Source organism: Rhodoglobus sp., from assembly GCF_053580035.1.
Genome location: NZ_JBMDVL010000002.1, coordinates 173,015 through 284,929, shown reverse-complemented (window position 1 = coordinate 284,929; position 111,915 = coordinate 173,015). Strand labels below are relative to the sequence as shown.

Genomic DNA, 111,915 nt, shown 5'->3' with positions numbered 1-111,915 from the left:
GTACGAGTGTTGCCGCGAGCTCTTTCTTGTTGTTTGGGCGAACTTCGCTAAGGCGACCGGGAATCAGCTTGTCGGTTAGCGCGTTGAGTGCGGCAGATTTTTCGTCTCCGTCGAGCACCTGAAAGGATCCGAACAGCACGGCGCTGCTATAGATCAGCGATGACTCAAATGCCGATCGGGCTACAACGATCCCGCCGAGCGAGGTGACGGACACTGCCGCTGGGGATCCGGCGACGAGGCGCATCCACCGCGAGCCGGTCGATCCGTGCACGATGAGCGAATCACCAAGCCGAGCAACCGCAGTCGGTATGACCCCTGGCGTGCCATCGTCATTTACGTAGGCGACATTCCCGACAATCTCCGAATCGAGCAGCGCGTTCAACGCTTCGCGATCCTGTGACATCAGTTCGGGCATCCGAGTGGCATTCGTTCTGCTCATTCGGTCAGTGTGGCACGGGGCCGCGCTGAACCTCCACAGCGAACCGGAGTGGTCCAGTGTGTGCCGTTAGTGGCTAGCGGTGCGCCCTAGATAAAGTCGGGGCTGGGCGTCGAGGCGAAGCGCACCGAGACATCCGGATGACGGTCGTAGCGGTACCCGATGCCACGAACCGTACGAACAACATCTTCGTACGCACCGAGCTTGGAGCGCAGGCGACGGATGTGCACGTCGATCGTGCGCTCGTTTGGCGCTTCGTCGTCTTCGGCAGACCAGAGAGTCGAGATCAGCTGAGCGCGAGCGATGGTCTGTGATTCGCGCAGAATCAGGAACTGCAGGAGTTCGAATTCTTTGTACGTGAGCGCTGCTGGTTCGTCGTCGATGAGCACGCGCTTGCGTGAAAGATCAACGATGACGCCGCTGGCTTCTTTTTCCTCTGGCTCTTCCACCTGGCGGTGCTTAGCGAGAGCTGAGGGGTCCTGAAGGGCGAGGCGCACTACATCAACGTCGCGTCCGCCAGCACCCACCGGGGCGAGAGCAACAGCGGCGTGAGTTTCAGAGCCGGGTACGAGTTGCTGCGTGAGGAGCTTGAGCTGCTCAACAATTGCGCTGAGATCGGTGCCTGCGGCGGCGGCTTTCAGCTCGTCGATTCCGACGTAGAGCACGAAGCCGCGAGCTTCGGTGCCCTGAGGAACAGCGCGAAGGCGAGGTGCCTCCGTTGCGGGAGCAGCAGGCGCCGGGGCTACCGCCGTGCGAGGGTTGCGGGCTGGTTGCACGGCAAGCGACAGTTCGCGAGCCGCCGTGTGAGTTGGCGCAGGGGCGGGGGCCGCCGGAGCGAAAGAGGTGCGAGGGGTACGTTCGATGGTTGCGAGAGACATGGGTCCAGAAATCCTTGGATAAGGGGTGAAGGGCCTCTGATGATGAGGGTGTGATCCTTCGGAAAAAAATAGTGTGTCGAGCTAGATAGTCGCCGTTATGAGGACGAAAATCTGGGGGCATCCCATCTGGTGAGAATGTCCGGCGCAGGTTGGCCGACTAGGCACACATTCGACAACACGAAGCCGCACTTACAGGCGCAGTGCCCGCCACCGCAGTGCTCTTCAGCATCGCGCTAGCGGTCCTGGAAGCCACGAGGGCGGTCAGGTCGCGAGTTTGTACAGTCATGGTTGCAATGATGTTTCATGCAGCGCGCCTCTGTCAAGTTGCGCGCGGAAAATTTGGGGCTAGACGAGACCGTAGAGTCGGTCGCCAGCGTCGCCGAGTCCTGGCACGATGTAGCCGTTCTCGTTGAGGCGTTCGTCAAGGGCACCGAGGACGATCGTGACATCGCGGCCCTCCATCGCTTTTTCGACGGCGGCGAGACCTTCGGGCGCTCCGAGGATGCAGACGGCCGTGACATCCGTTGCCCCACGGTCGAGCAGGTACTGGATGGCAGCGATGAGCGAACCTCCGGTGGCCAGCATGGGGTCGAGTACGAAGCACTGGCGGTTCGACAGGTCGTCGGGCAGGCGCTCGGCGTAGGTGTCTGGTTGCAGGGTCTCTTCGTTGCGCACCATGCCTAAGAAGCCGACTTCGGCGGTGGGAACGAGTTTCACCATGCCCTCAAGCATTCCGAGTCCGGCGCGCAAGATGGGCACAACGAGTGGCTTGGGCGAGCTGATTGCGACTCCCGTGGTCTTCGTGACCGGGGTCTCAATGTCGACCGGTTCAACGCGCACGGAACGAGTGGCCTCATAGGCCAGCAGGGTCACCAGTTCTTCCGTCAGCGCCCGAAAAGTGGGGGCCGCGGTGTTCTTGTCGCGCAGCACGGTGAGCTTGTGCGTGATGAGCGGGTGGTCGGCAACGTGAACTCGCATAGGCTAAATCTACTTGAGGTGCAGACCAGTTGGAGAACCGATCGTGACAAAGTTCGATCAATGGATGACGCGGGCCATCGCTGAGGCGAAGCTCACGGCCGATTCTGCCGACGTTCCTGTCGCCGCTCTCGTCTTCGATGAGCACGACAATCTCGTCTCCATTGGGCGCAATGAGCGGGAGCTCACGGGCGATCCAACGGCGCACGCCGAGGTTGTGGCAATCCGGGCTGCTGCCGCGGCCACCGGTTCGTGGCGGCTCGACTCGATGACTCTCGTGGTCACGCTTGAGCCGTGCACGATGTGTGCTGGCGCGATTCTGCAGGCCCGCATCCCGCGCGTGGTGTTTGGGGCGTGGGACGAAAAAGCCGGCGCAGCAGGCAGCGTTAATGATCTGCTGCGTGACCGTCGGCTTCCGCACAAGGTTGAGGTTGTTGCTGGCATCCGCGCGGCAGCGTGTGCTGCCCTGCTCACGGACTTTTTTGAGGCCCGCCGCTAGTCAACCGGCCCCAACGTTAGGGCTCTAGTGCCAGAGCACCGCAACGAAAACGTTGATGAGAGCGCCTAGTCCGGCGATGTGCATGAACGGGATGACGGCCTTCTTTTCGGCGGTTCCGGCGGAAAGGGCTTTCGCCTGGCGTGTCTGCGCGATGATGACGGCCACCAGCACGACGACGGCGAAGACGGTCTTCACGGCGATTTTGGTGTAGCTGAGGTCGCCATCGCCGCTTGCTTCGGCGAGGCCAACCATTGCAAGTCCAGTGACGAGCTGCGTGATGGCACCGATGAGCATGGTTCCGAACTGGAACCCTTGCTTGCGGCCTAGCTGAATAAAGAAGGCGCCGATAATCAGCGAGAGTCCGAGGAAGTGAAGGACGAGAATTATGGCGAAAAGAGACATGGTTTCCGATACTTTCTTTAGTCGTTGCCCTTGATGACGATCGCATCAGTGGGTGGTGCAAATTCGGTGGGGCGACGGTAGACGTCTGGCTCGATGTAGATCACGCGCGCCATGGGTTCTGCTGCACGGATTTCTCGTTCGACGCTGTCGATGCTTGCTGCGACATCCGAGACTCGGGAGAGTGCTCCGAAGTCGATCTTGGCGGCGACCAATAGTTCTTCTGGGCCCAGGTAGAGCGTCTTCATGTGGATGAGCGAGCGAACATCGGGGTGCGCGTTGATGGTGTCGCGAATGAGGTTGCGTTGCGCGACCGTTGCGCCTTCTCCCACGAGAAGGCTCTTGGTTTCGATGCCGAGAATGATCGCGACGATGATCAAGAGGATTCCGATGGCGATCGTGCCGACGGCATCCCACAGCGAGTCGTCGGTGATGATCGTGAGTCCAACACCGAAGAGTGCAAAGGTGAGTCCGAGAAGGGCTGCAACGTCTTCGAGAAGTACAACGGGCAACTCTGGCGCCTTAGCGTGACGCACGAATGCGATCCAACTCTGCTTGCCGCGCACCAGATTTGATTCCCGTACGGCGGTGCGCAGCGAGAACGACTCAAGAACGATGGCGATCAGGAGCACGGTGATCGGCAGCCACGCCTGCTCAAGCGGATGCGGATTCTGCAGCTTACTGACGCCCTCGTACAGCGAGAACACGCCACCGACCGAGAACAGGATGATCGACACCACAAAGGCGTAGACGTAGCGCTCGCGGCCATAGCCGAATGGATGCTCGGCATCCGCGTGCTTCTTTGCCTGCTTGCCGCCCAACAGCAGTAGCCCCTGATTGCCGGAGTCTGCGAGGGAGTGCACGCTCTCGGCAAGCATCGAGCTTGAACCCGAAACGAGGAATGCAACGAATTTTGTTACCGCAATTCCGGCATTTGCCAACAGTGCCGCGATGATTGCCTTGTTTCCGCCTGACGCGCTCATGTGATCAATCCTAGGATGTTCAAGTGACTACTTCTCTTCCTAGCATTGCAATTGTCGGCGCCGGATCAATGGGGGGTGCCATCCTGCAGGGTCTTATTGACCCTTCGGTGACCGTAACCGGGGGCATCCGCGTCACTAATCGCAGTGAAGCGAAGGCCGCTGCGGTGCGCTCTGCGGGTGTTGAATCATTCGCTTTGGAAAACACGCCTGACGGCAATGCTCAGGCGGTGAAGGGCGCGAAGGTCGTCATGCTCGGCGTTAAGCCACACATGATTCCCGACACGTTGACGGATCTTGCTCCGTTCTTGGAACCAGACGCGATTGTTGTCAGCGTTGCTGCCGGTGTGACAACGGCTCGGATGGAAGCCATCGTCGACAACGTTGTGTTGCGTGCCATGCCCAACACTCCCGCCATCGTCGGCAAAGCGGTTACAGGCCTCAGTGCCGGATCACGGGCAACCGAAGACGATCTCGCTATTGCGCGTGCCGTCTTCGAGACGGTTGGTGCTGTTGTCGAAACCCCCGAATCGCAGATTGATGCGCTCAGCACGGTATCGGGATCGGGCCCGGCCTACGTTTTCTTGATTCTTGAAGAGTTCACGCGCACCGCCATCGATCTCGGGTTCACCCCGGAGCAGGCGTTGACGTTGGTTGCGGGAACGTTTGAGGGTTCGTTGGCGCTGCTTGCGGCATCCGACAGCTCTCCCGAACAGCTGCGCAAGCAAGTGACAAGCCCCAAGGGGACCACTGAGCGTGCAGTTGAGCAGTTGCAGGCCGCAGACCTCAAGTCAATCTTTGACCGCGCCACAGCCGCAGCACTGGCTCGGGCGAAGGAACTCGCTGCCGGCTAACCAGCAGCCCGCTTGCCAGTGTTCGGGAAACCCAGTGTTCGGGAAACCCAGTGTTCGGGAAACCCAGTGTTCTGGCAACCGAACGTTCTGTAGCATGACGCCGCTTTCGCGACTCTGCGGCCGCTTCTAGAAGCGGCCGTGGAGTGCGCGTGATCGACGAGACATCGAGTCGATAATCACGGCGAGCAGCAGCACAGCTCCCGTGACCATGTAGCGCACTGATGAGTCGAGGCTCAACAGGGTGAGGCCGCTGGAGATCGACTGAATCACGACGATTCCGAGCAGAGCAGACCACGCGCTGCCGCGACCGCCGAACAGGCTAGCTCCGCCGATGACGGCTGCAGCTATTGCGGTGAGGTTGGTGTCGCCGCCTCCGCTGCTCTGATTCGCGGCGGCCAAGCGTGATGCGGCGAGAACTCCGCCGAGGGTGGCAAGCGTTGCGCTAACCATGAACACCGAAATGTAGACCCGATCAACCCGGATTCCGGCACGTCTAGCTGCTTCAACGTTACCGCCGACCGCATAAATTGAGCGACCCCAGCGCGTGCGCTTGAGCGCAAAGTCGACGGCAATGACGAGCACGATGAACAGCAGGAACATGAGCCCGATGCCGCGGTCAAGGTTGAGGTACCAGGCTCCAAACAGGAGCGCGACGATCATGAGGCCACCCCGCAGCAGGATGGTGGTGCGTGGCTCTGGCAGCAGTCCGGCTCGTTGGCGTCGGTTGGCGAGCGAGAGATGCGAGCCAACGTAAACGATGGTTGCGAGCGCGGCGAGCAGGTACGAGAGCCACGCGGGGAGAAACATCAGTTGGGCGAATTGCACGATCCAGGAGTCGAAGGGAATGTTGATCGATCCGAGGCGGCCGAGCACCCACAGTTGTAGCCCGAGTACTCCGAGCAGGCCCGCCAGAGTGATGACAAAGCTTGGCACGCCGAATCGGGTCAGCAGGAAGCCGTAGAACCAGCCAAACAGTGCGCCAGCGGCGAGAGCGCCGAGGATAGCGAGGGGCAGGGGCCAGCTCATTTGGGTGAAAGTCACTGCCAGTATCGCGGCCGCAAGTCCGGAGAGGGAGCCGACGGAGAGGTCTATCTGGGCGAGAAGCAGCACGAGCACGACGCCAAGAGCGATGGTGCCGAGCGCGGCAGACTGCATTGCGAGGTTGACGAGGTTGGCGCTCGACAAGAATGTCGGATTCAGAATCTGAAAGACAGTCCAAATGATGGCAAGCCCGACGACCACCGGAATCGCTCCAAGGTCGCCCCCGCTGACGCGGGAACGGAACGCCGCCCACGTCTCGGCAATGCCAACAGCGGGCGCGAGTTCGACCGCTGGAGTGCTGTTGCTTGGTGGCGGGGGCTTGGTGTCGCTCACGAGCTGAGTCCTTCCTTGGCGCGAGTAAAGATCGCGCCTTGCAGGCCTGCGCGTCGTGTCACCGCGTTGTCGGTTGCGCCGGTGATCGCGGCAATGATGTCTTCGTAGGTCACGTCGGCGACAGGAAAATCACCGTTGTTTCGACCAAGCCGCAACACGACCACGCGGTCGGCGACGGCTTGCACATCGGCCATGTTGTGGCTGACGAGCACGATGCCGTGCCCGCGCTCCCGCAAATGTTCGATGAGGTTCAATACTTCGGCCGTCTGGGCAACACCAAGTGCCGCTGTCGGCTCGTCGAGCACAACGATGGACGGATTGCCGATCAGTGATCGCGCAATTGCGACCGTCTGGCGTTGACCGCCCGAGAGCCCGGCGACGGGGGTTCGCACCGACGGAATCTTCGCCGAAAGCTGCCGCAGCAACTCCCACGTGCGCTGTTCCATCTCGACCTCATCGAGGGCGCGCGTTCCCAGCTCACGCCCCAGGAAGAGGTTCGCAACGACATCGAGATTGTCACACAGTGCCAGATCTTGAAACACCGTAGCGATGCCAAGGTCACGGGAATCCGTGGGGTTGGCAAGGGAAACCTCATCACCGTAATGCGTGATGGTGCCCGAATTCGCCGGGTGCACGCCAGCCAGAATTTTCACCAGAGTCGACTTGCCCGCGCCATTGTCACCAACAATGGCGACAACTTCGCCGGGATAGATATCGAGAGAGACATCGGTCAACGCTCTAATCGCGCCAAACGACTTGTTGATGCCGCGCAGCGAAAGGATGGGCTCGTCGTCAGAACTAGTCGGTGTGACTGTGGTCATGAAGTGCTCTCTTCCGTGCTCAAATCTTTCGTCCTCGTAGCAGCGCCGCTCAGTTCAGCTCTGATGTCGTGTGCCATTACTGAATCCCCGCTGCCGCACACGCCTGGGCGTACTCGGGAGTGCAAATCTGCTCAACCGTGTAAAAACCATCAGCAACGACGGTCTCCATGATGTTGTCGATCGTGACGATGACGGGCGTTAACAGGGTCGTGGGAATTCCGTTGGTTTCTTCACTCAGCCCCACAAGGGTCTTGCCATTGAGTAAGGCAACCGCGTGAGTAGCGGCGATCTCCGCTTCACGCTTGAGATCTTTGTACACCGTCATGTACTGGTCGCCGCTCACTATCCGCTGGATCGCAGTCAGCTCAGCATCCTGCCCGGTGACAGGCGGCAGCGGGCTGACCCCGCCAGCCTTGAGCGCAGCAATGGCACCACCAGCGGTCGCGTCATTTGCGGCGTAGACGCCAACGAGGCTGTCACCGAACTGCGTGACCTGGCTCGACATCCACTCTTGAGCCTTGTCTGGGCTCCAATCGGGAGTGTCGAATTCGGCGATGACGGTGAACGCACTCCCGCCGATCACGCTGTGCGCGCCCTTTTTGAAGAGCCTCGAATTGTTGTCCGTTGGCGACCCGTTGATCATCACGATGTTGCCAGAGGAGAGCCCCTGATCAGCGAGCTTCTCGACGAGAGCTTTTCCCTGAAGCGAACCGACTTTCTCGTTGTCGAATGACACCCAAAACGCGAGTTCTGGACTGCCGATCAAGCGGTCATAGGAAATCACCGGAACCTTGCGGGATTGCGCTGAAGCGACAATCGTCACGGCCGCAGATGAATCAACGGGGTCGAGCACGAGAACGCTGATTCCTTGGGCGAACGCAGATTCGGCCTGCTGTTGCTGTTTCGCGGGATCTTGATCGGCGTTGGCATAAACCACTTCACACTTCGGGCACAGTTCAGCGATCTTCGCCTCAAAGAATGGTCGGTCGTAGGCTTCGTAGCGAGCCGTCTTTGACTCCGGAAGCAACAACGCGATGCGGTACTCAGCACCAGCGCCATTCAGGTCAACTAGCGTGCATCCGCTCAGCAACACGGCGACAAACATCAGCGAGGCGATGGCTTTGGCCAACCTCGGAAACCGCGCGGCCGTCATGGTGCAGCAGCCGGTACTGGCGGAACAGCCGAAGAGGTCACCGAATCTGCCCCGATGGTGAGCTGATCAATGGCGAAGGCGATCGAGCCAAGAAGCTCGGTTCGCGCCCCAAGCTGACTTTGCACGAGGTCGGCGGCCCGCTCTGGGCCAACGATGACAGCTCGTTCCATTGCGTGCCGCATCGGACCGAGCAAGAGCTCTCCCGCCTGCGAGAGCTCCCCGCCAACGGCGATACGATCCGGATCAAAAACATTGCAAATGTTTGCCGCGGCGACACCCAAGTGACGTCCGGCATCAGCAATGGCACGGATGCACTCAGCATCTCCGCCAATCGCTTTCACGACAACATCATGCAGCTTGAGCCCGCGACGCCCGGACCGCACCAACTCGATGATGGCTTGACCGCCAACCAGCGTTTCGAGGCAGCCACGGTTGCCGCACCGACACAGGGCTCCATTTTCGTTGAGCACCATGTGCCCAAATTCGCCAGCGGTGCCATTGTGGCCGCGGAATACGGCGCCGTTAAGAATGAGTCCAGCGCCAATTCCCTCATCGACACTGACGTACAAAGAATTGGGTTTGCCGCGCAACGCACCAGAACGGTACTCCGCTAGCGCACCCAAATTGGCGTTGTTATCGACATAAACGGGGCTATTGAGACGGATGCCCAACGACTCAGCGACCGGAACACCATCCCACCCGCGCATGATGCCTGTTCTCGTGATGATGCCGCTCGAGCTGTCCATGGGCGCTGGCATCGCCAGCCCAACAGCCAGAATCTCATCGTGAGTGGCGTCAACCGACTCAAGCATGTCGGTAATCAATTGGGCTGCACGATTGAGTTCATTGTCAGCGCGGTGGTCTTTAGCCAAGGGCATGTGCTGCTCGGCAACGACGGTGTGAGCCACATCAGACAGCGCAACCCGCATGTGCCGTTCAGAGAAGTGCACGCCAGCAACGAGGCCAAGGGCGCGAGCGAGGGTGACCTGATGGGCGCGCCGACCGCTGCGTGTGCTCGGGTTCGTCGCCACAACCCCGGCAGCCGCAAGCTCCTTGACGATATTGGAGACTGTTGCGGGAGAAAGACCGGTGACGCCGGCAAGTTCGATCTGGGTGAGCCCACCGTGATGCTTCACCGCGTCGACTATGCGAGCGCGGTTAGCTTCGCGGAGCGAAGATTGCGACCCCGGGGTCGCCCGTATTTTGCTCACTGAATCAAGATACAGGTAGGCGGGGCAAGAGAATCAGTCCACGAACGGGGCTAACTCGCCAGCGTCGCAAACTTTTCGATGTTCTCTGAGTTGCCACTGACGATCACAAGATCGTGATTCGAGATCACCGTATCTGGTGTTGCGTACGTGAATTCCTTGCCTGGCGACTTCACGCCGACGACCGTGATTCCGTACTTGCGGCGCACTTGAGACTCGCTGAGAGGCACACCGCGGATGGGCTTCGGCGGATACATTTTCACGATCGCGAAGTCATCATCGAATTCAATGAAGTCGAGCATCCGCCCCGAAACCAAGTGAGCAACGCGCTCGCCGGCTTCAGCCTCCGGATAGATCACGTGGTTTGCCCCAATGCGATTGAGAATCTTGCCGTGGGAGCGACTGATGGCCTTCGCCCAGATCTGCGGAATCTTGAGGTCGACCAGGTTCGCGGTGATCAACACGCTCGCCTCGATCGATGAACCGACAGCAACCACAGCGATCGAAAAGTCTTCTGCGCCAATCTGACGAAGCGCATCAATGCTGCGGGCATCCGTCTGCACAGCATGGGTCACTCGTTCTGACCACTTTTGCACGAGGCCGAGATCTTCGTCGATCGCGAGAACTTCGCGGTCGAGGCGCTGCAACTGACCGGCGGTAGCGGCACCGAACCGACCGAGACCGATCACTAGCACCGGCGCGTTGTGCGGAATCTTGTCAACCAACGATGGGCCTCTCTTCTGCTCTCGTGAACAATTGACGGCGCTGACTGGCCGCAAGGGCTGCCGCCAGAGTAACCGTTCCCACTCGTCCTGCCCACATTGTGGCCGCGAGAATGTACTTTCCAGAATCCGGCAGAGTCTCGGTGAGCCCTGTCGATAACCCACAGGTAGCAAACGCGGAGATCACATCAAAGAGCACCCGATCGAGTGGCTCTTTCGTTATCTGCAAGATTGCAATGGTGGAGATCGCGACGATAGTTGCGCCCCACAGGGTCACGCTGACGGCCAAGCGCAACACGTCAGTCGGGATGCGGCGTTCAAACGCGTGCATGTCGTTGTCACCGCGTGCTTCAGCGAGAGCGGCCAAGAACAGCACGGCAAGAGTGGTGACTTTGATGCCTCCAGCGGTGGATGCCGACCCGCCACCGACAAACATGAGCATGTCAAAGACGAGTAGCGACGAGCCATTGAGCTCATTGATATCAATCGTGGAGAAGCCACCCGAGCGGGTCATCGTTGACAGGAACGTTGCCGTCAGCGGCCTCGACATGATGCTTTGGCCACCGAGGGTGTTCGTGTTATTCCACTCGAGCACGATCACCGCTATTGCCCCGACAATGATGAGCAAGATCGTGGTGGTGATGGTGAGGCGGGCGTGAACCGAGAGACGTGCACCGGCTTTGATCTTGCGCACCACGGCGAAGATGACAGGAAAACCGAGGCTGCCCAGGAACACGCCGGTGCCAATAGCGCCGAGCATCCACGGGTCTTGAGCAAAAGCTTCCATGCCGCTGACGGCGGGCACAAAGCCTGTGTTCGTGAAAGCGGATGCCGCAAAATAGAAACCCTGCCAAATGGCGGGCCACACATCGAGGCCCTCAACCAGCAACCGCGGAATGATCACGAGCGCGAGTACAAACTCGATGGCGAGGGCGCTGATGGCGACGGTCGCGAGAAGGCCGCCAATTTCGCCTAAACGAATTGCTTGCGACTCCGAAACGGGGCCAACGTGAATTCGCGAGGGATTCGAGTCACTGGCAGCGATGAGACGTTGACGCAAACCAAGGCGACGAGACACGACGAGACCAAGCATGCTGGCGAGGGTGAGCACACCGATTCCGCCGACCTGCAATCCAATCAGGATGGCGGTGTTTCCGAATGCTGACCAATGCGTGGCCATATCGAGCGTCGTCAGGCCGGTTACGCAGATCGCCGAAACGGCGGTAAACAGGGCATCAACAAGCGGAGTGGCTTGGCCATCGCGTGCCGAAATCGGCAAGACGAGCAGGGTTGTCAGAACGACAACGAGCGCAGAAAAGATAGCGATCGCGAATCGGGCCGGCGTAGCGGCGGCGAAACGATCAATCAGGTCACGTACTCGACCGGCAATGCTGCGATCACGAGTATGTGCACGCATGGGTGCCCGCGGACTCATAAGTTTTCTCTCCCCACGCACAGGAGGCCATGGTACTCCCCAGCAAGCCCGACTACCCTTATGCAATGGCCGACATCTTTGACGTAGTAGCCGATTCAACTCGGCGTAGCCTTTTGACGGTACTGCTTGAGCAGTACATCGCTTCTGATTCTCCCAGTGGCGAGCTCAGCGTTAGCGAGATTGTTGAGAAGCTCAATCTGAGCCAACCGACGGTCTCCAAGCACCTTAAGGTGCTGCGCGATCACGGATTGGTGTCGGTGCGTGAAGATGGCCAACACCGCTATTACCGCCTTGACTCAACTCCCCTCGAGGAGGTCGAAGATTGGTTGATCCCGTTCTTGAGCGCTGACTTCCACGACGACTTTGACGATCTTGACGCTGAAGCGTTGGCGTCGGCCGGGGCATTCGCTGCCTGGTCGGGGGTGGACGTTGGAGACAACCTTGGTCGACAGGTTGCCGAACGCACGCATCGCGCTCGTTCAGCGCTGCACGATGTCTCTGAAGCGGCGAAGCACCTCCCGCAGACGGTGCGTACTCGCATATTTGGCAAAGATTAGATCGCAGGCGCGCCGCCGTTAGCGAATTTAGGGCTGGACACCGAGTCACACCAGCCCCTATTGTTACCGATTAGCACTTCAGTAACATTCCGAGTGCAATGGCGGTCGTTCACACTGGCGCTGCTGGGAAAACTAGAGGGGCTGGTCCGATGACACAGGATCTTTCTGACATGCGCTTTCTCACTGTCGCCGAAGTGGCAGACATGATGCGAGTGTCAAATATGACTGTGTATCGCATGGTTCACTCTGGCGAGCTGCCTGCAGTTCGATTCGGACGCTCATTTCGCATCCCCGAATCGGCCGTCGCGACCGCAGTATCACCCTCAATTTCCGAGGTCGGCTAACAGCTAGCATTCAGGCTTGGTTCATTCCTCGGCCATCGAAACTTCATAACCCGCCCGGTGCGGTAAACTCTTCCGGTATGTCTTTCCGCGGTTCTGAATCGGACCGGGTCGGTTCGTTCAGAAATCAGTGAGGTCCCTATGGGTTCAGTCATCAAAAAGCGTCGCAAGCGTATGGCCAAGAAGAAGCACCGCAAGCTGCTTCGTAAGACGCGCCACCAGCGCCGCAACAAGAAGTAGATCGTTAACGACCGCGCTTACGCACGGTTCAGTGTTGTTATAACTGACCGCGCTTACGCACGGTTTTGGCCTGCCGCTTGACCCGTCTTCTCGCCTCTTTGAGGCCGGCGCGGTTGAGCGGCAGAATCTGCCAACCCATTTTTTGCGCATGACGCGTTAGCTTTGCATCCGCATTCACGGCAACTCGGTTCCCCACCGCACTCAGTAGGGGGATGTCGTTGCTGGAGTCGGAGTATGCCCAGCATTCCGCGAGATCGGCTCCGTGCCGCTCGGCAAGTTCTGTGGCGACGGTAGCCTTCTCGGCACCGTGAAGCACATGACCGTCGAGTTCTCCCGTGAGAACGCCATCTTTGGCGTGCACGCGTGTTCCGAGCGCTCCGGTGAGCCCCAACCGTTTGGCGATCACGTCGGCAACGAACTGCGGGGTCGCCGTGATGAGCCAAACTTCGTGCCCCTTCGCCAGATGCTCCTTCGTGAGGTCGACCGTCTCCGGCCACAGATTGGGCAGAATGTCGCGCTCATAAATGTGCTCGGCGAGCGTGAAAAGCGTGTGCTCGGAATGCCCACCAACAATTGCTAGGGCACGCTCTCGGGCCGTCGCCATGTGCTTGTGATTCTCGCCGACAGCGACAAAGCGGAACTGTTGCCACGCAAACAGGGCGATATCTCGCCAACCAACTATTCCCTGACGCCACGCTTCTTTCGCAAGGTAGTACACGCTCGCGCCGCGCATCAGGGTGTTGTCCACGTCAAAGAACGCCAGAACTGCGTTCTGGTCGGGCTGGGGCGACGTTACCTCGGGCATCCGCATTATTCTAGGGTCGTGCCAATGAAACATCTCGTATTGATCGGCAAACCCGGTTGTCATTTATGTGACGATGCAAGGGATGTGATCACCAGCGTCATCGCAGAACTGCGACCCGGAGTCTCAGTCGAGCTCACAGAGAAATCGATTCTGGATGACGAAGAGCTACACACGAAATACCGGGACGAGATTCCTGTTGTATTGATCGACGACCGCGTACACACCATTTGGCGTGTCGAGCCCGCGCGGTTAACCGCTGCACTCCAGGAGGAATCAGAATGATCCGTCACGTTGTCATGTGGAAACTCATCGCCGAAGATGCCGCTGGGCAGAAAGCTGCAGTGGATGCCATGGCCGCAGCCCTCGAGCCCCTCGTCGGCCAAATCGAAGGTCTTGAGAGCCTGACGGTGCGCCAGAATGCGGCCAACGCTGAAGCGAATTGGGATGTCATCCTCGTGTCAGAGCACCCATCGGTCGAAGCCCTTGCCGTCTACGCAACGCACCCTTTGCACGTGACTGCCGGCGCTGTGGTCAAGGCAAACACTCGCGAACGGGCATCCGTCGACTTCGAGGCGTAATTCTCCAGCGGCTGCCCGCCCCTAAACGGCGCGCACTACGCGGTGGCCCTCACCGCGGTGAGATCACACAAGCTACCGTTTGACGGGGATTGGGCCCGTCAAGTGGTTCTTGATCGAGTCGCGCTCCGCAGCCAATGACGCGAGCGTTCCGCTATCGAGGCCCGGCTGCAGCATGTCGTCGAATGGGTTGCCCATTCCCGTCTTGGCGTGCACAATCTCGGCATAGTTTGTTGCCGCTGCGGCAACCTTCGCGGTCGCTCGCTGCGCCTTCTTGAGGGAGACCGGCTTGCGGCCAACCACTTCGGCATGCTTGTTGAGCGCCTTCTTCAGATCCTTGAGCGCGGCATCAATTTTCTTTGACATGTCGTCATCCTGCCTTAACGGGTTGCGTGCTGGCTATGGGGAGGTGTGTCGGATTGCGCCGGCAGCAGAGGCTATGGGGTCAGACGCGTCGGACCGCGGAAGAGATACGTTGCTTCGCGCAGGTTCGGAAGGCCAAGCATGAGCATCAGCACGCGTCCAAGGCCCATGCCGAATCCACCGTGCGACGGAACGCCGTAACGGAAGAAATCGAGGTAGAAGTCGAGCTCAGCGGGGTCGAGCCCCTTGTCGCGAATCTGCGCCTCCAACACGTCAACACGGTGCTCGCGCTGGGCGCCAGTAGAAATCTCGACGCCGTTATAGACGAGGTCGTAGCTGTTCGTGAGGCCAGCATCATCCGCATGACGCATGTGATAAAACGGGCGGATGCTTGCTGCGTAATCGGTCAAGAAAACGAAGTCGTGACCGAAAGTTTCTTTCACGTAGGCGGCGATCTGGCGCTCGCCCTCCGGGTCCATGTCGGCGTCGGCACGAGGAACCGTGTAGCCGCGGTCGCTCACAATCTGCTTGGCCTCAGCGAGCGGGATGCGGGGGAACGGAGTGGACGGAACCGTCAGTTCACTGCCGAACAGCTTCTCGATCTCGTCGCCGTGCTTGTCTTTGACAGCTTGGAAGCCAACAACCATGAGCTCTTCGTGCAACTTCATGACATCTTCGTGGCTGTCGATCCAGCTGATCTCGTTGTCGACCATCGTGAACTCGGTGGCGTGGCGTGACGTGAAGCTGGGGTCTGCACGGAAGCTGGGTGCGATCTCGAAGATCTTGCCGAAACCGGCAGCCTGAGCCATCTGCTTGAAGAACTGGGGGCTCTGCGCCAAGTACGCCTTGGTGTCGAAGTATTCGACCTCAAAGAGCTCGGCATTTGATTCGCTCGCGCTAGCCATGAGCTTGGGGGTGTGAACTTCGATGAAGTCGTTCTCAACCCAGTAGGTGCGCCAGGCGTGCTCGAGGGTGGTCTGGATGCGGAAAATCAGGCTGTTACGCGGAACTCGCAGGTCGAGGAAGCGCCAATCCATGCGCTTGTCGACGCTGGAGTCTTCAGCAATAGGCGTCTCGGCGATTGCCTCGCCGGCAAGCTCAATGCCATCGAGCTTGATCTCGACTCCGCCAAGCTTCACGCGCTCATCGTGCTTCAGCTCACCGGTCGCAGTGAGGAAGGTGCCCTGAGCGAGCCCAGAGATGGTGTCGGCGAGAGCATCCTCAGCAGGCGTGCCGTCTTCGTTGAATGAGCGGGGGTGAACAAGCTGCACCGCACCAGACTCGTCGCGCAGCACAACAAACTGCACCTTCTTTTGATCTCGAACGGTGTCGACCCAACCCGAAACGGAGGTTGCTCCATCGCTTGCTGCGGCCAAGTTCTTAATAAGGGTGCGTGTAGTCACAGCGCTGAGTTTACCGGGGATAGCGCGAGGGAAAGTGCGAACAGCAGCAGACGTAGACTGAATGACGTGCCAGCTGACCTCATCCATCTCGTCCGCCATGGTGAAGTGCACAATCCTGACCACATTCTCTATGGCCGCCTCCCCGGGTATCACCTCAGTGAACTCGGACACACAATGGCGGATGTCGCCGCCGCTAGTCTGGCCGACCGGCCGCTCACGGCGCTCTACGCGAGCCCCCTGCAGCGCGCCCAAGAATCAGCGCAGCCGTGGTCCCAGCGCTACAACCTTCCGATTGTCACCGAAGAGCGCATCGTGGAGCCATACAACTGGTTCGAGGGCAGCCAGTTCCGTTTTCCTCACGTTCTCGGCAATCCGCGGGCGTGGCCACAATTGATCAACCCCCTGAAGCCCAGTTGGGGCGAAGCCTTTCTCAGCGTTGAAGCACGGATGCTCGAAGCCGTTGACGCCGCCTGGTCTGCCGCGGATGGCGGCGAGATCGTCATGGTTAGCCACCAAATGCCGATCGTGATGGTTGCCCGCTCGGTGAAGAAGATGCGACTAGCGCACGACCCGCGCCGCCGTCGCTGCACGCTGTCGAGCATCACAACCCTTGCCCGCGAGGGTGACGAGTTCGTCGAGGTTGACTATCAGGAACCTGCGGGAGAATTGCTCGCAGCATCCACCGATCTAGGAGCAGTGTGAACCGCCGTCTCATCGCCGCAGTTGTGGCGGCCCTCGCCCTTGTCACGGTGTCGTGCTCGACCCCCAACGAATCGCTCGCGGACCAATATCAGAACGGTTCAGAAGAGGGCTACATTTCTGGCGACGGTTCGACGGTCGAGATTCCGGCAAGCGACCGCGATGAACCCATCACCTATCAGGCAACGCTAGACAATGGCGAAATGGTGTCAAGTGATGACTTCGCTGGTTCTGTTTATGTCGTCAATTTTTGGTACGCCGGATGCCCGCCGTGCCGACTCGAAGCGCCTGACCTTGCGGCGCTGAGTGTCGAATATCCTGACGTGCCTTTCCTCGGCGTGAATGTCTCGGATACCGCGGAAAACTCTCGGACTTTTGCCACAGAATTCGGCATTCCTTACCCTTCAGTTCTCGACGCGAAGACCGCGGGCGTGCAATTGGCGTTCGCTGGCTCGGTGCCCCCTAACGCAGTGCCGACCACGCTCGTGGTCGATCGCGATGGGCGAGTTGCTGCACGCATTAGCGGACTTGTCCGTGACCCGAGCATCCTTGCGGCGATGATGGACTCCGTCATCGCCGAGGACCAGTAGTGTCGAGCCCGATCGGGGAGCTCGTTCTCGGCGGCAACCTCCTTGTCGTGATTCCGATCGCATTGCTCGCTGGCTTGGTGTCGTTTGCGTCGCCATGCGTTTTGCCTCTTGTGCCGGGATATCTCGGCTATATCGGAGGCTTCACGAGCGCAGAAGAGAAGGGCAGCACGAAGCGACTTGTTCTCGGAGTCGGACTCTTCATCCTCGGTTTCACTGTCGTGTTCGTCGCCTTTACGGTTCTGTTTGGCACGGCGGGGCTGCTGTTGCGACCCTGGCTCGATCTCATTACCCGCATCGCCGGGGCACTCGTCATTGTGATGGGGCTTGTGTTCATTGGGCAGGTCACTTTTGCCCAACGAACGATTCGCCCGCAACTGAAGGTCGCTACTGGCCTAGCGGGTGCGCCATTGCTCGGTATCGTCTTCGCTCTCGGCTGGACGCCCTGTGTTGGCCCGACCTTGATCGCCGTCGGCAGCATGGTTCTCGATGGGGGAGACCCGGGCCGCGCGGCGATTGTTGGTGTCGCCTACAGTCTCGGGCTCGGCATCCCGTTCCTGCTTGTCGCCCTCGGTTTGAATTGGGCAACGAGTTCGGTGACCTGGATGCGCCGCCACATCCGCATAATTAACTTGGTCGGCGGAGGATTGCTCGTGCTGATCGGAATACTCATGGTCACCGGTGTGTGGCGCGCAATCGTGACAAGTTTGGGGGCGGTGATCGGTGGCTTCGACACACTCCTCTGATTCTGTGACCGGTGGTGACGCAACGCGTCCCAGTGACCACATGGATGCGCCAGATCCGCAGCAGAGCAAAATTCAGCAGCCCCGGCTGGGGCCCAGCGGCTATGCGCGCTTCTTTTGGCGACAGCTCACGAGCATGCGCACCGCACTGTTCTTGCTCTTGCTACTTGCGGTTGCGGCGATACCGGGTTCGCTCGTGCCTCAGGTTAGCTCTGACCCAAACGGAGTTATTGCCTATCGCCGTAACTACCCAGACACCGCGGCGATTCTCGATTTCTTTCAGGTCTTCACCACCTACACCTCGGTGTGGTTCTCGGCGATCTACCTACTGCTGTTCATCTCGCTTATCGGCTGTGTGCTGCCGCGAACGAAGCACCACTTCGATGCGCTTCGTGCACGACCGCCCAAGACACCGGCGCGCCTTTCACGCCTTGAGGGCTTTACGACGCGCACGACTGATGCGGATGCGGCTACCGTCGTCGAGTCCGCTCGGCGCCTCTTGCGCTCGCAGCGCTACCGCACAGAACTCTATGGCGATTCGGTCAGTGCCGAACGGGGTTACCTGCGTGAGACCGGCAACCTTGTCTTCCATTCCGCTCTCGTCGGAGTGCTTCTTGCGGTTGGACTCGGTGGCGGCTTCGGTTACACGGGTCAGCGCGTCGTTGTTGAGGGCTATGCGTTCAGCAATTCGCTCGCGAGCTACGACTCGTTCAACCCCGGTCGCTTCTTCACGGATGAAGCACTCGAGCCTTTCAGCGTGGCACTGGACTCCTTCGAGCCTGTCTACGAGCAGACGAATCGTGACGCGCTCGGGCAGGCAATCGACTTCACAGCGAATGTGACAACCACGATGCGCGGGCAAAGCTCCGAAACGGCACGGATCAAAGTCAATGAGCCATTGAACGTTGGCGGAACAAACATCTATCTTCTCGGCAACGGCTATGCGCCAGTGCTCACCGTGCGAGATGCCGACGACGTAGTGGTCTGGTCTCAGCCCACTGCGTGCCTTCCCTTTGACGCCAACCTGGGCAGCACGTGCGTGATCAAGATTCCGGATGGCCTCGATCAGCAGATCGGAATGCTCGGCTTCCTTTACCCAACGACCGGCACGCTCAGCTCGGGCGCTCTTGTCTCGGTGTATCCCGACCTCGTTGCCCCCACGCTCACCCTCGAGGTGTACCAGGGCGATCTGGGGCTCGACAACGGGCAGGGAACCAACGCTTACGCGCTCAATACTGACTCTCTTGATCAGATTGCTGGACGAACCTCAGACGCAGAAACCCTTCGCCTGACTCCGGGAGATCGGGCAGAGCTGCCCAACGGGCTTGGCAGCGTAGAACTCGCGAGCATCCCCCGCTTTGCGTCCCTCGACGTGCACCACGATCCTTCGCAATTGCCGGTGCTGATCTTTGCCATTCTGGTAATCGCTGGCCTCGTAACAAGCCTGTTTATTCCGCGTCGCCGCATGTGGGTTTCCGCCACAACCGACGCCTCCGGCACGACAACAATTGAATATGCGGCTCTGGCGCGGGGAGACGATCCCAACCTTGAGTCGTCGGTGACAGAATTTGCGGAGAAACATTCTCAGCAACTGACGGTTAGGGTGGATTCGTGACTGAGACCTTCGTGTCGTATTCGTTGATTGCGGTTTATTCAGCGATGGCGATCTATACCCTCGCGTTCGTAATGTTCGCTGTCGATTTGGCACGCCGCTCGGCAGAGTCGAGCGATGCTTCTGCAGCGGCGGCGACCGGGCTGACTTCAACCTCCGCCAGCCGTGTTGGCGTCATGGCAGCGTCGAAAGCTTTCGCAACTGGTGGCGGCACAGCGACGCTGACCCGCGACGATGCCCCACGATCAGGCAGTGAAGCTGCCCGACCCGCATCGCCCAAGTATCTGCGCCTCGCCATGGCACTCACCGTTATTGCGTGGGTGCTGCACGTTGGTGCTGTGGTGTTCCGTGGCGTTGCCGCCAACCGGGTGCCGTGGGCCAACATGTTTGAGTTCACCCTCACCGCTACTGCCCTCATCGTCGGCGTTTTCCTGTTGGTGCAGTTCTGGCAAGACCTCCGCTTCTTGGGCTCATTCATCACCGGCTTCTCGCTGATTGCACTCGGCGTGGGAACCTCAAGCTTCTATGTGGATGTCGTGCCACTGCCGCCAGCATTGCAATCGGCCTGGTTGGTCATCCACGTCTTCGTTGCCAGCTTGAGCACCGGCGTCTTTGCGCTCGCTGCTGGTCTCTCGATCGTTCAGCTCATGCAGGCTCGTCGTGAGGCGGGCAAGGCGCTCAAGTTGCGGTTCCTCGACACTCTTCCAGCGGCAGATCGTCTCGAAACGTTGGCGTACCGGCTCACTGTTGTCGGCTTCGTCATGTGGACGTTTACTCTCATTGCCGGCGCTGTGTGGGCCGAGCGTGCATGGGGTCGTTACTGGGGCTGGGACACCAAAGAGGTCTGGACCTTCATCATCTGGACCATCTATGCGGGTTACATTCACGCGAGAGCGACTCGAGGATGGCGTGGCTCACGTTCAGCCTGGCTCGCCATTGTTGGCTTCACTGCGATCGTCTTCAACTTCACGATCGTCAACCTGTTCTTCAAAGGCCTGCACGCCTACTCAGGTCTGTAGGCGCACCGCCTCGCTCGATGGAGCGAAGTAATAACGCTGGGGCCGCACCGAGCAGCACCCCAGCGTTAGCTAGTGTGAGAGCCCTGTGGCTCTGGTGACCCCGAGCTAGCTGGCCGGGGTGAGCGTGATCGGCACGCGCGGATTTCCGTCGCCCGTATCGAATTGGATGATCGGCCCATCGTCAGCGCACTCGTACGGTGCAGAATTGATGGGCGCGCTCGAAAGGAACTCGCCGAACAAATCGGTTCCGTCCATCGTGATCCCCGAGACTGTCACCGACACCGCGACGGCGCTGACGTCATGCGACGTGCTGATTTCCGTTTCCGTAGCCGTGTAGTCACCGGTCACGTTTCCGGTAATGCTGCCAGTGCCATCAGCCCCCGCAACCTGCACGAGGATGGCGAACTCTGGGGTGTAGACATAGCCAGTGTCAGAAAAGGAGAGCCCCGTGCCGCCCTCAACAGAAATGTCGACATTGTCGTTCGATTCGCTCACAGCCGAATAAAACGCCTGCATCTGGTCCTGTTCGATGTACCAGTCACCGATTAGACACGCTGGAGCACTCGCTGACTCCTCTTCGACAGGCGCAGCGACGCTGGCTTCCTCTTCAGCCTCGGTGTCCGTCGTGGCTGCTTCTGGCGCTGTGCACGCACTCACCGCGCCGATACTCATCAGGCTCAGGGCGACAATCGCGAGCATCCGACGCGACTCTGTACTCATTTTTGCTCCTCGGCGGTGGGCTGACCGTGCCAAGCATAGTGAGCACTCCGATCGCTACTGTGAGTAGTTTTTACCTAGTGCGTAGCAGCGCTCGAGCCGCGACATCCACCACTGAGTACGCTCGGGGTTGGCAGCCCAGCGGGTAAGGAGTGCCTCCTCGGCATCCACGCGTCGCACTTCAATGCGACCGGCCCGGGCACGCAATGGTGACGACGTGACATCTGCCGCCAACAGGGATGCCGTAGCGAGACCGCAGTCGTATTCAAGGGTGTCAAGCGCGGCTGCCAGATGGGCTCCCATCGCGAGCCCCACTGACGTTTCGAGGGCGCTAGAAACCACAATGGGGAGTCCGGCTTCTGAAGCGACGCTGAGTGCGCGAGAAATGCCTCCAGAAGGCTGCGCCTTGACGACAAGCAAGTCGGCGGCACCGGCACGAGCCACCGCAAGTGGATCTTCAGCTTTGCGCACACTCTCATCCGCAGCCACCGGGATTCCCATGTAGGCGATGCGGCCGCGCAACTCGCCGAGCTCCTCAACAGACGCGCAGGGCTGTTCCACATACTCAAGGTCGAACTTTGCGAGTGCATGAACAGCACGCTCAGCCTCATCGACCGTCCACGCCCCATTCGCGTCGATGCGAATGCGACCTTCTGGTCCCATCACGCGACGCACTTCGGCTACGCGTGCCACATCATCCGCGAGCGTGTGCCCCGGTTCGGCGACCTTCACCTTGGCAGTTCGGCAGCCGTCGAAGCGCTCGAGAACCGCTTCGACCAGTTCCGCGTCAACCGCGGGAACCGTCGCATTGACAAAAATATGGTCGCGGAGCAGCGGCGGAGTCTCATTCCACGCGTAATCAATCGCGGCCAAGAGCCACGTGCTCGCCTCCGCGTCGTCGTACTCCACGAACGGGGAGAACTCGGCCCAACCCTGGGGCCCGCGAAAGAGCAGCGCTTCACGCTGATCGATACCGCGAAAACGCGAAGTCATCGGAAGGGACACCACACGTGCGGTGTCGAGAATTTCGTTCACTGTGGGGAACATGTCTCTAGTCTGACAAGTTCTCGCGTCGGTTAGGGTAATTGCGTGACTAATCCGGGAGATATCGAGCGCATCGCGACCAAAGTTGTGCCGTATTACGTCGTGGGCGTTGTTGAAGAAGAACCCGAAATTTCGAGCGAACCTCCCGAGCCAGACAACGTTGACGACAGCTATCTGGTGCGGCCCAAACGCCCAACCTGGCTTGGTTTCGTCGCCGCCGCATTAGGGCTTGCCACTCTCGTACTCCTCATCGTCGCAATGGTCATGAGCATCCAAGGCAGCCTTGTCGCCGGAACCTGGCTCAGCTACAGCACGATCATCGTGTCGATCTTTGGCATCATTACCGCGGTTATCAGCCTCATTCTTGGTTACCAGCGTCGTTGGGCAGCCTTTGGGCTCGCCATGGCCATCCTCGCCAATCCGCTCGCACTTCTCACGGTATTTCGCTTCTTCGGTAGCTAGGGTGGAGCCATGGCGCTGGTTTCAGAAATTTTTGACGAAAAGTTGTGGCGATCAGTCGCTGGATTCGATGACCTTACGGATATCACCTATCACCACGATGTGACGGGAACGATCGCGCGTATCGCCTTCGATCGCCCAGAGGTGCGCAACGCATTCCGCCCGCACACCGTCGATGAGCTCTACCAAACGCTCGATGACGTGCGTCAGAATCCGCGCATCGGCGTCGTGCTGCTCACCGGCAATGGACCAAGCGAAAAAGATGGCGGCTGGGCGTTCTGTTCCGGCGGCGACCAGCGCATTCGTGGTCGCGCGGGCTATGAGTACGAGGGTCAAGAGGGGGCAACGAACCCCGCCGCCGCTGGAGAGGTTTCTGAGGAGGATGCTGCTGCCGCGGCAGGAAAGCGCCGAGCCGCCGCAGGCCGCCTCCACATTCTCGAAGTGCAGCGCCTCATCCGCTTCATGCCGAAGGTGGTTATCGCCGTTGTTCCCGGCTGGGCTGCCGGAGGAGGCCACTCACTTCACGTCGTCTGCGACCTCACCATTGCCAGCGCCGAACATGCCCGCTTCAAGCAGACGGATGTCGACGTCGGCTCGTTCGACGCCGGCTACGGCAGTGCATACTTCGCCCGCCAGGTCGGCCAAAAGTTTGCCAGAGAAGTCTTCTTCTTGGCCCGCGAGTACGACGCTCAACGTGCCCTCGATGCGGGAGCGATCAACGCCGCAGTGCCGCACGCCGAGCTTGAAGCGACCGCCTACGAATGGGCACAAACGATCATGACCAAGTCGCCCACCGCCATCAGAATGGTGAAATTCGCCCTCAACGCTGTTGACGACGGACTCGTCGGCCAACAAGTTTTTGCGGGAGAAGCCACCCGATTGGCCTACGGAACGGATGAAGCCGTCGAAGGCCGTGACTCGTTCTTGGAAAAGCGAGCCCCCGACTGGTCGCCATTCCCCTGGCAGTACTAACGACGCACAACAGCCGAGTCAACGCCGACTCTGCGACCCGACGCACTCGAGCGAAGACGCACGGGAGCACAGCAACGACACCCTGGAGACAACACCGTGACACGAGAACTCTGGTCAATTGATGCGCGCGACCCCCGCAAAGTGTGGGCTGCCCTAGTGCCAGCACTCGAAGGAACGGGGGCTGCGATTCTGCCGCACCCTGCCTCCCCCTCTGGACTGCCAGAGACAGTCCCCGAGAACGTTGCGGTCGTCGTAGAGACAAGCGGATCGACCGGCCGACCCAAGCGCGTGATGCTCAGTGCTGCCGCGCTGAGGGCGAGTGCTGAGGCATCCGATGGCCTACTTGGCGGCCCTAGACAGTGGTTGCTTGCCGTGCCAGCTCACTACATCGCAGGAATCAATGTTCTTGCGCGTTCGCACTTTGCGGGAACCGTGCCGGTGATGATGAAGCCAACAGGATTCTCTGCCGAAGCTTTTGTGGCTGCCGCCGCTGAACTCACCGCCGAGCGCCGATTCACCTCCCTCGTTCCCGTGCAGTTGGCGCGACTGCTCGAGTCAGAAGAAGCCATTGCGGCCCTCGCGAGCTTCCAGCGGATTTTGGTTGGTGGCCAGTCAACTCCGATCTCGTTGCTCACCGCAGCCCGTGCTCACGGTCTCGCAGTGACAACAACCTACGGCTCAAGCGAAACCAGCGGTGGTTGTGTGTGGGACGGCGTTCCGTTGCCCACCGCACAAATGAGGCTGGTGGATGATCGCATTGAACTTGCTGGCCCCATGCTTGCCGATGGCTATCTTGACGATCCTCGCCGCAGCGCATTCTCGTTCCGGGTGCACGACGGCATCCGCTGGTATCGCACCGATGATGTCGGCGAAATTATCAACGGAGTACTGCGAGTTCGTGGCCGCGCTGACGACATGATCATTTCCGGGGGAGTGAAAGTATCGCTCACCGAGGTCGAGACTGCCGTTCGCGCGTTGCCGGGTCAGAGTGCAGCCGTTGTGGTTGCCGCACCGCATCCGGAATGGGGCGAATCGCCAGTGGTCGTGACGACGACAGCAATTGATCTGGATGCCCTGCGACAGTCAGTTGCCGCGCAACTTTCGGCGGCAGCGGCGCCAGCCCGGGTGATGCTTATCGATGAGATTCCGATGCTCGCAACGGGAAAACCCGACCGGCTGGCCTTAGCGTCAGTCGTGCTTAAGTAGAATCCCACCGTGGCCTCTCCTAAACAGCAACGCATCGACCCGAAGACCGTCGCGCCGAAATCGAGCTCCAAATCGGCGAAAAACACGAGCGGTCGCCCCGGCGGTCGCCCGCCAAAAGCGCCCAAAATTGCCAAGGCAACCGCACGCGACTGGATTGGCGGCGCACGACTGCAAACGTTGCCGCTCGCGTTCGCACCCGTAGCGCTCGGAACAGCAGCCGCCTACGTTTTGCCCCACGAAGAGGATGGTGCCGGCTGGCACTGGCTGCGGGCACTGCTGTGCCTGATCGTTGCCGTTTCGCTCCAGATTGGCGTGAACTTCGCCAACGATTACTCCGACGGTGTTCGCGGAACCGACAAGAACCGCGTAGGGCCTCGACGCCTCACCGGCTCCGGCGCTGCACGCCCCCGTGCCGTCATCACGGTCGCGTTCGTCTGGTTCGGTATTGCTGCAATCGCCGGACTCATCATCGTGATTCGCAGCGAACACTGGTGGCTTCTCGCTGTCGGAGCCCTCGCGATTCTCGCCGCCTACTTCTACACCGGCGGAAAACGACCCTACGGCTACCTCGGTCTCGGTGAAGTATTCGTCTTCATCTTCTTCGGGCTTGTTGCCACGGCAGGAACCACCTACGTGCTCGCAGACACTGTGACACTTGAGTCGTGGTTGGCGGCCGTCGCCGTCGGTCTGTTCGCCGTTGCCACTCTGATGGTCAACAACATCCGAGACATTGACCAAGACAAAATCGCGGGCAAGCGCACCCTCGCCGTGCTCATCGGCAACATGCCATCGCGCATCTTCTACGTTGTGGCGATGCTCGTGCCGTTCGGCATCCTGGGCATCTACACGCTGCTCTACGTCAACGCCTATCTGGTGTACTTCGTGCTGCTCGTCGCGCTGCCAGCCTGCGTCATCGTGCTGACAGCAAAGACGGCATCCGAATTGATACTGGCACTGCGCCTCACCGGGCTCACCGCGTTGCTGTTCGGGTTGGGACTAGCCTCAGCGATCGCTTTCTAGGCCGCTGCTCTCGGCACCGAGGTCTGCTGCGGCATCTTCAGCATCACGGTCGGGGTCGTGGCTTGGGCCAGCGCGTCGCGCCACAATATCGAGGGCAACGGCATCGCGAAGCTTGCCAAAGAAGATATACGAGATCGTGAATCCGAGGATCGCGGCGATGAGGGCCGAGAGCCACCAATCGACGCTCGCGACCATCAGCAGCGCAAAGACTGCCGCGAAGATTCCGAGCCGCAAGAGTGAGTAGATGATCCAAGGTTTCACGCCAACAGTCTAGGCTCGCATCCCGCACGCAGCCTGCGAGCGTAGAATGGGCATATGCCTCGTCTACTGGTAGTTCTTGCTTTCGCGCTCGTCGCGGTGGACGTGTTCGCAATTGTCGATGTAATCCTTACCGATCGCAGTCGCGTTCGCGCAATGCCCAAGGTGTTGTGGATTCTCGTGATCGTACTTCTTCCCGTTATCGGAGTCGTGTTGTGGTTCATGCTCGGCAAGGCACGTAGTGCAACCGCTGGCCGCACCCGCACGCTAGCGCCAGACGACGATCCCGATTTCTTGCGCAACATGCGCCTCAAAGAAGAACAAGATGAACGCATCCGCCGCCTTGAACAGGAACTAGCAGATCTCGACGATGACGATAAGACCAACTAACTCTCCGGCCACTAATTTCTCGGTAGCCCTTCTCGAAGAGTTCGTTCGTCTCGGCGTTCGAGACATCGTACTGAGCCCTGGTTCGCGCTCGCAGGCGATTGCGCTTGCTGCCGCCGAATTCGAGAAACAGGGACTACTGCGCTTACGCGTGCGCATTGATGAACGTGTCGGTGCTTTTCTTGCACTGGGGCTTGCTGTCGAAACTGGTGCCCCCGTGCTCGTGGTAACGACGTCAGGCACGGCGGTCGCCAACCTGCACCCCGCCGTTCTTGAGGCGCACCACTCTGCGGTCCCGCTCATCATTATTAGTGCTGACCGCCCCGATTCTCTGCGGGGCATTGGCTCCAACCAGACGACGCAACAACCGGGTATTTTCGGTAGCGCCGTGCACCACACGTGGGATGTCGAAGCACCGACCGGTGCCGCAGGCGAGATGGATGCTGCGACACAACTCGCGCGCGATGCTGTCGCCGCCGTTAATGGCCCCGTGCATCTCAACCTCTCCTTCGATGAACCGCTCTCTGCACCCTTCACCTGGTATCCCAGTGATGATGCCGTAGCGCCAGAGCCTGCCAGCACCCGCGAACCTGTTTTTCCTGACCTCTTCAGCGACCTCGATCCCGTCGTGGAAACGACTACGCAGCGATCACCCGGCGCCCCAACGACAGCAGCACTCAGCCCGGCCCCAGCGACTGTCGTGATCGCCGGAACCGGTGCTGGCCCACGAGCTGAGCAGGTTGCCCGCGAACTAGGCGCGCCCCTCATCGCTGAAGTTTCCAGTGGAGCGCACTTCGGCCCCAACCTTGTTGTCGCCTACCGCGAGCTACTCAACACCGCCAACTTCGGTGACCGAGTGGCGCGCGTTATCGTCTTTGGGCACCCGACGTTGAGTCGCGAGATTCCGGCGCTGATTCAGCGTGCCGGAGTTCAGACCATTGTGGTGCGGCATCCGTCTGCCGATGACTACAATCCCGGTCGTTGTGTTCGACTCTTCGTCGACGAGGTCTCTGTCTCTGGCGAAGCTACCGACAGGGCTTGGCTCGGCCGTTGGGTCACCTCGAGCCGTCAGCTTCTCGAGACCGAAAGCATCGCTCCCGATATTGATGCGGATGCTCGAACCCATGCCAAGTCAGAGCTTGCGATCGTGCGCACGCCCGTCGACCGGCGGATGCTCGCCGACGCCGTCTGGCGGGCAACTTGGCCTCACGACCGACTTGTTCTTGGGGCGTCGCGGCTGATCCGCGAGGTGGACCGCGTGGTTCCTGGCAAGAAGATCTCTGTGCACGCGAATCGTGGGCTTGCCGGAATTGATGGAACGATTTCTACGGCTCTCGGCATTGCACTGGCTAGTCAGGCCGAACCCGGGAACGAGGGAGTTACGCGTGTTCTTCTCGGAGATCTCGCAATCTTCCATGATGTCGGTGCTCTCATGTTTGGCATGGGGGAGCCACGGCCACGCATCCAGGTCATCGTTGGCAACGACGACGGTGGCACGATCTTCGATGTGCTCGAAGTCGCGAGCCAGGCAGGCGACAGCTTCGACCGGGTGTTGTTGACACAACAGAATGCTTCGATCGAAGCCCTTGCTGTGGCGTACGGCTGGCGCTACGTGTCGGCGACCACACGCGGCGAACTTGATCAGGCTCTCTCCGCGCATCCCGAACCCACCATCATCGAGGTTCCTCTTAGCCGCTAGCGGTGTGCCGGGTAATCTTGGGCGTATGAGCACACTCACGCCTGTTTCCCCCGTTTTTGAGCTAGCGAGCATCGACCCATCTTCGACTCCCGGGTTCGACGGCGACAAGAAGGATGCAGAAAAGAAGCTCGAAAAGAATGCCGAGCACCTCGCTGAGTTGCAAGAGCGCCTCTTCGCCGAGAGCAAGTTCGGTGGTCAACGGCGAGTGCTTCTGGTGCTTCAGGCGATGGATACGGCGGGCAAGGGCGGAATCCTGCGTCACGTCATTGGCGGGGTTGACCCGCAGGGCGTGCAGATTCACGCGTTCAAAGCTCCCACTGACGAGGAGAAGTCTCACGACTTTCTGTGGCGCATCCGAAATGAATTGCCCAGTGCGGGCAACATCGGTGTTTTTGATCGCTCGCACTATGAGGACGTACTGATTCACCGAGTGCGCGGATTCTCCACCCCGGAGGTCGTAGAAGAGCGTTACGGGATCATCGAAGAGTTTGAAAACGAACTTGTTGCCAACGGCACGACACTCATCAAAGTCATGTTGCACATCAGTGCCGACGAGCAGAAAGAGCGCCTGCAAGAGCGACTCGATCGGCCGGAGAAGCATTGGAAGTACAACCCTGGTGATGTGGATGAGCGACTGCTGTGGTCGGAGTATCAGGAGGCGTACGAGATTGCGATCCGGCGCACGACGACGGAAAGCGCACCGTGGTACGTCGTGCCGGCAAATCACAAATGGTTTGCACGTTTGGCTGTCCAACAGCTGTTGCTTGACGCCCTAGAGCGGCTCGATCCGCAATGGCCAAGCGCTGACTACGACGTTGAGGCCGAGAAGGATCGCTTGGCGGCAAGCTAGGAGCTCTCGTGCAAGCTGCGGTCGTCGACGTGGTTTAGCCGAATGCCTCAACGATGGGACGGAATTTGAGTTCCGTCTCGGCGAACTCCTTCTTCGCATCGGAGCCGGCAACAATGCCTGCTCCGGCATATGCGGTGATGCGGGTGCCGTCGACTTGCGCACAGCGCAATGCGACCGCCCATTCCCCGTTGCCGTGGGAATCGACCCAGCCGACCGGGCCGGCATAACGACCGCGATCAAAGCTCTCGAGTTCGCCGATGATCCGGATCGCGTCTGGCGTAGGGGTGCCAGCCACTGCGGCTGTCGGGTGCAGAATCTCGATCAGGTCGAGTGCACTCGATTGCTCAGTTAGCTGCCCCTCGATGTCGGTCGCGAGATGCCACAGGTTGGGAAGTTGCAGCGCGAAAGGGGTGGATGCCGCAAATAGTTCGCTGCTCAACGGCTGTAGGGCATCCATGACGCTGGCAAGCGCGAGCGCATGTTCTTTCTGATCTTTGGGTGATCCCGAGAGGGTCGCGGCGGCTCGCCCATCGGAGATTCGGTCGTCGCCGCGCGCTGCGCTGCCCGCGAGGACGCGGGCGCTGACCGTGCCGTTGTGCACGCGAACGAGTGTTTCTGGGCTGGAGCCGATGAGTCCGTCGACGGCGAAGGTGAAGGTGTCTGGATAGCGCTTGGCGAGGGCTTCGAGGGGAACTCGTAGATCTGTTGCGGCGGGAAGGGTTGCGATCTGGTCGCGGGCGATCACGATCTTGGCTGCGTGACCTTGGGAGATTTCGCGCAGGGCTGCTCTGACGGTGCTGATGAAGCTCTTGGCGCTCGTCTCGCCCGGGGTGAACGAGATGCGTACTGGTTCTCCGTGAGGCGTACTGGGAATCGTGGCAAGAACATCGGTGCTGCTGGGAAGCCCTCCGCCTTCTCCAACGGTGATCGAGGTGACCCATTCGATGCCGCCTCGGCTTCCGATGATGATCCGCGGAATGATGAGAACGCTTGTGGCCGTCGATGAATCGGCGAAGGCGAAGCTTCCAAGCGCGACGAGGCCAGTGCCTGCCCGTTTGACGCTGTCATGAACAATCGCGGTGCGAGATAACTCAGCCCAGGTTTCTGCGGCTTGGGTGAATCGGTCTTTGCCACGGAATTCGAGACGTAGGAGTTCGCCGACGCCCACGATTCCTTCACCGTCACGAACGAAGGCGAGGGGAAAGTCGGGAGCTACCCAATCGAGGATGTCGCCGATCGCCGCACTGGGGCGCGTAACAACTGTCAGTGGTTCGCGCGGGTTAGTCATCGTCTGCGTCTCGCTGGGTGCCGGGAACGGGCTGCCCTGGAGCCCAATAGTGCCTCACAAGTATCAGAGTACCTGTCAGTTGAGGCGCAGGAAGTGAGCATCCGCTCTGAGCGCCCTAGACTAAAGGGGTGGGTAAGGCTGACATGAATAAGCGACCGGACGACGTGGCCGGCATGTTCGATGGTGTCGCAAAACATTACGACCGCACAAACACTGTTTTGTCGGCCGGAAACGCAGTACTTTGGCGGGCTGCCACAGTGCGAGCAGTTGCGCCAGAGCCGGGTGAACGCATTCTCGACATTGCTTCAGGCACCGGCACTAGCTCGGCGGCGCTGCATCGCAATGGCGCCAGAGTTGTCGGACTCGACTTTTCCACAGGCATGGTCGAACAGGCGCGCAAGCGTCACAAGAAGATCGAGTTCATTCAGGGCGACGCTGAAAAGGTACCGTTCGGCGATAACGAATTCGATGCTGTGACGATCAGTTTTGGCCTGCGTAACGTGAATGATCCCCGCATTGCGCTCTCGGAGATGTTCCGCGTGCTTAAGCCGGGTGGGCGTCTCGTCATCACCGAATTCTCTAAGCCACCCGTTGCCATCATCCGTGCCGGGTACTTCACGTACTTGAACCGAGTGATGCCGATCATTGCCGATCGCTCGAGTTCCAACCCTGAGGCGTACACCTACCTCGCGGAGTCGATTCGCGAATGGCCAGATCAGGGAGAACTGAGCCAGTGGATTCGGGCTGCGGGATTCACTAGGGTTGCCTACCGCAACCTCACCGCGGGCATCGTTGCGATGCACCGCGGCCACAAACCTGTTGATGAAACGGTTCTCGCGTCGGTTGCCAAGCGCAAAGACCTTGCCACCCGGCCCATCAAGACCATCAAAAACGCCAAACCGAAGCCGTAGCGCTTCGCCAAAGAAATCGGTTGATAGTGAACCCGAGCGTTCCGTCTGCTCGCCGCAGCAATACTCTTAGTTCCTCATTGGGGCTGGGAGAGAAGCTCTTCGCCTCGAGCGATGAGCGTCGGTTTGCTGCCGCCATCGAAGAGGGGCTTGAGCAGGTCGAAGCTGGCTTGCTCTCCCACATGAAATTCGCTGATGAGATTGCGGATGCCACGAGCCGCTACCTGCTCGAAGCTGGCGGCAAACGCGTGCGTCCCGTGCTCACTCTGCTCACAGCCCAATTGGGCACTGGCAACAATCCCGATGTTGTTACGGCGGCTCAGGCAGTAGAGATTACTCACTTGGCCTCGCTCTATCACGACGATGTGATGGATGAAGCGCAATTGCGCCGCGGAGTGCCGAGCGCCCAAAGCGTGTGGGGCAACTCGGTTGCTATTCTCACCGGTGATCTCCTGTTTGCGCGGGCGAGCAAGCTTGTGGCCGGAATGGGCGAGCAAGCGCTCCTGCTGCAGGCGAATACTTTTGAGCGACTTTGCCTGGGGCAGTTGCATGAGACGCTTGGCCCGAAGCCGGGAGAGAACGCTGTCGATCATTACCTTCAGGTTCTGGCTGACAAGACGGGTTCGCTCATTGCTACCGCTGCCGAAGTTGGTGTGATGTTCTCGAATGCTCCTGAGGAGTACACGGCTCCTGTGCGTAACTTTGGCGAAAAGATTGGTGTCGCTTTTCAGCTCATCGACGACGTCATCGATCTTTCTGCTGAGACGGGTAAGACCGGCAAGAAGGCGGGAACTGACCTGCGCAGTGGAGTTGCAACGCTCCCGCTGTTGTACCTTCGTGAGCTCGCCATAACCAATAGAGAAGCCGCTGACTTGCTCACTCGAATCGAACGTGACGTCAACGCAAACTTCTATGGCGAGGGTGACGATGCTGCACTCGATTCCGCGGTGACCGAACTGCGAGAGCACTCGGTGACGAAGAAGACTCTGGATGAAGCTCGTCGGTGGGGCCGCGAAGCAGTAGAAGCACTCGCACCTTTGCCTGACGGTCCTGTAAAGAAGGCCCTGACGCGCTTTGCCGACAGCGTCGTCGAACGCTCAAACTAGAACGCCACACTCGCCCGCGCCCGGGCGCACCGAGATGAACGGAAACTACAGCACATGAGCAAGCTCAGACTCGCCATTGTTGGTGCAGGCCCCGCTGGAATTTATGCGGCAGACATCCTGCTGAAGGCTGAACGCCAATTTGAGGTCTCCATCGACCTGTTCGAGCAGCTTCCGGCGCCGTATGGACTTGTGCGCTACGGTGTTGCCCCCGATCATCCGCGCATCAAGGGCATCGTCAATGCGCTGCGCGACGTGCTCGACACTGGCAACATTCGCCTCTTCGGCAACGTCACTTATGGCCGCGACATCACACTTGACGACCTCAAGAAGCACTACAACGCTGTCATCTTCTCTACGGGTGCTGTTCGGGATGCCCCACTTCCGATTCCCGGAATCGATCTGCCGGGCAGCCACGGCGCCGCCGACTTCGTCAGCTGGTACGACGGTCACCCCGATGTTTCTCGAGAGTGGACCCTCGATGCGAAAGAGACCGCGGTCATCGGCAACGGAAACGTCGCCCTCGACGTCGCCAGAATACTCGCTAAGCACGCGGATGACTTACTGCCGACCGAGATCCCCGCCAACGTGTATGACGGCCTCAAATCGAGTCCAGTGACCGACGTGCACGTCTTTGGGCGTCGCGGCCCGATGCAAGTAAAGTTCACCCCGCTTGAGCTCCGCGAACTCGGAGAACTCGACGACGTTGACCTGATTGTTTACGAAGAAGACTTCGACTATGACGAAGCATCGAAAGCGGCCATCGAGTCAAACAAACAAATCATGGTACTCGACCGCATTTTCACGAAGTGGCGCAGTGAAGAAAAAGGCAACGCCTCACGTCGTCTGCACTTGCACTTCTACGCCGGGCCCGTTGAAGTGCTTGGCACCGACCGTGTTGAGGGTTTCCGTTACGAGCGCACCACGCCAGACGGGCAGGGCGGCGTTGTCGGCACCGGCGAGTTCCGTGAGGTCGCGGTGCAAAGCCTCTACCGCGCTGTTGGCTACTTCGGGTCGGCACTCGACGGCATCCCATTCGATGACCACCGCGGAGTCATCCCCAACCGCGAAGGTCAAGTCATCGACGACAACGACGAGCCAGTTCACGGCGTCTATGCGACTGGCTGGATCAAGCGCGGCCCCGTCGGACTCATCGGCCACACCAAGTCAGACGCGATGGAAACCATCAAGCACGTCATGAACGACCAAGCCAACTGGTGGAGCCCCGAGCAACCAGACGAGCAGGCGGTCGTCGAACTCCTGAAGAGCCGTGACGTCGACTACACCAACCTGCAGGGCTGGCAGCTGCTGGATGCTCGCGAAATCGCTCTGGGAGAGCCCGAGGGTCGGGCGCGCATCAAGCTCGTTGACCGCGACGACATGATCGCCGCGTCGAAAGCCACCGACGCGAACTAGTTCGACCTGTTTCCGCTCGTGGTGCTCCTGCTTGGCAGTGCCGCTGCTTGGCGGTGCCGCGGTGTTACTGAACGGCGGCGGTAAGGCGCGCGATGTTGTCGAGTACCTTCGACCGCCGTGGGCGCTTCATCCACTCGTCGAGGGTAAGTTCTCGGCTGACGCTTCGATACTGGGCTTCAAGTTCGCGCATGTCTTCGATGAACTCTGCTCCGCGCACCATGACCGAAATTTCGAGGTTGAGGCTAAACGAGCGCATGTCCATGTTGCTTGATCCGATCACTGCGACCTGATCGTCAATCGTGAAGTGCTTGGCGTGCAGCACGGTCGGGGTGGGGAACAGCCAAATCCTTACACCCGCGCGAAGCAACGTCTCGTAGTAGCTGCGTTGCGCGTGATAAACGAGCGCCTGATCTCCAACTTCTGAAACGAAGAGCTGCACATCGAGCCCGCTCTGCGCCGCCGTCGTAATGGCATAGAGCATCGAGTCATCTGGCACGAAATAGGGGCTCGTGATGATGACACGTTCTTGAGCTGCGTAGAGCAACGAATTGAAGAGGCGCAGATTGTTTTCACCCTCAAACCCTGGCCCGCTCGGCACGACTTGCGCGTCGAGGTCTGCGTTGGTGGCGATCGACGGGGTTTGAGCACTCTCTCGAACGAGGAGCTCATCAGTTTCGCTGTACCAATCGGTAATGAAGAGTGAGTGGATGCCGGCAACGATGGGTCCCTCAAAGCGCACCATGAGGTCTTTCCAGGTGAGGCCACGCTTCTTATTGACGCGCTTGTTGTAAGTGGCATCCACCATGTTCTGTGAACCGGTGAAAGCCAGCTTGCCATCGACGATGAGGATCTTGCGGTGATTGCGCAGGTCGGGGCGCTGAAACTTCCACTTGAGCGGTTGAACTGGCAGCATCACGTGCCATTGCACGCCCATTTTTTTGAGACGGCGGATGGTAGTGAAATAGCCGGGGGCGCGAAGCGAAGCGATGTGATCGAGCAGAACCCGAACCCGCACGCCGCGCATATGGGCCGCTTCAAGCGCATCAAAGAATGGCGCCGTCGTGGAGTCGAGGCTGAGAATGTAGAACTCAACGTGCACATAATTGGTGGCGTCGTTGACTGCCGCGGTCATGGCATCCAGCGACTCTTGGTATTCGGAGTAGAGCTTTGCCGAATTGCCACCAACAAGGGGCATTGCGCCAAGGGTGCGGTTGAGTTCGACGACAGGCTCAAGCCAGGGCGGCCACGGCTGATCGCGCCGCACCTGATCCATGCCCTCAGTGGTCTCGATGATGAACTTGTTGATCTCAATCTGCTTGTCGCGGCGCCCCTTGGGCAACTTGCGACTGCCCAACATGAGGAAGAGCAGGATACCGACGTAGGGGATGAAGAAGATTGCCAGCAACCAGGCCATCGCCGTTTGCGGTCGCCGATTGCGGGGCACGTAGATCAGCGAGAGCACGCGAACGGTGAAGTCGATCAAGATGAGAACACCAGCAATTACTGCAGTGAAATTGATGGTTATTCCGCCGACGTCCATGGCTCGAAGTCTAGCGATTTACGGAGACGGTTATCCGCTCGCGCTGCCAGCACCGGTGCCGGTGTCAACACCGTTGCCATTGCTGAGCGGCGGCCCCTGCCAGGCCGGAGTTTCGTCTGCCCGGGTGAAGGATCGGGCGACTACAACGTCCGTGGAGGAATGGGCAATGATCGACAGCGCAATGGTGAGCGCGACGAGATGGAAAATGAGGTCGCCCTCGGGAATGCCAGCGGTAACAACTACGAGAACGTAGACCACTGACGCGAAGCCCTTGGGGCCGAACCACATGGCCGCCAGTTGTTCCCGCATCGAGAGCCCGGAGCCGAGGAACGAAATGTAGAGCGCTGCGGGTCGAGCGGCGATGAGCGCGAGGATCGCAAACACCCAACCAGTCCACTCGATCTCGCCAAGAAACTTGAACGACAGCAGGGCGCCGAAAATCATGAGGGCAAGCAACTTGAGAAGTTCAGAGATGATCTCTCCGAATTCTTCGAAAGCTTCACGCTCCTTCTGACCGACCGTTGCGACAGTAACCCCAGCAGCAAAGGCTGCCAAGAAGAGGTTGGCGTGCAGCGTGGTTGAGAGCGCGAAGACGAGTAGGCCGATCGCGATGGGTACGAGAGGTTCGAAGACTCCAGCGGTCGCGAAGAGGCGGGTGTGGAGCGCTTTGATGACGAGCCACGGTATGGCGATTCCGATGAGCGTGCCGATAACCAGTTCGATACCGAGTTCACCAAGGTGCAGCTCTTCCGATCCGGAACTGACTGCGAGAAAGACGATAACGAATGGCAGAGCGAGACCATCATTCACCCCCGATTCCACATTGAGCAGTTGTCGTAGGCGTTGCGGAACCCGCTTATCGCCGACAAGAGCTGCCGCGAAGACGGGGTCGGTCGGGGCAAGAATCGCACCAATCAGCAGCGCGGCAGGCCAGTCGAGCCCAACGAGATAGTGCGCAAGCACCGCGGTGATGCCGAGGGTCAGGGGCAGTCCCCAACCGAGAGCGCGACCGGGAAGCCGCCAGGCCTTACGCAGGTCGGCCCACCCCATTTTCATGCCATCCGTGAAGAGCACCACAAAGAGGGCAATCTCGGCGATTGTCGAAACTTCTTCTGAACCCGAATCGAAACTCAGGATGCCCGTCGTCTCAGAGCCGATCACAAAGCCGACAATCAGGAACAAGACAGCCGCAGAAAGGATGGTTCGGCCAGCGAGGGCCGAAAAGAGCACAGCAACGAGCAGAGTTGCCGCAAAAATCAGCAGGAAGAGGTCCACGCTGCTGGGGGAGGAGCTAGCGGAAGTTCACGAACTGGAGGGCAACTTCGAGGTCTTTGCCTTTCAGCAGCGCCATTGTCGCCTGAAGGTCATCGCGGCTCTTGGACTGCACCCGCAGTTCGTCGCCCTGAATTTGAGACTTCACCGTCTTGGGCGCCTCGTCGCGGATAACCTTCGCGATCTTCTTGGCGTCCTCAGAGGAGATTCCGTTCTTCAAACTGATTTCGATGCGGTACTCCTTGCCGCTGGCGAAGGGTTCACCCGCATCTAGACTGCGCAGCGAAATGCCGCGCTTGATGAACTTGGCCTCGAGCACTTCGAGAACCGCCTTCACGCGCTCTTCGGAGCTTGCCTTCAACAGGAGGCTCTCGCCGGTCCAGTCAACCGAAGCGCCAACGCCCTTGAAGTCATACCGCTGAGCAAGCTCCTTTTGTGCCTGGTTGACGGCGTTTTCCGCCTCCATTTGGTCAACTTTGCTCACAATGTCAAACGAAGAATCAGCCATACACCCATGCTACCCGCGCAGCGCGCAGAACTCCCATCGCTAGTTTTTGGCGATGTGGTCACGCGGCGCTCGGATTCCTTGTATTCTGGTTCAGCGCGTTCGGTCAGATGAATACATGTGGCCGGAGGCGTCTCGGCGAGTTACCCAAGTGGCCAAAGGGATCTGACTGTAAATCAGACTGCATCGCATTCGGGGGTTCGAATCCCTCACTCGCCACCACTTACTGCATCACCTGCGGGTTACCCCACCGCGGCGGCGCTGCGTTGTGCTTTCGCGATGGTGAGCTGAGGCATCCGCTGTCCTCTCACCGACGGTCGCGCATGCTGGCGCGCCCTAGGCTTAATGCATGTCCAACACTGAACTTCTAGACCTTGCCACTCGCATCGCAACACAGGCCGCTGATCTTGTCGCCCAGCGTCGCCGCGAGGGTGTTGCTGTTGCCGACCGCAAGTCGTCGTCAGTGGATGTCGTAACTCACGCAGATCGCGAGAGTGAGCAACTCATTCGCAGCCTGATTGCTGAAGCACGACCCGACGACAGTTTCTTTGGTGAAGAAAGCGAAGCATCCACCGGCACGAGTGGGCTGACGTGGGTTGTCGACCCCATTGATGGAACGGTGAACTACCTATACGGGGTTCCGCACTACGCCGTGAGCATTGCCGTGGTCGAGGGCGAAGCAAACCCTGCAACCTGGCGTGCGCTCGCTGGTGCCGTAGTGAATCCTGGTGCTCGCGAAACGTACACCGCTAGCGTCGGAGGAGGCGCGTTTCTGAATGGTGAGCGACTGCAGGTTGCCGAGCCAGTAGACCTCTCTCAAGCGCTTGTGGCCACAGGATTTTCGTATCTTGAGAAGACCCGCGTCGAGCAGGGCCGGGTCATTGCCCAACTGATTCCCCGGGTGCGAGACATTCGCCGAATGGGCACCGCGTCACTAGACCTCTGCATGGTCGCATCGGGGCGCGTGAACGCCTACTTCGAGAGAAGCCTGCGCCCGTGGGACCACGCGGCAGGAGCGCTCATCGCTCACGAGGCCGGAGCGACAGTGAAAGGTTGGGGAAAAAACGCCGGTGGCGAGGACTTTATCTTGGCGGCACACCCCGATGTTGCGGCGCTTCTGGAAGCAGAACTAGCGCAATTGGACGACTAGGTAGACCACTTGAAAAGGGGGTGGCGAGTAGACCACTTGCACGCTAGCCTTTACGAATCTGTTGCCTGCGTACAACCCGTACGTGCGTAGGCGAATACCCGAATTATGCATTCACACCTAGCAAGTGAATCGCGTGGAGGAGAAGAATGTCACTGACGAGCATCCGTGCCGCAGTGACATTCTCCTCACGTGAAATGGAGCTCAGCAAGTGAGCTTCGACACTTCGTTCCCACAGCAACCGGGAACAGGGGACAGCATCCCCCTCACTCGCAGAGAAATGCGTGAGCGCGAACGCGCAGCGCAAACCCGTCCGTCGAAGCACAGCACGCAGCAGCCGGTGGAGGCGCCGGCAGCGGCGCCGGCAGCACCCGTGACTGCGACAGCGCCTCGGGTACGAAAAGCACGTCCGTCGAAGGTCAAGTCGAAGCGAATTCGGGTTTCTCCGGCAACTTTCTCCGCCAGCGGACCCCCGCAGCGCCGAGGTAAGGCGCTCGCATCTAGGGCGCTCTCGTCAGTTGCGATGTTGTTCGCTGGTGCGCTCCTGGTTGGGGTGTCGGTGCCGTCGAATGCCTTTGTCAGCTCAGGCGATAGTGCGATTGCGTCAGTCGCGCCCGCCGATGTTTCGGATATCGCTGCCGGAGCTCCAACACCGCAGTCGTTGGCCGTTTCGGATCAGGTCGTCAACGATCTTGCTCAACACGATGACTTGAAGGTCATCTCCTATGCCGAAGTTCTTGCCATTCAGTACGCAGGGGTCAGCTACGAATACCGCGCAACTGCCGGGGCTATTCGTTGGCCGTTCCCCTATGAGGTTCCCATCACAGACGGATTTGGTTACCGTTCCAGCGGATTCCACAAGGGCACCGACTTCGCTGCAGCCTACGGAACCCCGATCTATGCCATTGCTGATGGTGTGGTCAGCTATATCCAGGCCGACTATTCCGGCTACGGCTATCACGCCATCATCAGTCACATCGTGAACGGCCAACAGGTCGATACCCTCTACGCCCACATGGTGACCGATTCGAGCCCATTGGTCGTCGGCGATCCCGTAAACGTCGGCGATTTCGTCGGCCTTGTTGGTGCTACCGGGATTTCGTACGGAGCCCACTTGCACCTTGAGATTCACCTCGACAAGGTTCCGGTCGACCCGTATGCGTGGCTCTCCACAAATGCCGTCAACTAATCTTCTGTAGCGACCAAATTTCGGCCAAAACCGTACTTTAAGGCCTTAAACGGGTGCTAGTCTCTTACGGTGCCAATCGCGCGATATGCGCTTTTGTGTGCCCCCTTAGCTCATTGGTAGAGCACTTCCTTGGTAAGGAAGAGGTAATGGGTCCGATTCCCATAGGGGGCTCGCTCATCCAATAATTGGATGATGCGGCTGAGTAGCTCAGTTGGTGAGAGCGCACGACTCATAATCGTGAGGTCGCGGGTTCGAATCCCGCCTCAGCTACAACAAAGAACGAGGCGCAACAGCCTGCACGTTCAGGGCTTCGATACGGCGTTTTACGCAGTGCCATCGAAATTGGTGCTGTTAGGTTTAGCGACAATGCGAAATACATTGGGCCACGTGGTCTCGCGGCCGCTCAACAACAACCGGGGTCGATAACCATGTTCGGCATCACACGCCCACGACTGCTACGAGGGCCCTCGCTTCCCGTTCCCGTTGAAGCCCCCACCATCCACACCGAACGACTGACGTTGCGCCCATTTTCTCTGGCCGACAGCGAGCGCTGGTTTGAGATCCAATCCGACCCCCAAGTGCGCGCATTCACGTCCTGGCCTGAGCGCACTCGCGAAGAGTCCCGACGCCACCTCAAAAACCGCACCCACCATGTGTTGCTGAAGCAAGCCGACGATTTCTTGGCGCTCGCGATCGAACACGACGGCATCCTCATTGGTGACGTTTCTTTGCACCTCAGGTCTGTCGAAACAGTCACCCGATCTGCCGAAATTAGTTGGATTCTGCATCAAGACTCCCAAGGCCACGGCTTCGCGTTCGAGGCCGCCCAGGCGATGCTCGAGCTGGCCTTTACCCGCCTCGAAGCGCGCGTAATATATGCACTCGTTCACCCCACCAATACGGCATCGATGGCGCTCGCCACGAAGCTGGGCTTCACTCCCTTTGATGGTCGTGACGGCGAAATAATTTTCGTCTCAACAGGGCTTGCCTCGAAGTAGCAGCGACAGCCCTTGTCACCGTATGCGGCCTGATCGCCTACTCTGAAGGTAATGGACCACACTCTGCTCAAACAGTTCGTTGCCGCAGGGCACCTACTGCATTTCGCGCACGCCGCACGCTCACTTGGTGTGCCGCGCTCAAGCCTGATCACCGCCATCAGGTCGCTTGAGGCGCAATTGGGCTACCCCCTGTTCGATTCTTCCGCCAGCACAACCCAACTCACCCCCGAAGGGGAAGCGTTTCTGGTGGATGCGGAACGCCAACTCGACAAGTCAGCGAAGTCGGCTGCGGCGTCGGCCGCAAAACCGGGCGGCAAAGCCAAAGCATCAAAGGGTAAAGGTCGCGCGCCAGCCGTTAAGGGGCAGTCAAAGCCCGGTAAGAGACGCCAATCGCGCTAGTGAACCAGATAGTGGGGCGCACTGTGTCAGAATTCATTCAGCACCGCGTTTTTCCTCTCTAGTTCATTGCGCTCCCCATTGATCCGGTAGGTTCATGCCCGAAAGTGATGCTCGGTTTCGACTCCTGCGGGGGCCCTCCATCGGTGTGGCTGTTGACGCGCCCGTAATGCACACCCCGCGGCTACTACTCCGCCCCCACCGCCTGGCGGATGCCGAGAGCTGGTACGAGATGCACTCGGCACCCGGAGTGAGCAAATACACGGCGTGGCCCCAACGCACTCGTCGTGCATCGCTGCGCCACCTCAAGCGCCGAACGCGCAATACGCGACTCCGAAACATTGACGACTATCTTGCGATCGCTATCGAACACAACGGCGAACTGATCGGAGATGTCGGAATGCAGCTGCGGTCAGTCTCAGCAGCCGCACGCTGCCTCGAAATTAGTTGGATCATTCATCCCGAACATCAAGGCAAAGGGTTCGCCTACGAAGCGCTGCGTTCAGTGCTCGACTATGTGAGTGCCAACATTGAGGCGCTCCTGCTCGTAGCGGTCGTGCATCCGTCGAACGCTGCGTCAATTGCGCTCGCGCACAAGCTGGACCTGCATCCGCTGCCTGGAGCCGCAGACCGTACCATTTTCGTCGGCACGAATGGGCCGCGAACTGCAGCCCTGTAGGCCGCCGCTGGCTGTCTGCGGAATCGGTCTGGCCCAAGGTCACACGCCGACCGGGCGTTAATTGTGCCGTATGAATCTGGACCGCCATGCATAATGGTGACTGCGCTCAGTGGTTGAGCGCGGATGGCGGTCATGGAATCACTCAGCGGGATGAAGTCGGAAAAGCTTCGCGCTCCGAACATCCGTGATGTCGCTCGCCTGGCCGGCGTTTCGTACCAGACCGTCTCGCGAGTGCTGAACGACAGCCCGAGCATCCGCGATTCAACACGGCAGCGTGTGCAAGAAGCCATCGACGAGTTGGGTTATCGACCGAACCAGGCCGCCCGAACCTTGGTCACGAGTCGCACCCGCACCATTGGGGTTTTGGCACAGCAGTCGCACCACTTTGGGCCAGCGACGACAATTCAAGCGATCGAAGTTGCAGCCCGTGAGGCCGGTTATCGGCTGAGCATCACAAACATTACGTCTAACGATCGCCACGCAATCAAGGCAGGGCTCGACTATCTGATGAGTCAGTCAGTGGAAGCGATCGTCTTCGTCACGCCACAGTCGCGAGCACTCGATGCCGTGCGAGAGCTGTCGCTGACGGTGCCCTTCGTTGCGCTGCATGCCAACCAGGTTGACGAGCACCGGCACAGCATGTCCGTCGACCAGCAAGCCGGCGCACGCCTCGCAACGCGACACCTGATCGACCTTGGGCACACCGAAATCATGCACCTCTCTGGCCCCCAAGACTGGCTCGAAGCCGAAGCGCGCATGCAGGGTTTCTTGGATGAAATCAATGCAGCAGGACTCCGAACCCGGGCGCCGATCCTGGGCGACTGGAGCGCACACTTTGGATACTATGCAGGTCTTGAGCTGCTGCGATCCCGCGATTTCACCGCGGTCTTTGCAAGCAACGACCAGATGGCGCTGGGATTCATGCACGCGTGTCGAGATGCGGGGCTGAGTATTCCCCATGACATTAGCGTTGTCGGTTTCGATGACATTCCCGAAGCTGCCCACTTCTTTCCGCCGCTCACGACCGTGCGGCAGAATTTTCCCGAGATTGGCCGTCGAGCGATTTCTTTGCTTTTGGCGGGATTGCGAGGCGAGACCGCGGTCGATGATGGCATCGTGCTGCCAGAACTGATCGTGCGAGAGTCCACCGCGCGGGTCTAGTTATCAGATGGTGACATTCGTTACTTGACAAATGTGACCGTTTCACATGTAGCATGGCGATCACAATGTGAACGGTCACATTAAGCAGTGCCATCTAGACAACGGAGTCCGAAGTGAGTATTTCCCTCAGCGACCGCTATGTGGTCGGAGTCGACTTCGGAACGCTGTCAGGCCGTGCCGTAGTTGTGAGGGTCTCCGATGGAGCCGAACTGGGCACCGGAGTTCACGCCTACTCGCACTCAGTCATGGATTCCACCCTCGCCAGTTCTGGCGCGGTTCTCCCACCAGAGTGGGCGCTTCAGGTTCCCTCCGATTATGTCGATGTGCTCAAGAACGCGATTCCCGCAGCGATTGCGGCATCCGGCATCGATTCCGCGCAGGTGATCGGAATCGCCACCGACTTCACCGCCTGCACCATGATTCCCACGCTGGCCGACGGAACTCCGCTCAATGAGGTTGCCCAATTTGCCGACCGCCCCCACGCCTACGTGAAGCTGTGGAAGCATCACGCAGCTCAACCCCACGCCGACCGCATCAATGAGTTGGCCGCTGAGCGGGGCGAGACATGGCTTCCTCGCTATGGCGGTCTGATTTCAAGCGAGTGGGAATTTGCCAAGGGCCTCCAACTGCTCGAAGACGATCCCGAACTCTACGAGCTCATGGACCACTGGGTCGAAGCCGCCGACTGGATCGTCTGGCAGCTCTCTGGTCGCTACGTTCGCAACACCTGCACTGCGGGTTACAAAGGCATTCTGCAGGACGGCGAATACCCGAGTCGCGAGTTCCTCGCCGCGCTCAACCCTGCGTTCGAAAGCTTTGCGGATGACAAAGTCCGTCACGAGCTTGGCCAGCTTGGCGAGGCGGCAGGCACCCTCACGGCAGAAGCTGCTGCGTGGACAGGATTGCCAGCGGGCATCGCCGTCGCCGTCGGCAACGTCGACGCTCATGTCACGGCCCCAGCAGCGGGTGCAACCCGCCCCGGCCAGATGGTCGCCATCATGGGCACCTCAACCTGTCATGTCATGAACTCTGACGTGCTTACTGAGGTTCCCGGAATGTGTGGAGTCGTCGATGGCGGAATCGTCTCCGGACTCTACGGCTACGAAGCCGGCCAGTCCGGTGTCGGCGATATTTTCGCCTGGTACGTCGACAATCAGGTGCCGGCGCGCTACTTCGACGACGCGAAGAGCGCAGGCGTGAGCATCCACGAACATCTCACCAACCTGATCGCCGACCAACCCGTCGGAGGGCATGGCCTCGTTGCCCTCGACTGGCACGGTGGCAACCGCTCAGTGCTCGTTGACACCGAACTCAGCGGCGTCGTCTTCGGCGCCACCCTCGCGACCCAAGCCGAAGAGATCTACCGCGCACTATTCGAAGCAACCGCGTTCGGCACCCGAACAATCGTCGAAACGTTCAACGCCCACGGCGTTCCCGTAACCGAGTTCATCGTGGCCGGCGGACTACTGCGCAACCCGGTGCTCATGCAGATCTACAGTGACGTGCTGCGGATGCCCATCTCCACGATCGCGAGCGAACAAGGCCCGGCACTCGGCTCCGCGATTCACGCGGCCGTAGCTGCCGGAGCCTACGAGAACGTCGTAGTCGCGGGCGAAGCCATGGGCAAAGTGGAGACAGCGAAGTACACACCGAATGCGGTATCCGCTGATGCTTACGACGCTCTCTATGCCGAATACCGCACGCTGCACGACTACTTCGGGCGCGGAGGCAACGATGTGATGCGGCGCCTCAAAAGCATCCGTCGGGAGGCACTCGCATGATCACCTTTAGCCCAGAAGTTCAGGTCGCGATCGCGCGTATTCGCGATGAAGTGGCGGCCTTGCACTCCGAGCTCACGCGCTACGGTCTCGTCGTCTGGACGGGCGGCAACGTTTCGGCACGAGTGCCTGGCGCCGACCTGCTGGTCATTAAGCCGAGCGGTGTCTCCTATGACGAACTCTCGCCAGAGAACATGATCCTGTGCGACCTCGATGGCAACATCATCCCTGACACTCCCGGTTCGGATCGTGCAGCGTCGAGCGACACTGCCGCGCACGCCTACATCTACCGCGAAATGCCCGAGGTCGGGGGAGTCGTGCACACTCACTCCACCTACGCGACAGCCTGGGCGGCGCGAGGCGAAGCGATCCCCTGCGTGATCACCGCAATGGCGGATGAGTTTGGTGGCGAAATTCCGATCGGCCCCTTCGCGGTGATCGGTGACGATTCCATCGGCCGCGGCGTTGTGGAAACCCTCACCGGACATCGCTCACGTGCCGTGCTCATGCAGAACCATGGACCATTCACGATTGGCTTGAGCGCCCGCGACGCTGTCAAAGCAGCCGTGATGGTTGAGGATGTCGCCCGCACCGTGCACATCGCACGCCAAGGTGGCGAGCTTGTTTCGATCGCCCCGAACGCGATCGACTCGCTCTTCGACCGCTACCAAAACGTTTACGGACAGGCCCCGCAGGGCGCCCTCGCCGCTACCCCCACCGACGGAAAGGCCGCCTCACTGTGAGCAACCGCAGCATTATCCCCAACCTCGCCAGCTATGAAGTGTGGTTTCTCACCGGAAGCCAAGAGCTGTACGGCGAAGAGACTCTGGCGCAGGTCGCCGAGCAGAGTCGTGCTGTCGCTGACGCGCTGAGTGCCGCCGCGAATGTACCCGTCACGATTGTGTGGAAGCCGGTATTGAAGGGCTCGGACGCCATCCGCCGCACCGCTCTTGAGGTCAATGCTGCCGACAATGTCATCGGTGTAATCGCGTGGATGCACACTTTCAGCCCGGCCAAGATGTGGATCGCGGGCCTCGATGCCTTGCGTAAGCCCCTCTTGCACCTGCACACCCAGGCGAACGTTGAACTGCCGTGGGCCGACATCGATTTCGACTTCATGAACCTCAACCAGGCGGCCCACGGCGATCGTGAGTTTGGCTACATTCAGTCGCGACTTGGCGTTGCTCGCAAGACCGTTGTTGGTCACGTCTCCAACCCTGTGGTGTTGTCGAGCATCGCAACCTGGGCGCGCGCCGCTGCCGGATGGGCTGCGAGTCGTTCCCTCAAGCTCGCGCGCTTCGGCGACAACATGCGCTACGTCGCTGTTACCGAAGGCGATAAAACAGAGGCCGAGCTGCGGTTCGGTGTTCAAGTGAATACGTGGGGTGTAAACGAGTTGGCCGATGTGGTCGCCGCTGTTTCTGACACAGACGTCGACGACCTCGTTGCCGAGTACTACACCAGCTATAACGTGGCGCCAGAGTTGCGTGTTTCAGGAGACCGCCATCAGTCACTGCGCGACGGTGCTGCAATCGAGCTCGGGTTGCGCTCATTCCTTGAGGAAGGCGGATTCTCGGCGTTCACGACAAGCTTCGAAGACTTAGGCCAACTCAAGCAATTGCCCGGTCTCGCAGTGCAGCGTCTCATGGCCGATGGCTATGGGTTCGGTGCCGAGGGTGACTGGAAGACCGCCATTCTGGTGCGCGTCGCCAACGTCATGGGCGCTGGGCTTCCCGGCGGTGCAAGTCTCATGGAGGACTACACCTACCACCTCACTCCCGGCGAAGAGAAAATCCTTGGCGCTCACATGCTTGAGGTGAGCCCGAGCCTCACGAGCTCAAAGCCCAGCCTCGAGATCCACCCCTTGGGTATCGGTGGCAAGGATGACCCCGTTCGTTTAGTCTTCACTGCCGACAGCGGCCCCGCCGTGGTTGTCGCTCTCAGTGACATGCGTGACCGCTTCCGCCTCGTAGCCAATGTCGTCGAAAACGTACCGCTGGATGCCCCCATGCCCAACCTGCCCGTCGGTCGCGCCGTCTGGAAGCCGGCCCCCGACTTCGCAACATCGGCAGCCGCGTGGCTCATCGCCGGCGCAGCCCACCACACAGTGATGTCGACCGCCGTTGACATCGAGGTCTTTCGAGACTGGGCCGAAATGGCCGGAACTGAACTTCTCGTCATTGACGAGAGCACAACCCTCCGCGAGTTCCAGAAAGAGGTCCGCTGGAATGCGGCCTACTACCGGCTGGCCCAGGGAATGTAACTCAACTTGCCGAGACCCGTCTCGGAAAGGGTCTGCGCTTCGTCGCTGAAGCCGGATCGCGCGCAATAGAACAGACAACGGTGTCCCATTGAAAGGAAACACAGTGAAGAAGAGAAAAATCGGTACGCTGCTTGCCGCAGCGACTGTGCTTGTGCTTGGACTCTCAGCGTGCTCGGCGGCAGGCGACGGATCGACGGGCGGCGGTGACGCCGGACTAATCGGTGTCGCAATGCCAACCAAGTCATCCGAACGCTGGATCGCAGACGGCAACGCACTCAAGGAGACCCTCGAGGCTGAGGGCTTCACCGTCGACCTGCAGTACGCAGAAGACGACATCCCCACTCAGGTTTCACAGGTCGAGAACATGATCACCAAGGGCGCAACAGCTCTGATCATTGCTGCGATCGACGGCACCACGTTGACGAACGTTCTTCAGCAGGCCGCGGATGGTGACATCCCGGTTATCGCTTATGACCGTTTGATTCGTGATTCTGAAAATGTGAACTACTACGCCACGTTTGACAACTTCCTTGTTGGGCAGCAGCAGGCAAACACCCTGCTCAATGGTCTCGGCCTTGCTGAACTCGATGGAACGCCCATCGATGGTGCACCGACCGGACCGTTCAACATCGAACTGTTCGCTGGTTCGCCTGATGACAACAACGCAACCTTCTTCTTCAACGGTGCAATGGATGTTCTCCAGCCGCTGATCGACGATGGAACCCTCGTTGTCAAGAGTGGCCAGGTTGACTTCAACTCCGTCGCAACACTGCGCTGGGATGGCGAAGTCGCTCAGAGCCGTTTGGAAGACATCCTGACGGCAAACTACTCCGATGGCAGCAAGGTTAACGCCCTGCTTTCACCGTATGACGGACTCTCACGCGGAATGATCTCTGCACTCACCGACGCTGGCTACACGGTCGGCGACGAATGGCCCATCATTTCGGGTCAGGATGCTGAAGTTGACTCCGTCAAGGCCATCCTCTCGGGCGAGCAGTACTCGACCATCTTCAAGGACACCCGCGAACTCGCGAAGGTTGCCGCCAAGATGGCGATCGCTGTTCTTGGTGGAGATGAGCCAGAGATCAACGACACCACCACGTACGACAACGGCAAGAAGGTTGTTCCGTCGTACCTCCTCCAGCCTCTCGAGGTTGTCAAGGAGAACGTTGAATCCACGCTCGTTGACTCGGGCTACTGGACCGCAGAGGAGCTCGGCCTCTAACGAGAGCCGAATTCCACAGTGATTCTGCTGGTGGCGAGGGTCGTGTCCTTCGCCACCAGCATCACTCGTACAACGCTCAATCAGAACCCTCGACAAGGAAGCCGAAGCCAGTGAGCACCAACATCTTGGAAATGCGTTCCATTACGAAGTCCTTTCCCGGCGTCAAAGCGCTGCAAGACGTCACCCTCGAAGTGGCGCGCGGCGAAGTGCACGCGATCTGCGGTGAGAATGGCGCAGGCAAGTCCACTCTGATGAAGGTTCTCTCCGGCGTGTATGGGCACGGCACCTATACCGGCGACATCGCTTTCGAGGATGAGGTTGTCGAGTTCAGAGACATCCGTGACTCCGAAGCCAAAGGCATCGTCATCATCCACCAGGAGTTGGCGCTGAGTCCGTATCTCTCGATAGCCGAAAACATCTTCCTCAACAATGAAGTTCGTGGTTTTGGTGGTCTCATCGACTGGAACAAGACCAACAGCGAAGCCGCAAAACTGCTCGCGCGGGTCGGACTCAGTGAGAGCCCCACTACCCGCGTGCTCGACATTGGTGTTGGTAAACAGCAACTCGTCGAGATCGCGAAAGCACTCTCCAAACGGGTAAAGCTCCTCATTCTCGACGAGCCAACCGCAGCACTCAACGACGAAGACTCCGCCCACTTGCTCGATCTAATCGTGCACCTCAAAGGCCAAGGCATTACGTCGATCATCATCAGCCACAAGCTCAACGAGATTAAGCAGATCGCCGACACCGTCACGATCATCCGCGATGGCAAAGCGATCGAGACCATCCCCAAACAGGATGTCAGCGAAGAACGCATCATCAAAGACATGGTGGGGCGTGACCTCGAGCACCGTTACCCCGATCACACTCCGCACATTGGAGAAGAAGTGTTGCGGGTCGAAAACTGGACGGCTCATCATCCGCAAGATTCGACTCGCGTCATCGTTGACAACATCAACCTGAACGTCAAGAAAGGCGAAATTGTTGGTATCGCCGGACTCATGGGCGCGGGGCGTACCGAGTTCGCGATGAGCCTCTTCGGGCGAACCTACGGGTCGCGCATCACGGGCAAAGTATTCAAATATGGCAAAGAGATTCAGACCCGCACTGTCGCCGAGGCAATTGAGAACGGCATTGCTTACGCCACTGAAGATCGCAAAACGTACGGCCTCAATCTCATCGAGGACATTAAGCGCAACATCTCGATGGCCTCGCTAGGCAAGCTTTCCCGCTTCGGACTCGTCGATGACAACGAAGAGTTCAAGATCGCCAATGAGTACAGAACGTCCATGAACATCAAGTCGCCGACAGTGCTGGCGCTCGCGGGAAAACTCTCCGGCGGTAACCAACAAAAAGTTGTGCTGTCGAAGTGGATTCAGGCCGACCCCGACGTTCTGATTCTGGATGAACCAACTCGAGGTATTGACGTCGGCGCAAAGTACGAGATCTACACGATTATCAACAAGCTCGCAGCGCAGGGCAAAGGCATCATCGTGATCTCGTCGGAGCTGCCCGAGTTGCTCGGCATCTGCGACCGCATCTACGCGATTTCCGAGGGGCGCATCACGGGCGAAGTGCCCATCGCCGAAGCGACCCCCGAGTCGGTTCTCAAGCTCATGACCATGGAGGCGCCCCACTAAGGGCGCCCGGCATCCACTCTTCCTTCACACTCACAAGGAGCACAGCGAAATGACTAACAACGACACTCACGCGGTGACGAAGCAAGGGACGCTGACGTCTCGGGCGGCCACTGCCTTCAGCCACGTGCTGGCCGACCTCGGCAAAAACGGTATCTTCATCGCGCTTGTTGCGGTGATTGTCCTCTTCGCCTTCCTCACGGATGGGATTTTGCTGCGACCGCAAAACATCTCCAACCTGATCGTGCAGAACGGTTACATTCTCATTCTCGCGATCGGTATGGTCATGGTCATCGTCGCCGGCCACATCGACCTCTCCGTCGGATCGGTAGCAGCCTTCGTCGGAGCGATCTCCGGTGTCTTCGCCGTCAATATGGCGCTGCCCTGGTACATCGCGATCTTCCTCTCGCTGCTCGTGGGTGCACTCGTTGGTGCCTGGCAGGGATTCTGGATTGCGTATGTCGGCATCCCGGCGTTCATCGTGACACTCGCGGGAATGCTGATCTTCCGCGGACTGGCGCTCGTGGTGCTCGGCAACGCCAACATTGGCTCATTCCCGGAGGAATATCGTGCACTCGGAAACGGGTTCCTCACCGATGTCTTTGGTGAGTTCCCCGTTGACCCACTCACTATGGGACTCGCCTTTATCGCCGTTGTCGCGTTTATCGTGCAGCAGTTTCGTACCCGCCACGGCCGCCAAAGCTACGGTCAAGAAGTTGAACCGCTCGTCTGGTTCATCGGCAAGATGGTGCTTGTCGCGGTTGGTGTTGGCTTCTTCGCTTACGCGCTAGCCACCTTCAAGGGTGTGCCAATCACGCTCATCGTGCTCGCCGTACTCGTCATGTTCTACGGCATCCTGACCAACCGCAGTGTCTTCGGTCGCCACATTTATGCAATCGGTGGCAACCGTCACGCCGCAGAACTCAGCGGGGTCAAGACCCGCAAGGTCGACTTCTACATCTTCGTTCACATGGGAGTTCTTGCGGCGCTCGCCGGACTCGTCTTCACCGCCCGCCTCAATCTCGCCGGGCCGAAAGCCGGTGACGGCTTTGAGCTCGAAGCGATCTCGGCGGCCTTCATCGGTGGAGCCGCGGTGCGTGGTGGAGTCGGAACCATTGGTGGCGCGATCATCGGAGGACTGATCATCGGTGTCCTCAACAACGGAATGTCGATCCTCGGGATCGGCATCGAATGGCAGCAAGCCGTCAAGGGATTCGTGCTCTTGCTCGCCGTCGCCTTCGACGTCTTCAACAAGCGTCGCGCCAGCGGTCGCTCGGACTAGTAGGCGAGGATGCGCACAATTACGCTGTGAGGGGAGGGGGTCGGCCGCGCTGGTCGGCCCCTTCTCTGTGATGGTCGGTGCTAACGTGGCAGCCACCGTCGAAGGGAATTTCCCGTGTCAAAGAAGACCTATTCTCCGGAGCAACAAGTCGACCGACTGCGCGTCTATAACGTTGTGGCGGGCAGCCTGCACCTGTTGCAGGCGATCGGCTTCGCGATCGTTCTCACGATGCTCGGCAGTCAAGTTCTGTTCGCCGTCACGGCCGACTACTTAGCAGGCCCTCCCGGAGTGCCAATTCCTCCTGAGCGAGTGACCGTCTTCGAGGTAAATATCGGAATCGGCGTCGTGGTGTTCCTCGCATTGAGCGCGTTCTTCCACTTTCTGATTTCGAGTCCCTGGTTCTTCGCCCGTTACAAGAACGGGCTTTTGGAAAGCCGAAACTATTTCCGCTGGACGGAGTACTCGCTCAGCTCCTCAATCATGATCTGGCTGATCCTTGCGATCAACGGGGTAACCGACATCGCGGCACTATTCGCGGTCTTCGCCGTCAACGCCGCAATGATTCTCTTTGGAGCGCTTCAAGAGAAGTACGAGAAGCCTGGATCGGGTGGAATGCTGCCCTTTATCTTTGGCTCGATGGTTGGCATTGTGCCGTGGATTCTCATCCTCATCTACTTCCTGCGGCCGGGTAGCGCGAGCGAAGTGGCGGCCCCCAGCTTTGTCGTCGGCATCGTGATCTCCCTCTTCGTGTTCTTCAATACCTTTGCGATAAACCAGTGGCTGCAATACAAGCAAGTCGGTAAGTGGAAGAGCTATTTGCAGGGCGAGCGAACCTACATCACTCTCAGCTTGGTCGCGAAGACAGCGCTGGCGTGGCAGGTCTTCTCTGGCGCCATCATTCCCGCGCTGACGGATTGATGAGCTGATCCTGATCAAAAGGAAGGCCCCGCAGCTAATGCTGCGGGGCCTTCCTATTTCACGCTGGTGGGCGTGGTGTGCCGTTCGGGTCGGCAGTCGCGAAACGGTTAGAGGCGAACGATCGCCTTGCCGGTGTTTGCGCCATTCATCATGCCGTTGAAAGCGTCGAGCGCGTTGTCGATGCCATCGGTGATGGTCTCGTCGTAGGCGATCTTGCCTTCGGAGAGCCATCCCTGCATTGCCGCACCGAACTCGGGCGCGAGGTGGAAGTAGCTGCCCATGGTGAAGCCCTTGATGGTCAAACCACGGGTCACGATGTTTGCACTGTTCTTGATGCCCTCATCCTTGCCGTTGATCAAGGACATGACACCGCAGACCGCCACGCGGCCGCCGTCCTTGAACGCACCAAGTGCTGCCGAGAGGTGCTCGCCACCCACGTTGTCGAAGTAGACATCGATGCCGTCTGGTGCTGCAGCATCCAGCTGGCCAGCAACGTCGCCATTCTTGTAGTTGAAAGCGGCGTCGTAGCCGTACTTGCTCGTGAGGAGGGCAACCTTCTCGTCGGTGCCAGCTGAGCCGACAACGCGTGCTGCGCCGAGGAGGCGGGCGATCTGGCCAACCATGGTGCCGACTCCACCCGCTGCGCCAGAAACGAAGACGGTGTCGCCTTCCTTGATGTGCGCGATCTGGGTAAGGCCGGTCCAGGCGGTGATTCCCGTGATGCCGAGAACGCTGAGGAACAGCGAGGGCGAGATGCCGGGAACGTCGGGGAGCGCCGTGAACTGGCCAGCAGGGGCCTGCGCGATGTCGCGCCAGCCGAGCTGGTGCTGAACAAGAGTGCCAACAGGCAGCGATGCGTCGTTCGATTCGATGACTTCACCAACGGCTGCGCCGCCCATGGTCTCGCCGAGGTTGAAGGGAGCAACGTACGAGCGGCCCTCGTTCATGCGACCACGCATGTAGGGGTCGACGGAGAGGAAGGTGTTGCGTACGCGAACGTCGCCGTCAGCGAGCCCGGGAAGCTCAATCTCAACCTTGACGACGTTCTCGGTGGTGGGCTTACCGGTGGGGCGAGAGGCGAGCTGCCATTGGATGCTGGTGGTCATGTGATGCTCCTTGAGTTTGTAAGAGTGGTGAAAGTAGCGAGACTTGGGGGTCGTTACGACTTGTCGGCGACGATGCGCTCGGCAACAGCGACGGATGATGCCGGGTTCTGGCCGGTGTAAAGCTCTCCGTCGACAACAACATAGGAAGCGAAAGGCTCTGGAGCCTTCGAGTAATCAGCGCCAAGCTCAACGAGACGAGTTTCGACGAGCCACTTAGCCTTATCGGCGAGGCCACCGATCTCTTCTTCAGTGTTGGCGAAGCCGGTCATCTTGCGCCCCTTGAGAACCCAGTCACCGGTCTTCTTGTCGGTGGCGGCGAGCAGAGCGGCGGGGGCGTGGCAGAGCACACCGAGAGTGGTGTTGGACTTCACTGCCTCCACGATGAGCTGACCGGAGTTGTCGTCGACGGCGAGGTCTTCCATGGGGCCGTGGCCACCTGGATAGAAGATGACGTCGTAGTCACCGGCATTGACGGCATCCAGACGGAGGGGATTGTGTAAAACGTTCTGCAGGTCAGCGATGCGTGCTTCGAAGTCAGCGACGCGCTCGGCGGAACCTGCGCCACCCTCGCTGAGGCTGACGGCGTCAAAAGTGGGGGCCTTGCCTGCGGGGCTCGCAACCTGAACCTTCCAGCCGGCTTCGCTAAAGATGCGGTACGGCTCAAGGAATTCTTCGGCCCACACACCCGTGGGGTGTTCAGTGCCGTCGGCGAGGGTCCAGTGTGAGGCGGCCGAGAGAACCATTAGTACGTTTGTCATGACAACTCCTTACGAACTTATTGGCTGCTTACCAAACCAATTGGTTCGACACTATGTCGACGTGTAAGCTAAGTCAAACCAACCGGTTCGATTGGGAGGTGTTTGGTGGTTTCGACAGAAATGCCGCGTGATCAACTCCGTGGCCGCGAAACAAAACAACGCGTAATTGAGGCAGCAGCTGCCGAATTTGCGGAGTACGGTGTCGCTGGCGCGCGTATCAACCGCATCGCGGAGACAGCGAAAGCAAGCAAAGAACGAATCTATGCTTGGTTCGGCGACAAAGATGCACTGTTTGACCACGTCATGCAGACCGGTCTCGACCGGCTAGCCCATGCTGTGCCGATCGATGCTGACCTCATTGAATATGCAGTGCGACTCCACAACTATTTCGTCAATGAACCCGATGCTGAGCGCGTCGTAATGTGGGCGTGGTTACATGACGCAGCACACCTTGGGTCATTCTCGGAAGGCAGGGTCGAGGGCTACCGTCACAAACTGGAAGTCATTCGGGATGCCCAAGAGCGCGGCATCGTTGACCCATCTTGGAAGCCAGAAGAGTTGCTTGCACTGTTGCTCGCCGTCGCGAGCAATTGGGAACGTTCGCCCGCTGAACTTCGCTCCCTTGGCTGCGCGGAGTTTGCAGAAAGCGAGAAAGCACGGTGCGATTCCGTTCGTGAAGCCGCCCGCCGTCTCGTAGAGCCGCGGAGCTGACTATTCGGGTGGTCGCGCTGTGCTCGACCGAACGACGAGTTCATAGTCGATCGGAGTGTTCTCGGGAATTTCAGGATGCTTGCCTGGCGCCAAAAGGTTCATCAGAATCTCAACGGCATGTTCGCCCTGAGCTTGAGGGGATTGCGAGACCGTGGTGAGCCCAAAGAACTCTGAAAGTTCATGACCGTCGATTCCCATGATGGAAATATCTCGAGGCACGGTTAGGCCGAGATCCCTCGCGGCCAGGATGCACCCAATGGCCATCTCGTCGGAAGAGGCAAAGATCGCCGTTGGGCGGTGCAGCGGATTGCCGAGAAGCTGTTTTGCTGCGTGATAGCCGCCCTGAATGGTGAAATCGGCTGTTGCAAAGAACTCTGGCCGCGGTTCAATCCCGGCCTCGCGCAAGGCTGCTTCGTAGCCGTGACGACGATTTGTCGGAATGTGGAACTCGAGATCGAAGTCTTCCGAGCCACCAATGTGGGCGATTTTTGTATGGCCGAGCGCCAATAGGTGTCCAGTGGCCAGAGCCGACACAGCGTCATCATCCAACGTCAAGGTACGCACACCGTCAATGGGACCACCCACACCAACCGCAGGCTTGCCGAACGCATGCAAGCGCTCCACCTCAGCTGGCGAAAGTTTCAGCGAAACAGTAATAATCCCGTCAATCCGTTTGCGCTGCAAAAACACATCGAACACTGTCTCGCGTTCGGCGACACTGCCGGAGAGGTTGTACAGGGTCACGTCATAACCGTGGCGCATCAGCGCTTGCTGAGCACCTTCCACCACAGAAGTGAAGAACCAGCGAGTTAGATACGGCACCATGAGGCCAACATTTTTGGTGCGACCAGAAGCCAAGCTCGACGCGGTTGACGAGACGACATAGTCGAGAGCGGCCGCGGCCTCCTCAACCTTCAGGCGAGCGGCTGCTGATACCGGACCATTGCCGCTGAGTGCTCGCGAGACTGTGGCTGTTGATACGCCGGCGCGCTGGGCAACGTCTTCGATGCTAGCCATCAGTTGCCCTTCGTTGGATTCTGACGAAAATGGATGCCGCTCCGCCGCGGCCACGCCGTTGATGATTCTATCGACCGGCATCCATAAGCGGGAATTCGGCGCTGTGCTGGTCTCGAGACCGTGCTGGTCTCGAGACCGTGCGGGTCTAGGCCCGCAACCACACCGTTGTATCTGCTGGCAGCTCCGAGTCACCAATGGGGCCGCTCGAAAGCAACACCTCGCCGGCTGGGAGTGTTACGGCGGAGTCTCCCGTGTTGGCGTACACGAGCACATCGCCATTGCGTAAACCGAGCACTGTTTCGGCGCCGGTCTCGAGCCATTCAACGTCGCCCGTTCCCAGCTCATGGGCGCGGCGGAGTGCGAGGGCGTGGCGATACAGAGAGAGCGTTGACGTGCTGTCATCGCCCTGCGCATCGCGGGCGAGAGGTGCCCAGTCGGCGGGTTGCGGCAACCACGCGGCATCCGAGGGTCCGAAGCCGAACGCGGGGGAGTCGGCTTCCCAGGGAATCGGAACCCGGCAGCCGTCACGGCCATAGCGTTCACCGTCGGTGCGGAACCAGGTGGGGTCTTCGCGGGCCTCATCGGGCAAGTCGATCACTTCGGGCAGCCCGAGTTCTTCGCCCTGATAGAGGTAGGCACTACCGGGAAGGGCAAGCATGAGCGCGGAGGCGGCGCGAGCGCGACGAAGGCCAAGCTCGGGGATGGGGAGACCTGCCGACTTGGGGCCGATGCCGTGCCCCTGGGGGTTTTCGGCTGTTAAGGCGAGACGTGAAGCGTGACGCACAACGTCGTGGTTGGAGAGCACCCACGTGCTTGGCGCTTCGACTGCGCTGAACGCGCTAATCGAAACGTCGATGACGGCGCGCAAGGGTGCGGCGGCCCATGGCGTCTCGAGGTAAGGGAAGTTGAAGGCCTGGTGCATTTCGTCTGGGCGCACCCACTTGGCCATGTCCGTCAACGGATCAACCCAGGCTTCGGCGGCAAGAATTCGTTCACCGTCGTAGCTGTTCAGGATTTCGCGCCACTCGCGGTAAATCTCGTGAACGCCATCTTGAGCCCAGAAGGGTGCTCGGGATGCGGCGAGTGCTTCAGCGGCATCGGTTTCCGAGTCGGAAGGGCTGGCGTCAATCGCGTTCGCGCCGCCCATGCTTCCGCCGGCCACTGGAGGAGTCCAGTCGGGTAGGCCCTCGGCTTTGATCATGCCGTGGGCGACGTCGACCCGGAATCCGTCAACGCCACGGTCGAGCCAGAAACGAAGTATGTCTTCGAACTGGCGGCGAACCCAGGGGTTGCTCCAGTCAAAATCGGGCTGGGTGGTATCGAACAGGTGCAAGTACCACTGGCCGGGGGTTCCATCGGGGTTGGTGACGCGCGTCCAAGCACGACCGCCAAAGACGGACTCCCAGTTGTTCGGGGGTAGTTCGCCATTCTCGCCGCGACCGTCGCGGAACATATAGCGGGCACGCTCGTCGCTGCCTGGCGCTGCGGCGAGTGCTTCTTGGAACCAGCGGTGGTCGCTAGAAGAGTGGTTGGGTACGAGGTCGACAATCACGCGTAGGCCGAGTTCGTGGGCCCGCGCCGTCATTGAGTCGAAGTCCTCAAGCGTGCCGAATAGCGGGTCGACATCGCAATAATCGGCAACGTCGTAACCGGCGTCCCTCTGGGGCGAGGTGAAAAACGGCGAGAGCCAGATGGCGTCCACGCCGAGTTCCGTGAGGGAGGTCAGGCGGTCGCGGATGCCAAGCAAGTCACCCATTCCGTCGCCGTTGGAGTCGGCGAACGAGCGTGGATAGATCTGATAAATCACTGCGGAACGCCACCACTCGGTGCCGGGAAGAACGGATGTCATAGCCGTCACACTATCGCTTTCCGCGGTCAAATCTAAGCGCTTCCACATCGTTGTGTCCTTATCTCCCTACGAAAACCCTGAAATTTTACGAAGAGGTGCTTGCTGAAAAGTGTCTATAAGAGGTATACATGGAAGCGCTTGCAGTTTGCAATGCTTTCACTGACGAAAGGCACCACCAATGAGGGTGAACAACAAAGGACTGTGGGCCGTAGGCGCGCTCACAGTTACTGCATCGCTGGCACTCACCGGATGCACAGCAGCATCCGATTCAGCAGATAACGGCTCTGGCAACGGTGGCTCGCTCACCGTGTGGGTCGACGCCGACCGCGCCGCAGTGCTCAAAGACGCCGCAGCAGACTTCACCGCCGAGACTGGCGTAGAGGTCAAGCTCGTGCAAAAAGAATTTGGTGACATTCGTGACCAGTTCATCGCCCAAGCCCCAACAGGTAAGGGCCCCGACATTGTGATCGGCGCCCACGACTGGCTGGGAACCTTCGTGACAAACGGTGTCGTTGCTCCCGTTGAACTCGGCGACAAAGCGGATGCCTTCCAAGACGTCGCCATCACCGCGATGAGCTACGAAGGTCAGGTCTACGGCGTTCCTTACTCGATCGAAAACATCGCTCTCGTGCGCAACACGGCCCTCGCGCCAAGCACCCCGGCGACCTTCGACGAGATGGTCACCATGGGCAATGCGGCGGGAACTGAGTACCCGTTCTTGGTCGGACTCGACCCCGAAGCTGCAGACCCGTACCACCTGTACCCGTTCCAGACCTCGTTCGGTGCACCCGTATTCGGCACCGCCGGTGATGGAAGCTACGACGCCGACGCTCTCGAAATCGGCAACGCCGGTGGCGAGAAGTTCGCTGCGTGGCTCGCTGCTCAGGGTGCCGCAGGGGTGCTCAACACGAACATCACCGGCGACCTCGCCAAGGAGAAGTTCATCGCTGGAGAAGCACCCTTCTACCTGACCGGACCGTGGAACGTGCCCGCAGCTGTCGAGGCAGGCATCGATGTTGCAATCGACCCGATCCCCTCAGCCGGTGGTGAAGCAGCACAGCCATTCGTGGGTGTGCAGGGCTTCTTCGTCAGTTCCAAGAGCGAGAACGCACTCGCTGCCAACGAATTCATCGTGAACTACATGGGTAGCGAAGATGTGCAGACCGCGCTGTTCGAAGTTGGCGGACGCGCACCAGCGCTCACGGCATCCTTCGAAGCAGCAAGCGCCGACCCGATCGTTGCCGGATTCGGTGCCGTTGGGGAGAACGCAGTGCCCATGCCCTCGATCCCCGCAATGGGAGCGGTCTGGGAGTTCTGGGGTGTGACCGAAGCCGCCATCATCAACGGTGGTGACGCAACTTCGCTCTGGCAGAAGATGTCGGGCGACATTCAGACAGCTATCGCCGGATAGCTCACGGTGGCCGTCCGCCTGCAAGCGGGCGGCCACTTCCTTCCCTGCACTTCCTTCCCCACGTTCTGAATGAACCGCACGCCTTCGATGGAGAATCCCCGTGACGACACCCCCTGAGACTGATCCCGGCCCCATCCGGCAGTCGGCCCGCGCTAAGCGCGCTACCAGAATTGCGGATGCCGCCTCCGGTGGCTGGAAAATTGTCGCCATCAAGATCCTGGGTCTCGGTGTCGTGGACGCGATCGCGATCTACGCGCTGTTTGTGCTTGTGCGCAGCGAATCGTGGTTGGTGGCTGGACTCGTCGTTGCGGTCACGTTGCTCGTCAACTGGATCTACTTCTCCCGCGGAAAGCTACCCGCCAAGTACCTCGCGCCGGGCCTGATCTTTCTCGCCATTTTTCAGATCTTTGTGCTGCTCTACTCGGGCTACATCGCTTTCACGAACTACGGAACCGGCCACAATTCCACGAAAGCGGATGCCGTCAATTCGCTACTGCTGTCATCGCAGAACCGCGTTGAGGATTCGCCAAACTACCGTCTGACGGTGCTCGAGCAGCTCGGGGAGATTTCCTTTCTTGTCACCGAGCCCGACGGCAGCGTAAGCATTGGTGGCGAAGAACGTCCGCTAAAAGAGGTGAACAATGCGCGGCTCGAGGGCGGGGTTGCCGTAGGCCTCGATGGCTACACGAGTCTCGGGTTTCACGACATCCTCGGCCGCCAAAACGCCATCGCGGCCATCAGCGTTCCCCTCACTGACGACCCCAATGACGGCATGCTGCGCACCCCCGACGGCTCAAGCGCCTTCCTCTACACCTCGTCTCTCGACTATGACGAAGCCGCCGGCACGATGAGGGACAAAAACACGGGCATCACCTATTCCGATATCGGCACCGGTGCCTTCACCTCCGATTCCGGTCAAGAGCTGCTGCCGGGATGGAAAATCGAGGTGGGGCTCGACAACTTTGTTCGCGCGTTCACTGAGGAATCCATCCGTGGTCCGCTGATTAGTGTGACTGTGTGGACTTTCGCGTTCGCGTTCCTCTCGGTGTTCACGACCTTCGCGCTCGGCCTGTTCTTGGCGATCGTGTTCAACGACAAACGGATGAAGAGCCGCAAGTATTACCGGATCATCATGATCTTGCCCTACGCCTTCCCTGGCTTCTTGTCTGCACTGGTGTGGGCCGGAATGATGAATCAGGAGTTCGGCTTCATCAATACGGTGCTGTTGGGTGGGGCCGAAGTGCCGTGGCTCACGAACGAGTGGTTGGCCAAGGGCTCGGTGCTATTCGTGAACCTGTGGCTCGGCTTTCCCTACATGTTCTTAGTCACGACCGGTGCTCTGCAGGCAATCCCGGAAGAGCTCACCGAAGCCGCTACCGTGGACGGTGCAAAACCGTGGGCGATCTTCAGATTCGTGAAGTTGCCGCTGTTGCTGGTCTCGGTGGCACCGCTGCTGATCTCGTCGTTTGCGTTCAACTTCAACAACTTCAACCTCATCTACATGCTCACCAACGGTGGGCCGCGCGATGTCTCCGCCGGGGTGAATGTTGGTGCAACCGACATCCTGATTTCGATGGTCTACAAGGTCGCCTTCGTGGGAGCCAACCGCGATTACGGTCTCGCGAGCGCGTTCGCAATCATCATTTTCATTCTGGTCGCGGGCATCGCAATCATCAGTTTCCGTCGCACGAAGTCGCTTGAGGAGTTGAACTGAGATGACTGCAACAGCTCAGAAGCAGAACCCGGATGTCGCTGTCAGTCCGAATGTCGTCGTCGGCCACCCCCGACGCTCTTTCAAGCGCTGGGCCCGCGAAACCGGCTGGCGTCACATCATTGGCGTGATCATGTCGATCTTCGCCGCGTTCCCACTGCTGTACGTGTTTAGCGCGTCGTTGAACCCCGGCGGCACCCTTGTCACCGCTAACTCGCTGTTCTCGAGTTTCAACTTTGGCAGCTACGTCGATCTTTTTAACCGGCCTCAGCAGCCCTACGCAGCGTGGTTCGGCAATACCCTGCTGATCGGCGGCATTTCCTCGCTGGGAACTGTGTTCCTAGGCGCGCTCGCGGCATATGCCTTTTCGCGCATGCGGTTCATCGGGCGTCGGGTCGGGCTGCTCACGCTGCTGCTCGTGCAGATGTTTCCGCAGCTGCTCGCGGTTGTGGCGATCTTCTTGCTGCTCTCGGGCATCTCAGAGATTTTCCCCGCGATTGGGCTCAACAGCCAGATCGGGCTCATCATGGTCTACCTCGGCGGCGCGCTCGGAGTGAACACCTACCTGATGTACGGGTTCTTCAACACTGTGCCGTCATCCATTGATGAAGCAGCGAAGATCGATGGCGCAGGTCACGCGCGCATCTTCTTCACGATCATCCTGCGTCTCGTTGCGCCTATCTTGGCGGTCGTCGGTCTGCTCTCGTTTGTGGGAACGACGAGCGAATTCGTAATCGCCAGCATCGTGCTGATCGATCCAGACAAGCAGACCCTCGCGGTTGGCCTCTACCAATTCGTGTCTCAAGAGTTCTCGCGCAACTGGAGCATTTTCGCTGCCGGTGCCGTGCTCGCGGCCATCCCCGTGATGACCCTGTTCTTGTTCCTGCAGAAGTACATCGTCGGTGGGCTAACGGCAGGAAGCGTGAAGTAATGGATGCCCTTCTGCCGCACCACGATGGCTCGGCGCTGCACGTCTCTACGCAGACGCCCGCGCTCGGCGATACCGTCACGCTGCGTCTTCGCGTGCCGGTGGGTTACGGCCCGCTGAAGGCTGTGCGGGTGCGTGAAAATCCCGACCACGAACCGCGCTGGACGGATGCTCGCCTCACCGGAACCGCGGCGGGCTGGGACTGGTGGCAAGCTGACATCGTTGTCGACAACCTGCGTCACGGCTATCGCTGGTTGCTCGTGCATGATGCTGCGGATGATGTCGAGGCAAAGCCACGCCACAGCGCGTCGGATCTTGCCGCTTCCGCGCACGGCAATGCCGGCCGCATCGAATGGCTCAACCAGAGCGGGCTGCACTCGATCGAGACGCTCGACTCCGAAGACTTTGCGCTGCTTGCCACTCCGGCCGCCCCGGAGTGGTTGGCAGAGACGGTGATGTATCAGGTGTTCCCGGATCGGTTCGCCCGGTCATCCGCTGCTGACGCTCACGCGAAGCCTGAGTGGGCCATCGCTGCCCGCTGGGATGAACCGGTCGACCCGGTGTTGCCAGGGCGGTCGCAACAGTTCTATGGGGGTGACCTCGACGGCATCACCGAGCACCTCGAGCACCTGACCTCGCTCGGCGTGACGATGCTGTACCTCACGCCCATCTTTCCGGCTCGCTCGAACCATCGCTATGACGCGTCGAGTTTCGTGGATGTCGATGAACTGTTGGGCGGGCGCGAAGCGCTGCTCCGTTTGGTGGGGGAGGCCCACGCTCGCGGCCTCAAGGTCATCGGCGATCTGACGACGAACCACTCGGGCGACGCCCACGAGTGGTTTCAGGCAGCGATTGGAAAGCCGGACGCTGCCGAGGGTGACTTCTACTACTTCACGAATGACGAGCACACCGAGTACGTTGGCTGGCTGGGTACGCCAAGCCTGCCCAAGTTCAACTGGAACTCGACCGAGCTGCGCCGCCGCTTCATCGAGGGCGAAGATTCGGTGGTCGCGCACTGGTTGAAGGAGCCGTACAACTTTGACGGTTGGCGCGTGGATGTCGCGAACATGACCGGTCGAATGGGCGCTGAAGACCTCAACGAGGAGGTGCGGCAGATCATCCGTCGCACCATGGAAGACGTGAATCCTGACACGGTGCTGTTGGCGGAGTCGACGAACGATGCCGCGAGCGATCTGCAGGGTGATGCCTGGCACGGAGCGATGACCTATCCCTCGTTCACGCGGCCGGTGTGGGGTTGGCTCACTGAACCGGGGGACACCTCGCATGTGACGGCTGATGGTTCTATCGACCCCGAGGCGTGGTTCTTTGGGCAGCCGATCGGTGGCATCCCGAACTACAGCGCGCGAGACTTCGCTGAAATGACCGTACGGTTCACGGCCAGCATTCCGTGGCGCATCCGGCTCGGAAACATGAACGCGCTCGACACTCACGACACCGCGCGATTCCGCACCCATGCGCCCGCCGAGAATGTGCCACTCGCCCTCGCGCTCTCGGTCACGCTGCCAGGGGTGCCCGTCGTGTTCGCGGGTGACGAGTTCGGCCTCAGCGGTGACGATGGCGAAATGTCGCGCACACCGATGCCGTGGGGAACCGAAACTGACCCCGCTATTGCGCCGACTCTCGATGTTTATCGCCAGCTGATCGCGCTTCGCACCCAACTGCCCACACTCTCGCACGGTGGCCTGCGCTGGCTGCACGTTGCCGCTGACGCTCTCGTCTTTGTGCGCGAAGATGCCAACGCCACCGTGCTCGTGGTTGTCGCGCGCTCGCCGCTGACCGTGACGCTCCGGGCGGGGGCCATTGCCGCGACCGGGTTGGCACCGAACGACGACGCTTCGGAAGGCACCGCGACGAGCGGGGCGGATGTCACAGCACCCGCGTTCCTCACGGGTGACGCGACTCTGGCATCCTCTCCCGCCGGGCTCACGCTCTCGGCGGCCGCCCACACTTGCGCTATCTGGACTCTGCCCGGGGTCGAGTACCCCGCTTAGTCGCGCTCAGCACCGCGCCGCTGGCCGGATGCCTCAGGATTGCTGGCCGCGCAAGGGTTGCGCTGGTGTTAGATTCTGCATGGCACCTTGTGCCCTGCCGCCGTGTACCCGCGCGCCGACAAGTCCGCTGTCGAGAGAGTGGGTTGAATGCGTATCGCCGCAGTCACCGCAAACACCGATCGCGCTCTCGGGCGGGTTCTGCGCTCCCTGGCGATCGAGCTCTTGTGGCTGCTTGGCGCAGTGGGCCTCGCGTTGCTTGTGGTCACCTACTTGGCTGGAACATCTGGGCGTGGCGAGTTGATGTTCCTCGATGGCGATTCCATGATCGTGCCCCTATTCTCACGGTCACTCCTCGAGGGCACTGCGAGCAATTGGGCGATGTCTGCCGTGCTGTTCGTGCCCGAGATCGCCCTGTTCCTTCTGCTCTCGCTGGCTGGCCGGGGTATCCACGAAGCACAATTCCTTTCGGCGGTTGCGAACTTTGTTGCCCTGTACCTGGTGTTTCGAGTTGCCGCACTAACGGTGGTCAAGGGCAACCGGGCGGCGCTCGCAGCGACCGCAGGTTTCGCAACCGTATGCCTCCTCGCGATCACCGAGGGCAGCGGTGATGGCGATAGCCCAGAACTTGCCTCGCTTGTGGCGATGACCACCTATTACGCAGCGACGGTCTTGGGCGCCGTGCTCGCTGTGGGCTTTACGCGCCGCATCGTCGCTAGCCCATCGCCGCGACGCGGCCTCGTGATCGCACTCTTCGCCATTGTGGCGCTTTCGGTATTCTCCAACCCGCTCTACCTTGCGTGGGCCACTGCGCCCCTTGTCGTGATCGTGATTGTCGTTACCGCTGGTCCTCGCTGGGGGCGCCCGCCGCTGTGGACAATCGTCGCGCTTGTTGGCGGCTCCGCGCTCGGGTATCTGCTGCGGATTCCGCTCGCGCCGTGGATCGTCGCAGACCCGGATAACTACCTTCAGCCGAGTCGCTCCCGGGCATCCTTCGAGTATTACTGGTCCCTGCTCCTTGAACGACTGTCGAGTCCGGCCGGCGTTCTCGCGGTTGCCATCATCGTCGCGCTGACACTGCTCGGCGTGTGGCTTACCGTGCACTCGCTTCGCCACGGTGCCACCGCCTCCGCTGTTGTCGCGGCGTATTCGTGGTTTGCTCCCTTAGCGACCACGGTTGGCTTCATCCTGATGGGCACCGAAGCGTCCCGTTACTTGCAGCCGTGGGCTTTCGCTCCGGCTCTCGCCCTTGTCGTTCTGATCGCGGATGCGCGGCGCGCGGCACCCGCCGAAACACCGTGGCGGCGGCTCATAGCTTTCGCCGCAGTGCCCGCGTTGCTCGGCGGTGCCGTGTTTGTCGCGGCACTTCCGGCGGCAGCCCAGCGAGCGACCGAGCAGGATGCATCACTCACCTGTGCCGTCGGCTGGGTGAACGCGTCAGGCGCGGTTGGTGCCGGCCAGTTCTGGAGTGTTCGCGCCGTCAAGACTCACGCGGATGATCCGACCAAGCTCATCCAAACCGATTTCGCTCTTCGCGACTACGCGTGGCTGGTCGATCGAGCAGACTTTACCGAGCGCGAGGTGTCATTTCTGATTGTTGACGATCAGAGCTCGCCCTTCACTCTTCCGCCCGCCGCCGAGGACCTGCCCTCGACCACGATCGACTGCGGCCGCTTTCAGATTCTCGACTTCAGCCCGGCGAGTATCACTCGGCCGTAACGTCGATGAGCACCTTGCCGACCGCTCCGCTCTCAACGAGAGCATGGGCATCCGCCGCGTGGGCAAGATCGAAACGGTGCAGCGGCAAACCTGTCTCGTCACCGATGCCGAGGGCACCGTCTTCTAGCGCCCCGTTGATCGTTTCTCCTGCCGCGCGAATCGTGTCGATCCCGACGGTGTACAGCAGCACGAATTGGTAGCGCACGTTGAGCGCGAAGTGGCGGCGCACGTCGAGAGTCACGAGATCTCCGCCGTTGTTGGCGTAGACCGCGATTGACCCCCGATTGCGGATGACCGCGAGGTCGAGGTCCGCATTCTGGGCGGGGGCGACTTCAACAATCTGATCAACACCATCTGGAGCGATCGCGCGAATCTGGTCGACGATGTCGGAGTCGGTGTACGTGAGCACATGGTGGGCGCCAGCCGCGGTGGCGAGTGCAGCTTTCGCTGGGCCGCTCACGGTCGTGATGACGGTTGCTCCGGCCCACCGCGCCAGTTGAATGGCGGCATGACCGACAGCGCCGGCTCCACCGGCCACGAGCACAACTTTGTCAGCGAGAGCAGTTGGATGCAGTTGGTCGGGTCCGTCTTCGGCAACGGTGAGCGCGCGGTACGCGGTGATCGCGGGAACCCCGAGGCTTGCACCCTGGTCAAAACTCGCGCTGTCTGGCAGAACGAAAACCCGTTCGGCGGGAAGCACCGCCTGCTCTTGACTCGTGCCGCTGCTCGCGCGCTGGTACGCGGCAAGCGCCAGCCACACGCGATCACCCACGCCAACATTCTGAACGTCAGCGCCGATCGCCTCGACAATTCCGGAACCATCTTGGCCGGGCACGACGTCGTCGAAGGGCAATGCCTGACCGGATGCTGCGCCGCGGCGTGACTTCCAATCGGTAGGGTTTACCCCGCTCACGACGATGCGCACGCGCACCTCATCAGGACCGGGTTCGAGCACTGGCCGCTCCACAAGCTGAAGGACAGAAGGGTCGCCGGTCTCGCGGTAAACAATTGCTTTCATGCTGAGGACAACACGGTCGAGGGGCGGGAAATTTCTCCCACCACCAACCTCACCGAAGAATCCTGTCGCTACTACGTGATCGACTCCCGCGCCGCCAGAAAGGCTTCAACGCAGCGCGTGATGTCCTCGCTCGAGTGCCCGGCAGACACCTGCACGCGAATGCGAGCTTTTCCGAGCGGCACGACGGGGAATGAGAAAGCGATCACGTACACGCCAAGCGTGAGCAGGGCATCCGCCATCGCGACAGCTTCATGCTCGTCGGCGAACATGACCGGAATGATCGGATGCTCGCCCGGCAGCAACGTGAACCCGGCCTCAGCCATCCCGCTGCGGAACTGTTCAGCATTCGCTTTGAGCTTGGCGCGGCTCTCGGCGCCTTCCGCTACAAGGTTGAGCGCTTCGATTGAGCCAGCAACCACGGATGGTGCAACGGCGTTGGAGAACAGGTACGGGCGGGCGCGCTGGCGCAGCAGTTCCACGATCTCGGCGTGGGCACTGATGTAACCACCGGATGCTCCACCGAGCGCTTTGCCGAGGGTGCCCGAGATGATGTCGACGCGGTCAGAAACTCCGCAGTGCTCAGGAGTGCCCGCCCCGCTCTCGCCGACGAAGCCGACAGCGTGCGAATCATCGACCATGACCATCGCGTCGTACTGCTCGGCAAGATCGCAGATCGCTTCGAGCGGGGCGAGGTAGCCGTCCATCGAGAAGACGCCATCGGTGACGATAAGGCGGCGACGGGCATCCTTCGCGGCAACCAACTGGGCCTCAAGGTCGGCCATGTCGCGGTTCTTGTAGCGGTAGCGGGCGGCCTTGGAAAGGCGGATGCCATCGATGATCGAAGCGTGGTTGAGCTCGTCCGAAATCACGGCATCTTCGGCGGTGAGCAACACCTCAAAGATGCCGCCATTGGCGTCGAAGCAGGAGGGGAACAGGATGGTCGCCTCCATGCTCAGCAGGGCCGAAAGCCGGTTCTCGAGCTCAACATGTTGGGTCTGGGTGCCGCAGATAAAGCGCACACTTGCCATGCCGAAGCCCCATTCGTCGAGGGCGTTCTTGGCAGCGGCAACCAATCGCGGGTGATTCGCAAGACCGAGGTAGTTGTTGGCGCAAAAGTTGAGCACCGGCTTGCCCGCTGACTCAACGTGGGCTGACTGGGCAGTATCGAGTTGGCGTTCGGTCTTGTAGAGACCGGCCGAGCGGATCTCGCCCAGAGTCTCGGTGAGTTGTTCGCGAACTGTTCCGTACATGATGTTCTCCTGAAAGTTGCGGGGTGGCCGCAGTAGCGCAGCCGAAGTGGGGTGGTCGGCTACGACCAGTCGATGATGACTTTGCCGCCGTTGCCGCGGCGGGCGGTGGCGAATGCCTCTTCCCACTGTTCGGCGGGGAAGCGGTCGGTGACGACGGCAGCGACATCCAAACCGGTGTGCACCATCGCGTTCATGGCGTACCAGGTCTCGAACATTTCGCGGCCATAGATGCCTTTGATCGTGATCATGTGGGTCACGACGGTGGCCCAGTCGATGCTGATCGGCTCGGCGGGGAGGCCAAGCATGGCGATGCGGCCGCCCTGGTTCATGTTGGTGATCATCTCGGGCAGGGCTGTTGCGTGCCCACTCATTTCGAGGCCAATGTCGAAGCCCTCTTTCATGCCGAGCTGCTCTTGGGCTTCGGAGATGCGCGTTGTGGACACGTTGATCGCAAGGCTCACGCCCATTTCTCGGGCGAGCTGGAGCCGTTCTTCGTTGACGTCGGTCATCACAATGTGGCGGGCACCAATGTGGCGCGCAACTTTCGCGGCCATGAGCCCGATGGGGCCGGCGCCAGTGATGAGCACATCTTCGCCAACCATGGGGAACGACAGCGCAGTGTGCACGGCGTTGCCGAGCGGATCGAAGATGGCAGCAAGCTCGGGGTCGATATCGAGCGGATGCTGCCACACATTCTGTTCGGGAATCACCACGAACTCGGCGAACGCCCCATCACGGTTCACGCCGATGCTTGACGTGAACTTGCACAGGTGGCGTCGCCCGGCGCGACAGTTGCGGCAGTGGCCGCAGACCACATGGCCTTCACCGGAGACGAGAGCGCCAACGTCTACCGAGGTGACACCCTCGCCGAGCTCAACGACATGGCCGGAGAATTCGTGGCCAGGAATCAGGGGAGCGTTGATCGCTCCGGCGGCCCAGGCATCCCACGACTCAATGTGCAGATCGGTGCCACAAATGCCGGTGCGTGCGACACGAATCTTTACTTCGCCGCGACCCGGGGTAGGTTCTGGGCGTTCGGCCAAAATCAAGCCGGGTCCGGCTTTGTCCTTATAGAGGGCTTTCATCGTTGATTGCTCCTAGTCGTGAGGGCGTCATCTCCGGTGGGCTTGTGGCGTGACGGTGATGCGATCTCGGCGGTTGTGTCTTAGTGGTGGTGCACGTGCTCCCGGTCGATGTTACTTTCGGGTTCGATCTGGAACGTCGAATGTTCGATGCTGAGCTCGAAATGTTCGGCGACACACTTTTGCAGTGCCGGCAGCATTTCACCAGCATGCCCGTCGCGGAAGCAGGAATCTTCGACAATGACGTGGGCGGTGAGCACTGGCAGGTCGGAGGAGATGCGCGTGATGTGCAGGTCGTGCACGTCGGTGACATGCTCCATCTCCATGATGTGGGCGCGAACATCTTCCGGATCGATGCCTTTGGGTGTGGATTCCAGCAGCACCCCCAAACTTGCGGTGAGCAGGATAATCGTGCGCGGCACAATCAGGATTGCGATCAGGATGCCGGCTACTGCATCCGCTTGATACCAACCGAGGGTGGCGATAAGAATCGCGCTCACGATGACAGCGACGGAGCCCAGAGCGTCATTGACGACTTCGAGGAACGCGGCCTTCATATTGAGGTTAGAGTTTCGGCCACCGGTGAGCACAATCATGGCGGCGATATTGGCGACGAGGCCGATAATTCCGAAGATGAGGAGGCTGCCAGCCTGAATCTCAGGCGGGTCGAACAGCCGTCGGATGCCTTCCACGAGAGCATAAATTCCGACCGCAAAAAGCAGCGATGACTGTGCCATCGCGCTGAGCACTTCGGTGCGTCGTAGACCCCAAGAATGTTTGTTGGTGGCGGGGCGCTGCATGAGGCCAGCAGCGAGAAGGGCCATGAGAAGCCCGGCGGAGTCGGTGAGCATGTGTGCGGTGTCGACGAGCAGTGCGAGGCTGCCAGTGACAATGGCACCGATCGCTTGAGCAATGACCACACCGACAGTGATGATGAACGCGATCAACAATCGGCGGCGATTATTGTTTCCGGCCGCGTGGTTGTGTCCGGCGCCCACTAGCTCATCTCCACTGCGCTGAGCGGCGGTGTGAGCAGGTGCCCGAGATTGGCGTCGTTGAGCCAGCAGAGGGAGCGGGCGCCTGCGTGGCGCACGGTCGTGGTTCGGCTCATGGGGCGAGTCTAATTGCCCTAACGGCGCATCCCTATCGTGAGGCTCAAGGGATTAGCGCGCGATCTAATTCTGGGGCTGCTGCACCGAGGAACTCGATCGAAACTGGCGTTGGTGGCGGGCCTTCGCAGCATCGAGCGTTGTGCAGGTACCGAGGGGGCATGCACGGTTGTCGCTGATGAAGTATTCGCCGCTGGAGTTTCGCTCGATCATGCCAGCGAATTCGCCGCCGGCATTGCCCACCCAGAGACCCGCTTGGATGCTTGTCCACGCCACTGTCGGGCGTGCTTTGTCGGCGGGACCTTCGGTCGGCCGGGGCGAGGCAATCGTCATAGTTATCTACTCCTTCGAGTTCACACTATTCATGACGTCGGACACTCATCCGGGGGTGCACCGCTGCTGTGCGGTTTCGTGCACCTTTGATTCAACCCCTTTGGGAGCCGTCTGTCGACCCCTCATGTGAGCATTTCCGCAGTCGCTGACATTCGCTGCTCACGCTGATGCAAAAATACTCACGGCGTGGCTGCTGATGATGACGCAACATAGCCCCCACGGGGGCGTCGCCGCGTTGCGTTCGGCGCAACAATGCTGCGCTAGTCCGCTGCCACGACCGCGCGACTATCCCGCACAGCCGCCGGGAGTTATCATCGACTAAGAGTGGCTCGGAGCAGTGCTGATCGTCGCCGGTCACTCGACAGTTTCGCTTTCTGCGGTGGCGCGATTGTCAACAGCAACCGGTGGCCCAAGGCCCGACGGTGCAACGATTGGCATCACGTACTCTTCGTTACAGAAAGCTGCCATGACCTCGACCGACTCCATCCTGCGCGGCTATTTGAGTGACAACGCTGCCGGTGCTTCGCCGCAGATTTTGGATGCCATCGTTGCGGCATCCGCTGGCCCGGCAGCTCCCTATGGAAACGATGCGCTCACCGCCCAGATGCGCGCGAAGATGGCGGCAGCGTTCGAGTGCGATCTTGACGTCTTTGCCGTCGGAACGGGTTCAGCAGCGAACGGTATTGGCCTTGCCGCTCTGACCCGGCCGTGGGGGAGCATCCTCGCTCACGCTGATAGCCACATTCAGAATGATGAGGCCGGTGCGCCCGAGTTCTTCACCGACGGCTCCAAGATTGTGTTGCTCGGCGGCGAGCACTCCAAGATTGATCCCGACGAACTTCGGGCTGCCGTAAAAGTGGGGGTCGGCGACGTGCACAGTGTGCAAGCCTCCGTGCTCAGCATCACGCAGGTCACCGAGACTGGCAGCGTGTACACCATCGACGAACTGCGCGAATTGACGACGATTGCGCGCGACGCCGGGCTGCGCATCCACATGGATGGTGCCCGCTTCGCGAATGCTCTTGTTGCTCTCGATGTTTCGCCGGCGGAGATGACGTGGAAGCTTGGCGTCGACATGCTCTCCTTCGGCGCCACCAAGAATGGTGCGCTGACCTCGGATGCCATTGTCTGTTTTGATCCGAGCCTGGCGACCGAATTGTCGTTCCGTCACAAGCGCGGCGGACAACTCACCTCCAAGATGCGTTTTCAGGCAGCCCAACTCGACGCCTACCTCACCGATGACCTCTGGCTCGATAACGCACGTCAAGCCAACGCGATGGCTGCGCGCCTTCGTGAGGGAATCGCGGATGTCGCCGGCGTGACTGTCACGAGTGAGCCCGGCAGCAACATCCTCTTCGCCATCTTCTCCGATGAGCTCACCGAAGCACTCCACGATCGCGGGTTCGGTTTTTACGCCAACCGGTGGGAGGCAGGGGTTGTGCGCATTGTGGTGTCGTATGTCCACCAGGCTGCCGACATTGATGCCTTCGTGGCTGCCATTCGCGAACTGGGGTAGGCAGCCTGCGCACCCCGCAATGCGCGGATGGTGCGCTGACGGCTGGAGGAGTACCGTCGAGACATGACCGCTTCTACAACAACGCGCCCTGCGACGGTTGATTCCGTGCTGGCGGAGTTGGCCGCACTCGAGGATGCGAAAGTGCGGGCAGTAAACGAACGCCACGGCGATGACCACGGTGTGAATCTCAGCAAGCTGAGAGCTGTTGCCAAAGGGCTGAAGACGCAGCATCCGCTTGCCCTCGAATTGTGGGCTACTGACGACACCGCAGCCCAGCTCGTTGCGTTACTAATTTGCCGCCCGAAAGACTTCACCCGTGCTGAACTGGATGCCATGGTGCGCCAGGCGCGGGCATCGAAAGTTCGCGACTGGTTGATCAACTATGTCGTGAAGAAGAGCCCGCACTTTGAGGAGTTGCGCGTGGCGTGGTCGGCCGATCCAGATGCTTCGGTGAGGAGCGCGGGCTGGGCGCTCACGGCTGACCGGGTTCGCAAGAATGCTGACGGCCTCGATCTTCCCCGCTTGCTCGATGTTGTCGATGCCGAGATGAAAGATGCCCCGGATCGCCTGCAATGGGAAATGAATAACACCCTCGCCTTCATCGGAATCGAGCACGCTGAACTGCGAGACCGTGCTCTCGAGATCGGCGAGCGGCTTGAGGTACTGAAGGACTATCCGACGCCACCGGGCTGCACTTCGCCGTATGCGCCCCTGTGGATTGCAGAGATGGTGCGTCGCCAAGAGGAGCGGTAGCGTCGAAACATGAGCGAGTCGGCGAGCACGAGCACGAGCACGAGCACGGGTGATGCGAATGCGGCTACGGCCGGTATGCCACCCGAGGTCGCAGCCACCTTTAACGATTGGCCCGAACCGTTGCGCGGTGAGCTTGTGGTGCTTCGCGACCTCATTCTTGCTACAGCATCCGAAACAGATGGTGTTGGCGCGATCACCGAAACCCTTAAATGGGGAGAGCCTGCGTACCTCACGAAGGAGACACGCAGCGGGAGCACCGTTCGGATCGCCCCGACGAACGCTAAGTCGGCACACGACTATGCGATGTTTTTCATCTGCAGCACCAATTTGGTCAACGATTTTCGAGCCCAATTTGGGCGCACCTTCACGTATGAGGGTGAACGCGCTGTGTTGTTCTCTGTCGGCGACAGCATCCCTGTGAACGAACTTCGCGAGTGTGTGCGGATGGCGCTGACCTACCACCAGCGCACTGCTGGCGGACGATGAGCAAGCAGGCCTCGCCCCGTTAGGGGCTGCTGCTCAGCCGGGGGCCTCTGCTGTCGATTACGATCGAGGTGGATGCACTGAAGGGGGTGGTTGGCGTGACGGGGCAAGCGATAAACGTTATTCGAGCGTTGCGTGCTGCTCTCCTGCTGATCGCTGCGCTGCTGACAGTTCTTGCGCTAGTGATGATGCACGCGGTGGCTGCTGACGCCAACACGCAGCACGCATCCAGCACGCACGGAGTCAGTGAGCACGCAGTAATTCATACTGACGTCATCCCCCATAAGTCCGACTCCCCGAGTGTCGAACTGTGCCCGTGCCCTGTCGGTTCCGGTTCATCGATGACGATAGCTGACTGCACCCCTGTCGCAGCCCTTACCGGCCTGGTGGTCGTGGCGTCGTTGCGTGCAGAGTGCGCCGGTTTCGCGCCGATCGCTCCGGTGGCATCGCAGCATGCTGGCACTCTTGCGCACGCGCAGACACCGTCTCTTCACGCACTTTCTATTAGTCGCACCTGATCGGTCTGATGTCGGCTCCGCCGAGATCTCTACGGCATCCGTTGTGGTGCTGCCGATGTGTGTACGAAGAACGTGAAGGAACCCAGTGAAGAACAGAATCAAGAAGAATGTCGTTGCGCTCATTGGCGGCGCAACCGTTGCCGCCGTCGGCTTGGTGGGGTGTGCGCCAACGTCCCCTCTTGAGAGTGCGGAGATTGCGCCGTCAGCGCTCAGCGTTTTCGAGCACGTGCATGGTTTAGGCATCGACTCTGACGAGAACGTACTCGTGGCAAGCCATGAGGGCATCTATCGGGTGGATGCTGCCGGCGAGTTGAGCGGTCCGCTTGGTGGTGAGACGTTCGATGCGATGGGATTCGCGTCGGCTGGCGACCAGTATTTCGTGTCAGGGCATCCAAGTGCAGGGTCAACCACTTTCGAGGGCCCGAACCTGGGGCTCCTCTCTAGCGCGGATGCGGGGGAGTCGTGGACGAGCGTGTCGCTTGCTGGTGCGACTGACTTTCACGCACTTTCGGTGAATCAGAACGATCCGACCCGGCTCTATGGGCTGTCTTCAGATGGAGCGCCACTGCTGGCCAGTGCTGACGGCGGCGTCACGTGGACCGAGGGCGCGAGCATCCAGGCCTATGCAGTGGTGCCTGACCCGAACGTACCCGACCGGCTGTATGCGACGACTCCTGACGGAATGATGGTCAGTGATGACGCCGGGCAGTCCTTTAGCTCGCTCGCTGATACACCGCTTCTCTATCTGCTCGCAGCGCCGTCTGACGTTGAAGGCGCACTCGTTGGTGTGGATGTTGAGGGCGTCGTTTGGGTGCGTTCGGCTGAGGGCGAGGCGTGGTCTGATCGAGGCACGGTTGAGGGCACTGCCTATGCGCTGACGACCGGTACAGGCGGCGAGCGCATTGCGCTGATCGATGACCGTGGGCTTGTTGAGTCGTTCGACGGTGGCGAATCGTGGACGGTTCTCGCGGCGGGTTAGCCGCGCTAGGGCAAGGGGGCCGTCTCCGCGGCGCGTCGGCATCGGCATCGGCTATTGACAATAGCCTGTAGGCTAACTATCTTAGCCACATGACGAAACGACCTTCAGGCGACGCAACCACCCAGTACCTCACGGTGCCCGGTGGCACCATCGCCTTCGATGAGCGTGGCACTGGCCCCCTTGTTCTCTTGGTCCCTGGCATGGGCGACCTCCGCTCGACCTACCGCTTTCTGGCTCCCGCGCTCGCGGCTGCTGGCTACCGCGTCGTGGCCACCGACCTCCGCGGCCACGGCGATAGCGACGCGAGCTTCCCCTCCTATGGCGACGTCGCGACGGCATCCGACATTTCGGCACTCCTGCGAAAGTTGGATGCTCCGGCCGTGGTCGTAGGCAACTCCATGGGTGCTGGCGCTGCAGTGATTGCCGCGGCAGAAACGCCCGACCTCGTCGCTGGTCTCGTGCTTGTTGGCCCATTCGTGCGGGAGCCAGCATCCGCGAATCCGTTCATGAAGCTCGTCATGCGGATCCTGATGGCGCGCCCCTGGGCTGCCGGGGTGTGGAAGGCGTATCTGCCAAAACTCTCTGCGGGCGCCAAGCCCGATGACTTCTCCCAGTATCGGGAAGGGGTGATTGCGGCGCTCAAGCGCCCCGGCTATGCGCGCGCCTTCAGTCTCACCACGCGCACCGATCACGTGACGGCGGGGGAGAGTTTGGCCGCCATCACGACCCCTACGCTTGTCATTATGGGCGACAAAGATCCCGACTTTCCCCACCCGAAAGCTGAAGCTGACTGGATCAGTTCCACTCTCGGCGGCACGACCGTGATGATCGAGGATGCCGGTCACTACCCGCAATCGCAGCAGCCTGAGCAGACGACCGCTGCGATTCTTGACTTTCTCAGTGCAACGGGTCGCGGCGTCGCAGACGACGGAAGCGAAGGCAACCGTGCCTAGGGCCGGGCTCAGCACCACCGCCGTCATCGAACGAGCCGCGCAACTTCTTGACGATCACGGCCCCGAGAGCCTCAGCTTGGCGAACGTCGCGGCGAGTTTTGGAGTGAGAATCCCCTCGCTTTATAAGCACGTTGACGGTGTGCGCGGTGTGCAGCGCGGCATTATGCTCAGCGCCAAAGCCAAGCTCACCACGGTCCTGGAGCAGGCCGCAGTCGGGCGGTCACGCGACGATGCCATTCGTGGCATTGCTGTTGCCTACCGCGACTGGGCGCTGCAACATCCAGGGCAGTATCCGCTCACCGTGCGCGCACCTGAACCCGATGATGCGGATGACGTGGCCGTGTCGGCTGCGAGCGTTGCCGTGATCTTCGCTGTTTTGGCGGGCTACAACCTGCGCAATGATGACGCTGTGGATGCCACCCGTTTTCTCCGCTCAGCGCTGCACGGCTTTGTCTCGCTCGAAACGGGCGGAGCCTTCGAGCTTCCCGTCGACCGCGAACGTAGCTTCAGCCGGCTTGTTGAAAGCGTGGTGACGGCGCTCGCCGCGTGGGATGCAAACTAACGTCCCGTCGCGTCCTCTGCACGTGGCACTTCTCCGCGCCACTGGCCCGATTCGAAACCGTTGGATTCGATAAGTCGTTTGAATTCGGTGAGGTCTCTCGCGATCTGCATGTCATCAATCTGCAGAATCTCGCCAGCCTTCTCGACGAAACCTTCGGGCATCCAGTCCATCTGGAGGGTGACGCGGGTGGTGTCTTCGCTTAAGCGGTGGAACGTCACGACACCGGCGTGAACTTTGTCGCCGGTACTGTTCCAGGCGATGCGCTCGTCTGGAGTTTGCTCGACGATTTCGGCATCGAATTCGCGTTCAACTCCACCGACGGATACGTCCCAGTGCAGTCTGCGGTCATCGAGTTGCTTGATCGACGTCACACCAGACATGAATGCGGGGAAGTCTTCGAACTGTGTCCACTGGTTGTAGGCGACGCTAATTGGAACATCGACCTGAACGTCTTTCTTTACGGTTCCCATTACTAATCCTCCTATCGAGTGTGGATAATTACCTCCTTCACTCTAGAAAACTGAGCTCGACGAATACCTGATTTTGCAGCGATCGCGCAGGTGGCATTCGAGAGATTCCCAGAATTCTAGATTCCCGGATTCTCTGGGCGGCGCTAGGCTCGTGCCACTCACTCTCACTAGCGCACGTATGGGAAGGTGCTGATCGTGTCTGAGTCAACTGAACCGCTGGAGACCGCACCGTGGCTACCAGCTGAGTGGCAGCATCCGACTCACGTTGTCCTTCCGACGGGCCATCACCTTCGCCCCATCCGAGCATCCGACACCGAGCTTGATATGCCTGCAGTGATGGGCTCACGTGAACGGTTGTGGTCGCTTTATGGCGAAGCCTGGGGTTGGCCACCGGCGACCATGACGGCGGAACAGGATCGGGAAGACCTCCAACGCCATGCTGACGAAATGGAAATGCACGAGTCATTCAACTTCGCCCTCTTTGACGCGAACGAGACCGAGCTCATTGGGTGCGTCTACATCGACCCTGCGGAAGAACCAGGGGCGGATGCCGATATTTCGTGGTGGGTGCGCGACGAGTATGTCGGCTCTGCTGTGGAAGCAGCGTTGGGCGAGTTCGTTCCGGCGTGGATTGCCCGTGACTGGCCGCTCACTGCGCCGAACTATTACTAGGTCCTAGGAGAAGTCGGTCGCGACGGCGTTGCGGTGGTACTCGAAAATCATGCTGGTATTGGTGGAGGCAACGCTGTGCCGGGCTGAGAGATGGTCGACGACGAAGAGCCTGACCTCAGACGAATTCGAGACCGCAATGTGCACCAAGAAGTCATCGCTCCCGCCGACAAAGAACAACTGAATGACTTCGGGCAGCTGGCGAACTTCGTCAGTGAACGCCTGAATGCTTTCTTGGCGGGCGCCCGAGCGCAGTGATACTCCGATGATCGCTTGAAGACCCCGACCGAGCTTCGCCTGATTGAGAGCGGCGTGATATCCGGTGATGAGACCGCGGTCGAAGAGGGACTTGATGCGGGTGTGGGCGGTGGATGCGGCAATGCCCACTATGGTAGCGATTGCCGCATTGCTGATGCGGGCATCTCGGGAGAGAAGCGTGAGGATCTTCGTGTCGATCGGGTCAAGGTCATCGATCATGCGAATATCCTTCGGCTGGGCGGGGCGGTGAGTAGGGTTTTAACTCCAATTCTCACCATTATAGATAATTTTTCCGAATAGAATTCGGACTTTCTCACTAAAGGCAGAATTTCTGACAGGCTTACACCACTCAACTGCGAAAGGTAAGTCGATGCAAATTTCTGTGCCCACTGAAATCAAGAACAACGAGAATCGCGTTGCGATCACTCCAGCCGGCGTCGACACCTTGGTCGCAGGCGGGCACACCGTCACTCTGCAGTCCGGAGCCGGCCTTGGAAGTGGCTTCTCCGACGAGGATTACGCGGCTGCGGGCGCGCGCATCGTCGTCGCGGCTGACGAGGTATGGGCCTCTGGCGATCTCGTCGTGAAGGTCAAAGAGCCGATCGCGTCGGAGTACGGCTACTTTCGCAAAGACCTCACCCTGTTCACGTACTTGCACCTCGCGGCCGACCGCGCCCTGACCGAGGCCCTTGTTGCTTCCGGCACCACCGCGATTGCCTACGAGACCGTTCAGGGCGACGACCGTTCGCTTCCCCTTCTCGCGCCCATGAGTGAGGTCGCGGGTCGCTTGTCGATCGTCGCTGGCGCCCACGCTCTGCTCAAGGCTGAGGGCGGCGGTGGACAACTGCTCGGCGGAGTCGCCGGAACGCCGAAAGCCAAGGTCGTCATTATCGGCGGCGGTGTGGCTGGTGAGCATGCTGCGGCCAACGCTCTCGGATTGGGCGCCAGCGTCACGATCATCGACATCTCTCTGCCCCGACTCCGGGTGCTCGAAGAGCGCTTCAACGGTGAAATCCAGACTCGTGTTTCGACTCGCTACGAAATCGCTGAGCAGCTTCTTGAGGCCGACCTTGTCATCGGTTCAGTCCTGATTCCTGGTGCCGCAGCTCCCAAGCTGGTCACTGACGAAATGGTTGCCTCGATGAAGCCCGGTTCGGTGCTTGTCGACATCGCCATCGATCAGGGCGGATGCTTCGAAGGCTCCCACGCCACGACCTACGACGACCCCACGTTCGCCGTTCACAACTCGCTCTACTACTGCGTAGCCAACATGCCCGGCGCTGTTCCTCGCACGTCCACTCGCGCGCTCAGCAATGCCACGCTTCCTTACGTTGTCGCTATCGCGAATCTGGGCTGGGATGCTGCCGCTGCCGCATCGCCGGCTCTTGCTCGCGGGCTGAACGTCGCCGGTGGCGAAATCGTCAACGCGGGTGTTCGCGCCGCAATGGCGGTTCGCTAGTCGCGGAGTGCGAGTTGCGGGCTTACGCGAACCCAGCCCGGTTGGAGTTGTTTGTTGAACCCGGGCGGGAGAAAGTGGGCGCCGCCGCTATGACCGCCGCCGCCAACCGTGAGCATCGCTCCTTCCTTCGCGAAAATGACGGGAGGCACGCAGCTAGTGGACGCGCTCCCGTCATCACCGTTGCCGGTTGACGATGGCGCAAGGATAGCGATGACGCACCGATTGCCGTCTTCGTCTCGGCTCGCATAGACGGTCATTCCGTCATCCTCGCCGAGAAACACTAGGTCGGATGACGGGAGGTCGAGACTGTCGCCTAGCCACTCCGGTATTTCCGCATCCCCAACAACGGTGTCTGCCTGTTGTTCCGGTGGAGTGACGCATCCCGCGAGAGTGAGGGCCGCGCCGATCGCAACAATCGTCGCGACCTGTTTCCTCATGCGGGAAGCCTGCCAGTCACGGTAGCCGTTCACAAGATTGAGTGACTCGTGCGGCCGTCGAGGTCCGACACTAAACCGCAATTTCACTGTGGCGGGAGTGAAACTCACGCGCCTGCGCCGTTAGCCACCCAAAGAGCAGTTCACGGTCGTGTTCGCTCGACTTGTCGTCTTCGGGATGCCACTGCACGGCAATAAGCGGAGAGGTCGGGTCGGTGCTTTCCACCGCTTCGACAACGCCGTCAGCCGCGCGACCAGTGGCGGTGAGTCCGGCGCCGACGACATCCACATCGGCGTCGGTAAAACCGTCAACGCTGATGACGCGAGCACCGGTCGCTTCGATCGCCGATTTCATGGATGCTTCGAGCCCATGAATCAGCGCCGTGAGCTCCGGCTTTTCGTGGGCGCCACCGGCCGAAGCCTTCGACAACACGATGGTGGGAACGTACTCAGGGGTGCTGGTCATGCGCGGAATCCTCTTGCCTGCATCCGGTCGCTCGGACCGCTGAGGTCAGCCTAAATGAAGCGGGATCGTCCGCCGGGGCAGGAACGAGAAGTTGATTTGCGCTTCAGCCTAAGGGTGCAACACAATTTTGCCCACGTGCGCCCGGCGAGCGAGCTCTTCTTGCGCCTTAGCCGCCTGCTCGAGCGGGAAGGTCGCCGCGACGAGAGGTGTAATCTCGCCCCGTCGCGCCATTCCCATAAGCAGTTCGAAGTGGTCGGGGGTGTGCATGGTGGAGCCGATGAGTTGCCGGTTGTGCAAGTAAAGGTCGCGCACGTCGAATCCAATGGTGTGTCCACCGAGTGCTCCGGCAACTACCCAGCGGCCCGCTTTGCGCAGCAGGGGTAGTCCGTCGTGAACGAGGTCTCCGGCGACAACATCGAGGGCAACGTCAATTCCATTGGGGGCGGCGGCGCGCACCTGCTCGACGATGTCGTTCGCGCGGTCGACAACAACGTGAGCGCCTGCATCCAGCACCGCCTGAATTTTGGAGCCACTGCTGATCGCGATCACGCGGGCACCGCGCGCCCGTGCCAGCTGCACAAGCGCAACACCGACACCACCGGATGCCCCGGAGACCAGCACGGTTTCACCCGACTGCAACCGGCCGCGTTCGATCATGCCGAGGGCCGTGCCGTAGGAGATGGGGAGGGCAGCGAGCTGATCGTCGCTGAGTTTCGACTCCGTCACTTCGTGGATGCGGTTCACCGGTGCGGTCACATATTCGGCATAACCGCCGTCGCGTTCGCTGCCCATCAGTCCCGTGATGTTGGCATCCGGCTCGTCGGCATCGTAGACGGCGGGGTCGATCACGACGCGCGAACCGAGAGCGCTTCCAGCGACGCTCTCGCCCAGTGCGACCACATAGCCAGCAACGTCAGCACCCTGGATGAGCGGGAAGTCGAGCGGACCACGCCACCCCGCGCGAGGGCCCGGCAGACCGTACTCGCCTTCGCGCGTCCACAGATCCGTGTTGTTCAGAGCGGCGGCGCTCACCTTGACGAGAACTTCGCCGGCCCGCGGAACAGGAGTGGCCACCTCGGTCACGCGCAGAACCCCCGGCCCTCCGTGCTGGGTGAGCTGTACGGCACGCATGGTGGGGGCAACGTCCATTGGGGGGAGACTCCTCGTAGGTATACTGATCTGTGAACTTGTTCCACAGTACACCGATCGGTAAAGGAGTGTCGAATGTCGGAGACGAAACCGATGACAGCCGCAGGGCAGCGCATTCTGGATGCCGCCGGCGACCTCTTCTACAGCCGCGGCATTACCGCGGTCGGTGTCGACCTCATCGCCGAGCACTCGGGCGTGACCAAGCGCACCCTCTACAACCAGTTCGGATCAAAAGACCAGCTTGTGGTTGCGTATCTCGAGGAGCGCGAACAGCGTTGGCAGTCGCTGGTTCTCGCAGCCATCGCCGCCGCCGTTTCACCGGTTGAGGCAGTCTTCGCCCCACTCGAAGCCCTTCGCACCTGGAACCAAACGAACCCTCGCGGCTGCGCCTTCATCAACGCACTCGCCGAACTGCCCGACCCTGCGCATCCCGCGCACCTCATCGCCACAACGCAGAAGCAGTGGTTGGTTGATCTGTTTAGCGAGCTGGCTACGGTCGCCGGATGCTCAACTCCCGACGCGCTCGCGACCCAACTTTTGGTGCTGCACGAGGGCGCTCTCGTCACGCAACAGCTCCCGCTCGACACCCTCTCGGTGAGCATTGATCTGGCGCGGCAACTCGTGTGGGCTGCTGCGCCAGCGCAACCGTAGCCGAGCCGGCTCGATAGACTGAGTGAGAAAATTTCAGTCTGATGGGGGCGTCATGGCAGCGGCACAAGAGACAGCGGAACCGGCGGCGACGAAGCCAATCGCGGCAAAGCCGATCGCGGTAATCGCCGGGGCGAGCGGGTTTGTCGGGCCAGCTATCGCCGACGCCTTCCGCGATGACGGCTACGCCGTTCGCCTGATCGGCCGCACCGGCGAAGTCACGTGGGATAACCCGGCCGCGATTGCCTGGCTCATCGATGGCTCGGCAATCGTCGTGAACCTCGCCGGCAAATCCGTGAACTGCCGCTACAACGTCAAGAACCGCAACGAGATTCTGCGCTCGCGGGTGGAGACAACTCGGGCATTACGCGAGGCGATTGCCGCGGCATCCGCCCCGCCCGCTATCTGGATGAACGCCTCAACGGCGACGATCTACCGCCACTCGACCGACCGCCCCAACAGCGACGACAACGGCGAACTCGGCAAGGGGTTTTCGGTGGATGTTGCCCGCAACTGGGAGAACGAATTCCTCGAAGGCGAGCTGCCGAACACGCGCCGCATTGCCCTCCGTATGGCGATCGTGCTTGGCGATGGCCCGGCCACGAACCTGCTGCTGCGGCTTGCGCGCATCGGCCTCGGCGGCCCTCAGATCGACGGTTGGTGGTTCGGTCACAATCGGTACCGCGGCATCGGCCCGACGCCAACCGGCAGCGGGCGCGCCGAAGGTCACAAGACGGGCGGCCGCCAAAAGTTCAGCTGGGTTCACCTCGACGATGTGGTGCGCGCGATCCGTTTCATCCGCGACACCGACACCATCTCGGGCCCTGTGAACGTCGCGAGCCCCAACCCCTCAGATAACCGCACCCTGATGAGTATCCTCCGTCGCGCGGCCGGTATGCCGTTCGGATTGCCTGCCTGGCGCTGGATGCTCGAGCCCGCAATGTGGGTGCTACGAACCGAACCCGAACTCATCCTCAAGAGCCGCTGGGTTGTGCCCGGCACGCTCACCGAGGCAGGCTTCACGTTTGAGCATCCTGACCTCGCGGATGCGATCGAGGAGATTACGGCGCACTAGGAAACTGAGGCCGTCAACGTGGCTCAGAAGTAGCGTTAGTTTTGTCCGAGTGCCGGTCGCGCATGCTGCACCTGGTGTCGCCGTACACCTGGTGGTCTAGTCGACGATTTCTGTCTGAGTTTTGATGAAGGCACGTTCGTCATCGTTAAAGCGCAGGGGCACCTTAGGGAGGGTGCTCGCCGACAGAGTCTCGATTTCGTTCAACACTGACTCGCTGATCTCGCCGTGGAGATCCTTCTGCAGCTCGTGCTTTGCTGAAATGGTGAGCTCAGGCCACCAGCGCTCGATAGCAGGCAGCTGTGTATTCGAATCCATGGTTGAGTCTCCGTCCTCGGTAAATCTATTGTGCACCAGATTCTATGAACGCTGACAGGTTCGGGATGGAGTGAGAAGTATCTCCGTCGTTTGCTCGCGAGCGAGGAGTAGCGTTGCTGATATAGCGGTGCATTGATGGACTGTGAAGAGCACAGCCCAGAGGTCTCCGCAGAAGGCACGGCATCCCATGAAGTTGGTCGTTGTTGGAGGAGTTGCTGGAGGCGCATCGGTCGCAGCCCGCGCGCGCAGGCTCGACGAGAGTGCAGAGATTGTCGTGCTGGAGCGCGGTCATCATGTCTCATTCGCAAACTGCGGGTTGCCGTACCACATCGGTGAAGTCATCACCGAGAGAGATCGGCTGCTTCTGCAGACGCCCGAAAGCTTGCGCGAGTCTCTCAACATCGAAGTGCGTATCGCTCACGAGGTCGTCTCGATCGACCGGCAAGCGAAGACTGTCTCGGTGCGCGAGGTCGACACCGGGCGCGAGTATGTCGAAAGCTACGACAACCTAGCCCTGTGTACGGGAGCGGAAGCAATCCGCCCGCCGCTGCCCGGCATCGACCTACCCGAGGTGCACGTTCTGCGTCGCATTGGCGACATGGATGCCATCAAGACCGAACTCGATAGTGCCCTTCAGCAGGCGGCGAGTGGCGCTCGCGGCCCCGTGCGTTGTGTAGTGATCGGCGCTGGGTACATCGGGCTTGAGATGGCCGAGAACCTCAAACATCGTGGCGCAATCGTGGATGTCGTGGAGCTGAGCGACCAGATTCTTCCCCCTCTCGACCATGAGATGTCGGTTCCCGTAGAGCACCACCTCCGCAGCCGGGGCATCACCCTTCACCTCTCTATCGGCGCTGCCGCTTTCACGCCCCGCACCGGCGGCGGTGTGAAGGTGGAACTCACGAACTCGACCACTCTTGAAGCGGATGTCATCATCCTCTCTGTCGGAGTGCGCCCGAGCGTTGGGCTTGCGAAGGATGCTGGCCTTGAGCTCGGTGAACATGGCGGGCTGGCGGTTGACACCCACATGCGCACCTCTGACCCATTCATTTGGGCGGCGGGCGACTCGGTTGAAACTCCGAATACGGTGTTGCCGGGTTCCTGGCTCGCGCCGCTTGCCGGTCCTGCCAACCGAGAAGCGCGGGTTGCTGCCGAAAATATTTGTGGGCGCGACACCGAATACAAGTCAACTCAAGGCACCTCCATTGTGAAGGTGTTCGAGATGGTGGCGGGTGGCACCGGCGCGACGGAACGTCAGTTGCGTGCTGCAGGAGTGACGTATCGCGCCGTGCACGTGCATCCGTCTGGTCATGCCGGGTACTACCCGGGCACCGCGATGATGCACATCAAGTTGCTGTTCACTCCGGACACCGGAAAGGTGCTTGGCGCTCAGGTCACCGGTTTCGATGGTGTCGATAAGCGACTCGACATTTTTGCCACTGCTCTCCGAGCCGGGCTCACCGTCTGGGATCTCGAAGAACTTGAGCTCGCCTACGCTCCACCCTTCGGTTCAGCCAAGGATCCCGTGAATATGGCGGGCTTTGTCGCCAGCAACGTACTACTCGGTGACCTCAACCTCTGGTACGCGCAGGACTACCCCAAGGTCACAGACGGGGCGCGCATCATTGACGTGCGTACGCCAGAAGAATTCTCCATCTTTCACCTGCCCGGTGCCGAGAATGTGCCACTCGCGACCCTCCGCACCGACACCGGTGACTGGGACCGGTCAACAGGCCTTCGCCTCTACTGTTCCGTCGGGTTCCGCAGCTATCTCGCGTACCGCATCCTCGTCCAATTGGGATTTACGGATGTCGCCACGCTGTCGGGCGGATCGGAAACATTCCGGGCGTGGCATGAGGTTGAGCCCCTCGATGTCGGCCCCATCGAGCCCGAGACTTCATATGCGGAAGCCGCGGCAACACTCGATGCTGCTCGTGTGGCCGCCCATGTAGCGAACGGCACTGGAGTATCCGTAAACCTCGATTGCACCGGGCTTGCGTGTCCCGGTCCAATCATGAAGCTCGCCACAGAGATGAAAAATCTCAATCCCGGTGACGAGGTTGTCGTGCACGTCTCTGACCCTGGTTTCGCGAGCGACGCGCCCGCGTGGGTGCGCCGTAATGGGCACGAGCTTCTCGCCATCGAGCCCGAAGGCCCCGGCTATGTTGCCACCATTCGCAAGGCCGGGCCGGACGCGCTCATGCGTGCTGGAGGGGGAGGAATTGTTGCCGCACCGGCCACTCCCAAGGTGTCCTTCGTTGTCTTCTCCGGCGATCTCGACAAGGTAATCGCCGCTTTCATCATCGCCAACGGTGCCATCTCAATGGGCGAAGAAGTCTCTATGTTCTTCACCTTCTGGGGACTCAATGCGCTTCGCCAACAGAAGCCACCGAAGCGGGAACGTAAAGTCATGGACAAACTATTCGCCGGGATGATGCCTGCGGGTGCCGACAAGCTCACGCTCTCCCAGATGCACATGATGGGGGCAGGCACGGCGATGATCAAAAAGACTATGAAGAAGAACGGCGTTCACTCACTGCCCGAACTCATGGAATTGGCAATGGCTGGCGGCGCCCGCGTTATCGGCTGCACCATGACAATGGACCTTCTCGGCATCGCCGAATCTGACCTCATTGATGGCGTCGAGCTCGGCGGAGTCGCCACGTTCTTGGGCGAGGCGGCCGAGTCGACAACGACCCTCTTTATCTAGCGGCTAGGAGAAAACAACCGCACGCACCGGTGCACCGTCGGCGTCGATGCGCAGCGGGAAGAACCCGACGCGCACGTGCTTGGAGAGTCCAGCGAGCCCCGTGATGTTCTCGATGATGAGCCCATCGCTTCCCAAGACGACCTCGTGCACGGGAAAGTCGGTCGAGCCCTCGCCAGTGGGGTCGGGGCTGAGAGTGTCGACGGCCAATAAACGCATGCCGCGGCGCATGAGTTCTGCTGCGGCATCCGGATGAATCGCAGGATGGTTGAGCGCTTCGTCTGAACCGAAGTGCTTAGCCCATCCCGTGTTCATGATGACGATGGCGGGCACCGTCAGCGGCAGGTCACCCAGAGCGGCGGTGATCTCGTCGAGGCCGTACGTGGCACGGGCTGCTTGCGGCGCGAGGTGCACAACAAGTGCGTCGCCAACGAGTTCGTCGAGCGCGATCGCTGCCGTGGTCCGGCCCCCAGAAACGGTGTGCGAAGGAGCATCGAGGTGGGTGCCGGTGTGTGATCCCAGGTGGAGCAGGCTGACGTCAACGCCATCCTGCTCCACGCTGAGCGCGCTTTCGATTGAGACCGCAGGGTCACCGGGGTAAACCTGCATTCCACTGGTGATGGGGTGGCTCAGTTCGCGCATGGGGTACCTGATTCCTGGTGTGGCTTTGCTGTGGGTTAGGCGACGGGGCTGGCAGTGGTGTCCGCGTCGGCATCCGCAGTCTCGGCGAGGTGCTGGCTGCGCACGGCCTGATGACGGCCCCGTTCGCGAAGCATGACTGCAAGGTAAAGCACGAAGGTGAGAATGAACGCCGGGATGGTTGCGCCGATCGGCAGTGGCCAGACGTAGGCCCAGACATACGACATGGTGGCGCCGATGACCCAGATGGCGACCGCGAACCAGTTGACCCCGGCCGTGTACCAGTAGCGACCGCCGCGGGCCTCAAGGATGTCCTTCGTGTAGGCGCCGCGCTTCACGATGTAATAGTCGACGATCATGATCGCGAAGACCGGCACGAAGAAAGCACCGATCACGACAAGGAAATCGGTGAACTGGTTGAGCAACTGCAACCAAGTCGATCCGAGAATCGAGATACCGCCGAGAATGAGCGCGGTTGGCAAGAACTTCAGCTTGCTTCCGACCTTGGCATTGACCACTGACGTGACCATTCCGTAAACAACCATCGTGTTGGTTGCCATCACTGAAAGGAAGATGATGATTGCCAGTGGTGCACCAAACGCGGCGACGATTGTTGTCGGGTCGAATGCAGCTGCTTCATCTCCGGAGAGCAAGACGTAGACGAAGGCGGTGAGGCCGAGCGTCATCGCGGTAACAGTGGAGACCGTGTAACCGATACCGGAGCCGATTACGCCAGCCTTGGTGGTGCGCGCAAAACGGTTGAAGTCTGCTGAGAGCACGGTCCACGAGATCGCGGTGGCGATCACAATGTCGAGCACGATGATCGGGGTGAACCCGAGGCTGGGGTCAGGAGCAACAGCCTGGAAATCGCCAAGGTCGAAGGCGGTGAACGCGGTAACGAAGACCCACGCGATGATGACGAGGATGAGCACCGCGAGCCACGGCTCGATCTTCGAGATGCCCTCATGGCCAAGAATCGCGAGAATCACGACGATGCTTTGGCAGATGACGGAGAACAGGATCGGGTTCGAGTACCCGGTCGCGCTCTGAACGAGGAAGTTCACGGTGACACCGGCGAGCATCGCTTGCACCCAGCTCCACCCCATGAGCACGATGACGTTGGCGGCAACCGGAAGCAGGCTGCCGCGAGTTCCGAAAGCGCCGCGCGTGATTGCCATGGTTGGCAGCCCCGTGCGCGTACCGATTGCGCCGATTGACGTGAGCACGACGGCACCGGCAAGAGTTCCGACGACAATCATGAGGAAGGCGGTGGCGAAGTCCACTCCAGGAACAAACAGTGTTCCCGTGAGGAGTGTCGTGACCACAAGGTTGGCTGCGAGCCAGATCATGCCGATTCGCAGCAGAGAATACGTTCCTTTGACGGGTTTTCCGCCATCCGATTGATCTTGAGTGTGCTTGCTTAGACGGGAATAGAGCGACATTGCTTCTGTCTCCTGGGTAGGGGTCGGTAGGGGGTGAGTAGTTACGGGGCAGGGTCGGGAACTGGCGAAAGGTGTTCGTGTACGGCTAGCAGCTGGTCGTTCTCGGCGCGGAACACGATGGTTTCGCGCTCGCGGTAGGAGTCCTCGCCGTCACCAGTGTCGACGCGAGTGAAAACGTTGTGGCTAAACACCGCGCCTCCGGGGAACGACTGCACTGAGGCATCCGATGATTCGCAGTCGAGAACTTTCCAGCCGCCCTCAACCCAGCTCGCCCAGAGACGTTCGTATTCGGCGCGGTCATTGAGGCGAGCGGGTTCGGTGTGAAAGATGAAAGTTGCTTCTGGCGCAAAGCCGCGAAAGTAGCGGTCGCCGTCGGTGGCCGTGAAAGCGTCAACGATGGCGGATGCTGCGCTGAGCACGTCATCCTCGTGCGGTGTTGTCGTGCTCATGGTGAGCTCCTCTAGCTCTCGGGTGTTGCGGTTGGCTGATGGGTGTCGCGGGGAGCCATGGCGCTGATCAGTTCGTAGGCGACGTGACTGGCGGCGACGGCGGTGAGTTGGGCGTGGTCGTAGGCGGGGGCGACCTCGACAACATCGGCTCCGACGATGTTTTTGTCGGAGAGTGCGCGCAGCATCCGCAAAAGCTCACGGCTGGTGAGGCCACCAGCCTCTGGGGTTCCGGTGCCTGGCGCGTGCGCGGGGTCGAGCACGTCGATGTCGATGGAGATGTAGAGCGGCTTGTCGCCGATGCGGTCGCGGATGCGTTCGATTGCTACCGCGACGCCGTGGTCTTCAACGTCTTCGCTTGTCACTACGGCGAATCCGAGGCGGCTGTCGTCGGTGAGGTCTTCTGCGCTGTAGAGCGGCCCGCGGGTGCCGACGTGCATGCTCGCGGTGAGGTCGATGAGTCCTTCTTCGGATGCGCGGCGGAAGGGCGTTCCGTGCGTGACGGGGGCGCCGAAGTAGGTGTCCCAGGTGTCGAGGTGGGCGTCGAAGTGGAGAACGGCTACTGGCCCGTGCTTCTTGGCGATAGCACGCAGGAGGGGGAGCGCGATGGTGTGGTCGCCGCCGATGGTGACAATCCGGTCGGCGCGCGTGGCGAGTTCGAGGGCCGCGGCTTCGATCTCAAGAATCGCTTCGTCAATGCTGAAGGGGTTTGCGGCGATGTCTCCGGCGTCGGCAACTTGCTGAACGGCAAACGGGGACACGTCTTGCGCCGGGTTGTAGGGGCGAAGTAGGCGTGACGCCTCACGAACGTGTGCCGGGCCGAAGCGAGCCCCTGGTCGGTAGCTCACGCCACTATCGAAGGGAATGCCCACGATTGCTATGTCGGCGTGCTCGACGTCTTCGAGGCGTGGGAGACGAGCGAATGTGGCAATACCGGCAAAGCGAGGCACAATACTTGCATCGACCGGGCCAACAATAGGTTTCGTCATAGTAAACTTTCGATAATCAGCAGTAAACGTGAACTCACAGTAAACCCCGAGGTGCGCCTCGTCAACCCCGGTTAGTGATGGAGTAGAGCTATGAGACCGTTGTCGCCCTCGCCCAGTGCCGAAGCCCTTGCCATTGGAGCGCGCATTCGCAGTGCCCGCAAAGCTCAAGGTTTTACGCTCGAGCAGATCGCGACCTCTGCCGGGCTAACCAAAGGTTTCTTAAGTCGGCTCGAGCGCGATGAGACATCGCCGAGCGTTGCCACCCTTGTGCAGTTGTGTCAGGTTCTTTCGCTCGAAATCGGGTCGCTGTTCGCCGAGCCCGAGGCTGTCAAGATCTCATTGGCCGACGCGCCCCACATCAACCTTGGTGGTCAGGGGGTGGATGAACGGCTCATCTCTCCGCGCAACGAATCCCGGGTTCAAGTCATCCGCACCCACATGCAGCCCGGCGCCAACGGTGGGGATGCGTTCTACACGATCAGTTGCGAAGTGGAAGTGCTGCACGTCATCTCTGGTGCGGTCACCGCACGCTTCGTGGATCGTGAGATCCCTCTCGCCGCGGGTGACTCGCTCACGTTCCCCGGCCGGGAACCCCACAACTGGGACGCCAATGCTGAACTCGGTGCCGAAGTCATCTGGACAATCGTGCCTGCTACCTGGCGCGGAGAATAGAGCGTTTTTCACACGCCCATGACCCGACGTCTGCGCAGCGATCATGTGTCGTGGATTCTGAGCTCTCAAACGAAACCTCGCTTTTTCCTTTCGGATTTGTCAGATTTGTCGGATTCTGGTGTTGGTCATTCGTTGCTTGAGTAGATGACGTTCCACGAACGAAGGAGTTTCGATGAAGTTCATGATGTTTGTCTGCACGGATGCCGAGCCGGATACCGCAACGGATGAAGGCGAAACGCCGATCGATGAATGGGCGGCGAAAAACGATGCCTCCGGTGTGCGGGTCGACGGTAACCGACTACGGCCACCGCAGGACGCGACGGTCGTCCGCAAACGCGGAGGCAAAGTGTTGGTGACCGACGGTCCATTCGCTGAGACTCACGAGTGGATTGCAGGGTTCGACATTCTCGAGTGCGCCGATCTCGATGAGGCCATTGCGGTGGCTGCTGATCACGAGATGGCTCGCCACGGACGCATCGAGTTGCGGCCTTTCTGGCCATTTGGCGAGTGAGCGAACCGGCGGCTGCGCTGGCCAAGGTGATGGAGAGCGAGAGGTTGCGGATCATCGCCACCTTGATACGCACGACCCGTGACTTTGGCCTAGCGGAGGACGCCCTTGCCGACGCTGTGGAGCGTGCGCTGCGGAAGTGGCCAGAGGATGGAATCCCCGCAAATCCGGCGGCGTGGCTGACCACCGTTTCCACCCGCCGTGCGCTTGATCTGCTGCGCCGAAGCTCGCTGGAGCGACGCAAGCTCAGTGAGCTTCACTACAGCGATGCCGCGCGCGATTCGGATTCCCCTGACGACGACAGAATGCGTTTGATCTTTGTGTGCTGTCACCCCGCACTCTCGATGGAAGCCCGCGTCGCGCTGACGCTCAAGGTGATTGCCGGTCTGCCAACCGAGGCCATCGCGCGCGCATTCTTCATAAGCGAGGCGACGATGTCGCAACGCCTTCTGCGCGCTAAACAGAAGATATCCAACGCTGGCATTGCCTATCGGGAACCGAGCTCAGGCGACCTCGCGGACCGTCTCGACGCGGTGTTGAGTGTGGTTTATCTCATCTTCACTCATGGCTATTCCTCTCACTCGACCAGACTTGCCGAGGAAGCTCTTCGGTTAGCTAACCTTCTGGTGGAACTAGTGCCGAAGTCGGATGAAGTTCGCTGCCTGCTGGCGCTACTTCTCTTTCAGCATTCGCGCCGTGACTCTCGCGCACACAACGGTCAGCCAGTGACGCTCGAACTCCAAGACCGTTCTTCTTGGGACGCCAGGATGGTCACGGATGCCAGCAAAATACTGGCACGTCAGCCCGAGCGGGCTCGTGGTCCATACCGAATCCAGGCGGAACTTGCCGCAGTGCATGCCACCGCCCCCACCGCAGGCGCAACGAATTGGCCTGTGATCGTCGCGCTCTACGATGAATTGTTGGGGATTAGTCCCTCGCCCGTGGTGGAACTTAATCGGGCAGTCGCACTGGGGATGTGCCACGGACCGAATGCGGGCCTTGCCGCACTCGAGAACATCACGAGTCTCTCTCGATTGGCCGGTAACCACTTGGTCCCCGCCGTGAGGGGAGATTTGTTGGCACGCGCAGGCCAGGTCGCCGAGGCGGTCGCAGCCCTACGGGAGGCCGCCGAGCTGGCTCCCACCGACCACGAGCGGCGTGCGCTGCTACTACGAGCACTCGAATTACAGGAGACGCGATGACGCAACAGATCGATTCAATAGGCGACCGGATCAGTGAGTTCACCCTTTCCCTTTCTGACGGTGGAGTGTTGCACGTCTACGACGCTGGCTCCGCCGACGATGGTGCACTGGCGTTGCTGTGGCATCACGGCACGCCAAATACTGGGGCTCCACCCGCCCCACTCCTCGATGCAGCTGCCGCTATGGGGCTGCGTTGGATAGGCTACGACCGGCCCGGTTATGGAGGCTCGTCTCCCGCTCCCGATCGCCCCGTCTATTCCGCCGCGGGGTACGCGGAGGCCGTGGTCGATTTTCTGGGAATCGAGCGCTTCGCCGTGATGGGTCACTCTGGCGGTGGGCCCCATGCGTTGGCGGTCGCCGCGATGCTCCCTATGCGAGTCGTCGCAGCTGTCGCCATTGCGAGCCTAGCTCCACTGGGCCGAGACGGGCTCGAGCCGGAGGTGTATACGGCAGGGATGGCCGCCACAGGTATCGCGAGCCTGACAGCAGCCATCGAGGGGCGCACAACTAAGGAATCCTACGAAAAAGAGCACGGTGACGATTACGACCCCGAATTCACCCCCGGTGATCTGGCCATGTTCGAGGGGGAGTGGTCGTGGTTCATCGACGTGGTACGCGCTGGCGCCGCATCTGGCCCAGCACCGGCCATTGACGACGACCTCGCTTACGTGCGTGATTGGGGATTCGACCCCGCATCGATCCAGGCTCCCACCCTGCTTCTCCACGGTGGCGCTGACAGAGTTGTGCCACCGGCACACTCCCAGCGTCTGGCTGCATCCATCCCGGGCGCCGAGTTGAGGCTGGAGCCGAGCGCTGGCCATATTTCGGTGATTGACGGCGCAATCGATGCTCTCGCGTGGATCGCGCGACAGAAAGATTAAGCGTGCCTTCGCCGCGGGAATGTCAGTGGCCCAGAGTATGTTTTAAAGAAAGTTAGGCGACACGCCGAGACACTACATGTTGTGTAATGACATGGGTGTCATTCCCCGTATATAGTGAAATATCCGACAAACCGTCGGTAAACTTCGAGAAGACTTTAAGGAGGATCGAATGGACAACGACAACGACAACGTCGGTGGATACGCAATTCCCGTCGACCCAATGGATCTTCTGCAGTGCGACAGTTGCCAGTAAAAACTTACTGAGCTCGCACCTCAAGAGATTCCTGAAGCCCCGGCAGACCATCGGTCACCGGGGCTTCACTCGTTAATATGCAGAACGTTCAACATTGCCTAAGCTGGACTCCGTGCCAGTCAATAAAGAACTCGAAGGCCGGGTCTTCCCGCCAACAAGCCCCTACCTCGTCGGTCGAGAAAAAGTGCGCGAATTCGCCCGTGCCGTCTTCGCCCAAAGCTCCCTCAACCACGACCCAGCAGCAGCGCGTGCAGCAGGCTACGCCGACGTCGTCGCCCCACCCACGTTCGCCGTTGTCATCCAAGAAGCAGGCCTCGCCCTCCTCCTGGCAGCACCAGACACTGGCATCGACTTCTCCCGCATCGTGCACGGAGAACAAAAGTTCACGTACACACGGCCCATCGTCGCCGGCGACGAACTCACCGCCATCCTCACCGTCACCAGCATCAAATCCCTCGGCGGAAACGACATGATCACCGCCGAAACCGCCATCAGCGACGCAAGCGGCAGCCACGTCGTCACCGCAACCTCCGTACTCGTCATGAGAGGCACAGAATGAGCGACCTCACCGTCGGGCAAGAACTCATCACCGGCAAAGTAACCCTCACTCGCTTCTCCCTCGTGCGCTACGCCGGAGCATCCGGCGACTTCAATCCCATCCACTACCGTGACGACGTCGCCGCCTCGGTCGGCCTCCCCGGAGTGCTCGCCCACGGAATGCTCACCATGGGCCTCGCCGTCCAACCCGTCATCGACTGGATGGAAGACCGCGGCGAACTCGTCGAATACGGTGTGCGCTTCACTCGCCCCGTCGTCGTCGACGGCAACGGCGGAGTCACCGTCACCGTCACCGCCAAAGTCGGCGCCATCGAAGATGACGTCACTCGCATCGATCTCACCGTTAGTGCCGCCAACCAGACCGTGCTCGGCAAATCCCAAGTGAGGGTCAAACTCCACAAATGACAGACAGCCCCGCTAGCGAAACGCTGATGCTCGCCGACCTCACCACCATGAAAGTTGGCGGGCCCGCAAACACCCTCTTGCGACCAACCACAGAGGAAGAACTCCTCGAAAACGTGCGTGCGGTCTGGAAACGCGGAGACGACTGGCTGCTCATCGGGGGCGGCTCCAACATGGTCATCAGCGATGAAGGATTCGACGGCACCGTCATCCACATCGCTACCAAAGGAATCCACGTTGTCTCCCAAAACGAGACCTCGTTGAGCATCCGCGTGCAAGCGGGCGAATCGTGGGATGGCCTAGTCGCGCGCCTCGTCGCTCGCGGTTGGGCTGGCATTGAAGCACTCAGTGGCATTCCCGGATCTGTTGGCGCAGCTCCCATCCAGAACATCGGCGCTTACGGTCAAGAAGTGGCAAGTGCCCTCGACGGTATCGACTTCCTGGACTATTCCAGCGGCGACCTGGTGCACTTGAGTACAGCAGAACTTGAACTCGGCTACCGCAGCTCCGTCATCAAAAGTGGCCGTGCAGGTCTCGTAGTAGCCGTGCACCTCACCCTCACCGCATCGCCAACAAGCACAGTGCAGTACCAACAACTCGCCACGGCGCTCGGAGTGAACATCGGCGACAAAGTGCCCGTGCAACAAGTTCGCGACACCGTGCTCGCGCTGCGGGCATCCAAAGCAATGGTGCTCGACCCCAACGAACCAGACTCGGCAAGCTGCGGCTCGTTCTTCACGAATCCGATCGTTCCCGAAAACATTGCACGAGCACTGCCAGCCGATGCCCCACGCTGGGTAATCGACGATGAACCTGTTGCCGACATTGTGGTTCCGCTCGGAGAAGCTCCCGCCCTGCCGCCCGTGCCACAACAGCGAATGGTGAAGTTGAGCGCCGCCTGGCTCATCGAACACTCCGGTGTGAAAAAAGGCTTCCGGCTGCCTGGATCGCGCGCCGCCATCTCGTCAAAGCACAGCCTCGCAATCGTCAATCGAACCGGAGCGGATGCCGCCGAAGTGGCAGAACTTTCGCGCTACATTGCCGCCAGAGTGCTTGGCGAATACGGCATTCGCCTGCAGCCAGAACCCGTCGCCGTTGGCGTCGAACTCACCTAGATTGCCGCAGCCCTTAGTCGCTACGGCACTTTTTCGTTACGGCACTTAGTCGCAGCAGCTCTAGCTCGAAGTCGGTAGCAGCCCTAATTCCATTGCTCTCGTGACGGCCCGCGTTCGATCCTTCACTTCAAGCTTCTCAAACACATGGATGAGGTGCGTCTTCACCGTCGCCTCACTCACGAACAGGGCGATGGCAATCGCCCGATTGCTGTTGCCCTCAGCAACAAGCGCAAGAACTTGAGTTTCGCGATCACTGAGCGAGACCGGTGCCGGTTCGCGCATACGCTTCACCAGCAGCGCCGCAATCGACGGAGCCAAAGCAACCTCGCCGCGAGCCACCGACCGTAACCCAGCCACAATCTCATCCTGCGGTGCCGCCTTCAGCAGGTAACCGCTCGCTCCAGCCTCAATGGCGGTCAGAATGTTCTCGTCAGACTCATAGGTGGTCAAGATCACGACGCGCACCTCGGGGCGGGCGGCAACGATTTGCGCGGTCGCTTCAGCGCCTCCAACCCCGGGCATGCGCAAATCCATGAGCACAACGTCGGGCGAAAGCTGCGTGGCCAACGTGACCGCCTCGGCACCATTGCCGGCCTCCCCGACGACCTCAATGTCATCCGCAGAACTCAACAGTCCAACAATTCCACTGCGCACAATGGGGTGATCATCGGCAACAACAACACGAATCATGCGGACGCTCCTTGCGGGATCGTGGCGCGCACCGTTGTACCGGCGCCCGAACTGTCAATATCGAGGCGGCCATTCACGAGCGCCAACCGTGCACTCATTCCCTCAAGCCCGAAACCAGTGTGCACGGACGCCGGGTCAAAGCCGACACCGTCATCCGTTACCGCCAGTGTGAGCCCCGTGCCATCCACTGTCACTGCAATAGTCGCGTGAGTGGCCGACGCGTGCTTACGTACATTCGCCAGGGCTTCTTGGGCGCAGCGCAACACGACAACTTCAGTTTCGCGTTCGATCGCAGGCAGCTGCCCGGCATCCACGCTCACGGTTAGTCCAGTTTCTCGGCTGTAGCGTTCTGCAAGTCGTTCGAGAGCGCTCATAATTCCGTCGCCCGTGAGTCCAACCGGAGCGGATGCCGTGACCAGGGCGCGCGCTTCCGCGAGTGCTGCGCGAGCACTGTCTTCGATCAGCTCGAGTTGTTCGGCTGCGGCGGCAGGGTGGTTGTTGTCGAGTTCGCGCCGTGCCCTTTGGGCAACGAGCACTAGCCCGGTGAGGTCTTGCGCGATGGTGTCGTGGATTTCGCGGGCAAGCCGCTCTCGTTCGCTGGAGACTCCGGCATCTCGGCTGACGGCTGCGAGCTCGTCACGGGTGGAGCGGAGTTCCTGCACGAGGTGGTGGCGTTGGTCGCTGAGCTGGGAAATTTGGGTGATCCAGAGGCCGAGGGCGAGGCTGAAGAGCAGGGAAAGGGCCACAACGGTGCCGCTATAGAGCAGTGCATCGGTGCTGAAGCCGCCATTGATGAGAAAGCCGAGCCCCACAGAGAGGGCGAGGGTCACGTTGCCGATGATGGCGTTTCTGGTGCGTTCCGCGATCACCCAAATCAGTGGGTAGGCGAGCGATTGCAGGGTGGCCATGACGGGCATGAAGGCGACGGCGGTGCCGACAATGATCACGATGGAAGCAAGGAAGACGATCGCTGCGATTCGGCTGGTGTATGAGCGGATGCCGATCGTGAACCAGGAGAGAGTGAAGGTGGCTAGGGCGATTCCGGCCCCCACTCGGCTCTCGAGGTCGTAGCCTCCGGAGCCGACGATGAGCACCGTCATGACCGCCGCTGTGGCGATCACTGCAATGCTCATCCAGCGAACGAATCCCATTTAGCTATCCTTGCGGATCCAGCGGAAGGTGAGCCGCGTCACAATGAGGCCGAGCACGAGCCAGAGGCCGGTCGCGATCGCAACACCGGGAAGGTTCCAGCTCTCGGACTGTTCAAGTACTTCGAAGCTGGCGGGCAGGAACACTTCCCGCATTCCCTGCGCCATCCACTTGAGGGGGAACACACTCGCAAAGTTCTGCAGCCATGTCGGAAGCATCGAGAATCCGAGATACACCCCGGAAATGAATTGCAGCACGAGGGCGATGGGGATCACAACGGCGGTTGCACTCTTTCCCGAGCGGGGGAGTGCGCTCAGCGCTATACCGAGCACGGCGGATGTCGTAACACCGAGCACGAAGACCCAAGCGAAGGTCAGCCATTTGCTTGGTTCGCTCGGCAGTTCAACACCGAAAGCGATGCCAGCGACAAGAAGCACGAGGGTCGCTTGCAGTACGCCGGTCACGAACACCTGACCAATTTTGCCGATGAAGTAGCTCATCACCGGAAGCGGGGTGCCGGCGAATCGTTTGAGGGTGCCGTCGCTACGTTCCATTGCGATATCAATGGCCATGTTCTGCAGGCCACTGAGGAGTAGTCCGGCGGCGAGCATGCCCGGCAGGTAGAACGCGGCGGCGGTCAGTGGTTCTTCTTCGGTGCCAAAGTTTTGTTCGCTGAAAGCGACTGCGAAGATCGTGAGCATGACGACGGGGAAGAGGAAGGTGAAGAACACCGAGTCACCCTGACGGAAGTAGGCACGCACTTCATATTTGGTGCGGCTGGCGCCGAGCGTCAGGTTGCGGCCCAAGCGGGAACCGACACTGCTTTTTGTAATCGGGGCTGGCGCCGCTGCGGGGGTTGATGTTGCGGTGCTCATCGTGCGTTCTCCACTTCACGTGCTGTTGCGTGATCGGCAACCAACTGCAGGTAAATGTCTTCCAGGCTGGGGCGGATGATCTCGAGCCCGGCAGGTTCTGCACCGTCGACCATGAGGGATGCCACGAGGGCACCAGGAGTGTGGGTGCGTTCTTCTCGGCGCACGCCGCCGTCGCGCCAACGCACAATCGGAACCCGCGCTTCTGCGCCGCCCAACTCATCAATTGCACCGATATCGATCATCGTGCCGCCCGCAATCACGCCAGCGCGGTCGCCAAGCTGCGCTGCTTCATCGAGGTAGTGGGTGGTGAGGAGGATGGTGGTGCCGTCCGCCTTGAGTGAGCGAATGAGCTGCCAAAACTGTTGACGAGCCTCAGGGTCGAAGCCGGTAGTTGGTTCGTCGAGGAAGAGCATCTCTGGGTTGCCGATGATGCCGAGCGCGACATCCACCCGCCGCCGTTGACCGCCCGAAAGTTTGCGAATCAACGTGCTGGCTTTCTCGTCAAGCCCGACGGCGGCAATGACTTCGTCAACTGTGCGCGGGTTGGGGTAGTAACCGGCAAAGTGGGTGAGCTGTTCGCACACGGTCACGTTGCCGCTCTCGCCGGTGGACTGCAACACGATGCCGAGCCGCGCTTTCCATTCCAGGCCTCCCTTGCCTGGGTCAACGCTGAGCACAGTAGCGTGGCCACTCGTTCGATCGCGGTAGCCCTCAAGAATCTCGATGGTTGTCGACTTGCCTGCACCGTTTGGTCCAAGCAAGGCGAAGGTTTCGCCGCGCTGAATCTCAAAGCTGACAGAGTCAACGGCGGCGAAAGAGCCGTAAGTTTTGCGCAAATCTTCGACCTGCACGACGGGAGCGGTGGTGTTCATGCTTCTATCGTCGCTTGTCTGGCCCGCCCGCAACAGGTTTGCTCGGTTAGAGGTCTATCAACCGATCGGTTGATGCTGGATGTTGCGGCGGGTCCAGCGTTTCTGTTGGGATCGGATGACGGCGAGCAGTCCGAGCACCAAAACGATGGCGCCGACGATGATGGCGGCGATGAGCATGCTGTCGCTGGGGCTCAGTGAGAGTGCCCAGCCGACGAATTGGTCCCGCTGTCCGGGAGTGCGAAGTGCCGTGAGCAGTGTGGCGCCAGCGGCAAAGATAAGAAGGCCCCACACAATGGTGCCGAATCGGATGCGCGGCTGAGCGACAGGGTTCGAAGAGTCAGCGCCAGCACTGGTCTCTGTCCCCGCCTCGGTCAGGTTTTCGGTGTCAAATGTCATCTTCTTACTCCTCAAGCTCGGTTGCGGTGAGCGGGTTGTCGTTAAAGACGCGAACCTGCCCTTCCTGCTGCCATAGGCGGACGGTGTGGGTCACGGTGGCGTCAGGGTCGCCGATCCTGACCTGCCATCGTTCGAACGTGCTGCTGAGACTCGTGGGGGAGAGGCAATCGAACTCGCCGTTGAATCCGGCGTTGTTCTCGTCGGTTCGAAGGTTGGCGACACACACAGAACTTTGTGGTGAGCGCACGTCGAGTGTCACTGCAGTTCCTTCTGCGACATACACTTCGACTGATCCGGCACCTTGCCAGAGATCGCTCGTGATGACTGGCTCATTCTGCTGGGTGTTGACGTAGGCAGTGCCCCACAGTTGCGCGGTGCGAGTCCCGTCGAGCGGCGCCGTCGGGGAGAGCAGGGTGCGGTCGACCGGCAGAGTGAATGCAACGAGCGCGGCGAGAACGGTCATGCCGGCCAGGAAGGCTAAGAATGCGCTGCGGCGACGCAGTATTCCGCCAATCACTATCGCTAGCCCGAAGATAAGGGCCGCAACGGAGAGCCCGGTGGCTGCGGCGATTGTCGGGGAATCTCCGCTAGCCGTCGCCGCTGCGGCGACGAGACCATAGGCGAGAAGCGCCAATCCGGCAACAACGGCCATGACCGCTACGGGGAGTCGGGGGCTCAGCCGTTGACGTTCACGTCGACGTGCTGTCGCGATCGCTGCCGCGGCACGAGCACGCTCGCGCGATTCTGCGGTGCGTTGGCGGCGGATCTCTTGAGCATTCGCCTCCTGTTGCGCTTTCCAGGCGGCGTTCTGGACCTTCCAGACGTCTCGTTGTTCACGCCAGGCCGCGATTTCGTCGTCTGTGGCGGTGGAACTTGGATGCTCGGGAAGGGTCGGTGCCGCTGAGGCAGCGTTATTCATCCGCTCGCCAGCGACAGTATCCGATGGAGCGGAGTCTGTGGACTGTCCTGAATTTGCGGCGTCCGAAGAGACAGACGTCGATTGATGTTCGGGAGGTGTTGACCGATCACTTGAGTTGCGGGCGAGCCGTGCGATCCACACGACGAGCGCAATGATGCCTCCGATGACGAGGATCGTCCACAACACTCGGAAGATGTCTGTTCCCCAGCGGGAAGGGCCAGCAACGAAGGAGCCGACTTCCCAGAATCCTTGAGTGGTGGGAAGCATCGAGAGCAGTAGTAGCGCGCCGATCCCTGCATGTGCTCGCTCGAACGTTCCCCGGAGGAGGTTCTCGAGGTGGATCGAGTCATTTTCATCCGGGATGAGGAGCCACGCTGCGGCGTAAAGCAGGATCGCGGGCCCACCGAGAATGGCAACAACGACGAAGATGCCGCGGACGATGAGGGGATCGATGGCGAGGCGGGTCGCGACGCCCGAAGCCACACCCCCAATCCAGCCCGCTTCGCGTCGGAGATCGAGTTCGCGCATCCAGTTCATGAAGGGCTGCCCGGGAGTTGTTGCTTGCGGTGCGGACGGTGGGGGTTCGTGAGAGCCGTCGGAAGAGCCGTCGGTGTCCTCTGTCGGGGTGCTGCCGGAGTTGTTGTGTGAAGCCATGCTCCTATCGTGGCGCTGACTAGCAGCCTTCGCTATGAGGGATGACCCTGAGCGCACCCTGAGAGATCACCATGGCGGTCGAAAACCTGCTTGGATTCAGGGATGACCGCTGCAGCCGTACGCCCTCTCTTGCAGCGCCCGCGCGCGGCGGCAATAAGCGGCGTTTGTGCAGCGGTGGCCGCCCATGTCGGCTGGAGTGTACCCAAGGTGCGTTTGCTGGCGGTCGTCACCACGCTGTGTGGTGGGGCAGGACTGCTCTTGTATCTCTGGCTGTGGGCTCTAGTCCCTCTTGCCCCTAGCCACACCGATAACCGCCGCGAAGTGCACCGAAGTGTTCCGATCGCGATGCTGCTCGTCATTGGCTCGGGAATCGCTGCCATTCTTGTCCTGCTGTTCGCCTTGGGCTCTGGCCCGCAGGGTCGCTCTCCGGCCCTGATCGTTGTTGCGCTCACGAGCGCCGCCGCTGTCGCCTGGAGCTTGGCGGTTGACCGCCACGACCCCAGCCGCGGCACCCGCTACGGGGTGGTAGCCCGAGGATCGTCCGCGGCGATCATCATTGTGTGCTCGCTCTCCGTGTGGGCCCTGCAGCCCAGCATCATCAACGGCCTAATCGCAACAGCGTTGATCATTGCCGCAGTCGCCCTGTTGGCGGCTCCACGAATTGTTGCTCTCTGGGGTGACTTGATCGCGGAACGGACCGCGCGAGTCAGGGAAGAACATCGGGCCGAAGTCGCCGCCCACCTGCATGACTCGGTGCTTCAGACTCTTGCGCTCATCCAAAACCGTGCCGGTGTTTCGACGGAAATTGCGCGGATCGCTCGAGCGCAGGAGCGAGAGCTGCGCGAGTGGTTGTTTGAAGGGGATGCCGCTCCCACGACGGACTGCGTCACCGAGATTCGTTCAATCGCGGCCGCCATTGAGCTCGACTATCCGGTGAGATTCGATGTTGTCGCTGCCGGCGAACTGGTTGAGGATGCTCCCGTCGCGCTCGTGTCTGCCACTAGGGAAGCGATGCTGAATGCTGCACGTCACGCGGGTGGTGAGGTGTCGATCTACATCGAATCTTCCGCGCACGTTGTTGACGTGTTTGTGCGCGATAGAGGTCCGGGGGTCGAACTCGACACTTTGCCTGCCGACCGTCTTGGCATCAGGGAGTCGATTATCGGCCGCATGACTCGTGCCGGCGGAACCGCAACTCTTCGTCGAGGATCTGGTGGCGTTGGCACAGAAGTTCATCTTCGAATCGAGGAACAAGCGTGAATGATCCCCACACTCTCGACGTTGTGATCGTCGACGACCATTCCATCTTCCGCTCGGGGTTGAGAGCTGATCTCGACGCGACCGTGCGCGTTGTTGGCGAGGCGGCGACGGTCGATGAGGCCGTTGAGCTGATCGAGAAATTGCGGCCGGCGGTTGTCTTGCTCGACGTGCACTTGCCTGGCGGGGCTGGCGGTGGAGGGGCAGAAGTACTTCGCCGCTCGAGCGCTCTGTTGGATTCGGTGCGGTTTCTCGCGCTCAGCGTTTCCGATGCAGCGGAGGATGTTGTTGGCGTGATCAGAGCAGGGGCTCGCGGCTACATCACCAAGGGCAGTTCCGGTCGCGATGTGAGTGAAGCCGTTGTTGCTGTAGCCGGAGGCGACGCTGTGTTCTCTCCCAAACTCGCGGGGTTCGTGCTTGATGCCTTCGGTGCCGTTGCAGGGGAGCAGTCGGAGTCCAGCGATGAACTCGACCGACTTTCTGGCCGTGAGCGCGAAGTGATGCGCTATATCGCTCGCGGTTACGCCTACAAAGAGGTCGCATCCGAGCTCTATATTTCGGTCAAGACGGTCGAGACACACGTCTCTGCTGTGTTGCGTAAATTGCAGTTGTCGTCGCGTCATGAACTGACGGTGTGGGCGACAGCGCGAAAGCTGCTCTAGACGCTCACGAGTCGTCTGGGCGAGAGTCGGTGTCGGGATCGTGACCAGAGTTGGGCTCGGCGGGTGAGTCGAGCGGCGTGGACAACAGCACCCTCAACTCAGCATCAAAGAGCGCAGCGTCAAACCCCTCGTCGGGGGATTCGCGCAACAGCATCGTCGCAATCGCATGAACGCGTCGTCGTTCATCACCGCTCTCCGCCGCTGCTTCGAGCACAGGAAGCGCAGTGTCGCCCAACGCGACGAGGGCCCGACTGAGGCTGAGTTGCACGTCGCGGTCTCCGTGGTTGAGATGGCGCACGAGCATGGCAGCCAAAGCGTGCTCCCCACCTTCGGGTACGAGCACGGTTGCTACCCGCCAGGCTGTTCGGGCGACTTGATCATCTGTGTCGTTGAGGACTTCTGGTGTGATCGCTGCCCATCCCTCAGGGTCGCCGATCTTGGAAAGGGTGTGCAGCGCTTGGCTGCGCGCTTGGGCGATTGCCGATCGTGTTTCGGTGATGAGCGTCGGCACAGTGAGCTCCACTGGGTGCCGCATGAGCGCCCACGTGAGGGTTTCGCGAACGTTGAGGTCTGGTTCGATCGCGCAGCGTTCGAGCAGCACACTCACGTATTCGGGGCGCGGATGGGTCCCAGCGGACATCGCGGCCTGCAACCGCACTGACGGCGCTGAGGCGAGTAGCGCTTGATGCAGCCTGCTTGCGGCATCGAGCGGTGGTGGTGAGTCCATCGGTTCCTCCACCGCAACGGCGGCGGTTGTTGTGTTAGCTGAAAAGTTTCTGAAGGCGCTGCACACCTTCGAGGAGGGCGTCGTCTCCGAGGGCGTAGGAGAGGCGGAGGTAGCCGCTTGGTCCGAATGCTTCGCCGGGGATCACAGCAACTTCAGCTTTTTCGAGAATGAGATCGGCAAGTTCGAGGCTTGTGGTTGGGGTGACGCCAGCCCATTCGCGGTTCAGTAGGCCCGAAACATCCGGGTACACGTAGAAAGCACCCTGTGGTGTTGGGCAGTTGATGCCGTCGATCTTGTTGAGCTCGGAGACCATGAGTTTGCGACGGCGGTCGAAAGCTAGGCGCATTTCTTCAACGGCATCCTGCGGGCCGGTGAGGGCTTCGATTGCAGCACGCTGCGAGATGTTGGAGACGTTGCTCGTGAGGTGCGACTGCAAGTTGGCAGCGCCTTTCATTGCATCGACGGGGCCGACCATCCAGCCGAGGCGCCAGCCGGTCATCGAATAGCTCTTGGCTACGCCGTTTACCAAAATGGTGGTGTCGGCGAGCGCGGGAACAACCTCAACGATGGAAACAGCGCGCACTCCGTCGTAAACAAGGTTTTGGTAGATGTCATCGCTGATCACCCAGATGCCGTGCTCGAGCGCCCATTCGCCGATGGCCTTGGTCTGCTCGGGCGTGTAGACGGCACCGGTCGGGTTCGACGGTGAAACGAAGAGCAGCACTTTGGTGTTCTCGGTGCGAGCTGCTTCGAGCTGCTCGACGGTCACGAGGTAACCCTGATCTGCACCAGCAAAAACTTCAACCATGGTGCCGCCAGCGAGCTTGATCGCTTCGGGGTAGGTCGTCCAGTACGGGGTCGGAACGATTACTTCATCGCCCTGATCTACAAGAGTTGCGAAGGCTTGGTAGACGGCCTGCTTGCCACCGTTGGTGACGACAACTTGGTTGATTCCCACTTCGAGGCCGCTATCGCGCAGCGTCTTGGCCGCGATTGCTTCGCGCAGTTCTGGCAGTCCGGCTGCAGGCGTGTAGCGGTGGTTCTTGGGGTCGAGCACTGCTCGGGATGCCGCCTCCACAATGTTCGCCGGTGTCGCGAAATCGGGCTCGCCAGCCGCATAGCTGATGATCGGACGACCGGCCGCAAGAAGCGACTTAGCTTTAGCGTCCACCTTGAGGGTGGCCGATTCGGCGATGGCGGAAATTCTGGCAGAGAGGCGAGGTGAAGTCACCCGTCAAGTCTAGGCGTTGCGGCTAGCGATGGGGAGGGGATTACGACCGTAGTGATGGCAGAGAAAAGCGGCCGGAGCAGTGGTCCTGGGGGGACGACCAGCTCCGGCCGCTAGAGGTTAGCTACGCAGTCCTAGAGCTCGGACTTGGGATGTGTACGTAGGTAACCTTGACGCGCGAAGTAGGCACCCGCTGCCAACAACGCGACGATGAGGGCGATGAGCGTCGCAACACCGGCACCGGTGTATGCGAGCTGTCCGCCAAGGGCGAGAGTCGGAAGTTCTGGAAAGTCCGGATCTCCGGGGATGCAAATTCCGACACAGGGGTCTGGATCGCCGCCGGGGCCACAGTTCACGGTGCATCCTGGGTCAACGACGGTTCGCACGTTCGGCCCAACGGTGGCTTGGGCCACGTTGAGGCTGACGACTCCGCGAGCGGCAAAGCTGGGCGCTAATGCTGCGCGACCGAGAGCACCGCTGAGAAGTCCTCCCGAGCCGACGCTCACTCGCACTGCGGTTTCGCTGAACATGTTGCCGCTGACAGCACCAGTAGAGGTCCACTGTTCTTGAACGTTGACGGTGATCGAGATCAGATCGTTCAGCACCGTTGCGACGCTTGAGTTGCCAAGAAGTCCGGTAACGGCGGGGTTGACCAATCCAGTATTGAGGCGAGCGATGACCGAGCTAACGACACCGTCGTTGGAGAACAGCGACTGGTTGAGGCTCGTGCCGAGGCTTCCGATGATGGCATCGACGTCGAGCGCAGTTTTCACGGTGCCACCGAGTAGCGAGATGTTAGCGCTCGCCTGTGCTGCGGTGCCGTCAATCAGGTCATCGACTGTTCCGACGATGGTGACAGCGACAGTGCTGCGCAGGTCGGGCAGGGCGGTCGCAACGAGCTTGCACACCGTTTCTGTTGTGTAGCCGATGACGCCCTGTGTGATGGTGTGCGTTACTCCACCAGTGAGTCCACCAAGAAGACCGCCGAGGCCACCAGTGCTTCCCGTGCCACCGGTGATGATGTCACCAATGATCGGGACTTGGATGTCACTACACACCTTCTGCTGCACCGGATCCTGCCCGCTCAACGCGGTGAGGTTCGCTGAAACATCCACGCGAGCGTTTCGGAGAGCCGACTCCACTCGTTCGACGATGTCGTCAGCGAGGGTGCCGACTGTTTCAGTGATTCCCTTCAGGATCTGGTTGACGACGGCATCCGTCAGCAGCTCGGTGTTCGGTGGCAAATCGTTCAGGTCGCTACCTAACAATGTTTCGAGGTCCACGAGCACCGCGCCGGTTTCGAGATTGAAACTCACTGCTCCGTTGCCGTATTTTTCGTTCAGCAGTGAGCTGACGGCATTGTGCACGTCAGCGTCGATAACCACTTTCACGTTTGCCGATGATCCAACAACGCTGAGGAGGGGATCGAGGATGCGGTCGATCGAGTTTCCGAGAGCACCGTCATCACCGCCCAAACTGAGTAGCTGACCGTCGACGCCGCTGAGTGCACTGTTCACTTTGCTGGTCAGTTGGCTGATCGCGGGGCTCGAGAAACGCAGTGTGGCATCGGCGAGCGTGTAGTCGCCTGATGCTGAGGTCATCGAGCCGTTGGCGCGTGCGGCTACCGCCTCGAGGTCGAGCTTGAGGTCGGTCAACACGGAAGAGAACTGGTTGTCGAGAAGACTGTCGAGATCGAGTGTTAGGTCTCCGGCAGGACCGGCAGCATTGTTGCCGACTCCAATTCCGCCGTCGTTCTGGATGGCTCCTGTTGAGGCGTAGGACTCACCATTCTGGTCGGCCTGGGCGTAGTGGCTGATGACTCCAGCATCGAGAACATCCACCATGGGGAGTTGGATGCCGCCCGGTTGGTTGATGACGGTGGCCCCGAGCACGTCAACGGAGAGGGGGTTGCGACTGATCTGACGTGGTTGGTTGCCGTTGTTGCTTGCAGCTACCCGACCAAGGCCGACAACGTTGCCGAGGTCCGTGCCTAAAACATTGCCGGAAAGGAACTCGGCGTAGGCGTATGACGCCCCGTTGACTTCGTCGGCGCTCGCGGCAGCGGGTGCAATGAGAGTGAAGCCCGAAACGAGGGCTACGGTTCCCAGCGTCGCTCCAAAACGGACTACTGGGTTGTGCTTGGTATTCCCGACTGGCTTCCCAGCGCGCGGGATGTGTTGTGTAAACACGACTGGTACCTTCCTGATCCTGTGTGGATAAGGAAACTGACTCGACTATGAGGCCAACGTGAGGGTTGTGCCACGAACTGCTGCCTGATCTCAGCTTCGCTTGCCCATCTGGTGGTGATGCTTTTTAGTTATGCGGCGAGGTGGTTAGTCCTCGCGTGGTGATGCCGGTGTTGTCCGAAATTGCGGGGTGGTTCGCCCCGCTTGTATAGAGAGACTGCGACCGGGGGCGGTTATGACGCGGATTCTCAGATTCTTTTCAGAAAACTTTTTTGGCACCGAATTGGGAGGGCTTCGCGCTATCTGTTGCCGTCTGGCTGTTCGCCGTATTTCACGAGGCCGCTTCATGACGTACACTGGAAGAAGTAGTTGAAAACTGCCATACTTTCGCGCGCCTACTCTCCACTTCTGAAAATAGAAGTCCGGCGGTGTTTGTGCGAAAGTGTTGGGGTGAGAGATGCAAATCTCTCGCAAAGGGTGGTGGCTCAATTGGTAGAGCAGCGGTCTCCAAAACCGCAGGTTGCAGGTTCGAGTCCTGTCCGCCCTGCAAGTCCCGGTTCGTGTTTCACGTCTCGGGTCGAGCAAGCCGAAGTATCGGAAGGTAACTAAGAGTGGCCAAGAAAGACGTAGACGAGCCCAGCGAGGACGTCGTCGCCAAGGCGAAGAAGGACAGCGAGCAACGTCGTGGACCCTTCGGGCGCATGGCACTCTTTATCCGCCAAGTAATTAGCGAACTCAAGAAGGTCGTTACACCGACAAGGCGTGAATTGGTCAGTTTCACACTTGTCGTTCTTGTATTCGTCGTCATCATGATGGGTATCGTTTCCGGACTCGACTTTGGTTTTAGCGCGTTGGTGAACTTTTTGTTCGGCAACCCTGACTTAGTGGTTTAGGTCTTTTACTAACCGCCATCCACAAACCGCGTCGGCTACGGCCGAAATGCAGAGTAACGAAAAGAGATTTAGTGTCCGAGAACCACCGCGAAGACTCCGAGCTCGCTACGGCAGCAGAGCAGTCCTCCGAGGAGGATGAGGCGCAGACGGGTAACACCCTGGCTGAGGCAGAGCGTTCTGAAGACTCCGCCGAGCACCAGGCAATGCACGTAGAAGATGGCTCGACCGATGTCGATGCCGATCTTGCCGGGCTCCTTGAGGCTCTGGATGCTGCAGCCGACCCCGAAGCAGATGCTGCGGTCGATGGCGCTCTTGACGTTCACAACACCACAGATGCTGATGCCTCTGTTGCAGCAACCGATGACGAAGCTGCGGATGACGCTGAAGCCGAAGGCGCCGAAGTAGACCCGTACGCCGAGTTCCGCATGGATCTGCGTCTTCAGCCTGGCAAGTGGTACGTCATCCACTCCTACGCCGGTTTTGAGAAGCGCGTCAAGCACAACATCGAGAACCGCAAGGTTTCCATGGCTATGGAAGATTACGTCTTCCAGGTCGAGGTTCCGATGGAAGATGTTGTCGAAATCAAAAACGGCCAGCGCAAGCTTGTCAACCGTGTTCGCATCCCCGGCTACGTTCTGGTTCGCATGGACCTCAACGAAGACAGCTGGTCGGTTGTTCGTCACACTCCTGGAGTTACTGGCTTCGTTGGCAATGCCCACAACCCCGTACCTCTTCGCTTCGAAGAAGCTTTCAACATGCTGAAGAGCCTTGTTGAAATCGTCGAAGCTCCCGCAACTAAGGGCTCGTCCGCTAAGGGCAAGACCGCTGCGCGTTCGATTCCTGCTGAGATCGACTTCGAAATCGGCGAGACCATCACCATCAAGGAAGGTTCGTTCGCGGGCCTGCCTGGTTCGATCAGCGAGATCAAGGCGGAGAGCGGAAAGCTCATCGTTCTGGTTTCCCTCTTCGAGCGTGAGACCCCAGTCGAGCTCAGCTTCGATCAGGTCACCAAGCTTTAAGGGCTAACGCCCCTAAAAAACCACCGCGCCCCACCGGGTGCGGGAGAGCTGGCCACACGGGTCAGTTCGTACTGAAAAGGAAACACAATGGCACCGAAGAAGAAGGTTACAGGTCTGATTAAGCTTCAGATCCAAGCCGGCGCCGCTAACCCCGCACCGCCCATCGGGCCTGCGCTTGGTCAGCACGGCGTTAACATCATGGAGTTCTGCAAGGCGTACAACGCCGCAACCGAGGCACAGCGTGGAAACGTTATCCCGGTTGAGATCACCGTGTACGAGGACCGTTCATTCACGTTCATCCTCAAGACCCCGCCGGCAGCAGAGCTCATCAAGAAGGCTGCTGGAGTTGCAAAGGGTTCAGGCACACCGCACACCGTCAAGGTTGCACAGCTCACAAAAGACCAGGTTCGTACGATCGCCGAGCAGAAGATGGCTGACCTCAACGCCAACGACATCGACGGCGCAATGAAGATCATCGCGGGCACTGCTCGTTCGATGGGAATCACGGTGGAGGCATAATGTCCAAGAATTCCAAGGCATACAAGGCTGCCACCGACAAGCTCGAAGAGGGCAAGTTCTACACGCCAACCGAGGCTGTAGCTGTTGCTCGCGAGACCGGCTCAAAGAAGTTTGATTCAACCGTTGAGGTTGCTCTTCGCTTGGGTGTAGACCCTCGCAAGGCTGACCAGATGGTTCGTGGCACCGTCATCCTGCCTCACGGTACGGGTAAGACTGCTCGCGTTATCGTTTTCGCAACCGGTCCTGCGGCTGAAGCAGCTATTGCTGCTGGCGCCGACGAGGTTGGTGGCTCGGAGCTCATCGAGAAGGTAGCCGCTGGCTACACCGCTTTCGACGCAGCAGTTTCGACCCCCGAGCTCATGGGCCAGGTTGGTCGTTTGGGTAAGGTTCTTGGTCCGCGTGGCCTCATGCCAAACCCGAAGACCGGAACGGTTACTCCTGACACCGCTAAGGCTGTCTCGGAGATCAAGGGCGGAAAGATCGAATTCCGTGTCGACAAGCACTCCAACGTGCACTTCATTGTTGGCAAGACGGCGTTCACCGCCGAGCAGCTCGACGAGAACATCAAGGCAGCGCTCGACGAGATCGTTCGCGCAAAGCCGAGCTCGTCAAAGGGCCGCTACATCACCAAAGCAACTGTTTCCACGACCTTCGGTCCTGGCATCCCGGTCGACATCAACTCGATCTAATACTGCTTAGATGAACGGGGGCCGGCTTCTGCCGGCCCCCGTTTTCGCATCCCCGGAGGAGTTTTCGTCGTGACGACCACCGTTCGCGTTGCTGTTGCTGCCGATGCTGAGATGTTGCATGAGCTCGCACGCACCACCTTTCCTCTCGCCTGCCCTCTAAGTACCACCCCGCAGGCAATAGCCGAGTTCATCGCGCACCACCTTTCGGTCGAGTCGTTTAGTGGTTACCTCAACGACTCCGCCCGCGAGATTCTGATCGGCGAGGTTGATGGTCGACCAGCAGGCTACGTACTCTTTTGCAGTGACGAGCCCAGTGATCCGGATGTTGCCGCAGCACTCACAGCGAGACCAAGCGTCGAACTCAGCAAGTGTTACGTGCTCAGCGAGTTCCACGGTGCTGGCGTTGCCAAGGCTCTAGTGACGGCAGGAATCGAGCGCGCACGACTCGAGGGTTTTGCTGCTGTCTGGCTTGGGGTGAATCAGGAAAATGTTCGTGCCAATCGCTTCTATGAGAAGTCGGGTTTTCGCCTCGTGGGTACGAAGAAGTTTCTTGTGGGGGAGCGGTGGGAAGACGACTACGTTCGTGAGCTGCCCCTCAGTGCAGACGCCTAAATAAGTTTCTCCCTGACCGGTGCTTGCGCCGTCGTGGTGCTCTACGATTGTTGAATGCTCGCGCCGCTGACTTCTCGCCCGCGGGCGTTCGGGCTATGACCGCAGTTGCGCCGCCTCGAGTCTCCCTCGGTGCCCTTGAGGGTTATGTCGCTGTTGTTGGCAGCGTTGCCGTTGGGGTTGCGCTCACTCTTATCTGGATGTCGCGACTCTCTGTTCCTCGAGAGCTCTACGTCAGCGAGCTCGGCGCTGAGGGCGAACCTACTGCCGCCGCGTTCGAGATTGCCCTGCTTCTGATTGTCGCGGGAGGCTCAGCCGTCGCGTGGGCTGCCCGCCGAGTTCGAGCGTGGCCACCATTGCTTTCCCTCGGTTCGCCAGCAGTGTCACTCTGGGTTGGCTGCGGATTCTTTTTGCTCGCGTCGCAAGTGACCTGCACTTCGGGATGCCCACTGCCCTATGGCCCCAGTTTCACGGTGCAGGACTTCACTCACACCCTCGCTGCCGTTATCGCTTTCGCGGCCGCTTGCTGGGCAATGATCCAAACGTCATTCGCGCGGGAGCACCGAGTGCTCGCTCGAATGTCGCTGATCACGGCCATTGCTGTTGCTGTGATCGCCGGAACGGGTGGGCTCTTCTCCCTGTTCCGTTTCCAAGTCGTGCTTGGTAGCCGTCTCGAGTTTGTGGCAACGACTATCGCTATTGCCTGGCTCATGATGCTTGGCGCGGTGATTGCTGCGCGCAAACTGGGGCGTGACCGCGTTAGCTAGCTACGGCGCTCGCATGAGATCGAGCAGCCGATCGGCAAGTCCGACAAGGGCATGGATCTGGTCTTCATCTCGTTCAACCCACAAGCATTTCGGCTCAGCATGCACGGGCACAAAGTCGTCATGCTGTTCCCACACCACCAGGGTGCGATCCGCGCCGAGCACGTACTGCTGCCACCACACTTGACGCAAATAGGAACGGGGGATGCTGCGCCACGCCTTATGGGTCGTCTTGATTTCTGACAACACCACAGCACCATCGATTACGGCAACACCATCGGGAGTTGCCAAATGCTGTGGTTGATCGTGCGCGTGATAGAGCGCAGAACTTGAGCGGATGCCGTGCTGGGCAAGCACCCACCGTGCGATCTCAGGTTCCCGCAGTCGGCCGTGATCGGTGAACGCATTGCCAGAGAAACCAGAGCCGAGGAGCTTGCTCTCCACCACTCCACGCAACGAACTTTCGGTTGCCAAGCGGGCGGCATCCGTCGCTGTAACACCGCGGCTTCGCGCCCGAAGCCAGGCAACCCGATCTTCAGCGTGGGCGACCACGCGATTGAGGTGATTGGGCGCAACCGGCTCCCACAGATCGAGTTCCGGTTGCATAGTCACACCACCATTGTCTCTCGTGTCTGCTGCGCAATGGTGCCCACCGCGCACAAACCCAGATTCACCGCCGCCAAGTCGTGGTTGTTACGCGTCACGTCAACCAATGTGTGCCGGTACTGGCAGACTAGGCGCATGCTAGCTCGCCACTCCGATTCTGCGCCACCGTCGAGACACCGTCGTCGGTGGTCCGTTGCCGCAGCAGCAGCACTCTTTGCAATGATCACATTCGTTCCGGCGGCGGGCGCTGTAGCATCCGTTGGTTCGATCCCGCCAGATGTTAGCGAGTTCGCAGCGTCAGATGACGGACTCATTCTTGAGCTCGAAGAGTATTTCGGTGTTGACGAGCGAGGCGGCGGACTCGATTTCACGGATGGTATTGAACTGGGTGAAATTGATCGAATCTTCCTCTGGTCTGAGGCATTCCATTCTGGGCAGAAGACGGACACTCCGGTGCAGTATGTCAATCGCTGGAAGGTGCCGGTTCTGATTGGTGAAGAGCCGGTTGGTATTGCCATGATTGGCATTGATCCGGCAACGGTCGACCCAGAAATGATCGACTTCATCCGCAACCCCGGCATCACGCTCGCCCTCGACCACATCGACGAAGATGCAACACTCGTGCACGAGCCGGAGACGAAAGCATGGTTCAGCCTCAGTGATGGCGTGATCAT

General features: G+C 60.2%; 119 protein-coding genes and 4 tRNA genes (2 of these 123 only partly in view). 73 read left to right on the top strand and 50 right to left on the bottom strand.

From position 1 onward, the window contains the following. The 3 genes from ACOH1Z_RS10700 to upp all read right to left on the bottom strand — a co-directional run. A protein-coding gene (locus ACOH1Z_RS10700) for a pyridoxamine 5'-phosphate oxidase family protein (protein ID WP_449648475.1) crosses the window boundary here: on the bottom strand, positions 1-439 show its 5' portion. 197 nt of this gene lie to the left of the window's left edge; only the first 439 of its 636 coding nucleotides appear in the window; the start codon lies at positions 437-439; its stop codon lies off the left edge, out of view. A gap of 86 nt (positions 440-525) precedes the next feature. After that, positions 526-1,314 (bottom strand): winged helix-turn-helix domain-containing protein, encoded by a 789-nt coding sequence (locus ACOH1Z_RS10695; RefSeq protein ID WP_449648474.1) that lies wholly within the window; start codon positions 1,312-1,314, stop codon positions 526-528. A gap of 345 nt (positions 1,315-1,659) precedes the next feature. Further along, positions 1,660-2,292 (bottom strand): uracil phosphoribosyltransferase, encoded by a 633-nt coding sequence (upp, locus tag ACOH1Z_RS10690; RefSeq protein ID WP_449648473.1) that lies wholly within the window; start codon positions 2,290-2,292, stop codon positions 1,660-1,662. 64 nt (positions 2,293-2,356) lie between these two features. Between upp and ACOH1Z_RS10685 the strand changes: the two genes are divergently transcribed. Further along, complete coding sequence (locus ACOH1Z_RS10685) at positions 2,357-2,788, top strand: nucleoside deaminase (protein WP_449648512.1); 432 nt, start codon at positions 2,357-2,359, stop codon at positions 2,786-2,788. Between the two features lie 24 nt (positions 2,789-2,812). On the opposite strand, the gene ACOH1Z_RS10680 is transcribed toward ACOH1Z_RS10685, so the two are convergent. Both ACOH1Z_RS10680 and ACOH1Z_RS10675 read right to left on the bottom strand, forming a co-directional pair. Next, on the bottom strand, positions 2,813-3,190 hold the full coding sequence (locus tag ACOH1Z_RS10680) for a hypothetical protein (protein ID WP_449648472.1): 378 nt from the start codon (positions 3,188-3,190) through the stop codon (positions 2,813-2,815). Positions 3,191-3,207: 17 nt separating this feature from the next. Then, entirely contained in the window at positions 3,208-4,170 is a 963-nt protein-coding gene (locus ACOH1Z_RS10675) for a cation diffusion facilitator family transporter (RefSeq protein ID WP_449648471.1), read from the bottom strand. A gap of 23 nt (positions 4,171-4,193) precedes the next feature. Between ACOH1Z_RS10675 and proC the strand changes: the two genes are divergently transcribed. After that, positions 4,194-5,021, top strand: coding sequence for a pyrroline-5-carboxylate reductase (gene proC, locus ACOH1Z_RS10670; RefSeq protein ID WP_449648470.1), 828 nt, complete (start codon positions 4,194-4,196; stop codon positions 5,019-5,021). 126 nt (positions 5,022-5,147) lie between these two features. On the opposite strand, the gene ACOH1Z_RS10665 is transcribed toward proC, so the two are convergent. The 6 genes from ACOH1Z_RS10665 to ACOH1Z_RS10640 all read right to left on the bottom strand — a co-directional run bounded on the left by ACOH1Z_RS10665 (position 5,148) and on the right by ACOH1Z_RS10640 (position 11,734). Further along, positions 5,148-6,395 (bottom strand): sugar ABC transporter permease, encoded by a 1,248-nt coding sequence (locus ACOH1Z_RS10665; RefSeq protein WP_449648469.1) that lies wholly within the window; start codon positions 6,393-6,395, stop codon positions 5,148-5,150. Beyond that, positions 6,392-7,216 (bottom strand): ATP-binding cassette domain-containing protein, encoded by an 825-nt coding sequence (locus ACOH1Z_RS10660; protein ID WP_449648468.1) that lies wholly within the window; start codon positions 7,214-7,216, stop codon positions 6,392-6,394. The genes ACOH1Z_RS10665 and ACOH1Z_RS10660 overlap by 4 nt, the downstream gene beginning before the upstream one ends. Positions 7,217-7,292: 76 nt before the next feature. Beyond that, entirely contained in the window at positions 7,293-8,345 is a 1,053-nt protein-coding gene (locus ACOH1Z_RS10655) for an ABC transporter substrate-binding protein (protein WP_449648467.1), read from the bottom strand. A 20-nt stretch (positions 8,346-8,365) separates the two neighbouring features. After that, complete coding sequence (locus ACOH1Z_RS10650) at positions 8,366-9,580, bottom strand: ROK family transcriptional regulator (protein ID WP_449648466.1); 1,215 nt, start codon at positions 9,578-9,580, stop codon at positions 8,366-8,368. Between the two features lie 50 nt (positions 9,581-9,630). Further along, complete coding sequence (locus ACOH1Z_RS10645) at positions 9,631-10,302, bottom strand: potassium channel family protein (protein ID WP_449648465.1); 672 nt, start codon at positions 10,300-10,302, stop codon at positions 9,631-9,633. Next, on the bottom strand, positions 10,295-11,734 hold the full coding sequence (locus ACOH1Z_RS10640; protein ID WP_449648464.1) for a TrkH family potassium uptake protein: 1,440 nt from the start codon (positions 11,732-11,734) through the stop codon (positions 10,295-10,297). Before ACOH1Z_RS10640 ends, ACOH1Z_RS10645 begins: the two co-directional genes overlap by 8 nt. A gap of 65 nt (positions 11,735-11,799) precedes the next feature. Between ACOH1Z_RS10640 and ACOH1Z_RS10635 the strand changes: the two genes are divergently transcribed. The 3 genes from ACOH1Z_RS10635 (at position 11,800) to ACOH1Z_RS10625 (ending at position 12,872) form a co-directional block, all read left to right on the top strand. Next, complete coding sequence (locus ACOH1Z_RS10635) at positions 11,800-12,291, top strand: ArsR/SmtB family transcription factor (RefSeq protein WP_449648463.1); 492 nt, start codon at positions 11,800-11,802, stop codon at positions 12,289-12,291. Positions 12,292-12,440: 149 nt separating this feature from the next. Then, a complete protein-coding gene (locus ACOH1Z_RS10630; RefSeq protein ID WP_449648462.1) occupies positions 12,441-12,635 on the top strand; it encodes a helix-turn-helix domain-containing protein in 195 nt (64 codons plus the stop codon). Positions 12,636-12,773: 138 nt separating this feature from the next. Continuing rightward, positions 12,774-12,872 carry a 30S ribosomal protein bS22 gene (locus ACOH1Z_RS10625; protein ID WP_003792170.1) on the top strand — a complete coding sequence of 33 codons (99 nt, stop codon included), beginning with the start codon at positions 12,774-12,776 and terminating at the stop codon, positions 12,870-12,872. A gap of 37 nt (positions 12,873-12,909) precedes the next feature. On the opposite strand, the gene ACOH1Z_RS10620 is transcribed toward ACOH1Z_RS10625, so the two are convergent. Next, the gene (locus tag ACOH1Z_RS10620) at positions 12,910-13,677 is read right to left on the bottom strand and encodes an HAD family hydrolase (protein ID WP_449648461.1); all 768 of its coding nucleotides are present in this window, start codon (positions 13,675-13,677) and stop codon (positions 12,910-12,912) included. 24 nt (positions 13,678-13,701) lie between these two features. On the opposite strand from ACOH1Z_RS10620, the gene ACOH1Z_RS10615 reads away from it, so the two are divergent. Further along, positions 13,702-13,959 (top strand): glutaredoxin family protein, encoded by a 258-nt coding sequence (locus tag ACOH1Z_RS10615; RefSeq protein WP_449648460.1) that lies wholly within the window; start codon positions 13,702-13,704, stop codon positions 13,957-13,959. Continuing rightward, complete coding sequence (locus tag ACOH1Z_RS10610; RefSeq protein WP_449648459.1) at positions 13,956-14,255, top strand: Dabb family protein; 300 nt, start codon at positions 13,956-13,958, stop codon at positions 14,253-14,255. The genes ACOH1Z_RS10615 and ACOH1Z_RS10610 overlap by 4 nt, the downstream gene beginning before the upstream one ends. 72 nt (positions 14,256-14,327) lie before the next feature. On the opposite strand, the gene ACOH1Z_RS10605 is transcribed toward ACOH1Z_RS10610, so the two are convergent. Both ACOH1Z_RS10605 and aspS read right to left on the bottom strand, forming a co-directional pair. Next, a complete protein-coding gene (locus ACOH1Z_RS10605; RefSeq protein ID WP_449648458.1) occupies positions 14,328-14,618 on the bottom strand; it encodes a hypothetical protein in 291 nt (96 codons plus the stop codon). Positions 14,619-14,689: 71 nt separating this feature from the next. After that, positions 14,690-16,018: an aspartate--tRNA(Asn) ligase gene (gene aspS / locus ACOH1Z_RS10600; RefSeq protein ID WP_449648457.1), complete on the bottom strand. Its 1,329-nt coding sequence runs from the start codon at positions 16,016-16,018 to the stop codon at positions 14,690-14,692. A gap of 66 nt (positions 16,019-16,084) precedes the next feature. Here aspS and ACOH1Z_RS10595 point away from each other — a divergent pair, with 66 nt between their 5' ends. The 5 genes from ACOH1Z_RS10595 to ccsB are packed head-to-tail and all read left to right on the top strand — an operon-like array spanning position 16,085 to position 20,678. Beyond that, positions 16,085-16,720 carry a histidine phosphatase family protein gene (locus ACOH1Z_RS10595; protein ID WP_449648456.1) on the top strand — a complete coding sequence of 212 codons (636 nt, stop codon included), beginning with the start codon at positions 16,085-16,087 and terminating at the stop codon, positions 16,718-16,720. Further along, positions 16,717-17,307, top strand: a complete 591-nt coding sequence (locus tag ACOH1Z_RS10590; RefSeq protein ID WP_449648455.1) for a TlpA family protein disulfide reductase — start codon at positions 16,717-16,719, stop codon at positions 17,305-17,307. Before ACOH1Z_RS10595 ends, ACOH1Z_RS10590 begins: the two co-directional genes overlap by 4 nt. Next, the gene (locus ACOH1Z_RS10585) at positions 17,307-18,050 is read left to right on the top strand and encodes a cytochrome c biogenesis CcdA family protein (protein ID WP_449648454.1); all 744 of its coding nucleotides are present in this window, start codon (positions 17,307-17,309) and stop codon (positions 18,048-18,050) included. Before ACOH1Z_RS10590 ends, ACOH1Z_RS10585 begins: the two co-directional genes overlap by 1 nt. Then, positions 18,028-19,662, top strand: coding sequence for a cytochrome c biogenesis protein ResB (gene resB, locus ACOH1Z_RS10580; protein WP_449648453.1), 1,635 nt, complete (start codon positions 18,028-18,030; stop codon positions 19,660-19,662). The genes ACOH1Z_RS10585 and resB overlap by 23 nt, the downstream gene beginning before the upstream one ends. Then, on the top strand, positions 19,659-20,678 hold the full coding sequence (gene ccsB / locus ACOH1Z_RS10575) for a c-type cytochrome biogenesis protein CcsB (RefSeq protein ID WP_449648452.1): 1,020 nt from the start codon (positions 19,659-19,661) through the stop codon (positions 20,676-20,678). Before resB ends, ccsB begins: the two co-directional genes overlap by 4 nt. Positions 20,679-20,783: 105 nt before the next feature. Here the strand turns inward: ccsB and ACOH1Z_RS10570 are convergent, their stop codons facing one another. Both ACOH1Z_RS10570 and ACOH1Z_RS10565 read right to left on the bottom strand, forming a co-directional pair. Beyond that, positions 20,784-21,398 carry a hypothetical protein gene (locus ACOH1Z_RS10570; RefSeq protein WP_449648451.1) on the bottom strand — a complete coding sequence of 205 codons (615 nt, stop codon included), beginning with the start codon at positions 21,396-21,398 and terminating at the stop codon, positions 20,784-20,786. 54 nt (positions 21,399-21,452) lie between these two features. Beyond that, positions 21,453-22,442: an o-succinylbenzoate synthase gene (locus ACOH1Z_RS10565; protein WP_449648450.1), complete on the bottom strand. Its 990-nt coding sequence runs from the start codon at positions 22,440-22,442 to the stop codon at positions 21,453-21,455. 42 nt (positions 22,443-22,484) lie between these two features. On the opposite strand from ACOH1Z_RS10565, the gene ACOH1Z_RS10560 reads away from it, so the two are divergent. The 4 genes from ACOH1Z_RS10560 (at position 22,485) to ACOH1Z_RS10545 (ending at position 26,096) form a co-directional block, all read left to right on the top strand. After that, the gene (locus ACOH1Z_RS10560; protein WP_449648449.1) at positions 22,485-22,901 is read left to right on the top strand and encodes a 1,4-dihydroxy-6-naphthoate synthase; all 417 of its coding nucleotides are present in this window, start codon (positions 22,485-22,487) and stop codon (positions 22,899-22,901) included. A 9-nt stretch (positions 22,902-22,910) separates the two neighbouring features. After that, positions 22,911-23,870, top strand: coding sequence for a 1,4-dihydroxy-2-naphthoyl-CoA synthase (locus ACOH1Z_RS10555; RefSeq protein ID WP_449648448.1), 960 nt, complete (start codon positions 22,911-22,913; stop codon positions 23,868-23,870). Between the two features lie 96 nt (positions 23,871-23,966). Next, positions 23,967-25,076 carry an AMP-binding protein gene (locus ACOH1Z_RS10550; protein WP_449648447.1) on the top strand — a complete coding sequence of 370 codons (1,110 nt, stop codon included), beginning with the start codon at positions 23,967-23,969 and terminating at the stop codon, positions 25,074-25,076. A gap of 9 nt (positions 25,077-25,085) precedes the next feature. Then, positions 25,086-26,096: a 1,4-dihydroxy-2-naphthoate polyprenyltransferase gene (locus tag ACOH1Z_RS10545; RefSeq protein ID WP_449648446.1), complete on the top strand. Its 1,011-nt coding sequence runs from the start codon at positions 25,086-25,088 to the stop codon at positions 26,094-26,096. On the opposite strand, the gene ACOH1Z_RS10540 is transcribed toward ACOH1Z_RS10545, so the two are convergent. Next, the gene (locus ACOH1Z_RS10540; RefSeq protein WP_449648445.1) at positions 26,079-26,357 is read right to left on the bottom strand and encodes a DUF4229 domain-containing protein; all 279 of its coding nucleotides are present in this window, start codon (positions 26,355-26,357) and stop codon (positions 26,079-26,081) included. The two genes, ACOH1Z_RS10545 and ACOH1Z_RS10540, sit on opposite strands and share 18 nt — an antisense overlap. Before the next feature lie 54 nt (positions 26,358-26,411). Between ACOH1Z_RS10540 and ACOH1Z_RS10535 the strand changes: the two genes are divergently transcribed. Genes ACOH1Z_RS10535 through ACOH1Z_RS10525 form a run of 3 tightly spaced genes read left to right on the top strand, consistent with a single transcriptional unit; the run spans position 26,412 to position 29,290 of the window. Further along, positions 26,412-26,744, top strand: a complete 333-nt coding sequence (locus tag ACOH1Z_RS10535) for a PLD nuclease N-terminal domain-containing protein (RefSeq protein WP_449648444.1) — start codon at positions 26,412-26,414, stop codon at positions 26,742-26,744. Further along, on the top strand, positions 26,725-28,440 hold the full coding sequence (menD, locus tag ACOH1Z_RS10530; protein ID WP_449648443.1) for a 2-succinyl-5-enolpyruvyl-6-hydroxy-3-cyclohexene-1-carboxylic-acid synthase: 1,716 nt from the start codon (positions 26,725-26,727) through the stop codon (positions 28,438-28,440). The genes ACOH1Z_RS10535 and menD overlap by 20 nt, the downstream gene beginning before the upstream one ends. Before the next feature lie 25 nt (positions 28,441-28,465). Beyond that, positions 28,466-29,290 carry a polyphosphate kinase 2 family protein gene (locus ACOH1Z_RS10525; protein WP_449648442.1) on the top strand — a complete coding sequence of 275 codons (825 nt, stop codon included), beginning with the start codon at positions 28,466-28,468 and terminating at the stop codon, positions 29,288-29,290. Positions 29,291-29,324: 34 nt separating this feature from the next. On the opposite strand, the gene ACOH1Z_RS10520 is transcribed toward ACOH1Z_RS10525, so the two are convergent. After that, the gene (locus tag ACOH1Z_RS10520; RefSeq protein ID WP_449648441.1) at positions 29,325-30,578 is read right to left on the bottom strand and encodes an isochorismate synthase; all 1,254 of its coding nucleotides are present in this window, start codon (positions 30,576-30,578) and stop codon (positions 29,325-29,327) included. A 128-nt stretch (positions 30,579-30,706) separates the two neighbouring features. Between ACOH1Z_RS10520 and ubiE the strand changes: the two genes are divergently transcribed. Genes ubiE through ACOH1Z_RS10505 form a run of 3 tightly spaced genes read left to right on the top strand, consistent with a single transcriptional unit; the run spans position 30,707 to position 34,005 of the window. Beyond that, a complete protein-coding gene (gene ubiE, locus ACOH1Z_RS10515) occupies positions 30,707-31,489 on the top strand; it encodes a bifunctional demethylmenaquinone methyltransferase/2-methoxy-6-polyprenyl-1,4-benzoquinol methylase UbiE (protein WP_449648440.1) in 783 nt (260 codons plus the stop codon). 26 nt (positions 31,490-31,515) lie between these two features. Further along, positions 31,516-32,592 carry a polyprenyl synthetase family protein gene (locus ACOH1Z_RS10510; RefSeq protein ID WP_449648439.1) on the top strand — a complete coding sequence of 359 codons (1,077 nt, stop codon included), beginning with the start codon at positions 31,516-31,518 and terminating at the stop codon, positions 32,590-32,592. Between the two features lie 54 nt (positions 32,593-32,646). Then, positions 32,647-34,005: an FAD-dependent oxidoreductase gene (locus ACOH1Z_RS10505; protein WP_449648438.1), complete on the top strand. Its 1,359-nt coding sequence runs from the start codon at positions 32,647-32,649 to the stop codon at positions 34,003-34,005. 64 nt (positions 34,006-34,069) lie between these two features. Here the strand turns inward: ACOH1Z_RS10505 and cls are convergent, their stop codons facing one another. From cls to ACOH1Z_RS10490, 3 genes are read right to left on the bottom strand one after another with little or no spacing between them, the layout of a single operon-like run. Next, entirely contained in the window at positions 34,070-35,545 is a 1,476-nt protein-coding gene (cls, locus tag ACOH1Z_RS10500; protein WP_449648437.1) for a cardiolipin synthase, read from the bottom strand. Positions 35,546-35,575: 30 nt separating this feature from the next. Next, positions 35,576-36,820, bottom strand: a complete 1,245-nt coding sequence (locus tag ACOH1Z_RS10495) for a cation:proton antiporter (RefSeq protein ID WP_449648436.1) — start codon at positions 36,818-36,820, stop codon at positions 35,576-35,578. 16 nt (positions 36,821-36,836) lie between these two features. Further along, complete coding sequence (locus ACOH1Z_RS10490) at positions 36,837-37,325, bottom strand: YajQ family cyclic di-GMP-binding protein (protein WP_449648435.1); 489 nt, start codon at positions 37,323-37,325, stop codon at positions 36,837-36,839. Between the two features lie 134 nt (positions 37,326-37,459). On the opposite strand from ACOH1Z_RS10490, the gene ACOH1Z_RS10485 reads away from it, so the two are divergent. The 16 genes from ACOH1Z_RS10485 (at position 37,460) to heR (ending at position 51,995) form a co-directional block, all read left to right on the top strand. Continuing rightward, positions 37,460-37,544: transfer RNA gene (locus ACOH1Z_RS10485), tRNA-Tyr, on the top strand. Positions 37,545-37,671: 127 nt separating this feature from the next. Continuing rightward, positions 37,672-38,472 carry an inositol monophosphatase family protein gene (locus tag ACOH1Z_RS10480; protein ID WP_449648434.1) on the top strand — a complete coding sequence of 267 codons (801 nt, stop codon included), beginning with the start codon at positions 37,672-37,674 and terminating at the stop codon, positions 38,470-38,472. Positions 38,473-38,680: 208 nt separating this feature from the next. Further along, positions 38,681-39,658: a M23 family metallopeptidase gene (locus tag ACOH1Z_RS10475; RefSeq protein ID WP_449648433.1), complete on the top strand. Its 978-nt coding sequence runs from the start codon at positions 38,681-38,683 to the stop codon at positions 39,656-39,658. Between the two features lie 99 nt (positions 39,659-39,757). Continuing rightward, positions 39,758-39,829, top strand: a tRNA-Thr gene (locus tag ACOH1Z_RS10470). A gap of 25 nt (positions 39,830-39,854) precedes the next feature. Beyond that, positions 39,855-39,928: transfer RNA gene (locus tag ACOH1Z_RS10465), tRNA-Met, on the top strand. A gap of 158 nt (positions 39,929-40,086) precedes the next feature. Next, entirely contained in the window at positions 40,087-40,656 is a 570-nt protein-coding gene (locus ACOH1Z_RS10460; protein WP_449648432.1) for a GNAT family N-acetyltransferase, read from the top strand. A 51-nt stretch (positions 40,657-40,707) separates the two neighbouring features. Next, entirely contained in the window at positions 40,708-41,055 is a 348-nt protein-coding gene (locus ACOH1Z_RS10455) for a LysR family transcriptional regulator (protein ID WP_449648431.1), read from the top strand. Between the two features lie 94 nt (positions 41,056-41,149). Further along, complete coding sequence (locus tag ACOH1Z_RS10450; protein WP_449648430.1) at positions 41,150-41,731, top strand: GNAT family N-acetyltransferase; 582 nt, start codon at positions 41,150-41,152, stop codon at positions 41,729-41,731. Positions 41,732-41,863: 132 nt separating this feature from the next. Then, positions 41,864-42,892, top strand: coding sequence for a LacI family DNA-binding transcriptional regulator (locus tag ACOH1Z_RS10445; protein ID WP_449648429.1), 1,029 nt, complete (start codon positions 41,864-41,866; stop codon positions 42,890-42,892). Between the two features lie 113 nt (positions 42,893-43,005). After that, the gene (araB, locus tag ACOH1Z_RS10440; RefSeq protein ID WP_449648428.1) at positions 43,006-44,673 is read left to right on the top strand and encodes a ribulokinase; all 1,668 of its coding nucleotides are present in this window, start codon (positions 43,006-43,008) and stop codon (positions 44,671-44,673) included. After that, positions 44,670-45,413, top strand: a complete 744-nt coding sequence (locus ACOH1Z_RS10435; RefSeq protein ID WP_449648427.1) for an L-ribulose-5-phosphate 4-epimerase — start codon at positions 44,670-44,672, stop codon at positions 45,411-45,413. Before araB ends, ACOH1Z_RS10435 begins: the two co-directional genes overlap by 4 nt. A gap of 11 nt (positions 45,414-45,424) precedes the next feature. Next, positions 45,425-46,933: an L-arabinose isomerase gene (gene araA, locus ACOH1Z_RS10430; RefSeq protein WP_449648511.1), complete on the top strand. Its 1,509-nt coding sequence runs from the start codon at positions 45,425-45,427 to the stop codon at positions 46,931-46,933. A gap of 103 nt (positions 46,934-47,036) precedes the next feature. Then, on the top strand, positions 47,037-48,158 hold the full coding sequence (gene chvE / locus ACOH1Z_RS10425) for a multiple monosaccharide ABC transporter substrate-binding protein (protein WP_449648426.1): 1,122 nt from the start codon (positions 47,037-47,039) through the stop codon (positions 48,156-48,158). 110 nt (positions 48,159-48,268) lie between these two features. After that, a complete protein-coding gene (mmsA, locus tag ACOH1Z_RS10420; protein ID WP_449648425.1) occupies positions 48,269-49,798 on the top strand; it encodes a multiple monosaccharide ABC transporter ATP-binding protein in 1,530 nt (509 codons plus the stop codon). A 49-nt stretch (positions 49,799-49,847) separates the two neighbouring features. Beyond that, positions 49,848-51,077: a multiple monosaccharide ABC transporter permease gene (gene mmsB, locus ACOH1Z_RS10415; protein WP_449648424.1), complete on the top strand. Its 1,230-nt coding sequence runs from the start codon at positions 49,848-49,850 to the stop codon at positions 51,075-51,077. Positions 51,078-51,191: 114 nt separating this feature from the next. Beyond that, positions 51,192-51,995, top strand: coding sequence for a heliorhodopsin HeR (gene heR / locus ACOH1Z_RS10410; protein WP_449648423.1), 804 nt, complete (start codon positions 51,192-51,194; stop codon positions 51,993-51,995). 107 nt (positions 51,996-52,102) lie between these two features. Here heR and ACOH1Z_RS10405 read toward each other — a convergent pair whose 3' ends face one another. Both ACOH1Z_RS10405 and ACOH1Z_RS10400 read right to left on the bottom strand, forming a co-directional pair. After that, a complete protein-coding gene (locus ACOH1Z_RS10405) occupies positions 52,103-53,101 on the bottom strand; it encodes an NADP-dependent oxidoreductase (protein ID WP_449648422.1) in 999 nt (332 codons plus the stop codon). Between the two features lie 53 nt (positions 53,102-53,154). Continuing rightward, a complete protein-coding gene (locus ACOH1Z_RS10400) occupies positions 53,155-53,859 on the bottom strand; it encodes a type 1 glutamine amidotransferase domain-containing protein (protein ID WP_449648421.1) in 705 nt (234 codons plus the stop codon). Positions 53,860-53,964: 105 nt separating this feature from the next. Here ACOH1Z_RS10400 and ACOH1Z_RS10395 point away from each other — a divergent pair, with 105 nt between their 5' ends. Beyond that, positions 53,965-54,570, top strand: coding sequence for a TetR/AcrR family transcriptional regulator (locus ACOH1Z_RS10395; RefSeq protein WP_449648420.1), 606 nt, complete (start codon positions 53,965-53,967; stop codon positions 54,568-54,570). Here ACOH1Z_RS10395 and ACOH1Z_RS10390 read toward each other — a convergent pair whose 3' ends face one another. Beyond that, on the bottom strand, positions 54,571-55,587 hold the full coding sequence (locus tag ACOH1Z_RS10390; RefSeq protein ID WP_449648419.1) for a LacI family DNA-binding transcriptional regulator: 1,017 nt from the start codon (positions 55,585-55,587) through the stop codon (positions 54,571-54,573). A 145-nt stretch (positions 55,588-55,732) separates the two neighbouring features. Further along, positions 55,733-57,436, bottom strand: a complete 1,704-nt coding sequence (locus ACOH1Z_RS10385; protein ID WP_449648418.1) for a glycoside hydrolase family 13 protein — start codon at positions 57,434-57,436, stop codon at positions 55,733-55,735. 178 nt (positions 57,437-57,614) lie between these two features. Here ACOH1Z_RS10385 and ACOH1Z_RS10380 point away from each other — a divergent pair, with 178 nt between their 5' ends. The 5 genes from ACOH1Z_RS10380 (at position 57,615) to ACOH1Z_RS10360 (ending at position 65,214) form a co-directional block, all read left to right on the top strand. Continuing rightward, positions 57,615-58,847 (top strand): sugar ABC transporter substrate-binding protein, encoded by a 1,233-nt coding sequence (locus ACOH1Z_RS10380; protein WP_449648417.1) that lies wholly within the window; start codon positions 57,615-57,617, stop codon positions 58,845-58,847. Positions 58,848-58,947: 100 nt separating this feature from the next. Next, on the top strand, positions 58,948-60,561 hold the full coding sequence (locus ACOH1Z_RS10375) for an ABC transporter permease subunit (protein ID WP_449648416.1): 1,614 nt from the start codon (positions 58,948-58,950) through the stop codon (positions 60,559-60,561). A 1-nt stretch (position 60,562) separates the two neighbouring features. Next, positions 60,563-61,489, top strand: coding sequence for a sugar ABC transporter permease (locus ACOH1Z_RS10370; RefSeq protein ID WP_449648415.1), 927 nt, complete (start codon positions 60,563-60,565; stop codon positions 61,487-61,489). Beyond that, a complete protein-coding gene (locus tag ACOH1Z_RS10365; RefSeq protein WP_449648414.1) occupies positions 61,489-63,498 on the top strand; it encodes a glycoside hydrolase family 13 protein in 2,010 nt (669 codons plus the stop codon). Before ACOH1Z_RS10370 ends, ACOH1Z_RS10365 begins: the two co-directional genes overlap by 1 nt. A 147-nt stretch (positions 63,499-63,645) precedes the next feature. Next, positions 63,646-65,214 carry a hypothetical protein gene (locus ACOH1Z_RS10360; protein ID WP_449648413.1) on the top strand — a complete coding sequence of 523 codons (1,569 nt, stop codon included), beginning with the start codon at positions 63,646-63,648 and terminating at the stop codon, positions 65,212-65,214. Here ACOH1Z_RS10360 and ACOH1Z_RS10355 read toward each other — a convergent pair. The 5 genes from ACOH1Z_RS10355 to ACOH1Z_RS10335 form a co-directional block, all read right to left on the bottom strand. Then, on the bottom strand, positions 65,201-66,232 hold the full coding sequence (locus ACOH1Z_RS10355; RefSeq protein WP_449648412.1) for an NADPH:quinone reductase: 1,032 nt from the start codon (positions 66,230-66,232) through the stop codon (positions 65,201-65,203). The genes ACOH1Z_RS10360 and ACOH1Z_RS10355 overlap by 14 nt on opposite strands. 71 nt (positions 66,233-66,303) lie before the next feature. Then, entirely contained in the window at positions 66,304-67,482 is a 1,179-nt protein-coding gene (locus tag ACOH1Z_RS10350) for a glycine C-acetyltransferase (RefSeq protein ID WP_449648411.1), read from the bottom strand. A gap of 59 nt (positions 67,483-67,541) precedes the next feature. Continuing rightward, on the bottom strand, positions 67,542-68,567 hold the full coding sequence (gene tdh, locus ACOH1Z_RS10345) for an L-threonine 3-dehydrogenase (RefSeq protein ID WP_449648410.1): 1,026 nt from the start codon (positions 68,565-68,567) through the stop codon (positions 67,542-67,544). 80 nt (positions 68,568-68,647) lie between these two features. Next, positions 68,648-69,562 (bottom strand): cation diffusion facilitator family transporter, encoded by a 915-nt coding sequence (locus ACOH1Z_RS10340; protein ID WP_449648409.1) that lies wholly within the window; start codon positions 69,560-69,562, stop codon positions 68,648-68,650. 177 nt (positions 69,563-69,739) lie between these two features. Beyond that, entirely contained in the window at positions 69,740-70,006 is a 267-nt protein-coding gene (locus ACOH1Z_RS10335; protein WP_449648408.1) for a hypothetical protein, read from the bottom strand. 466 nt (positions 70,007-70,472) lie between these two features. Here ACOH1Z_RS10335 and ACOH1Z_RS10330 point away from each other — a divergent pair, with 466 nt between their 5' ends. The 7 genes from ACOH1Z_RS10330 to ACOH1Z_RS10300 all read left to right on the top strand — a co-directional run bounded on the left by ACOH1Z_RS10330 (position 70,473) and on the right by ACOH1Z_RS10300 (position 75,770). After that, complete coding sequence (locus ACOH1Z_RS10330; RefSeq protein WP_449648407.1) at positions 70,473-71,522, top strand: threonine aldolase family protein; 1,050 nt, start codon at positions 70,473-70,475, stop codon at positions 71,520-71,522. A gap of 63 nt (positions 71,523-71,585) precedes the next feature. Beyond that, positions 71,586-72,275 carry a DNA alkylation repair protein gene (locus tag ACOH1Z_RS10325; RefSeq protein WP_449648406.1) on the top strand — a complete coding sequence of 230 codons (690 nt, stop codon included), beginning with the start codon at positions 71,586-71,588 and terminating at the stop codon, positions 72,273-72,275. Between the two features lie 9 nt (positions 72,276-72,284). Continuing rightward, positions 72,285-72,761 carry a DUF1801 domain-containing protein gene (locus tag ACOH1Z_RS10320; protein WP_449648405.1) on the top strand — a complete coding sequence of 159 codons (477 nt, stop codon included), beginning with the start codon at positions 72,285-72,287 and terminating at the stop codon, positions 72,759-72,761. Positions 72,762-72,829: 68 nt separating this feature from the next. After that, on the top strand, positions 72,830-73,276 hold the full coding sequence (locus tag ACOH1Z_RS10315; protein ID WP_449648404.1) for a hypothetical protein: 447 nt from the start codon (positions 72,830-72,832) through the stop codon (positions 73,274-73,276). An 85-nt stretch (positions 73,277-73,361) separates the two neighbouring features. Beyond that, positions 73,362-74,255, top strand: coding sequence for a F510_1955 family glycosylhydrolase (locus ACOH1Z_RS10310; protein ID WP_449648403.1), 894 nt, complete (start codon positions 73,362-73,364; stop codon positions 74,253-74,255). Positions 74,256-74,344: 89 nt separating this feature from the next. Beyond that, a complete protein-coding gene (locus ACOH1Z_RS10305) occupies positions 74,345-75,208 on the top strand; it encodes an alpha/beta fold hydrolase (RefSeq protein WP_449648402.1) in 864 nt (287 codons plus the stop codon). Continuing rightward, positions 75,201-75,770, top strand: coding sequence for a TetR/AcrR family transcriptional regulator (locus ACOH1Z_RS10300; RefSeq protein ID WP_449648401.1), 570 nt, complete (start codon positions 75,201-75,203; stop codon positions 75,768-75,770). The genes ACOH1Z_RS10305 and ACOH1Z_RS10300 overlap by 8 nt, the downstream gene beginning before the upstream one ends. On the opposite strand, the gene ACOH1Z_RS10295 is transcribed toward ACOH1Z_RS10300, so the two are convergent. Next, on the bottom strand, positions 75,767-76,240 hold the full coding sequence (locus tag ACOH1Z_RS10295; RefSeq protein WP_449648400.1) for an SRPBCC family protein: 474 nt from the start codon (positions 76,238-76,240) through the stop codon (positions 75,767-75,769). The two genes, ACOH1Z_RS10300 and ACOH1Z_RS10295, sit on opposite strands and share 4 nt — an antisense overlap. Before the next feature lie 195 nt (positions 76,241-76,435). Here ACOH1Z_RS10295 and ACOH1Z_RS10290 point away from each other — a divergent pair, with 195 nt between their 5' ends. Beyond that, on the top strand, positions 76,436-76,912 hold the full coding sequence (locus ACOH1Z_RS10290; protein ID WP_449648399.1) for a GNAT family N-acetyltransferase: 477 nt from the start codon (positions 76,436-76,438) through the stop codon (positions 76,910-76,912). Between the two features lie 3 nt (positions 76,913-76,915). Here the strand turns inward: ACOH1Z_RS10290 and ACOH1Z_RS10285 are convergent, their stop codons facing one another. Beyond that, positions 76,916-77,386: an Lrp/AsnC family transcriptional regulator gene (locus ACOH1Z_RS10285; RefSeq protein WP_449648398.1), complete on the bottom strand. Its 471-nt coding sequence runs from the start codon at positions 77,384-77,386 to the stop codon at positions 76,916-76,918. A gap of 151 nt (positions 77,387-77,537) precedes the next feature. Here ACOH1Z_RS10285 and ald point away from each other — a divergent pair, with 151 nt between their 5' ends. After that, positions 77,538-78,626, top strand: coding sequence for an alanine dehydrogenase (gene ald, locus ACOH1Z_RS10280; RefSeq protein ID WP_449648397.1), 1,089 nt, complete (start codon positions 77,538-77,540; stop codon positions 78,624-78,626). Here the strand turns inward: ald and ACOH1Z_RS10275 are convergent. The 3 genes from ACOH1Z_RS10275 to ACOH1Z_RS10265 form a co-directional block, all read right to left on the bottom strand. Further along, a complete protein-coding gene (locus ACOH1Z_RS10275; RefSeq protein WP_449648396.1) occupies positions 78,623-79,063 on the bottom strand; it encodes a hypothetical protein in 441 nt (146 codons plus the stop codon). The two genes, ald and ACOH1Z_RS10275, sit on opposite strands and share 4 nt — an antisense overlap. 70 nt (positions 79,064-79,133) lie before the next feature. Beyond that, the gene (locus ACOH1Z_RS10270; RefSeq protein WP_449648395.1) at positions 79,134-79,526 is read right to left on the bottom strand and encodes a gamma-glutamyl-gamma-aminobutyrate hydrolase family protein; all 393 of its coding nucleotides are present in this window, start codon (positions 79,524-79,526) and stop codon (positions 79,134-79,136) included. 108 nt (positions 79,527-79,634) lie between these two features. Continuing rightward, complete coding sequence (locus tag ACOH1Z_RS10265) at positions 79,635-80,675, bottom strand: zinc-binding dehydrogenase (protein ID WP_449648394.1); 1,041 nt, start codon at positions 80,673-80,675, stop codon at positions 79,635-79,637. Between the two features lie 75 nt (positions 80,676-80,750). Here ACOH1Z_RS10265 and ACOH1Z_RS10260 point away from each other — a divergent pair, with 75 nt between their 5' ends. Continuing rightward, entirely contained in the window at positions 80,751-81,326 is a 576-nt protein-coding gene (locus ACOH1Z_RS10260) for a TetR/AcrR family transcriptional regulator (RefSeq protein ID WP_449648393.1), read from the top strand. Positions 81,327-81,378: 52 nt separating this feature from the next. Continuing rightward, positions 81,379-82,398: an epimerase gene (locus tag ACOH1Z_RS10255; RefSeq protein ID WP_449648392.1), complete on the top strand. Its 1,020-nt coding sequence runs from the start codon at positions 81,379-81,381 to the stop codon at positions 82,396-82,398. 96 nt (positions 82,399-82,494) lie between these two features. Here the strand turns inward: ACOH1Z_RS10255 and ACOH1Z_RS10250 are convergent, their stop codons facing one another. Then, positions 82,495-82,713 (bottom strand): hypothetical protein, encoded by a 219-nt coding sequence (locus tag ACOH1Z_RS10250; protein WP_449648391.1) that lies wholly within the window; start codon positions 82,711-82,713, stop codon positions 82,495-82,497. A gap of 142 nt (positions 82,714-82,855) precedes the next feature. Here ACOH1Z_RS10250 and ACOH1Z_RS10245 point away from each other — a divergent pair, with 142 nt between their 5' ends. Continuing rightward, the gene (locus ACOH1Z_RS10245; RefSeq protein ID WP_449648390.1) at positions 82,856-85,423 is read left to right on the top strand and encodes an FAD-dependent oxidoreductase; all 2,568 of its coding nucleotides are present in this window, start codon (positions 82,856-82,858) and stop codon (positions 85,421-85,423) included. Between the two features lie 3 nt (positions 85,424-85,426). Here ACOH1Z_RS10245 and ACOH1Z_RS10240 read toward each other — a convergent pair whose 3' ends face one another. From ACOH1Z_RS10240 to speB, 4 genes are read right to left on the bottom strand one after another with little or no spacing between them, the layout of a single operon-like run. Continuing rightward, a complete protein-coding gene (locus ACOH1Z_RS10240; RefSeq protein ID WP_449648389.1) occupies positions 85,427-86,062 on the bottom strand; it encodes a cyclase family protein in 636 nt (211 codons plus the stop codon). Positions 86,063-86,097: 35 nt separating this feature from the next. Next, positions 86,098-87,501 (bottom strand): purine-cytosine permease family protein, encoded by a 1,404-nt coding sequence (locus ACOH1Z_RS10235; RefSeq protein WP_449648388.1) that lies wholly within the window; start codon positions 87,499-87,501, stop codon positions 86,098-86,100. Positions 87,502-87,542: 41 nt separating this feature from the next. Next, the gene (locus ACOH1Z_RS10230) at positions 87,543-87,950 is read right to left on the bottom strand and encodes a YybH family protein (RefSeq protein WP_449648387.1); all 408 of its coding nucleotides are present in this window, start codon (positions 87,948-87,950) and stop codon (positions 87,543-87,545) included. An 11-nt stretch (positions 87,951-87,961) separates the two neighbouring features. Beyond that, positions 87,962-88,936, bottom strand: coding sequence for an agmatinase (gene speB, locus ACOH1Z_RS10225; protein WP_449648386.1), 975 nt, complete (start codon positions 88,934-88,936; stop codon positions 87,962-87,964). A 90-nt stretch (positions 88,937-89,026) separates the two neighbouring features. Here speB and ACOH1Z_RS10220 point away from each other — a divergent pair, with 90 nt between their 5' ends. From ACOH1Z_RS10220 to ACOH1Z_RS10190, 7 genes are all read left to right on the top strand, one after another. After that, positions 89,027-89,608, top strand: a complete 582-nt coding sequence (locus ACOH1Z_RS10220; RefSeq protein ID WP_449648385.1) for a helix-turn-helix domain-containing protein — start codon at positions 89,027-89,029, stop codon at positions 89,606-89,608. 172 nt (positions 89,609-89,780) lie between these two features. Further along, entirely contained in the window at positions 89,781-90,119 is a 339-nt protein-coding gene (locus ACOH1Z_RS10215; protein ID WP_449648384.1) for a YciI family protein, read from the top strand. After that, entirely contained in the window at positions 90,116-91,318 is a 1,203-nt protein-coding gene (locus ACOH1Z_RS10210; RefSeq protein WP_449648383.1) for an RNA polymerase sigma factor, read from the top strand. The genes ACOH1Z_RS10215 and ACOH1Z_RS10210 overlap by 4 nt, the downstream gene beginning before the upstream one ends. Continuing rightward, complete coding sequence (locus ACOH1Z_RS10205; RefSeq protein ID WP_449648382.1) at positions 91,315-92,199, top strand: alpha/beta fold hydrolase; 885 nt, start codon at positions 91,315-91,317, stop codon at positions 92,197-92,199. The genes ACOH1Z_RS10210 and ACOH1Z_RS10205 overlap by 4 nt, the downstream gene beginning before the upstream one ends. A 365-nt stretch (positions 92,200-92,564) precedes the next feature. Beyond that, positions 92,565-93,011, top strand: coding sequence for an FAS1-like dehydratase domain-containing protein (locus ACOH1Z_RS10200; RefSeq protein WP_449648381.1), 447 nt, complete (start codon positions 92,565-92,567; stop codon positions 93,009-93,011). Continuing rightward, a complete protein-coding gene (locus ACOH1Z_RS10195) occupies positions 93,008-93,415 on the top strand; it encodes a MaoC/PaaZ C-terminal domain-containing protein (RefSeq protein WP_449648380.1) in 408 nt (135 codons plus the stop codon). Before ACOH1Z_RS10200 ends, ACOH1Z_RS10195 begins: the two co-directional genes overlap by 4 nt. Then, positions 93,412-94,527 (top strand): UDP-N-acetylmuramate dehydrogenase, encoded by a 1,116-nt coding sequence (locus ACOH1Z_RS10190; RefSeq protein ID WP_449648379.1) that lies wholly within the window; start codon positions 93,412-93,414, stop codon positions 94,525-94,527. The genes ACOH1Z_RS10195 and ACOH1Z_RS10190 overlap by 4 nt, the downstream gene beginning before the upstream one ends. A 60-nt stretch (positions 94,528-94,587) precedes the next feature. On the opposite strand, the gene ACOH1Z_RS10185 is transcribed toward ACOH1Z_RS10190, so the two are convergent. The 6 genes from ACOH1Z_RS10185 to ACOH1Z_RS10160 are packed head-to-tail and all read right to left on the bottom strand — an operon-like array spanning position 94,588 to position 100,082. Then, the gene (locus tag ACOH1Z_RS10185; RefSeq protein WP_449648378.1) at positions 94,588-95,217 is read right to left on the bottom strand and encodes a response regulator; all 630 of its coding nucleotides are present in this window, start codon (positions 95,215-95,217) and stop codon (positions 94,588-94,590) included. After that, positions 95,214-96,368, bottom strand: coding sequence for a sensor histidine kinase (locus tag ACOH1Z_RS10180; RefSeq protein WP_449648377.1), 1,155 nt, complete (start codon positions 96,366-96,368; stop codon positions 95,214-95,216). Before ACOH1Z_RS10180 ends, ACOH1Z_RS10185 begins: the two co-directional genes overlap by 4 nt. Beyond that, positions 96,369-97,241, bottom strand: coding sequence for an ABC transporter permease (locus ACOH1Z_RS10175; RefSeq protein ID WP_449648376.1), 873 nt, complete (start codon positions 97,239-97,241; stop codon positions 96,369-96,371). After that, positions 97,238-98,113, bottom strand: a complete 876-nt coding sequence (locus ACOH1Z_RS10170; RefSeq protein ID WP_449648375.1) for an ABC transporter ATP-binding protein — start codon at positions 98,111-98,113, stop codon at positions 97,238-97,240. The genes ACOH1Z_RS10175 and ACOH1Z_RS10170 overlap by 4 nt, the downstream gene beginning before the upstream one ends. Before the next feature lie 57 nt (positions 98,114-98,170). After that, positions 98,171-98,509: a hypothetical protein gene (locus tag ACOH1Z_RS10165; RefSeq protein ID WP_449648374.1), complete on the bottom strand. Its 339-nt coding sequence runs from the start codon at positions 98,507-98,509 to the stop codon at positions 98,171-98,173. A 4-nt stretch (positions 98,510-98,513) separates the two neighbouring features. Continuing rightward, positions 98,514-100,082 carry a PspC domain-containing protein gene (locus ACOH1Z_RS10160; protein ID WP_449648373.1) on the bottom strand — a complete coding sequence of 523 codons (1,569 nt, stop codon included), beginning with the start codon at positions 100,080-100,082 and terminating at the stop codon, positions 98,514-98,516. Between the two features lie 102 nt (positions 100,083-100,184). Here ACOH1Z_RS10160 and ACOH1Z_RS10155 point away from each other — a divergent pair, with 102 nt between their 5' ends. Both ACOH1Z_RS10155 and ACOH1Z_RS10150 read left to right on the top strand, forming a co-directional pair. Beyond that, positions 100,185-101,342, top strand: a complete 1,158-nt coding sequence (locus tag ACOH1Z_RS10155) for a sensor histidine kinase (RefSeq protein ID WP_449648372.1) — start codon at positions 100,185-100,187, stop codon at positions 101,340-101,342. After that, positions 101,339-102,001: a LuxR C-terminal-related transcriptional regulator gene (locus tag ACOH1Z_RS10150; RefSeq protein WP_449648371.1), complete on the top strand. Its 663-nt coding sequence runs from the start codon at positions 101,339-101,341 to the stop codon at positions 101,999-102,001. Before ACOH1Z_RS10155 ends, ACOH1Z_RS10150 begins: the two co-directional genes overlap by 4 nt. A gap of 4 nt (positions 102,002-102,005) precedes the next feature. Here ACOH1Z_RS10150 and ACOH1Z_RS10145 read toward each other — a convergent pair whose 3' ends face one another. The 3 genes from ACOH1Z_RS10145 to ACOH1Z_RS10135 form a co-directional block, all read right to left on the bottom strand. Further along, positions 102,006-102,728, bottom strand: a complete 723-nt coding sequence (locus tag ACOH1Z_RS10145; protein ID WP_449648370.1) for a HEAT repeat domain-containing protein — start codon at positions 102,726-102,728, stop codon at positions 102,006-102,008. A gap of 34 nt (positions 102,729-102,762) precedes the next feature. Continuing rightward, positions 102,763-103,959, bottom strand: coding sequence for a pyridoxal phosphate-dependent aminotransferase (locus ACOH1Z_RS10140; RefSeq protein WP_449648369.1), 1,197 nt, complete (start codon positions 103,957-103,959; stop codon positions 102,763-102,765). 131 nt (positions 103,960-104,090) lie between these two features. Next, entirely contained in the window at positions 104,091-106,145 is a 2,055-nt protein-coding gene (locus tag ACOH1Z_RS10135) for a choice-of-anchor G family protein (protein WP_449648368.1), read from the bottom strand. Between the two features lie 471 nt (positions 106,146-106,616). Between ACOH1Z_RS10135 and ACOH1Z_RS10130 the strand changes: the two genes are divergently transcribed. The 7 genes from ACOH1Z_RS10130 to ACOH1Z_RS10100 all read left to right on the top strand — a co-directional run bounded on the left by ACOH1Z_RS10130 (position 106,617) and on the right by ACOH1Z_RS10100 (position 110,638). After that, positions 106,617-106,689, top strand: a tRNA-Trp gene (locus ACOH1Z_RS10130). A 64-nt stretch (positions 106,690-106,753) separates the two neighbouring features. Continuing rightward, a complete protein-coding gene (secE, locus tag ACOH1Z_RS10125) occupies positions 106,754-107,035 on the top strand; it encodes a preprotein translocase subunit SecE (RefSeq protein ID WP_449648367.1) in 282 nt (93 codons plus the stop codon). A 71-nt stretch (positions 107,036-107,106) separates the two neighbouring features. Then, the gene (gene nusG, locus ACOH1Z_RS10120) at positions 107,107-108,054 is read left to right on the top strand and encodes a transcription termination/antitermination protein NusG (protein WP_449648366.1); all 948 of its coding nucleotides are present in this window, start codon (positions 107,107-107,109) and stop codon (positions 108,052-108,054) included. An 87-nt stretch (positions 108,055-108,141) separates the two neighbouring features. Continuing rightward, the gene (gene rplK, locus ACOH1Z_RS10115; RefSeq protein ID WP_100389473.1) at positions 108,142-108,573 is read left to right on the top strand and encodes a 50S ribosomal protein L11; all 432 of its coding nucleotides are present in this window, start codon (positions 108,142-108,144) and stop codon (positions 108,571-108,573) included. After that, on the top strand, positions 108,573-109,262 hold the full coding sequence (gene rplA, locus ACOH1Z_RS10110; RefSeq protein ID WP_219949415.1) for a 50S ribosomal protein L1: 690 nt from the start codon (positions 108,573-108,575) through the stop codon (positions 109,260-109,262). The genes rplK and rplA overlap by 1 nt, the downstream gene beginning before the upstream one ends. A gap of 69 nt (positions 109,263-109,331) precedes the next feature. Next, entirely contained in the window at positions 109,332-109,874 is a 543-nt protein-coding gene (locus tag ACOH1Z_RS10105; protein WP_449648365.1) for a GNAT family N-acetyltransferase, read from the top strand. 95 nt (positions 109,875-109,969) lie between these two features. Beyond that, positions 109,970-110,638, top strand: coding sequence for a DUF998 domain-containing protein (locus ACOH1Z_RS10100; protein ID WP_449648364.1), 669 nt, complete (start codon positions 109,970-109,972; stop codon positions 110,636-110,638). Here the strand turns inward: ACOH1Z_RS10100 and ACOH1Z_RS10095 are convergent, their stop codons facing one another. Then, positions 110,639-111,241 (bottom strand): YqaJ viral recombinase family protein, encoded by a 603-nt coding sequence (locus tag ACOH1Z_RS10095; protein ID WP_449648510.1) that lies wholly within the window; start codon positions 111,239-111,241, stop codon positions 110,639-110,641. A gap of 135 nt (positions 111,242-111,376) precedes the next feature. Here ACOH1Z_RS10095 and ACOH1Z_RS10090 point away from each other — a divergent pair, with 135 nt between their 5' ends. Further along, positions 111,377-111,915 carry the start of a hypothetical protein gene (locus ACOH1Z_RS10090; RefSeq protein WP_449648363.1) on the top strand. It continues 898 nt past the right edge of the window, so the window shows 539 of its 1,437 coding nt (coding positions 1-539); the start codon lies at positions 111,377-111,379; its stop codon lies beyond the right edge, outside the window.

Coding starts and splice junctions, on each gene's coding strand:
- ACOH1Z_RS10695 (WP_449648474.1), bottom strand. CDS start 1,314: ATGTCTCTCGCAACCATCGAACGTACCCCTCGCACCTCTTTCGCTCCG.
- upp (WP_449648473.1), bottom strand. CDS start 2,292: ATGCGAGTTCACGTTGCCGACCACCCGCTCATCACGCACAAGCTCACC.
- ACOH1Z_RS10685 (WP_449648512.1), top strand. CDS start 2,357: ATGACGCGGGCCATCGCTGAGGCGAAGCTCACGGCCGATTCTGCCGAC.
- ACOH1Z_RS10680 (WP_449648472.1), bottom strand. CDS start 3,190: ATGTCTCTTTTCGCCATAATTCTCGTCCTTCACTTCCTCGGACTCTCG.
- ACOH1Z_RS10675 (WP_449648471.1), bottom strand. CDS start 4,170: ATGAGCGCGTCAGGCGGAAACAAGGCAATCATCGCGGCACTGTTGGCA.
- ACOH1Z_RS10660 (WP_449648468.1), bottom strand. CDS start 7,216: ATGACCACAGTCACACCGACTAGTTCTGACGACGAGCCCATCCTTTCG.
- ACOH1Z_RS10640 (WP_449648464.1), bottom strand. CDS start 11,734: ATGAGTCCGCGGGCACCCATGCGTGCACATACTCGTGATCGCAGCATT.
- ACOH1Z_RS10635 (WP_449648463.1), top strand. CDS start 11,800: ATGGCCGACATCTTTGACGTAGTAGCCGATTCAACTCGGCGTAGCCTT.
- ACOH1Z_RS10630 (WP_449648462.1), top strand. CDS start 12,441: ATGACACAGGATCTTTCTGACATGCGCTTTCTCACTGTCGCCGAAGTG.
- ACOH1Z_RS10625 (WP_003792170.1), top strand. CDS start 12,774: ATGGGTTCAGTCATCAAAAAGCGTCGCAAGCGTATGGCCAAGAAGAAG.
- ACOH1Z_RS10620 (WP_449648461.1), bottom strand. CDS start 13,677: ATGCCCGAGGTAACGTCGCCCCAGCCCGACCAGAACGCAGTTCTGGCG.
- ACOH1Z_RS10615 (WP_449648460.1), top strand. CDS start 13,702: ATGAAACATCTCGTATTGATCGGCAAACCCGGTTGTCATTTATGTGAC.
- ACOH1Z_RS10610 (WP_449648459.1), top strand. CDS start 13,956: ATGATCCGTCACGTTGTCATGTGGAAACTCATCGCCGAAGATGCCGCT.
- ACOH1Z_RS10605 (WP_449648458.1), bottom strand. CDS start 14,618: ATGTCAAAGAAAATTGATGCCGCGCTCAAGGATCTGAAGAAGGCGCTC.
- ACOH1Z_RS10570 (WP_449648451.1), bottom strand. CDS start 21,398: ATGAGTACAGAGTCGCGTCGGATGCTCGCGATTGTCGCCCTGAGCCTG.
- ACOH1Z_RS10565 (WP_449648450.1), bottom strand. CDS start 22,442: ATGTTCCCCACAGTGAACGAAATTCTCGACACCGCACGTGTGGTGTCC.
- ACOH1Z_RS10555 (WP_449648448.1), top strand. CDS start 22,911: ATGGCGCTGGTTTCAGAAATTTTTGACGAAAAGTTGTGGCGATCAGTC.
- ACOH1Z_RS10535 (WP_449648444.1), top strand. CDS start 26,412: ATGCCTCGTCTACTGGTAGTTCTTGCTTTCGCGCTCGTCGCGGTGGAC.
- menD (WP_449648443.1), top strand. CDS start 26,725: ATGACGATAAGACCAACTAACTCTCCGGCCACTAATTTCTCGGTAGCC.
- ACOH1Z_RS10525 (WP_449648442.1), top strand. CDS start 28,466: ATGAGCACACTCACGCCTGTTTCCCCCGTTTTTGAGCTAGCGAGCATC.
- ACOH1Z_RS10520 (WP_449648441.1), bottom strand. CDS start 30,578: ATGACTAACCCGCGCGAACCACTGACAGTTGTTACGCGCCCCAGTGCG.
- ACOH1Z_RS10505 (WP_449648438.1), top strand. CDS start 32,647: ATGAGCAAGCTCAGACTCGCCATTGTTGGTGCAGGCCCCGCTGGAATT.
- cls (WP_449648437.1), bottom strand. CDS start 35,545: ATGGACGTCGGCGGAATAACCATCAATTTCACTGCAGTAATTGCTGGT.
- ACOH1Z_RS10490 (WP_449648435.1), bottom strand. CDS start 37,325: ATGGCTGATTCTTCGTTTGACATTGTGAGCAAAGTTGACCAAATGGAG.
- ACOH1Z_RS10480 (WP_449648434.1), top strand. CDS start 37,672: ATGTCCAACACTGAACTTCTAGACCTTGCCACTCGCATCGCAACACAG.
- ACOH1Z_RS10460 (WP_449648432.1), top strand. CDS start 40,087: ATGTTCGGCATCACACGCCCACGACTGCTACGAGGGCCCTCGCTTCCC.
- ACOH1Z_RS10455 (WP_449648431.1), top strand. CDS start 40,708: ATGGACCACACTCTGCTCAAACAGTTCGTTGCCGCAGGGCACCTACTG.
- ACOH1Z_RS10450 (WP_449648430.1), top strand. CDS start 41,150: ATGCCCGAAAGTGATGCTCGGTTTCGACTCCTGCGGGGGCCCTCCATC.
- ACOH1Z_RS10445 (WP_449648429.1), top strand. CDS start 41,864: ATGGAATCACTCAGCGGGATGAAGTCGGAAAAGCTTCGCGCTCCGAAC.
- ACOH1Z_RS10435 (WP_449648427.1), top strand. CDS start 44,670: ATGATCACCTTTAGCCCAGAAGTTCAGGTCGCGATCGCGCGTATTCGC.
- mmsB (WP_449648424.1), top strand. CDS start 49,848: ATGACTAACAACGACACTCACGCGGTGACGAAGCAAGGGACGCTGACG.
- ACOH1Z_RS10405 (WP_449648422.1), bottom strand. CDS start 53,101: ATGACCACCAGCATCCAATGGCAGCTCGCCTCTCGCCCCACCGGTAAG.
- ACOH1Z_RS10400 (WP_449648421.1), bottom strand. CDS start 53,859: ATGACAAACGTACTAATGGTTCTCTCGGCCGCCTCACACTGGACCCTC.
- ACOH1Z_RS10390 (WP_449648419.1), bottom strand. CDS start 55,587: ATGGCTAGCATCGAAGACGTTGCCCAGCGCGCCGGCGTATCAACAGCC.
- ACOH1Z_RS10385 (WP_449648418.1), bottom strand. CDS start 57,436: ATGACATCCGTTCTTCCCGGCACCGAGTGGTGGCGTTCCGCAGTGATT.
- ACOH1Z_RS10380 (WP_449648417.1), top strand. CDS start 57,615: ATGAGGGTGAACAACAAAGGACTGTGGGCCGTAGGCGCGCTCACAGTT.
- ACOH1Z_RS10370 (WP_449648415.1), top strand. CDS start 60,563: ATGACTGCAACAGCTCAGAAGCAGAACCCGGATGTCGCTGTCAGTCCG.
- ACOH1Z_RS10365 (WP_449648414.1), top strand. CDS start 61,489: ATGGATGCCCTTCTGCCGCACCACGATGGCTCGGCGCTGCACGTCTCT.
- ACOH1Z_RS10360 (WP_449648413.1), top strand. CDS start 63,646: ATGCGTATCGCCGCAGTCACCGCAAACACCGATCGCGCTCTCGGGCGG.
- ACOH1Z_RS10355 (WP_449648412.1), bottom strand. CDS start 66,232: ATGAAAGCAATTGTTTACCGCGAGACCGGCGACCCTTCTGTCCTTCAG.
- ACOH1Z_RS10350 (WP_449648411.1), bottom strand. CDS start 67,482: ATGTACGGAACAGTTCGCGAACAACTCACCGAGACTCTGGGCGAGATC.
- tdh (WP_449648410.1), bottom strand. CDS start 68,567: ATGAAAGCCCTCTATAAGGACAAAGCCGGACCCGGCTTGATTTTGGCC.
- ACOH1Z_RS10335 (WP_449648408.1), bottom strand. CDS start 70,006: ATGACGATTGCCTCGCCCCGGCCGACCGAAGGTCCCGCCGACAAAGCA.
- ACOH1Z_RS10330 (WP_449648407.1), top strand. CDS start 70,473: ATGACCTCGACCGACTCCATCCTGCGCGGCTATTTGAGTGACAACGCT.
- ACOH1Z_RS10325 (WP_449648406.1), top strand. CDS start 71,586: ATGACCGCTTCTACAACAACGCGCCCTGCGACGGTTGATTCCGTGCTG.
- ACOH1Z_RS10320 (WP_449648405.1), top strand. CDS start 72,285: ATGAGCGAGTCGGCGAGCACGAGCACGAGCACGAGCACGGGTGATGCG.
- ACOH1Z_RS10305 (WP_449648402.1), top strand. CDS start 74,345: ATGACGAAACGACCTTCAGGCGACGCAACCACCCAGTACCTCACGGTG.
- ACOH1Z_RS10295 (WP_449648400.1), bottom strand. CDS start 76,240: ATGGGAACCGTAAAGAAAGACGTTCAGGTCGATGTTCCAATTAGCGTC.
- ACOH1Z_RS10285 (WP_449648398.1), bottom strand. CDS start 77,386: ATGATCGATGACCTTGACCCGATCGACACGAAGATCCTCACGCTTCTC.
- ald (WP_449648397.1), top strand. CDS start 77,538: ATGCAAATTTCTGTGCCCACTGAAATCAAGAACAACGAGAATCGCGTT.
- ACOH1Z_RS10275 (WP_449648396.1), bottom strand. CDS start 79,063: ATGAGGAAACAGGTCGCGACGATTGTTGCGATCGGCGCGGCCCTCACT.
- ACOH1Z_RS10270 (WP_449648395.1), bottom strand. CDS start 79,526: ATGACCAGCACCCCTGAGTACGTTCCCACCATCGTGTTGTCGAAGGCT.
- ACOH1Z_RS10265 (WP_449648394.1), bottom strand. CDS start 80,675: ATGGACGTTGCCCCCACCATGCGTGCCGTACAGCTCACCCAGCACGGA.
- ACOH1Z_RS10260 (WP_449648393.1), top strand. CDS start 80,751: ATGTCGGAGACGAAACCGATGACAGCCGCAGGGCAGCGCATTCTGGAT.
- ACOH1Z_RS10255 (WP_449648392.1), top strand. CDS start 81,379: ATGGCAGCGGCACAAGAGACAGCGGAACCGGCGGCGACGAAGCCAATC.
- ACOH1Z_RS10250 (WP_449648391.1), bottom strand. CDS start 82,713: ATGGATTCGAATACACAGCTGCCTGCTATCGAGCGCTGGTGGCCTGAG.
- ACOH1Z_RS10240 (WP_449648389.1), bottom strand. CDS start 86,062: ATGCGCGAACTGAGCCACCCCATCACCAGTGGAATGCAGGTTTACCCC.
- ACOH1Z_RS10235 (WP_449648388.1), bottom strand. CDS start 87,501: ATGTCGCTCTATTCCCGTCTAAGCAAGCACACTCAAGATCAATCGGAT.
- ACOH1Z_RS10230 (WP_449648387.1), bottom strand. CDS start 87,950: ATGAGCACGACAACACCGCACGAGGATGACGTGCTCAGCGCAGCATCC.
- speB (WP_449648386.1), bottom strand. CDS start 88,936: ATGACGAAACCTATTGTTGGCCCGGTCGATGCAAGTATTGTGCCTCGC.
- ACOH1Z_RS10220 (WP_449648385.1), top strand. CDS start 89,027: ATGAGACCGTTGTCGCCCTCGCCCAGTGCCGAAGCCCTTGCCATTGGA.
- ACOH1Z_RS10215 (WP_449648384.1), top strand. CDS start 89,781: ATGAAGTTCATGATGTTTGTCTGCACGGATGCCGAGCCGGATACCGCA.
- ACOH1Z_RS10205 (WP_449648382.1), top strand. CDS start 91,315: ATGACGCAACAGATCGATTCAATAGGCGACCGGATCAGTGAGTTCACC.
- ACOH1Z_RS10195 (WP_449648380.1), top strand. CDS start 93,008: ATGAGCGACCTCACCGTCGGGCAAGAACTCATCACCGGCAAAGTAACC.
- ACOH1Z_RS10190 (WP_449648379.1), top strand. CDS start 93,412: ATGACAGACAGCCCCGCTAGCGAAACGCTGATGCTCGCCGACCTCACC.
- ACOH1Z_RS10185 (WP_449648378.1), bottom strand. CDS start 95,217: ATGATTCGTGTTGTTGTTGCCGATGATCACCCCATTGTGCGCAGTGGA.
- ACOH1Z_RS10180 (WP_449648377.1), bottom strand. CDS start 96,368: ATGGGATTCGTTCGCTGGATGAGCATTGCAGTGATCGCCACAGCGGCG.
- ACOH1Z_RS10175 (WP_449648376.1), bottom strand. CDS start 97,241: ATGAGCACCGCAACATCAACCCCCGCAGCGGCGCCAGCCCCGATTACA.
- ACOH1Z_RS10170 (WP_449648375.1), bottom strand. CDS start 98,113: ATGAACACCACCGCTCCCGTCGTGCAGGTCGAAGATTTGCGCAAAACT.
- ACOH1Z_RS10165 (WP_449648374.1), bottom strand. CDS start 98,509: ATGACATTTGACACCGAAAACCTGACCGAGGCGGGGACAGAGACCAGT.
- ACOH1Z_RS10160 (WP_449648373.1), bottom strand. CDS start 100,082: ATGGCTTCACACAACAACTCCGGCAGCACCCCGACAGAGGACACCGAC.
- ACOH1Z_RS10155 (WP_449648372.1), top strand. CDS start 100,185: ATGACCGCTGCAGCCGTACGCCCTCTCTTGCAGCGCCCGCGCGCGGCG.
- ACOH1Z_RS10145 (WP_449648370.1), bottom strand. CDS start 102,728: ATGGACTCACCACCACCGCTCGATGCCGCAAGCAGGCTGCATCAAGCG.
- rplK (WP_100389473.1), top strand. CDS start 108,142: ATGGCACCGAAGAAGAAGGTTACAGGTCTGATTAAGCTTCAGATCCAA.
- rplA (WP_219949415.1), top strand. CDS start 108,573: ATGTCCAAGAATTCCAAGGCATACAAGGCTGCCACCGACAAGCTCGAA.
- ACOH1Z_RS10100 (WP_449648364.1), top strand. CDS start 109,970: ATGACCGCAGTTGCGCCGCCTCGAGTCTCCCTCGGTGCCCTTGAGGGT.
- ACOH1Z_RS10095 (WP_449648510.1), bottom strand. CDS start 111,241: ATGCAACCGGAACTCGATCTGTGGGAGCCGGTTGCGCCCAATCACCTC.